A 113,831-nucleotide genomic window follows, 5' to 3' on the forward strand; every position below is an offset into this window, starting at 1 on the left:
AACCCACGCCCGAACAGAGCTTACGAAGACTCTGCTGGCCATGCTGCCAGGGGCCACGCTCACCGAGAAGCAGCGCGAGACCGTCATCCGGTGGCGGCTGGGCGAGGCCTCCGGCTCGTTCGTGCTCCACGGAGCCGCCCTGGACAACTCGATTGAGATCCGCAGGGCGGACCGCGAACTGACCGAACGCGTGGCCTATGCCATACAGCAGCGCTCCATATGAGCTCCCGGCCCGCGCATTTACACAACAGGGCACCGGCGGACGGCCGGTGCCTTTTCCATTTCCAGTGAACGGAGAAGGATATGTCCCGGGAGTCTCTCGAATGGTTGAACGCCAATACCTTGATCGGGTTTACGGAGAAGCGGGGTACGGCCTGGCACTATCGGGCGAGCATGCAGGGCGAGAAGCCGAACCACTACTCCGGCCCGATTCCGGTCGACGACGTCAAGCGGCGTTTGTTCGGCTGGGAGGCGTTGAGTAAACCGATCTACGTCGAGGACCCGCGCGGCGGGCTCGCGGAGGTTCCCGGCCGGCAGGCGATCCTGCGCAGCGACAATGGCCACGTCATGGGGATCTTCTCCGACAGCTACGAGCCGCACCCGTACGTCGAGTGGTTGATCAACACTATCTCGCGACTCCTCGACGCCGACCTGTCGATCGGCTCTGCCGGACTCCTCAAGGGCGGCGCGGTCGCCTGGGTATCGGTCGAGGTTCCCGAGAACGTCGTCACACCCGAAGGCGTCGAGTTCCGGCCGCACCTGTTCGGCGCGACGTCGTTCGACGGATCCTTGGCAACGACGTTCAAGCGAGCGGTGACCAACATCGTGTGCGACAACACCATGGCCGCCGGCCTCGCGGAGCGCGGGCAGCAGGTCAAGATCAAACACTCGCGACACTCGAAGATTCGGCTCGCCGAGGCCCGTGAGGCGTTGCACATCGTGTACGCGTTGGCCGACGAGTTCTCAGCGGCCGTCCGCGACCTATGCCGCGTGGAGATCAGCGGGCGGGAGTGGCAGGCGTTCCTGGACGCCCAGGTACCGATGCCGCGCCAGCGAGGCCGCAGCCGCACCATCGCTGAGAACAAGCGGGACACGCTGGCCAAGCTCTGGAATCACGACCTACGGGTGACGCCCTGGCGCGGCACGGCGTGGGGCGTGGTCCAAGCGGTCAACACCTTCACCCACCACGAGCAGAACGTACGCGGTGCCGAACGCGCAGAACGCAACATGCTCCGCGCTGTCACCGGCGGCATCGACGAACTCGACCAAGGAACCCTGTGCACCCTGTCGAAGGTGCTGGGCCGTCCGCTGACGCTGTAGCGGCACGACCTTGGGCGCCGGAAACATAGTGCGGTCCTAGCATCACCGGGACAGCTAGTCTCTGATCACATAGCGTTCAGGCTTGAGCGGCAGGCCGGTGAGCGCGCTGGTTTCCGACGGCGCGAATTGAACGCGAGCGAGGGAGAGGCCGGATGAACGAGGAGACGGCCCACCTGCTCTTCGACGTGATCGAGCGGCTTGAGTCAAGCATTCTTGCCCGGGACTGCCCCGCGATCGTCGCGCTGGAAGGGGATCGCCGCCTCATCCTCAGTGACTACGACTACCTACGTGATCGAGAGACCGCAGTCGCGTTCGAACACCGAGCCGCCATGAAGGCCCTGGAGATCAACACGAGACGGTGGGTCCTGGCGGTGCCACAAGTCTGGATCTTCGAGCCACCGAGCACCGTAGCCACCCGAGCGGTCTCGAACCATCCCTTGCGCGAAGGTGAGCAAGAGGCCATCACGTGGATGAGCTTCGACCGTGACGATGGCGTGGACTACGGCCGCGTCGCCTACACACGCCGCCCCAACGGAGAACCCGTCTTCGAGGAGCCGGAGATTTTTGAGGTCGGCGTGCAGCCGAGAGAAATCATGCCGGGGTTCACGCTTCTACAGGAACTCCTCGAACAGTAGCGGGGCCGGCCCCCTCGAAAGGGGAACGGCCCCTGACCGGTTCAACTCTTTGAGAAAAGACGAGATGAGATCGGTCGTAACCAGCCTACGGCTGCAGCGTTGGCCCTGGGCAACGTTCGGTGCTTATGCCACGAGCATATTTACGAAGCACAGAGCTACCGGAAATCGTTGCGCCCTTCGTGACGCTCCGGGGACTCACCATCCGCTGAGCTTGGCATCACAGGCCGCCAATCTCCCTCGATGGCCCGTCCCGGTCGGAAACATAGTCGAGTCCCGGCCTCAGGAGGGGGGAGCCCGGACAAGCGAGACGACACTTGCCCCGCTTCCCACGCGAGGGAGTGGGGCAGGTGTCGTCGATGAGATGCTCGTCTGCCCCAAGCGTTGCTACCGGAGCCACACACCCATGAGACTGGGTGATGGAAACTCGGGATGGGGATGAGATGACCTCAAAACCTAGATCATTACCTGCGAAATCGATGGCTTTGCGTGCCATTGCGTGGGCGGTGGTATGCATGCTGTTCGGGTTGCTCTGGTTGATGCTGTCCCCTGTCGGGAACAAGGTGTTGTTACTTATCCTGTTCGTTCTGCTCGCTGGAGCGTGTGTGGTGTTCGGGTGGAAATGGGGGCTATCTGACGCAAAAGCTCTTTCGCCGAATGCGAAGGCTCCGTCATTGCTTAGAAAGCGTGGAATCGCCAGCGGTCGTGTGGTACTCGTGCTCATATCCTTAGGGGCGATCGGCGGAGCCCTGTTCGCGAATGCCTCATCGGGAAAGGTATCCGACGTAATAGCGTTCTGCTTGGCTTTGTTCTTCGTCTCGCCGTTCTTCTCGTTGTTTAGCGGCTACTACTTGGCTCGAGCGCGCGCGGAAGGGTGACGAGGCGATCGTCCTATATGGGTGCCGGGAGCACGTGCGCAAGCTTCTGCGCACGCGGTAATGATCCATCTGCTGACGGCTGTTCTGTGCCAAGGAGTGGGCTCAAATCGCCTGGTCTGAAGGTTGGGGTTGCAGGCTCGGCTCGGTGTAGATCTCGATCGGCGCTGCGAGGGTCTGGTGGCGATGATGTCAAGTTCCACCGAGACAGGGCATGATGTGCAGCTGGCCGAGCGTATGCCCATGGGCTGCGCACGACCGGCCCCGGCATCATGACAGGTTGCCGTTACTTCGCCAGGGAAGCTGCTGAGGGCCGGGTGAACCCGGTCACCGGTCGGCCGCTCCGGTATGACGCGATCGTGATCGGTCCGCATCGAGTGCATCGAGCCTCGACCATCTTGCCGTCTCCCACGACGATCCCGACGTGGCCTGGTCGCTGCGGGGAACTGCCTGGTCCGCTGTTGAAGAACACGAGGTCACCAGGCTGTTCCTGGCCGGTCGGGACGCGGGTGCCGAACGGCCACTGCTCAAAAGTGGTTCGGGGAATCCGCACGCCTGCGGCGGCATATGCCTTCATTGCCAGGCCGGAGCAGTCGAAGGCGTCCGGGCCTTCGGCTCCCCAGTGATACGGCTTGCCCATCTGAGCCAATGCGAACTCGACCACTCTGGCTGCGATCGCGTGTCGCCCGGAGGCGTTGTCGACCGGCACCCCCGGCCCAAATGGGGCTCCGTCAAAGGGAATGCCGATCTCGGCTTCCAGCTCCCTGCAAAACTGGTCGGCGATGGTGGTCAGGATTTCATCAGCGTGCCGTCCAAGCTCGTCTGTGCCGAGTTGTTGCCCTGGGTTCCGACGGGCCAGATCTGCTGCGACGATGACCACGACCTCGTCACGCGGAATGCCAAGCCCCGCGGCGGCTTCAATGCTGGCCCGCATGTCATCGGCATTGGACGTGTCCGCAGCTTGCCTGGATGGTTTGCCCCTCCACAACAGAGTGACCAGCGCTTTGGCGATCGGCTCGTGTTTGGCGTAGGCGTCGCGTAGGTCCTCACGTGGGCGCTGCACAAGTGCTGCGGCTTTGGTGAGGGGCATGCGCTCCCAGCCAGGGATCTCGATCAGGCGCGCGTAGAAGGAGCGCGCAGCGTGGTCGGGGTCGGTGACTTGCTGCTTCGTCCCCCAGCCTTGTGATGGCTGCTGCTGGAATACGCCGTACGATCCGTTGCCAGTCTTCGGATTGGTGAGGCTGCTTTCCTGGATCGCGGTCCCGATAGCGATCTCGGCGGCTCGTGTGGGCAGCCCTAGGCTGACCGCGACCTTCACGATTTTGCGGGCGTTCGCGATCTGCTCGGATGAGAGCCTGACGCGGGCGGACGGTGCATGTCGTGCGGCGTCGGATGAGGCGTAGGCGCAGACCGCGGACCTGAGCTTGGCGGTATTGGCGACGGTGACGGCGTACTTCGCTCCGCTGCCCAGTCCGGCGATGATGACGATGCCGCACACCAGGCCGCTGCCCGTTGCGATGAGAGTGCCCACGCCGAATGTGGTCAAGGGCTCCCCGCTTGCGCGAAGTGGTGCGCAAGTTCGGCGAGGCGGAGCCGACCTTCAGTGCGGTTGCCCGGCAGCCATAGCGGCCCGTGCGGTTCGTCGCCTTCGACTGCGGTGGCAACTGGTACAGACGCCAGGGCGCTTCGGGCGCGTAGCCGGTCATGCAGATTGGCCTCACGCCTCACGCCGCTGGTGAGAAACAGGACCGGTGTATCGATCCCAGTAGTAGTAGCGAGCGCGGCGTATCCGCCGAGCTTGGCCGCGACACGGTCGAGCGATTCGGTGCCGGTGTCGTATTCGAGGAAGAAATCCAGCGTGAGGCCGTTCTCCGCCCATCGGCAGTAGGCGTCGGGGCGTGCGTGTTTGCCCCACATGGCCTTGCACCGTGCCTCTGTCCACCAGGTGCGCAGCCGGCATCCGTCCGTACGGCGGGCCTGGGCGGACAGTGCGGCGAACACGCTGTTGACACCGGTGGTGTGCGCCAGACGCTGGCTGTACGCGATGGTCAGGGCTTGCCCGCGCCGGTATCCGAATTCGGACACGGTGAGGCCGTCTTCCAACGCCAGGACGGCGGCGCCGGCCTCCCCCAGCACGTAGTGCCAGGGGGCGGAGCCGAGAGGGGGCCGGGGACGGAAGCGGTCCAGTGCACCGAGACGGTTCAGCTTCACCAGGCGGTGGCGGCCGGTGTGCTGGTTATCGAATGCCGCTTGCAGGAGTTGGTGGGTGGTGAGGACCTCGTGGTTCCAGACCAGGCGGAGTAGGCGCCGGTCGTGGTTGGTGAGCCGGCTGACGAGTGAGTCGAGGACCTGAGGTGTGTAGTGCTGGTTCATGAATCTCCTTTGGGTTGGTTTCGTGGGTCATCGGTCGGACGAGAGTTCGCTGCGGGGTGCCGTCCGTGGTTCTGAGAGGCGGCGGCCCGGATGCGCTGGGCGAGCTGGTGGTCTGGTTCGGGCAGTGGCCGGGTGCGCAGGGTGAAGGGTGGGACTTCTGCGGAGCGCACGACGAGACGCGCGGCGCCTTGGAAGGCGTCGAGGTGGGCCAGGTCGTGTGCGGTCAGGTGCGGGCTGAAGTGATGTTCGACCTCGCGGGCGTCTTCGGGGGAGAGCGAGAAGTAGATCTTGTTGCGGGCGTCGGAGCTGATGGCCTGGCGCAGGTCGCGGGGGAGTTGGGCCAGGTGTTGGTGGGCGAGCACCATCGACAGCCGGTAGGCGCGGGCTTCGGCGAGCATCTCGCTGAGCGTGTGCGGCAGGTTGAGGAAGTTCTGCGTCTCGTCGACGTACAGGGCGGCGGGTGAGCGGGCGTGCCCGAGCCTGGCCCGCCGGGCGGCTGCCTGCCAGACCTGGGCGAGGAGCAGCGAACCGAGGAGCCGGGCGCTGTCGTCACCGAGGACACCCTTGGGGAGACGCGCGAGCAGGATTCCCCCGTCCAGTACGGCACCCAGGTCAAAGGTCGACGTGGCTGAGCCGATGACGCTGCGCACGAACGGCCGGAGCAGAAAGGCCCGCAGCTTGTTCATGATCGGGGCGGTCACATGCGCCTGGGCTTGCTCGGAAAGGCTGTCGTACCACTGCCAGAAGCCCAGCAGGAATCCGTCATCCAGCGTTTCAATGAGTTCGGCACGGTAGGCCGCGTTGGTGAGCAGTAGCGGGATGTCGGCGAGGGTGCCGCCGTGTCGCGCGAGCGTGAGGGCGCATCCGCGCATGATGTCGTCGGTACGTGGTCCCCAGGAGTCGGCGTAGATCTTGTGGAAGATGCCGACGAGGTTGTCGACGCCGGTCTCGTTGGCGCCGCCGAGCACGTTCAGCGCTGGCCCGGGGTGGCGGTCGTCGGGGTCGATGAGTACCACCTTGTTCGCGGCTTCCTCGGGGATGAGTCCGAGCAGGTCGGTGATCAGGTCGCCTTTGGCGTCGATGACGGCCACGCCGCGGCCGGCCTGGATGTCGGAGAGGATCATCTGGGCCAGCAGGGTGCTTTTTCCGGTGCCGTTGGGGCCGAGAACGTGCACGTGGTGGCAGGAGTCGGCCACTCGTAGCGCGACCGGCCGCTGATATCCGGCGTCGGAGAAACCGAGCACCTTGCCCGCCGAGGCGATGTGCGGCGCGGGCGGGACCGACCTGGCCCCGGCGCGCCGAAGCCCGGGAACGGCGACATCCAAGGGGAGGTGCGCGAGAGCGGCGAGTTCAGGAACTGAGAGTAGGAATCCGCGCCCGAGCATCCGCGACGCCAACCGTGCGGCGGGTCGGGGCAGCCGACGCCGTTCCAGCCGGTTGTGCCCAGAGAACACGGCGAACGACGAGGCCATCGCGTGCGCTCGGCCTCTGATGGCGTTGCGCCGGGCGTCCGGTATGCCGCCGTCATCGGCTTGCACGGCATAGCGCACGGCGACCTCGTACCGGGACCGCTGGGATTTGTCGCGGATCGCCCGGGCCTCGGCCGACTCCTCCAGCCGCGCGACACGGTTCGACGGGCCGAGATGGCCTGGATGGAGCCGTGAATGCATCGGGCCGGGAGTGACGAAGTCGAGACCCCCTCTGACCAGCCCTGCAGGACCGCCGCTGATCACCTGGGCCAGGCGGCGGCCGGTGGCAGGGCGAGCGAGGATCTGAACCGCCGCGTGCTGCCAGGCTGGCATGCCCACTCCGGCACCGAGCAGTGCGCGGAGCGGGTCGTGGGCATGGTTGTGCCGGATCGGTAGCGACTCGCTTCGCGCGATCACGAGCCGTCCGCCGGTGTCCCGCCCGGTCAGCGGAACCGGCGGAGCCGCCTCGACGACCGCAGTACGCGCGGACGGCCAGGCCGACTCGATGGCGTGCTCCACGAGGTGCTGAGGGATCGTTCCGGGGACCCACAGCCGGATCCGGACCCCGCCGACGCCGAAGACGTATTCGAAGGCCAGATGTGGCTGGCCGAGCAGGGCGCGTTTCCAGGCCGGCCGCAGCAGCCCCATCAGGTTCGACCACAGCGCTTCCGCTCCCGGCATATCCGCGATAGGGGGAGCGAGGATCTCCACGCACCGCGCCCCTTTGGCCAGAGCCCGGTGGCGGAGCCGTACAACCAGGGAGCCAAGGACCTCGACCACGAACAAGGCGGCCGAGAGCATGAAGGTCAGCTGCCAGGCGTGCGCGGTCAGCCAGGCCAGCAGCAGATCCAGCAGCGCATCCGGGTCGGAGAGAAGGTCGTGCAGCATCAGAGTTCGTCCTCCTCGTAGGTGGCGAGTTCCTCGGGCGATGAGGTGACCAGCCGGTGTTCCTGCTCGCTGGCCAGCACCTGGAAGGCGACGCGGGCGGCGCCGGAGTCGGCGGTCAGGAGGCCGAAGCCGCGATCAGCGGTGAGGAGCAGTTGCCGTTCGCCGTCTGAGAGGCGGAAGGCGTCGGCGACCGTGTCGATGGCCTGAGGTGCCTGCCGCAAGAGGATCTGGGTGGTTGAGTTGGCGACGATCGCTTGGCCGACGTCGCAGCTGAGCAGGTCGGCGGCGTCCTGGGTGACCACGGACAGGCCGGCCCAGTGCTTTCTCGCCGCCTTGGCCATGCGGAGCAGGAATTTTGCGCCCTCCGGGTCCTTCATGAGCAGCCACGCTTCGTCGACGACGACCAGGCGGGGACGCCGGTTGTGCGGATCGGAAACCCGCCGCCAGACCGCGTCCAGGGTGAGCAGCGTGCCCACGGCTTTCAGTTCTTCTGGAAGATCCCGGAGTGAGAAGACGATCAAGTGAGAGTCGGGCCGTGTGGTGGTGTGCCCGTCGAAGAGCTGGCGGTGGCTGCCTGTGACATACGGCGCGAGCCCGGCCGCCAGTTCCGCGGCTTTGGGGTCGCCGTCGTCGGTAAGTACGCTTACCAGATCGCACATGAGGGGTGGGCGCCGGTTCCAGGTGCGCTGGTCGAAGGTGATGCCCGCTTGCTTGTAGGTGGCGATGATGGCTCGGTCGAGCGCGGCCTTGCTCGCTTTGTCCAGCGGGCCGCCGAGCATGACCGCGACCAGCGTGTGCAGGAACAGCGAACGCCGAGTGAGCGGATCGCCGTCCCGCCGGCTTTCAGGGAGCAGGTCGAAGGGGTTGAGCCGGACATCGGGGGCGCCGAGGTGGAGATAGGCGCCGCCGACCGCCGAGCACAGCCGGGCGTACTCGTCTTCGGGATCGATGACGGCAACCTCGACCCCGGCGTACAGGGAACGCAGCGCTTCGAGCTTGGCGAGGTAGGACTTCCCGGCTCCGCTGCTGGCGATGATCGTCGAGTTGTGGTTGGGCTGGGCGAATCTGTCCCAGGTGACCAATGATGCGCTGGCGGCGTTCGCTCCGTACAGGACGGTGGTCGGTCCGAGTTCGGCGGCCAGATCTGGGCTGGTGAAGGGGAACGCCGCTGCGAGCGCGGGAGTGTCGAACGTCCGGCCCATGGCCAGGTTGTCGAACGCCAGCGGCAGTGAGGACACCCAGCCCTGCAGTTGGCGGAAGGCGACCTGGCGGGCGTCCAACAGGAGGGAGGCGGCCAACGCCCGGACCTGGGCACACGCGTCGTCCAACTCTTCCTGTGCGCCTGCATGGACGGTCAAGTAGATCGAGGCGCGGAACAGCTTCGCCTGCCCGCGCGCGATCCTCGAGGCCAGATCTTGTGCGTCCTCGGCGGCGACCTCCGTTCCAGGATCCAGGAGCCGGCCGTGCTGCTGATCGCTACGAAGACCGGACTCCAGGCGGGCGAGTTGCCTACGCAGCCGATCTGATGCCACCAGCGAGGGGACCGGGTCGAGATGCAGAGACACATCCAGTCGGCCGGGATAGGTGAGCAGCGGCTCGAGCCAACCGGGGGTGACCTCGCGCGGATAACCGCTGATGGCGAGCGTCGCGCACAGCCCGCCGCCGACCTGCAGATCTCTGGGCCGGACCTGGACCGCGTCCGGGCCGAACCCGTTGTGGGTGGAAGCCGTACGCCTGCGCAGGGAGAGTCTCACCAGCGTTCTCCTCTCGTGATGACCTCGCCCGGAGCGGCCAGTTCGCCGTCGGGCAGGGGCGGAGCGGTCGGGTCGAAGCAGGAAGCCAGTAGCGCCGCTGTTGCGGAGGCATCGAGCAGGCGGACGGTGAGCCCGCACGCCGAAAGCAGCCGGGAGGCCTCGTCGAGACGGCGCAGCGCTCGGGCCGCCGCTGCGTCACGGCCGTTGGGCCCAGCCGCGGGCTCACGCATGATCAGCAGGACTTGGCGGCGGAGCAGGTCATGGCGGGCGGAGATGTCAGCGAGGAAGGCCGCGTGCTCATGCGCGGCGGCGACCAGCGCGGGGTGGGGAAGACTCCGGGCGTTCGCCGTCAAGGTGGAGATGGTGGGGGTGAGGTCCACTCGTTCGGCCCGGACCAGGATCTGTGCAGGGCCGGACAGCGAGTTGAGCCAGCGTCCGAACACGGCGACCAGCGCGTCCTGCTCGTCGGGTGTCCGCAGGGCGAAGCTGACCGTGGACACTTCCGCCACGGCGGCGACGCCGTCCGGTCCAAGATCGATCAAGCCGTCTCCCGCCACGCCCCGCGCAGGCAGGCGGAGCGGTGCGGGAGGGCGACCGGTCCGGGCAGCCACCCAGGAAGGGGGCGGGGGGATGTTCCCCGGTGTGGAGACCAGGGACTTCGCGGAACGCTGGTGACGGATCGCGGCCAGCAGGTATCGGTCCAGGGAGACGCCGTCGCGCCTCCCGATCGCCAACAGAACGCCGAGAATCCCGAATGGGAGGGCCACGGCGGCGCAGACGACCAGCGGCACCCGATCGCCGACGATCAGATAGATGGCGTAGAGAAGGCCCCCGGTGCCGCCCAGGATGGTCACCTGGCGAGCGGTGAAGCCGCCAACGAGCCGATCCTCCTGGTCGACGTCGGCGGGGATGCGCACCGGCTGGACCCAGCTCATCGGCCCTCACCTCCGCCGCTACGGCCCGGCTTGTCCGGTGGCGTACGGCGGGAGCCGGGTTTGTCAGGCCAGCTGGCAGGAGCTGCCGGAAAGACCGGTGGTCGGAACACGACCGGCGGAACCGGAGGGCGAGACACAGGTGAGGGGCTGTTCTGGGCGCGGAGCCAGTACATCTGGGCCAGTCCGGCGGGGCCGTTGGCGTAGTAGGTCTCGCGCGGGTAGCCGTACACCGGCGTGATCCGGGGCACTGGCGGTGACGCCTGCGGCATGGGACGGTATCTGCCCTGCCCGGCCGGACCGGACGGAGCATGCTTGATCGGCCCGCCTTCCCAGTCCTGCACACGAATCGGCCGCCGGGCGGTGACTGGCGCGTGCTTGATGGGGCCGGTACCCCTCCGGGCGGCGGCCGTCATCACGGTGGCGGCAGCCGTTCCGGCAGGACCTGCGGCGATTGCGGGCAGTGCTCTGCCGGCCATGGCGGAGACGGCCGTGCTCCTCGCGCCGCCGGAGCCGTGGCCACCTCGCCCGCCCCTGCCGAGATGCAGGGCGTTCAGCACGGGTGAGGTGAGCTTGTACGCCAGGGCGTACTTGACGATCCGCGTGATCGCCGAGCCCTGTCCCCGTGCCTCCGCGAAGATCCTGCGGGATATCCACCCAGGGATGCGGGTCAAAATGATCAGCAGGCAGAGGGCGAGCACCAGGTTGACGAGCTGGCCGCCAGGGGTGACGCCGAGCAGGAGACGGCCATCCTGGTTGAAGACGATCCGTACCGCCAGGACGAGCGTGAGCGACTGCGCGACCTGGATGAGCAGGAGCCCAGTGAAGGCGCGCCACCAGAACCGGGCCAGCCCGTCGGTGTACGGCAGCGCGAGACAGGCCAACGCAAGCGGTGCGGCGACCACGAGCAGCAGGACCAGAGCCGCCCGCATGACGAACGTGATGAGTAGGAGGACGAGCAGAATGACCGCTACCAGCGCGAGCAGGACGTAGAAGATCTCCTGCTGCCCCGGGGCGATGACCATCAGCCGCAGAGTCGCCGCTGCCCGCCTGCCGTCGAAGTCCTGCCCGAGCAAGGCTTTCGACAGCGCGTTCGCCAGCTCGATGAGCTTGCCGCAGATCGTAAAGCTGGAGTTCGCCGCGAAAGCCGCGACACACAGGCGGGGCAGGACTTCCTTGACCGCGTACCGGGTCTGCACGGTCTCGTGTCCCATCGCGGCGATCGCGCCGAGAGTGGTGAGCAGAACGAAGCCTGTGTCGGCGATGACGGCGTTCGCCTTCCACAAGTCGAACACCCTGCCGCTGCCGGACACGTCAGGTGTCGCCAGGAGCGTGGCCGCCAGCATGTCCAGCAACGGCTTGATTGCCAAGCCCACCAGGTTGGCGAACCAGGAGTTGATCTGGCCATTGATCCAGTCACCGATTCCGAAGCCGAACGCTGGGCGCTCCGCGGGCAGAACGTCATCGATGCCGGGCGAAGGAGGGATGGGCGTCGCCGGACCGGCAGCCTCAGCTGCGACAGCGGTGAAAGCAGCGATGGCGGCAAGAGCGCCGATGGCAGTGGCAGCAGTGACGGCCAGCCGTGCCACCGTCCGGGCAGCGGAGCCAGGAGCCTCCAGGTCCTGTTTGCCGCTGTTGGATCTGCTGTGGCGACGCCATCTCACGAGGTAGGTCATGGTGGTCATCCGCCTACGACTCGCTTGAGGACGCTCACGAAGAGCGGCGCCAGCACGGCGAGCGCGTAACCGAAGGCGGCGGCCTTGAACGCCGCCTTGGCCTTCTGAACCTCGCCTGGATCACCGCCCGCCACCAGGTAGCGCAGACCGCCGATGGTGAGCATCAACGTCGCCAGCGTTGCGAGCAGCCCGATCAACCAGTTCCGGAGGTTGGTGAAGACCGTGTTCAGGTCTGTCGGCGCGGCAGCCGCGGCAGATGCGGCCAGCGCGTTCGTCGCTACCGCGGCCGTCATCAGTACGGCACCTGCCGCCATGAACAGGACCCAGACGGAAGCCCGCCACGCGTGAGGTTGGCCAATCGGCGGCACTGTGGCCCGCCATACGACGCGGTGAAAGCAGCCGAGTATGCCGGGCCAGAGGTGAGAGGAAATCCGCGCGAAGCCGCGGGTAACGCCGCTGCCTCCTTCCAGGCCGGTTGCCGTTGTCGTGTCCGCACTTCCCTGGCCCTGTGCAGAAGCCATGTGTCCCTCTCCCTCCGAGCCGGCGGAAGGAGTGGTTGAGGAGGGGCTCACCAGTCGGATGTCTTGCTCCTGGCCATCTGTGGCTGGCGCGATGTCGCTGGTGTGCGGGAGGTTGGCAGTCGATTCCGGCGTCCGGAGAGGTACGTCCTCCAGACGCGTCAAGCTGATCAGCTCTGCGTCCAGGTCACTGAGCAGGCCTTTGGCCACCGCGTCGATCAGCACCAGGTCGGGATGAGGCCACGGCCGTGGCGGAGGAGGCGATTCGTTCGGCAGCTGCCGCCGCTGTGCTCGGGAGGTGAGGTACCGCACGGTGCGCTCGCCCGCGTACCGAGCCGCCTCACACAGGCGGGGGCGGACACCCGGCGAGTTGAGATCCACACGCTGGAGAGCACGCAAGTAGCCGGCGAGGACTTCGGTGTCGACATCAACGGGGTCGCCGTAACGGAGATCGCGGGTGAGCGATGCAGCGATCATGCGGAGCGCTGGGATCGCCATGCCGACCGCGGCGACAGTCCACGTTGATGCGGACTCACGTGAGCGGATGACCAGCTCCCGCCAGACGGCATCCCGTGTCTCGTTGGTGACGTGCCGGCTGGTGAGGAGCAGCCGCAACTCCATGAGCCCGACCGGGCCTCTCGGCAGATCAGCCGCGAGCGCGGTGCAGTCCAAAGACAGGCCGCCGGGATTGGCCGTCAACAACCGGAACGACGTCTCTGCGGTATCGAGAGGCGATTCCGTGGCGTAGTCCGTACTCACTTTACTGCTCCAGGTCGAGAGAAGTTCGTTGTCTCGACCTGGTGTACTCATCGCCTCAGAAACGGCTCAGAAGAAATCCACGAGAGCTGTTCAGGAATTTCTCAGGCTGTCAGATCCTGGCGCACTTCTGGCGGCCGTACGGCTTCTGAGCGTCATTCACTGAGTCGGCCTCTGACGCCTTCTGAGGCGACTCTGAGTGCGCTGCTTCCCTGGTCACACGCCCTCAGGCCGTCAGCAATGGTCGGGGTGTGCGCATCCGAAGAAATGTGTCCCGACAAGCAACGGAGAGCCGGAATGAGATCGGGTAATCGAGCGGGCGGAGCTCTATCTGGCCGCGAACGAATCACAGCAATACGAGATCGCCGCGCCATACCCGCAGAGCTGAGTTGTCCGCAGGGATCAGCGGGTTTTCTTTGTCCCGCGGTTCCTCTCTCCCCATCGCGGACACCCAGCCAAGCCCATCACCACGACACCCGGCGCGGTCGCCTAGGCCCATCCCACGGACTCGCCTCCGACGCGCACCGCACCCCTACAGACCCCAGAAGTTCTACGAAAGGACCGAACGACTATGAAAATCCGCATCGATGGCAACCGCGCCGAGATCACCCTCGGCATGATCCGGCTCCGCGAGATCTTCACCGTGACGTCGATGTCACGTGCGTACCCGGACCGGGCTCGGCGCCGGCAGTACCGGGTGTACGTGAACCTCATCCCGCGCGAGATCAAGACGGGCTGACCCGGCATCAAGACGAACGCACGGTGACCCGCCACTGCTGCCGCTGTAAGGGGACCGGCGTACAAGGCGCCGGCAACGCTCGCCGCGACTGCGACGGGACCGGAATCGACAACTGCGGCGCATAGCGCCGTGAGCACCCCGGCCTGGCCACACATCCGCCAAGATCCGCGCCAGGCCGGGGCCATCCCACACCAGATCACTGGATAGGACGGAACCCATCTTGCCCAACTCACGCAATCCACACGAGGACACCGTCCTCGTCCTCGTCTGCTGGGAGAACGCCGACAAGGACTACTCAGTCGGAGACGTGCCCTTCGGCGCCGCCATCACGGATAACCGGCTTCCGGAATCGGACGGTGGCGCCAAATGAGCCAGCGTGACGATCTGCTCACCGTAAATCAGGTCCTGGAAGAGTTGGGCGGGGTCTCCCGGCGCACCTTCTACCGCTGGCGCGAACTCGGTCGCGCGCCGATATGCGTACGCCTCCCCAACGCCGAACTCCGCGTATGGCGAAGTGATCTCCTCGCCTGGCTCGACTCCCAGCGGGAGGCGGTGTGAACACAACCTATGACGTGAAGCTCGGAGGGATTCAGCAGCGGGAGAACCGCTCTACGCCCACCTTCATTGCTCGCTGGCGAGTGGCCGGCAAGGCGAAGTCCAAGAGCTTCCGGACCAAAGGCCTCGCCAACGCCTTCCTCTCCGACCTTAGGCAGGCGACCAAGCTGGGCGAGGAGTTCGACATCGCCACCGGCATGCCCTTGTCGATGCTCGCGCCGCAGTCCACGGGTCCGTCATTCCTCGAGTTCGCACAGTCCTACGTTCTCCGTCGCTGGCGCACTTCGGCGGCTCGGACCAGAGAGACGGATGCCTACGCGCTTCTGTCTCTGATCCCCGCACTCGTGACCGATGCAGCACGTCCTCCCGCTGCAGATGATTTGCGCGAGGTGCTGCGGATTCATGCCCTCCTCCCTGAGGACCGACGAGCCGAGCTGTCCACTGCACAAGCTGCGGCCTTGAGCTGGCTGCAGAAAGCGTCCCTCCCACTGTCAGCGATGGGGGAGCCGGCAGTTCTCCGAACGGCCATGGACGCCATCTCGGTCACCTTCACCGGTGCCGCAGCGGGAGCGAACACCATACGACGCAAGCGGGCCATCCTTCACCACCTGCTGGAACACGCGGTCGAGCAGAAGGTGTTCACCAGCAACCCGCTGAACGAGATCAAGTGGAGGGCACCCAAGACCGTCACGCTCGTCGATCCACGCACCGTGGTCAACCCAACCCAGGCGAGGCAGTTGCTCGACGCCGTCGCCAATGTCGGTCGTAAGCGCGGTCCCCGGCTCAAGGCGCTTTTCGCCTGCATCTATTACGCGGCTCTCCGACCCGAGGAAGCGGCAGACCTCCGGGTGGACAACTGCACCTTGCCCGAGTCGGGGTGGGGTCTGATCGTCTTGGAGCAGGCACGACCTCAGAGCACGAAGCGCTGGACCAACTCCGGTGAGACACACGAGTCACGCTCCTTGAAGCACCGTGCAGACAGGGAGACCCGAGAGATCCCGATCCCACCGGTCCTCGTGACCATGCTGCGCGAGCACATCGCCGAGTACGGCACCGCCGCAGACGGCAGGATCTTCTGTACGCGGACGGGCGGCACCTACTCCAGCTCCGCACACTCCTACGTCTGGCAGGAAGCTCGCAAGCGCGTCCTCACACCGGCACAGGTCGCATCCTCGCTCGCCGCCCGCCCCTATGACCTGCGCCATGCTGCGGTGTCGCTCTGGCTCAACGCGGGCGTACCGGCGACCGAGGTGGCCAAGCGTGCCGGCCACAGCGTCGACGTCCTGCTCCGGGTGTATGCGAAGTGCATGGATGGCCAGCAAGAGCATATCAACAGCAAGATCAACGATGCATTGGAGCCATGAGACTAGCTTTCTCCAGGTAGGGCGCTGCCGAGCTGGGAACGCCTAACTTGGCAGCGCGAGCCGCAGAGCGCTTATCGTGTCCTCAACCACACCCGCTGCTGTCAGGCGATCTTTTACGAACTGATCCGCGTAGGTGGCATCTATCAGGTTCACAAAGGTCACCCAGTCCGACCCGTCGGAGCATGAAGCCGGTCCGCGGCGGCCTATGGCCCCAGCCCGATAATCAAGCAACGAAAGTTGGCGATTGTCACGGCTTCGCCTCACTTCGATGCGAAAGCGAAACAGCTATTTCAGCAACTCCGTGAGCTTCTCGATATCGATTTTGCCTAAGAAAACGAGGGTAACTCCAAGTAGTGGCACCGTCAATGCGGCAAGACTGCCGACAAAAGTTAATGCACCCTGAATGCCCATTGTGGCTTGTGAGAATATCCTTGAAATCCTACCAGGGGGCTTTGTGGATTGCATGGCTATAGGCATTCCATTGTCATCAAATGCGGAAACAAGCAACGTGAGATCGTCGTAGGGGGCGACGCTTTTAGGTCCTGTAAAGATGACTAGTACTAGCTGCAGGATCTCATGGAGGCGAACTGGAAGGTGTGCGCCAAAATTCGGCCTCATGAGAAAATCCTTTAGCGTTGCTGATACCCCGCGCAGCGTAGTTGCCATGGGGTGTGGTGTGAAGCCGGGCTTCTGTTGCGCGTCTAGTCGATTCGCTGCGTCGTCAAGTAAGCCCACAATAGTCGTAAGATCTCTTCTCAGGGAATAGTTGGGTTCTGGGCTAAGATCAATCGACCCTTCTTCGAGTTGTCCACCCTGAGGCTCAATCGGATCAAGCAGCTGTGCAAGCCGCACGGATATTTCCATCGCAGCCCAGCGATCTTTTAGTCGGCCAACAATCCAATTGGCTAAGACTGTTGGGGGCACAAGAATCGCCATGGACAGCAATATGCTTGCGTAGCCATCTTTGCCCCAGTTAAGCAAGGACGGGAGTTGGCTGCCAAGCAAAATGGGCATTACCGCCCATATTTGACATATAGCTACAACAATCGTTGCGGTGCGAACGTGTGCTAGCCAGAAGGCATCCAGCGCTAAACGATTCTTACTTCGTCGCCCTAATGCGTCCGGCAATTTTACTCGTTCATATCTACCATAGTGCTTAACTGATGGTCGGGCGATATATCCAAACCCGCGAAAGAATAGCCAAGCTCCAGTAGCGGCACCTAAGGCTGCTAGAATTGGAATCGCCTGCAGGGCAACGTCTTTTCGCAGCCCTAATTGAGTCCATAATGGGCCAACAATTAGTGCCTCAATGCCGAGAGTTAATCCCGTAAAGAACCAGCACATGAATGGTACGGCCAGAAGCAGCGAATGGAGGTGTAGTAATTCGATCGCGGCACCCCAGCCCTGTCTGCATCGATGTGTTACATCGCGAACATATGGCCCTAGACCACGTCGGATTCCATAACGCCTCAAGAGGAGAAATGAGGGAGTGCAGGCGAACTCATAATGGAAGTACCGCATTAGGCTTCCAATGACAAAAACCATGCTAGTGGCCCATATTGCCAATAGGGCACAGATTGCTATATATGCAGCAAATGCTGCCAACCCAACTGCGACAGAGCTCACAGATGTCGATTATCGGACACCATGGCTTCTGGGCGCCGGGTTTCCTCAAGATGAGTCTCCGTCAGTCCACTACAGCCCTGTCGGCGGCGTTACCGACCCCGACCGAGGATCGACCCATGACTGCCGGAGCGCCTGTCGACCCAGTTCCGCCAAGGAGCAAGTGCGTCAGCCCACCGAGGTCGAGCAGGCGTTCGGGGTCGCCATCGTCGACCTCATCGACATAGCGATATCGACAGAGGAGTTCATATTCAGCTACATCAACGGCTTCCACAAGCCGCGCTCTCACCACTCCGAGAACGGGTACCTCAGCTCACAAATTACGAGCGTCGGTAGGTCATGCCCGCCCAAGAAGACGGCTGTGCCGCCCCGTAGCCGTCGCTTTCGCCCTGGACCTGGCCAAACGGCCCGAACTGCTGGTCATGGGCGAGCCGGTCGCTTCGCTCGACCTGCTCGCTCGCCGTGAGTTCCTGCAGGGGCTGACGGAGAAGCCCTGGCGTGTTGACAGAGCCAGGGCAAATCCACTGGCTGAACCTGCGGGAGGGGCCCGACAAGGGCTGATGCGCGGTTCGGTCCGCAGGGGTACGTATCAGTCCATCGTTGGGACGTGACCGCTTAGGGCGACAGTCGCTCTTGCTCGTCCTGTTTGGTGGTCGACGTGGAGGAGTCGCCATGATCATCCCCCGTATGTCCCCTGATCATGGTCCTACGGCTGCATATGGCTGCTCGGGGTGGCTCACCAAGCAAAAGACCTGCGGTAGAGGAACCGCAGGTCAGAGGGTGAACCCCAAGGTCAAAAGAGTGCCCCCGGCAGGATTCGAACCTGCGGCACCCGCTTTAGGAGAGCGGTGCTCTATCCCCTGAGCTACGGAGGCGTTGATGCGCTCTGTAAGCCTAGCGAAAGGTTGGCACAGTGCGCGCCTCCATAGGGGTGTGGTTCGAAGCTGATGTGTCATCACCATCCTGAGCTGCGGTAAAGCCCTGGCAAGTGGGCGCGTCTCCGCTCGAACCCGCTGGCTACCGTCACTGTTCGTGACCGGATTGCGACGCAAATATGTCCGTGGGCTGCGTCCCGTGGTGCTCGTCGTGGGGTTGATCGCGCCCGCGATCCTCGCCTCAGGCATGCTGATGGCCGATGTCACTGGCTTCGAGGCCACGGCCAGGGGTGCCACGAACACGGCGGCCCTACACGCACAGGCCGACTCGCAAGCAAAAGCCGACCTTGCCCGCAACACAGAGCCCACCGATTCCCGCAGCCGCCAAGAAGGCCCCACTGCGGGCGTCGCCATCGCCGCTCCGGACGTCGTGGCTCCGGGCGCCCCACCGATTGTGCCGGTGGCAGAGGCCGTGCAGAGCGCGGTCATGGAGCCGACGCTGATGTCGGCGCCTCCGGGGCCGGCTCGGCTCTACGGGCAGCTTGTCGTCGTTCGCCGACCTGAGGAGACGGCTGCCCAGCCGGCCGTGATCACCCGGCCAGGCCAGGCGTCCTCGGCCCAGCCGTCCGATGAGCCCCATGAAGGCCTTACCTGCGCCCTGGACTGGAAGGACACCTGGCTCTGGGACCTGTGCCGGGAAGACGGCGGCAAGGCCGCTGAACCCGCCGTTGAACCTCCTGCCGAACCCGCCGATACACCCGCCAAAGAACCCGCCACAAAAGCAACCACCAAAGCAACCATCGAAGAACCGGCCAAAGAACCCACCAAAGAGTCCGCCAAGACGAGCGCCACACCAGCCCCAGGCGACTCGGACAAGAAGTCGCAGACCGGCAGTTAACGTCTTCGCCGACCGGGCCCGGGCACCCTTCCTGCTGTAGTAACGTGCGTGCCTGGGCCGAGTCACGAGTTCGTAAAAAGAGGAGTTGATCGTGCCATCTCCTCGATCAGCCGGTCTGATCGCGGCCGCTCTGGCGATGACCTCCATAGGTGGTGTCCAGGCGAGCAATCCCCACATGGTCCCCGTCGCCTCCGTCAGGGCAGCCGCCGCTCCCAAGCCGGGCAGCCTGACGGCGCTGCGCAAGCAGGCCCAGGAGGCCTACAAGGCGATCGCGGACGCCACCAAGACTCTGGACGCCCAGCAGAAGCAGTTCAACCAGACCAACAAGCAGCTCGCGGCCAAGCTGAAGGAGCTCGACAAGGCCAACAAGCGGCTGGAGCAGATCCGTCAGCCGTTGTCCGGCCTGATCGAGTCCGTCTACCAGGATCCTTCCGCCAGCGGCATGGGCCCGCTGTTCGCCAAGGGCGACGGCACCACGACCCTGCGGGCGATGAGCGACGTCGACCATCTGGCGGTCGGCCGCAACACCGTCCTCGACGACGCGGCCCGCCTCCTGAAGGACAAGCAGAAGCTGGCCGCCGAGGCTCAGGACCTGCGGTCGGCCAACCTCCTCGAAGAGGCGCAGATGAGCCACCAGGTCGACACCCTGCGCGCCAAGTCGAGTGACGTCGTCAAGACGCTCACGCAGTCGCTCACCAAGCTGGGCGTCGACGTGGACCAGGGCAACCGGGGGACGCAGGCGTGCGACCCGACCCGGGTCTCCGCGGCCGCCCAGTTCCCCAACGGGCTGCTTCCCAAGACCAGCCTCTGCCCGCTGCCGCAGAAGGGGCGCGAGCTCCGCGCCGACGCGGCGATCGCGTTCGCGGACATGAACCTCGCCTACTCCAAGAACTTCGGCAAGCAGATGTGCGTGGCCGACAGCTATCGCAGCCTCGCGTCGCAGCAGGCCATCTACTACCAGCGCCCCGGGTTCGCGGCCACGCCGGGCAGGAGCAACCACGGTCTCGGGCTGGCCGTCGACCTCTGCGGCGGCGTGCAGAACTCCGGGTCGGTCCAGTTCAACTGGATGGAGGCCAACAGCAAGCGCTACGGCTTCATCCACCCCGCCTGGGCCTACAGCAACCCGTTCGAGCCGTGGCACTGGGAGTACGACCCCAAGCTGGGCGCAAGCCTCTGACCCGCGTCATCGCGGATGGATGGCCACGGACAGCCGGGCGTGCGCCTGGGCCTGGGCGAGCTGAGCGGCTTCGGCCGAGCTCGTGGCGAGCACGAGCAGCGCGCCGTCGTCCGCCGCCTCGGTCGGTGGGCTCGACATCACGCGGACCCCGTGCGCGACGGTGACCGCCCGCACGGCACCACTCCCAGCCGGGACGCCGGCCGCGTCGTCCACGGAGCCCTCGACCACGGGGCCCTCGAACGCGGCCAGCACGTCGATCACGTCTCCCGATGAGAGCAGCCGGGCCGCGTCCGCGTCGGCGATCCGCACCGGCACGGCGACCTTGCCCGGCTCACCCGTGGTCAGTGGCCCCTGGCCGAGGAGGCGGGCGTCGGTGAGCGGCTCGCCCCGCCGCATCGGACCGGCCAGCACACGCCCCGCCACGGCCGTATTCGTGGGGAGCGCGCCGTCGGGCACCGCGCCGGGCGGGAGCCGTACGGTCGTGACGTCGGCGGCGGACAGGCGGCCGCCGACGAGATCGCGGGCAGCGACGAGGACGGCCACGCCCTGGGGCTGCCGGACGGCCGCCAGTGCGCAGGCCACCGCGACACCGGCGAGCAGCGCGGCGATCACACGACGGTGGCGTGCGAGGAGACGCCGGACCTTCATGGCACGCATGGCGGCCCGCCGGCTACGGAAGCTCGAAGGGGAGCGTGAGACCGTCCAGGGCGTCTCCGCAGGAGCAGGGACGGTCCAGGGGCAGGCCCTCGACGATGTCGCGCACCATTGAGCGCATGCGTTCGACGTTCTTGGCGAAGAAGGCCAGCACCTCTTCGTGGGTGACGCCCTCACCGGCCTCCACGCCGGCGTCATGGTCGGTCACCAGGCACACGGACGTGTAGCAGAGGGCCAGCTCGCGGGCGAGTACGGCCTCGGGGTGTCCGGTCATTCCGATGACCGACCAGCCGGCCTGGGAGTACCACTTCGATTCCGCGCGGGTGGAGAACCGCGGCCCTTCGATGACGACCAGGGTGCCTTCGTCGGCCGTGTCGAATTCGGCCTCCCGCGCCTTCGCCGCCGCCACAGCCCGGCCGGACGGGCAGTAGGGGTCGGCGAAGGAGACGTGCACGGCCCCTGCGTCGTAGTAGGTCTGCACCCGGTCGGTCGTACGGTCGACCAGCTGGTCGGGGACGACCAGGGCGCCGGGTCCGAGCTCGGGACGCAGGGAACCGACCGCGCTGGGTGCCACCACCTGCCGGACGCCGAGGGAGCGCAGGGCCCACATGTTGGCCCGGTAGGGGATGCGATGCGGGGGGAACGTGTGGCCGCGCCCATGGCGAGGGATGAAGGCCACCGACCGGTCGCCGATGCGCCCCACGGTGATGGTGTCGCTCGGCGGGCCGTACGGCGTCGCCACGTCGATCTCTTCAGCGCCTTCCAGCAGGGAGTAGAACCCCGATCCGCCGATGACGCCGATCTGCGCGCGATTGCTCATGCGGCGACCCTAACGAATCGCCGATGATCGCAAATGTGGGGCTGTGGATAACTCCCGATGCCGCCCGTGGATCAGGCGGCGGACGTGGACGTGCCGCTCGATGACGAGGAAGAGGACGACGCCGCGGCCGGAGCGGGGGTGCTCGTGGCCGAGTCGCTCTTGGAGCCGTCACCCGACGTGGAGACGGCCTTCTTCGAGTCGCTCGACGACGTCGTGGACGACGTGGTGGTGGACGAGCTCGACGACCGGCTGTCGGTGCGGTAGAAGCCGGATCCCTTGAAGACGATGCCGACCGGGGAGAAGACCTTGCGGAGCTTGCCCTGGCACTGGGGGCACTCAGTGAGCGGGTCGTCGGTGAACTTCTGGACGGCCTCCAGTTGCTCGCCGCAAACGGTACAGGCGTACTGGTAGGTGGGCACGCGCTCCTCCTGTGACTGGCACTCGACCCGTTCGACTGCTAATGGTAAGCAATCAACAAGCTCAAACGCCACTCAAGCCCGGTTTATTGCGCCATGCCCGTGCACCTAAGGGGTCAACCTAGCTCAGGCCGGTCTCGCCGTACCACCCGGCCAGCTTGCCGCGGCGGTGGACGGCCCGCAGCCGACGCTCGACATCGTGTCGCTGTGCGGCGGTGGTGACCACCAGAAGCTGATCGTCCACGCGCAGCCGGGTGGTTTCCGAGGGCACGAAGGACCGGTCTCCCCGCACGATCATGGTCACGAGCGCGTTCACGGGCAGGCGGAGTTCGAAGATCTCCACGCCGTGCATGAGTGAGCCGGTCGGGACGCGCACTTGGAGCAGGTCGGCGTTGAGCTCCTCCAGCGGCGCGGCCTCCACGTCGAGGTCGCGGGGCTCGCCTTCCGCGGACAGGCCGAGCACGCGCGCCAGATAGGGCAGCGTGGGGCCCTGCACGAGCGTGAACACGACGACGATGATGAACACGTCGTTGAACAGGCCCTTGGCGTCGGGAATCCCCGCGGCCCAGGGGATGGTCGCCAGCACGATGGGCACGGCGCCGCGCAGGCCGGCCCACGACAGGAACGCCTGTTCCTGCCACGAGACGCTGCCGATCCTCAGCGCGCGGGCGAGCGCCGCGGACGCCACGACCGACAGCGGCCGGGCGAGCAGCACGAGGGCCAGCCCCGAGACCAGTGCGGGGACGACGACCCGGGGCAGCTCAGACGGGCTGGCGAGCATGCCCAGCATCACGAAGAGCCCGATCTGGGCGAGCCAGGCCGCTCCTTCGGCGAAGCCCCTGGTGGCCGCCCGGTGGGGCAGGCGGGCGTTGCCGAGGATCAAGGTGGCGATGTAGACGGCGAGGAAGCCGCTGCCATGCAGCAAGGCCGCCCCGCTGTAGGCGACGAGCGCCAGGGCGAGCACGGCGATGGGGTAGAGGCCGGAGGCGGGCAGCGCGACCCGGCGCAGCGCGTACGCCGCCGCGGGGCCGACCGCAAAGCCGACGGCCGCGCCCACGACCAGCTCGTACGCGGTCTCGACGAGCACCGACGGCAGGCCCGGCATGGGTCCGGAGACCGTGCTGAGCATCATCACGACGATGACAGTGGGGGCGTCGTTGAAGCCCGACTCGGCCTCGAGGATGCCCGCCAGCCGTGGAGGCAGGGGCAGGCGACGCAACACGGAGAACACGGCGGCGGCGTCGGTGGAGGCGAGTACGGCGCCGAGCAACAACGAGGTCCGCCAGCTCATGTCGAGGAGCGTGTGCGCGGCCACGGCCAGCGCGACGATGCTCACCCCGATGCCGACGGTCGCGAGGACCAGGGCGACGGGTACGGCGTCGCGGACGTGGTTCCAGTTGGTCGTCAGGCCGCCCTCGGCCAGGATGACGGCCAGGGCGATGAGGCCGAGCTTCTGGGCGATCTGGGCATCCTCGAACTGGATGCCGACGATGCCTGACTCGCCCAGGAGCAGGCCGAGCCCAAGGTAGATCAGCAGGCTGGGCAGACCGGTGCGGTGGGCGATTCGCACGGACGCGATGGCCGCGATGACGACGGTGGCGGACAGGAGAAGCCAGACGTTCAAGCCCACCTGTCCCCTCCCTATCTACTACCGCCGATCTTTTCACATATGCACCAACTGGGTGATCCCAGAGGGAGTGGCGGCGAGCCGTACACGCCGGTCGTGGGGTTCGGCGGGGACACCGTCGATCAGTTCACCGTCGTGGAGGAGGGCGACCGTCGGCACGTTGGGCCCCACGCGGGCGAGCGCGCGGTCGTAGTGGCCCCGGCCTCGGCCGAGCCGTACGCCGGTGGAGCGGTCGACGGCCAGGGCGGGCACCACGATCAGGCCGGCCGTGCGGATGGTGTCCGCTCCGCGCCGGGCGTCGACCGGCTCCATGATCCCCATCGGCCCGGGGGCGAGGGACTCGGGGCCGTCGTAGACCGCCCAGTCGAGGTCGTGGTCGGGCCGGATCACGGGGAGGATCACCGTCGCGCCGTGCTTCCACAGGGCGAAGACCAGCCCGTGGGTCGAGGGCTCGGTGCCGAACGACCAATAACACGCGACCAGTCCGGCCATCTGCACCCACGGCTGGTCGAGCAGCAGTTCGCGCACAGTGGCCGCCGATTGCCGCAGGGTCTCCTCGTCGAGCCGGGCGCGATCGCGGAGGATCCGCTGACGCAGGGTCGTCTTGTCCATTGCCTGCTCCGTTAATGTTCACCCATGGCTGACTTCGATCCTGTGACCAAAGCTGTCGTTCCGGCCGCGGGTCTCGGTACCCGGTTCCTTCCGGCGACCAAGGCCACTCCCAAGGAGATGCTGCCGATCGTTGACAAACCGGCTATCCAGTATGTCGTCGAGGAGGCGGTCTCCGCCGGGCTGCTCGACGTCCTCATGGTGACCGGGCGGAGCAAGCGTTCCATCGAGGATCATTTCGACGTAGCGTACGAGCTCGAGGACGCCCTGCGCGCCAAGGGCGATGCGGAGCGGCTGTCCCAGGTCCAGCTGCCCGTCGACCTTGCGACCATGCACTATGTGCGCCAGGGCGAGCCCAAGGGGCTCGGACACGCCGTGTTGTGTGCCAAGCAGCACGTCGGGCATGAGCCGTTCGCCTGCCTCCTCGGCGACGACATCATCGACGCCCGCGACCCCCTGCTCAAGCGCATGATCGAGGTCCGCGCGACCTACGGCGGAAGCGTCATCGCGCTCATGGAGGTGCCGCGCGAGCAGGTCTCCCTGTACGGCGCCGCCGCGATCGTGCCCACCGGCGAGGATGACGTCGTCCGCATCACCGACCTCGTGGAGAAGCCGCCGGCCAACGAGGCGCCGTCCAACTGGGCGATCATCGGCCGCTATGTGATCGACCCCGCGGTGTTCGAGGTCCTGGAGAACACGCCCCCCGGCCGCGGCGGCGAGATCCAGCTGACCGACGCCCTTCGGACGCTGGCGTCCCGGAGCCCCGATGAGGGCGGCCCCGTCCACGGTGTGCTGTTCCGCGGCCGCCGCTACGACACGGGCAACAAGCTCGACTACCTGCGCACCGTCGTCCAGTTCGCCGCCAACCGGCCCGACCTGGCGCCCGAGTTCATCCCCTGGCTGCGGGAATTCCTCGACCAGGCCGGATCCTAGAGACATGAAGCAGTCCGACCCCGGTGGCCTGAAGCCGGTCGACCGCCACCTCGCCGACATCCTGACCACGGTCCAGCCGCTGCCTCCTCTGGAGGTGGATCTGGAGCGCGCCCTCGGCGCCGTGCTCGCCGAGGACGTGTCCTCGCCTGTGGCGCTCCCGCCGTTCGACAACTCGGCCATGGACGGCTATGCCGTACGGGCCGAGGACGTGGCCGGCGCGCCCGTCTCGCTGCCGGTGATCGAGGACATCGCCGCCGGCGACGCCGAGCTGCGGGCGGTCGGCCCGGGGCTGGTCACCCGCATCATGACCGGTGCCCCGATGCCCGGCGGAGCCGACGCCGTGGTGCCGGTGGAGTGGACCGACGGCGGCACCACCAGGGTCACGATCCACAAGGCCGCTCCGTACGGCCATGCCGTACGGCGGGCCGGGGAGGACGTGCAGGCCGGCGACGTGGTGCTGAGCGCGGGCACCCGGATCGGCGCGGCTCAGCTCGGCATCCTGGCGGGCGTCGGCCGGCGCCGCGTCGTCGTACGGCCCCGCCCCCGCGTCGTGGTTCTGTCGACCGGGGCCGAGCTGGCCGAGCCGGGCAAGCCGCTCGCGCACGGGCAGATATGGGAGTCCAACAGCTTCATGCTCGCCGCCGCCGTACGGGAGGCCGGGGGAGAAGGCTTCCGCGCGGGCGCCGTGACGGACGACCCGCAGGTGTTCCTCGAACGGCTCGACGCCCAGCTGGTGCGCGCGGATGCCGTCATCACCAGCGGCGGGGTCTCCATGGGGGCCTACGAGCCCGTCAAGGAGGCCCTGGGGCCGCTGGGAACGGTGAGGTTCGAGAAGGTGGCCATGCAGCCGGGCATGCCCCAGGGCTTCGGGGTGGTCGGCCCCGACAAGGTGCCGATCTTCGCGTTGCCCGGCAACCCGGTCTCGTCGTTCGTGTCGTTCGTGTTGTTCGTCAAGCCCGCGCTGCGCCGGATGCAGGGACTCCCCGCGAGCCTGCCGGAGACGGTGCGCGCCGTCACCACCTCGCCCCTGCGCTCGCCGGAGGGCCGTCGGTCCTACCTGCGCGGGGTGCTCACGGGCGAGACTGTGGCGCCCGTCAGCGGGCAGGGCTCTCACCAGCTGGCGGCACTGGCCTCGGCCGACGCTCTCATCGTGGTGCCGGAGGACGTGACGGAGCTGCCCGCGGGCTCGGAGGTCGAGGTGATCGCACTGTGAGCGAAGCCGCCGGAGGTGGCCTGACCCACATCGACGAGTCGGGCGCCGCCCGCATGGTCGACGTCTCGGAAAAGGACGTCAGCGCCCGTACGGCTCTCGCGACCGGCAGGGTGCTGCTGTCGGCGGAGGCCGTGGCGGCGCTGCGCGCCGGCGACATGCCGAAGGGCGACGCCCTCGGCGTGGCCAGGGTGGCCGGGATCATGGGGGCCAAGCGCACTCCGGACCTCGTGCCGCTGTGCCACCCGATCGCCCTGCACGGGGTGAAGGTGGAGCTGACCGTGACCGACGCGGGAGTGGAGATCGCCGCCCGCGTGAAGACCGCCGACCGCACCGGTGTGGAGATGGAGGCGCTGACGGCCGTGTCGGTCGCCGCGCTCGCGCTGGTCGACATGGTCAAGGCCGTCGACCCGGCGGCCGTCATCACCGACGTGCGGGTCGAGGAGAAGACCGGCGGCAAGACCGGAGTCTGGACCCGCGACTGAGAGGAGTGCGGCTGTGCGCGCTTTGGTGATCACGGTGTCCAACCGGGCCGCCGCGGGGATCTATCAGGACCGCTCGGGGCCGTTGCTCGCGGCTCTGCTGGCCGAGACCGGCTGCGATCCCGTCGACGGCCCGGTGGTCGTGCCCGACGGTGAGGCCGTGGAGACCGCGCTGCGCGAAGGCCTCGCCGAGGGCTACGACGTCATCGTCACGACCGGCGGCACGGGCGTCACCCCCACGGACCTGACCCCCGAATACACCCGCCGCGTTCTCGACCGGGAGATCCCCGGAATCGCGGAAGCCGTACGGCAGGTCAACAGGGAGAAGGTGCCGACCTCGATCCTGTCCCGTGGCCTGGCAGGTCAGGCGGGCTCCACGCTGATCGTCAACCTGCCGGGGTCGTCGGGCGGGGTGCGGGACGGCATGGCGGTGCTGGCCACGATCCTGGCCCATGTTGTGGACCAGATCCATGGAGGGGACCATGTGACGTGAGGGAGACCTCTCCCTCGCATGGTGCGTTGACCGTCCTCAGGTGGATGATTGACTAATGGATCGACTTCGCGGCTGGCCGGCAGTCCTGACGGAGGGTCCCATCGAGCTTCGGCCGCTGCGTATGCGTGACGTCCGGGACTGGCGGGAGACCCGGCTGCGCAACGCCGAGTGGCTGCGGCCGTGGGAGCCGAGCAACCCCGAGACGCCCCTGTTCAGAACGGGGCTCGGGCCGTACGTCTCGATGGTCGGAACCCTGCGCAGAGAGGCGCGCCAGGGGCTGGCGCTGCCGTGGGTGGTCACCTACAACGGGGCTTTCGCGGGGCAGCTCACCGTGGGCGCGGTCGTGTGGGGCTCGGCCCGTTCCGCCCAGGTCGGGTACTGGATCGACGGCGCCCTCGCGGGCCGGGGCATCATCCCGACCGCCCTCGCCATGGCAGTCGACCACTGCTTCTTCACCACCGGGTTGCACCGCCTGGAGGCAAACATTCGCCCAGAGAACCACGCCAGCCGCAGGGTCGTGGAGAAGCTTGGCTTCCGAGAGGAGGGGGTCCGCAGGCGCCAGCTCCACATCGACGGCGCGTGGCGAGACCACCTCTGCTACGCGCTGACGGTCGAGGACGTGCCGCGGGGCCTCCTGGTGCAGTGGCGCCGGACGATGGAGGCCTCCAGCGTACGGCGAAGCGAGCCCAGCCCCGGCTAGTCGATCTTCGGGGACGGTTCGCGCGGGATCGAATTACATGAACAGGTTTGACGATCTCGCGACACACCGACCCGAATGCTCGTCAATCAGTGACACACCGTCTTACGGTGCGTGACGTGAGCACCTCTCCGACGACTCGAGTCCCCGGATGTGTTCACCATGCCTGGAGGTGGCTGGATGGGTAGCGCCCTCCTCTACCTCGCCATCGTCGTGATGTGGCTCAGCGTCCTGCTGCCGATGTGGCTGCGCAGGGACCGCCACGTCGAGATCATCGAGGATCCGCAGGCCGAGGCGGACACGATCATCGAGAATCCGTCAGCGGACCGCTCCAAAACGGCAGAAGAGTCCGGTGAGCCGTCTTCGCTGGAGTCCGATCAGGGCGCTTCCGGTGAGCCTTCCACGTCTTCTACGCCTTCCGCACCGGTACGGCCACGCTCGACGCAGGCCCAGCGCCGGGCGCGGATCGTCGCCCGCAGGCGCAGGCGGATGATGTGGAGCCTGCTGCTCGTGCTGGCGTCCACGGTGACGGCCGCCGTCCGGGTCATGCCCTGGTGGGGCGTGGCCCCCTCGGGCGTTCTCCTCGTGTGCTACCTCGCCGTGCTCCGCGTGGCCGTGAAGGCCGACAGGGAGCAGCGGCAGAGGGCCGCCCAGGCGCGGGCCGAGTATCTGCGCAGGCAGCGCGAGTGCCGTCTCGCCATGGAGGCCATGGCGCGCGAGGCGGAGATCATCCAGTTCGAGGCGCGCAGGCGGAGCCAGGTCTTCGATCAGTACGCCGACGGCCGCCGAGCGGTCGGAGACTGATCCGGATGGCGCGAGGGACCCCAAGAGTTTGCTAACCTAGTCGAGTCGTTGGGGCTATAGCGCAGTCCGGTAGCGCACTTCGTTCGCATCGAAGGGGTCTGGGGTTCAAATCCCCATAGCTCCACCAACGTCAGAGGCCAGTTCCGATCATCGGAACTGGCCTTTCTGATCTTCTGAGTGACTATGGCCGCCCGGGGGAGTAGTTGAGCTCGACGAGACCCCGGAGCACGCGGTCATCCGCGAAGTGCTCGAAGAGACCGAAGTTCAGGTCAAGCCGGAAGTGCTGACCGGGGTCTACAAGAACATGAACCTTGGAGTCGTATCCCTCACCTTCAGGTGCCATCCCATCGGCGGGGAGCCGCGACCGAGCGATGAAGCCCTGGAATCGACCTGGCTGACACTCGACGAGGTGAAACAACGCATGCCTGAGGCGCGAGGTATCCGGATTATGGATGCACTTCGCGAAGATGGCCCGTTCGTGCGAGTCCACGACGGGACGCGGCTGCTGTAAGAGTGTCCCGGCCCGCCCCTCCGAAAGGCCGGGAACGGTCCATGCTTGCCTTGTCCCGCAAACTACGCAGGACATTGCCAGGCTGTGACGCCAGCTCGAACGTGACCGCGGGGAGCAACTCTCATGGTCTGACCGCTCCCTCAGGGGTGTCGCCTCCGCGCAGCTGAGATCCAGCGGCGGTTACGAATACGTCCAGAGCCTCCAGGGCCCGCGCGCCGAGGACTCCCTTGTCGGCCGCTGTCCTTGCGCCGTGAATCGCCCTCGCAGTCGTCACAGCTTGATTCCCGTAGTCGATTAGCTGCGCGTCGTCAGTCAGTAGGCGAAGCCGCAGGTGTGTGTTTCTCGCGACTGTCACGAGCCGATGGTATTCGTCTCTCGCAGCAACGAATTTCCATCCGTGGTCAAGCCGCCTTCGGCGGAGAGCCCGCGTCGGCCGGAGCGGGGAGAGGGAACTCCCGAAGGGGAAGCCTTGGCGGTCGAGGAGAGAGGCGGTCCGAGGAGGAGCGGACGCGCCGGAAGAGGGATCGGCGACGGGGCTGGGTGCTTGAGCTGCTTCCGGGGACACCGCGGAGGAGCCGAGTAGGGGGAGCACAGCGCAGCCCAGGTTGCCATCACGGCCCGCACTCACGAGAGCACACGGACGAAGAGTCAATTCGCGGGCGCTGATCGCTGGCGACGGTGACGTTCAAAAGACCTTCCCACGGCCTGGTCACAAGCCCCGGGCAACCGAGCCACGGCCAATGGCCATCGCCACGGGCGATACGTGAACGTCCATTCGATCGTTGGCAAAGATTCGTCCGCCCACCGAGCCTGCACGCGTCGAGCGGAAGACTGGTGGTAAGCGACCGGGGAGACGCTCTTCGAAGCCCGACCCGCCGCGCTGTCGCACCGAGTATGACCAGAATCCGAGAAGGAGGCGGTCATGAGCGACACCGCCGTCCACGACATCGCCATCCAGGACACCGACTCCGCCCACCAGCGGCTGCGCGCGGAGGTGCGCAAACTCTGCCGGGGTTTCGGCGACGAGTACTGGCGCGACCGTGACCGCGAACGCGCCTATCCGGAGGAGTTCGTGCGCGCCCTCACCGAAGCCGGCTACCTGTCCGTTCTGATCCCGACACAGTACGGCGGGCTGGGGATGGGCGTCACCGAGGGAGCCATCATCCTGCAGGAGATCAATCGCTCCGGCGGGCATTCCGCCGCCTGTCACGCCCAGATGTACACCATGGCCCCGTTGCTGCGGCATGGCAGCGAAGCACAGAGGCGCCGTTATCTCCCCGAGATCGCGACCGGCAGGCTGCGCCTGCAGGCCTTCTCCATCACCGAGCCCGAGGCAGGATCCAATACCACCCGGATCCACACCACAGCGGTCCGCGACGGCGACGACTACGTGGTGACCGGCCACAAGAACTGGACCAGCCGCATCACCCAGTCCGACCTGCTGATGCTGCTGGCACGCACACGGCCGCTGCCGGAGGACCCGGCCGAGCGAGCCGAGGGCATCAGCCTGTTCCTCATCGACCTGCGCCGGATCCGCGCCCAGCAGCCCGAAACTCTGGTCGTCGAACCAGTGCGCACCATGTTCAACTACGCCACCAACCAGGTCTGGTACAAGAGCATGCGCATTCCCGCCGACAGCATGATCGGCGAGGAGGGCAGGGGCTTCCGTTACGTCATCGACGGCTGGAACGCCGAACGCATCCTGCTGGCCTCCGAGGCAATCGGCGACGGCTACTGGTTCCTGGACCGGGCAATCGCCTACGCCAGGGAGCGCGACGTCTTCGGCCACCCCGTCGGCGCCGACCAGGGCGTGCAGTTTCCACTGGCCCGCGCCTACACCCAGGTAATCGCCGCCGACCAGATGCGCACCCGCGCGGCGGCCCTGTTCGACAGCGGGCGCAAATGTGGCGCCGAGGCCAACACGGCCAAGTTCCTCGCCAGCGAGGCCAGTTGGCAGGCGGCCAACATGTGCCTCGACACCCATGGCGGCAACGGGTTCGTGGACACCTGGGACGTCGAGCGTAAGTTCCGCGAGACCCGCCTATACCAGGTCGCTCCCATCAACAACAACCTGATCCTGGCGTTCCTGGGCCAGCACGTCCTCGGACTGCCCCGGTCCTACTGACAGATCTCGATCATCCGTGCCGACGTGGCGGAGCCAGGACGACGACCGCGCTGAGGTCGTCGAGGACCGCCTGCCTTCTCGCGACAGACTCTACGCCGCGAGGGGGAGGTGGAGAACGAAGCGGGGACCGGTGGGGTGGTGGCGCCGTGAAGCCAGGGGTCAAAAGTTAGAGCCAAAATCGCGTAGCCCCATCACGTGGCCGGGGGCCGCAGGCCGAGCCACTGCTCGGCGTCCCAGGCATGGAACCGCTCGACCTCGGTGAACCCCAGCTTTGCCGCGAGGCGCATCGAGCTGACGTTGGCGCTCTGGGTGGTGAGCACCACCGGCTCGCCGGGAAGGACGCCGTCGAACCAGTCGAGTGCCGCCGCGCACGCCTCGGCGGCGTACCCTTGCCCCCAGGCCTTCGGCAGGAACAGGTAACCGAGATCGGCCTTCCCCACGGCAGCTGGGCGACGGTGCCCGGCTGCTCTCCTGAGCAGGATCTGGCCGATCATCGCCCCGTCGAGCTCGACGACGAAACTCCCGGGCCATCGCTCGGGCACCTCGGGCATCTCACGCTCAAGCTCGTCACGCGGGCGGGGACCGCCGAGGTAGGTGTGCACCTCTGGCGAGGCGAGCAGCTCCATGAACGTTGTACGGTCCCGCGCCTCGGGCTCACGGAGCACGAGCCGCTCGGTCCGGATCAGCTCAGGCGGCCAAGCCACATGTCCTAGATCTGACATGCGCGCACGCTAACAACCCTGTAGAACGACGTTCAACTTGGGCATGAACGCGTGGCTCACCGGCCGAGCTATGGGCGCGGCTGGGTGAACAATCCCGGCTCGGTCTCGACGAGGATGCCGCGGTTGGCCAGGCGTTTGAGTTTGGCCGCACGTAACGGCACTCATTGCCCCCGCCGATACTGCCGGACATGCTTCACCCGCGTTCGCATCGATGTGGTCAGGGCGCATCCAGGGGACGCGAGCGGGGAAGCGTCGCAGCCATCTGCGAAGGTAGCGGTTTATGCCTGAGCAAGAGCCCATCTCGCTAGACGAACGGCTGATTGGCAACATCCGGGAAGAGCTGGAAGCCCAGACGGTGGGACGCGGTTTGGGCTTGGACGATGCGATCCTTGAGCAGCTCGCCTGGGCTATCGCCGTGAATCTCAGGTATGCCTTCGATGTGACATGGGCGCCCAAGTGGGCGCGCGAGGTGCACTCCTGGATGGAAGCAGACGAGGACATGCCCACAGGTGAGAACCATTTCGTGGAGTGTCTACGGTGTGGGTGGCTCACCGGCCAGAATCCGTCCAAGGCCCAGGCGCAGGCCGAGTACTTGGGGCACGTTGCCTCTCACCATCCAAGCTCGGAGGGCTGTAGTAGCGGGTGACCAACTGAGTGACAACCGCGGCGAAGCCTGGCGAACGCACACGAGCGACGGCGAACGCTTTGGGCAGGTGGCGCGCTACTAAAACCCAAATCCAGGTGACAGCGAATTGGCTTCGCATCGAAGGGGTCTGGGGTTCAAATCCCCATAGCTCCACCAACGTCACAGCCGGTTCCGCCCAGCGGGACCGGCCTTTCTGATCTTCTGGATGAACGTCTCCTCACGCGAGCGTCACCGGTCGCATCCACCGATCGAAAGGGGTGGCCGGTCATCAACAAGGGGTCCATCCTTTGCCCTCAGAAGGCACGTTTATCTTCGATGTGAATCACCTGCAGCTCGTGCCCGTCCTGATCGCGCTTGTTGCGGCCGAAAAGACCCACCGTGAGATCGTCGTGGTCCTCTAGCTCTCCAGGGTCGACGTAGGTGAGAACGTCGGGGTGATGGCCGGTTATGGCCCAGCCAGGTGCGTCGTCCAGGTTGATGATGTTGAAGTCTCCGGCCGGTGTACCTGCGTGAACAGGACCGTACTTTCGCAGGAGGGATATCGCTTGTTGGGCGAGATCATCAGCTGGTTCCATCAGGATCACGCAGGTTCCGTGGGCGAACAGAACCCAGCACTTGGCAGGATCCAGTAAGCGACGCCAGGTCTCTACGACGGCCGTTTGGTTCATGCGGAGGAGGTTAACGGTCGACGGCGACATTTGGTCTCCATGGCTCCACCAACGACAGAGGCCGGTTCCGATCATCGGAACCGGCCTTTCTGATCTCTGCGCGGCAACCGGTGCAGCAGCGGATGCCGCGAACGGTTGAGCCCGCAGCGCGTCAATGCGCATATAGAAACGGGATCGTCGTCTCGATAGGAGGTCTACACGCTGCTCACGCGTTGGATCGCACGCACGGATCGGCGTAGCGAAATCTGCGCCCGGTCATTTGTGGTCGCAGCGGCCGTCGCGGCCGGCTTGGTGCCGCTGGCCGCACTGCCCGCCGCTGCGTCCCAGCTGCTGCCGCAGGTCGGTCGCCTCGCCGGCGAGTAACACGGTGCCATCCGGCAACCTGCCGTGATCGCCCGGCCGATCGACACACCGCGGCCGATTACAGGGTCGGCTGGTTACCCGGTGTCCGTACTGGTTCCCGGGCCCGCTAATACCGGACCCCGGCCGGCAACACGGCCGGCCATTTACCCGGCATCCGGACCTGTCCGTACAGCACTTCGTAGCCGATAGAGACCTTCCTTGTCCCTGCTCGCAAACAGGCGGGACGGGGTGTGTCACGTCATCCGGAAAACCGGGCCGCGGGGCCGGAACGGAAGCGACGCGCCGGCAGGAATCAGGAACGCGTGCTCACGCCTGATTCGCACGACATCGCAATAGCCGTCGGTGATGACCAGGATCGGCCCGTCTTGGGGGAAATCGTCGGCGCGTTCGAGCAGGTCGACGCCGGGCTGCAGCGCCGTGCCGCCCCGTCCGCGGACGCGCACCCTGCCCGCGATCTCTTCGACCGGGATATAGCCCGCGTCGTACGCCGCCGCGTCGCAGAACACGACGCGGGCTCGGGGTACGTCTCTGGCCACGGCGTAGGAGGCGATCGCACCGAGCGCCTTGCCCAGGAGTCGTACGTCCATCGATCCGGACGTGTCGAGGACCACGCCGAACGTGGACTGCCGGACGAGTTCCTCCGGCCGCACCCAGCCGGCGCGGGGAATCTCGGGCGTGGCCGACTGTCGGCGGGAAGCCCGGGAATAGGAGCGGCGCCTCTCGACCGCGGGGACGTGCTCCTCGAACCATCTGGCCAGCGCGGCGTCCCACGGCAGCGGCGGATGGTCGAGGGCTCGGATCTCCTGCTCAAGACCCGCGGGCACCGTGCCCCGGCCGCTGCTGTGGTGATAGACCAAGCCGGAGGCGAGGGCGTTCCTGTAGTACTCGTCCAGGTCCACGTAGCGCCCGGGGGCGCCGGGATGAGGCAGCGGCGCTCCCAGGACGTCACCGCGCCCCCGGCCGCGCAGGGTCGAAAGCTTCCGCAGTCGCCGCAGGTCACCCGCGATGCGGTCGTAGACCGCCTCGCAGGACAGGCCACGCAGTGACGGGTCGTGGAGCAGGCCCTCCGGCATCTCGCCCACGCCCATCTCGACCAGCCAGCCGTTGACGACGTAGTCGCAGGCGACATTCCAGAGGTACGGCTCCCGCCATCCGGCACGTTCCCCATGGCGGAGCGCCGCGTGGAGCATCTCGTGAGCAAGCACGAAACGCCATTCTTCGGTCCCCATGGAGATCAACGGGTTGACGTAGATCTCCGCAGCCTGAGCGTTGACTGCGGCCACTGAGATGTCCCATCCGCGCGCGAGGTCGGCGTCCGCGACGATCGTCATGCCCGCGGCGAGGGCGCCCAGCAACGGGTACGACGAGACGAACCAGCCGAGCGCCACTTCCCAGGGTTTCTTGACCGTATCGCGGAGCGTGCCCCGCGCGCCCCCGGCCACCTCGACCGCACGGGTGGCCGCGGCGGAGATCCCGATCGCGAACGCCCTCTGGTGGTCCAGATTCTTGGCCACCTCCGGTGTTCCGACGAAGAAGTCGGGGAGGGCGGGCACGTAGAAAGCGGCGGGGACTCCGGACCGCCCCCACAGGCGGGCCAGCGTCCTCTCGTCCTCCGAGGGGAACTCCGGCAGCGGCGCAGGCGGGCGTCCGACCTTGAGCGTCGAGAGGAACCTGTCGGCGGCGAGGCAACAGGCCGCGAGGTACGCGTGGCGCGGGGAACGCCGTGACTCCCCCCAGCGCCGGACATCCTCGCGATCGAGGTCTTCCGGTTCGGCCGTGCCCGGGTCGAGATGGCCGAACCCGGCATGCAGCAGGCAGTGCGCGAACACCCAGGCCCATTCGTCCGCCTCGGCCCGCCGCTGGGGATGGTGGTAAACGGTGCCGCCAGGAGCGATGTAGGCCCATCGATCGACCGGCAGTTCGCCGTCCTGTGCCGCGTACAGGTATCCGCGGAGCGGCTGGAACAGCGGGTGGGACCGCACCTGCTCCCACCCCTTGTGTACGGCCTCGCGCCACGGATCGGCCTTCGGCTTCTTCCCGCGCACCTCAACTCCTCACGGCGGCGAGACTCGTCCCCGGCAACGTCAGATCCTCGCGGCGGCCAAGCGTGGCAGGTCGCGGCTGACCTCGACCAGAAACCACGACGGCAGGACGGGTGCGCCGTCCTCGTCCGTGGCGATCACCAGTTGGGCGCATTCGAGCGAGATCTCCGCAAGCTCCGTGAGCAGTGTCTTCGCCCGGAACGCCAACTGATGCCCGGCCGGTGAGGCGTGCTCCTTCGACTTCGGCAGCCCTTTCATAAGGCGGGCACGGAAGGTCTCGGACAGGAAGTAGAGCAGGTCGCGGTCTTCCGCGCCGCGCGGCCAGCTCGCGTCCCCCTTGATGACGGCGTCGAGGTCGTAGGCGTGCCGTACGGTCTTGACGTACGCGCGGAAAGCCGAGGCATGGGAGGTTGAGAGCGTGCCGAAGGCGAGGACGGCCAACGTGTCGTCGTCGAGGCTGTCGCCGTAGGAGTGCATGGCGTCCGACAGCATGTGCCAGCCTCTAGGCGTGGAGAACGGCTCCTCCGTCTTCGGCGGGGCGCTCCAGAGGTGATCGGGGCGCTGCATGAGGTAGTCGACGATCCAGGGGTGGATGCCGCTCCCGGCCGCCCATCTCAGCCAGTCGTCCACGGACGCCCGCAGGTGAATGTGGATCATGCGGTTGATCAGAGCGGACGCCATGGGCCGGGCGAGCGCGTTGTCCGTGGCTCGGTTGCCCGCCCCGATCACGACGGACCCCGCGGGCAGTTCGTACGTGCCGATGCGCCGGTCGAGGATCAGGGAGTAGAAGGCCTTCTGAACTTCGGGAGACGAGGCGTTGAGCTCGTCGAGGAACAAACAGTACGGCTCGTCCCTGGCGATCGTCTCCGGCGGGGCGAATCGGCTGCGGTCGGCGACGATCTGCGGCACACCGATGAGGTCCTCCGGCGCGAGTTGGGTGCCGAGCAGCGTGACGCAGTCGAGCCCGAGGGATTCGGCGAACGACCGGACGAGCGAACTCTTCCCGATGCCCGGAGCGCCCCACAGGAAGACCGGACGTACGACGGCGACGTGCAGCAGCACGTCAGGAAGCTGCGCTGGGGTGACGGTCAACGTGGCCTGCACGCGCGCAAGCTTCGCAAACCCGGCGAGCCCACCGCCACTTGATTAGTTCGAGCCGCTTGCCGGAGAGCGTCGGCCCTGAGACATGTCGAGCAGCCCAGCCGCCGCAACTACCGGCTCGCGGTGGTCGTGCTGCTGCGAAAGTCGATTGGCCGCATCAGCGCGGCTGGCTACGCTCGGTGGCGTGGCTGGTCCTGTGTTAGTGATCGAGTTACCGGAGCGAGTGCCGGACACGGCGTTGGGGGAGCTTCGCCGACTGCTGTCCGATCTGTCTCCTCGGTTCGAGGAGAGGCGCCCCGGTGAATACGACATCAACGTTTCCGCTAGGCGAGTAGGGGCGGGCGAGGACGACACGCCTGCGGGGGATCGGCCTTTCCTCGTCTCCGTGATGGGACCGGGGATCGGAGACGTGGAGATCTTCGAGGCCGAGCACGCAGACGAACCGCAACTGGAACCGTTCATCGGTTTTCACCCGACGCACGCCGTTGACGTCATCGCGATGTGCAACAGCCAGGTCGACCACATCGCCACGGCTCTTCTGACCGCCGCCATCATGGATGTGGTCGGGGGCGTCGCCAATGTGGAATTGCGAGAGGACCAGGTATCGATCGTCGCCGGCCTCCCGGGCCTGCTCAGACTGGTGCCCGACTGGGAGGTTGCCTTCGGCACGCCGGATTTCCTGCGGGCATGGGCCGCTCGTCCCGGCTTCCGCCTCGTCAAATGAACCCTCGGCTGTAGCGGTTACGCCCGTTGCTCAGGGCATCGGGAATGTCGGCGATGGGCGACGAAGACCAGTGGGACGGCTGCCGCCGCGATGCCGTACATCGCGGCGGTGAGCCTCCACCACTGACCCCCGCCGGGGCGGGGCTCACTGCGTCGCGGCGGTCCGCAGGGCGTGGAACTGCTTCAGGAGGGCCTCATCGCCGGACGTCCGTACGGACGCTTCGTCGGCGCGGTTCCAGAGCCAGAGCATGAGCGGTCCCGCGTCTCCGGTCACCAGCGCGTCTCCGTCGAAGCCCGTGGCGGCGTCTGTCACGTTGACGTGGCCGGGCTGCGCGCCGGGACCGGCCGCGGCGGTCAGCGTCCAGGCGTGATGGCTCGTGGAGACCGAGAGGGGCCGCTCGTCCGGCGCGTCGAGCAGGGTGCCGAAGTCGTCCAGCCAGCGGGTGCTTCCGTAGCCGAGGAACAGCTTCAGGACCTCGTCGACGCCGTCGAGGGCGAGGTCGTCCGGGATCGGAGACACCGGACCGCCCGCCGCGAGTTCGGCGTCGACGCGGTGGATCACCGTCTCGTGGGCCATGCGGCGGATCCAGAAGCCGACGGTCTGGTCGGGTTCGTGCCATGTGGCCGCGGGGTCGCCGGGGGCGTGCGCTGAGAAATGCTCGCTGAGCAGGGCCTTGGTCTTGTCCAGCGAGGCGAAGGGATCGGACTCGAGCACGCCGGGCGGCCACTCGTCGGGGAAGGCCCCGAGCCGGATGCACTCGGCCTTGTGCAGATAGACCTCGGCGACGTGCCGTGTGAGATCGGCGACGGACCAGTCGGGGCAGGAGGGCACACGCGCTGCGGGATCGGTGTTCGTGACGGCTGTGCGCAGCAGGGCGAAATTGTCTTCGAAACAGCTGAGAAGCTGGGAGGAGTCCATCCGCCCATGCAATCAGCTGCGCTCGGGATCCTAAAACCGAATTTCCTCTGGCCGCGAGCTTTGAGGTGGCACCGGCGACCTCGACGACGGCTCCTGAAGACGGACCCCGCTGCGGCTCAGCCGGCCGGCGCGGCGCCGGAGCGTGCGTAAAGGCCGGGGCTCGTCCCGACGACCCGCTTGAAATGGCGGGTGAAATGCGGCTGGTCATGGAATCCGGCGGCGCCGGCGACCTCGCGCAGCGGCATTCCCCCGAGCATGAGCCGACGCGCCAGATCCACTCTGCGACCGATCAGATACCGATGCGGCCCCATTCCGAACGTCCTGCTGAACATCCGTACCAGATGGGTGGGGTGAGCGTGCAGGAGTGCTGACGCCTCGTTCAAGGTGACGCCTTCGACGAACCTGGCGTCGAGGAGCTCGCGCAGCCGGTGGGCGATTCCCGCGTTGGCCGCCCGGGACGCCGGGTCGGTCCCGCCGCGCAGATGCTCGCGAAGCCGTTCCACGACGAAGGCCAGCCGGCTCTCGGCGTCGAGTTCGTCGCCGCGACGCGCGAGTGCCGCGTGCAGCCGGTGGATGCGCTCGCGCAGAGGAGGGTCATCGAGCGCCGGGCCGTCCACCGCGTGCCCGATCAGGTCGTCGCCCAGCTGGGAGGAGTCCAGATATACGACGCGTTTGCAGAAGCCCTGCGGCGTCACCGGGCAGCCGTTGTGCGGCACATGGGGCGGAAGCAGAGTGACCAGCTGGTTCAGTGCGCCGTGCTCATGGCGGGACAGGTCATATCGGATCACCCCGGCGTCGACGATGAGCAGGGTCCACGACTCGTGCGTGTGCATGGGGTAGGCGTGATCCGTGGTGCGGGCGTGGAAGACCTCCGTGACCCCGTCGACGTGCGGGCGCCACGCCGTGATCTCCTGGCCCGGCGCACCCGGCGTCATCGTGTGAGCCGCGAACACGCCAGGATCGTACAAGATCTCGCTGTGGCGCTCCTGGAAGCATCCCCACATGGAACAGGTTCGCTTCCCCACCAAGATCGCTGTTTTCCTGCGCGAGGATCTGGAGACGTGGCAACGCCTCAACGTGACCGCGTTTCTCGTCAGCGGGCTGGGCACGACGTTTCCCGAAGTCGTCGGGGAGCCTTATTCGGACGCAGACGGCGCCGAATACCTGCCGATGTTCCGCCAGCCCGTCCTGGTGTTCGAAGGGACGAAGGAGGAGCTGACGCTCGCCCATTCGCGTGCGCTCGGTCGCGAACTGCCGATGTCGATCTTCACGTGGGATCTGTTCGCCACCGGCAACGATCAGGACAACCGCGCCGCGGTGGCGGCCGTCCCGCAAAGTCAGCTCGACCTGGTCGGACTGGCGGTGTACGGCCCGCGCAATGCGGTGGACAAGACGCTGAAGGGCGCGCGGATGCACCGCTGACGACGGCCGGTCAGCCCATGCCGGCGTACTGCCGGGGGCGCAGCGCCCTGGCCCGCAGGGCGGCGAGAGCCGCGGAACGGCCGATGTCGGTCAGCCGCCACGGGGACCCCCAGGCGCAGTCGACCCGCAGCCCGAGCGCGTCGAGGCGGCGCTGGAGCTCACCCAGGGGCGCGGCCAGGTCGGCGGTGTTGACCTGCCCGCCCTCGGTGGTGCGCCAGCCCTCGCCGTTCACCACGTCGGCCACGCGCTCACTCAGCTCGGGGTAGGGCAGAGGCCCGTTGTCGATCAGCAGCATCAGCGCCGACTCGCGGATGGAGATCTCGAAGTCGTGCTCGCCGCGCGCGGGAAGGAGCAGCGTGGCGGTGGCCTCCCGCCACAACGTGGCGGGGTCGGCGAGCAGCGCGTGTCCCACGGCCGTCAGCTCGAGCCGCTTGCCCGTACGGCTCAGCGCGCCGAGCTCGTCGACGGCGATCTCCTTGAGCGTGGTCAGCGCGGGCACGTCGGCCTCGCCGCGCACCGACCGGGTGGTCATGACGTCCCAGCCGAAGCGGTCGACGGCGTCCACGACCAGGGCGCGGGTGAGGTTGAACCGCTCGGTGAGCGGCACCCCGCCGGTCGCGAGGCTCAGCAGCCACCGCAGCGGCTCGAGATGGGCCCTGGTGGGGGCGGCGACCGGGGCGTGCAGCCTGACCTCGAACGGCTGGGCCAGCTCGCGGCGGGCGCTGCCTCGCCCGAGCACCCAGCGGTTGAGCCGCTCGCCGTGCACCCGGTTCAGCCAGCAGTCGCCGCCAAGCTCGGCCCGGGGGGCCGTGAGCCAGCGGATGGTCAGCGTCTTGCGGTCGAAGGGGTCGCCCGACACGATGGCCAGCTCCAGGGCGGCGGCGCAGGCGAGGTGGGCGCCGAGCTCCTCGGGCCCCATGATGGAGCTCCAGGACAGCTCAGGGGTGTCCGGAGGCAGCACCCCGGTCTCCTCCAGCGCCTGGTGATAGGCCGCGGCCCCGGCCTCCTCGCCCTCCCTGGCGTACGTGCGCAGGATCTCCGTCGTGACCGGGGAGTCGCACAGCGCGGCGTACCTCCCCATGCCGCCCAGGCGGAGGAGCTCGCCGAGCGCGCGGGCGATCGTCGGGCGGTCGCCGGACAGCTTGATCGGCAGGGTGTACCAGAGGAACTCGCACACATCGAGCTGGCTGATGGTCTCCAGGGGTTCGCCACCGGTCAGCCATTCGACGGCCACGCGTGCCGGCTCGGCGATGTCGGGCGCGGAACGCTCGAGCTCGGCCAGGAGTGCGGCCACGTCAGGTGCGGGCATGACTCGCAGTCTGCCGTATGGAACCCATCGTTGACGACGACCATGCCTCACTGGTGAGCACCCCTGTGACCAACGATACGGAAGGTCAGATCCACGATGAGAAGAGCATTCGTGAGCTCCATACGTCGTACGGAACAATCTGTGCCGCTATGACAGGGTAGAGCCACCAGAAGTTGATCAGTGCGAAAAGGGCATAAGCCCCGACGATCGCCGTGCCGGTGATGCGGCGCGAAGGCCTGGCCTTCACGGGCCCGAGGATGAGCCCGCAGGCCAGCACGATGGCCAAGACCATGAACGGCAGCAGCGGCAGCGCGTAGAACTGGAACATCGTGCGGTGCTCGACGATGGCGAAGTAGAACCAGGGCAGCCAGCCGACGCCGTAGGCCAGCAGCACCGCGCCCGCCCGCCAGTCACGAGTCGACACGTACCAGGCGATCATCGCGACCAGGGCGATCACCGCCCCGAACCAGATCACCGGCGTTCCCGTCCCGAGTACCGCCCAGGAGCACGTGGCGGCGCCGCAGTTCTTGGGCGACTCGTAGAAGAACGCCACCGGCCGTAGCAGCAGCGGCCACTGCCACGGCTGCGACTGGTACGGATGTCCCTCGGTCAGCCCGTTGTGGAAGCTGAGCACCTGCGTCTGGTAGCTCAACCACGAGCTCAGGGAGCTGGTCACGAAGTGCAGGGGTCCGCCGGAGGTCGCGTCCGCCCAGTTGCGCCCCCAGCCCTTGCCGGAGACGAACCAGCCCGTGAACGAGAAGAAGTAGACCGCCGCGGGCGCCACGGCCATCCAGGCCGCGGCCAGCGGCAGGTCCCTGCCCGCCGCGCCGACGTACGGCCGGCGCAGGCCGACCGCCCGGCGTGCGCCGAGGTCCCACAGGATGGTCAGCAGCGCGAAGCCGATGATGAAGTAGACGCCGTTCCACTTGCTGGCCATCGCCGCGCCCAGGCACAACCCCGCCGCCAGCCGCCACGGGCGCAGACCGAGTCGCGGCCCGAACTCGAGGTTCTTGCTCGGGTCGTCGGACTCGTACCAGTCGGCCAGGCGCTGCCGCATGCGGTCGCGGTCGACCACGAGGCAGGCGAACCCGGCGAGCACCCAGAACATCACGAACATGTCCAGCAGGGCCGTACGGGAGAGCACGAAGTGCAGCGCGTCCAGGGACAGCAGGAATCCGGCCAGGCAGCCCAGCAGGGTGGACCGGGTCATCCGCCGCGCCACGCGCGCGATGATCAGGATCGAGAGCGCGCCGACGAGCGCGGTGACGAAGCGCCAGCCGAACGGATTGAGACCGAACGCCAGCTCGCCGAGCCCGATGAGCCACTTGCCGAGCGGCGGGTGGACCACGAAGGAGGCGCACTGCTCGGGCAGCTGGCACACCTTGAAGACGTTGGTCTTGCCCGCGAGGATCAGCTTGTCGGCGCCGTCGACGAACTGCCGCTCGACGCCGTACTTGACCGTCGCCCAGGCGTCCTTGGCGTAATAGGTCTCGTCGAAGACGACCGCGTCCGGGGTCCCGAGCCGGGTGAACCGGAGGACCGCGCCGAAGACGGCGACCACGATCGGGCCGATCCAGCCCCATACGGCGCTGCCGGGCATGGGCGGCACGAGCCGGTCACGGACCGAGGCCTGCGGCTTCTCGCTGGGCCCCTGGTCTGGCTCTTCGAAGGCCTGGTACGGGAAATCGGTTACGGCCACTGCGACAGAGTACTGGTGGGAGTGGTGCCCCAACATGGCCTACGCGCCGATTGGGAACATCTGGCCGTTCGCGGATGAACGTTTCAGGGAGTCATAGGCTGGGCGGGTGCTTATTCTCGCGGGGGCTCCGATCGGACGGATTGGCGACGCGTCACCACGGCTCCGCGAGGTGCTCGCGAAGGCCGACGTGATCGCGGCCGAGGACACCCGCAGGTTGCGCCGCCTCGCCTCCGAATTGGAGGTGACCGTCACCGGGCGGGTCGTCTCCTACTACGACAACAACGAGGCTGGCAGGGCGGCGGAACTGCTCGAGGCGCTGCTCGAGGGCCAGACCGTCGTCGTGATCACCGACGCGGGCATGCCGGGGGTCTCCGACCCCGGCTACCGCCTCACGCGCCTGGCCGTCGAGGCGGGCGTGCAGGTGACCGCGCTGCCCGGCCCGTCGGCCGTCACCACCGCGCTGGCCGTGTCCGGCCTGCCCAGCGACCGCTTCTGCTTCGAGGGCTTCCCGCCGCGCAAGCCCGGCGAGCGGGCCAGGAGGCTGGCGTCCCTGGCGGCTGAGGAGCGCACGATGGTGTTCTTCGAGGCGCCCCACCGGCTGCAGGCCACGCTGGAGGCGATGAGCGAGGCGTTCGGCGGCGACCGCCCCGCGGCCGTCTGCCGCGAGCTCAGCAAGACCTACGAGGAGGTGCGGCGCGGCGCCCTCGGCGAGCTGGCCGAATGGGCGGCGGGCGAGGTCCGCGGCGAGATCACCCTCGTCGTGGCCGGGCACGCCCCCGATGCCGAGCCGCCGGCGATCGGCGACCTCGTGGAGGAGGTGGCCAGGCTGGAGGCGTCGGGCGTGGCCCGCAAGCAGGCGATCGTCGACGTCGCCAAGGCCGCCGGCGTTCCCAAACGGGATCTCTACAACGCCGTCCACGGCTCCTGACCGGCCGGTCCGTCAGGCGGGCTCGGCGAGCGGCGCCGGATCCGCCGACTCGGGCGCGGGGTCGTCCGTCCTGCGCCTGCGCAGCCGCACGATGGTGATCGCGGCGGCCATGCAGGCCAGCGGCACGGCGGGCAGCAGATAGCGGTAGTCGAACTCGGCCGTCGCCGCGGGCGCCAGGACCAGGCCGACCCCGCCGAGCCACGGCAGCAGCACCGTCCCGCCGAGCCTGCGCCACCGTACGGCCACGCCGTACAGGCCGACGAGCAGGAGCAGCCCCAGGCCGATCCCCGGAAGCCTGACCACCTTCTGGTAGCCGATCATGAAATCCGACCAGGGCGCGACGACGTGGGTGGCGCCCGAGCCGTGTTCGTACGCCTCGACATCCCTGTCTGTCGTGCTGTGGTAGGAGCTCCACTTGGGGATCGAACGGGTGAAGGAGTTGCTGAACTCGTACAGCTGGAAGGTCTTGTAGTCGGGGAACCGCGGCCTGTCCCAGCGGAAGGCGCGGAAGAAGTCCTTGGCCACGGCTGCGAGGTAGTCGCCCGGCTGGGCGAGGATCGCCTTCTGGGCGAACGCGCTCGCGTTGGCGTTGATCTCGGGGGTGAACTTCATGCCCGACCCGAAGACGTGGAGCTGGTTCTCGTTGTCCCACCACAGGTAGGCCTGGGCGGACGGCTCACGCTTGTCGGGCGGGGTGTTGATGCACAGAAGCGCGAGCTCCAGCTCCTTGCGCTCGTCCAGCTTCATCTTGTGGCAGTCGGCGAACAGCGAGGTCCTCATGTAGAGGATCACCCCGTCGCTGTTGGTCATCGCGAACTGCCCGTTCACGGCCTTGAACCAGCCCATGTAGGCCGCCACGGGAAGCGCACAGGCGACGATCATGGCGACGATGGGCTTCCAGCCGGTGCGCTTGATGAGGAGGTAGGCGACGACCAGGGCCAGGATGGGCAGGCCGATGCTCCGGGTCAGGGCCGTCACCGCCAGCAGGAACCCGACGACCGCGCCGACCTTCCACGGCATCTTCCGATGCCACAGGACGAGCGTGACCACGCCGACCACCAGCAGGATGAACATCGTGTCCGACATGATCAGCTGCTCGAGCTGGATCTGGTAGGCGTCGAACAGGACGGGCGCCGCCGCAAGCGTCGCCCCCCATCCTGGGACGCCAAATTTCTTGGTCAGAAGCGCATAGATCAGTACGGCCGCCGCCAGACCCATGACATGCTGCGTGAAGACCACGAGCCCCAGGCTGTGAAACGGGCGCAGGAGCAGCAGCCAGAATCCGTAGCCGTCCGGGCGGATCGGATGCGGCCGGACCCGCAACGCGACCGAGATGTAGTCGTAAGAGTCGTTGAACCACATGGCCGGGCCGAACCCGAGCATGGTCACGATCCTGATCAGCGCGCCCACGGTCAGTGCCGTCGCGAAGATGCGGTGGCGGCGTAGGAGCGCGAAAAAACGCCCCCATCCACTCACCGGGGAGGCGTCGACTACAGGTGGCTCCGCGACCGCGACCATGGTTACAGAATGCCAGCCCTTTTGTGGACTTGACTCGGGCACCTGGGGGAAGCGGGCATCATGATGTCCTAACGTCATATGCGAGGAGTTGCGACGTGGAGCTGACCGTCGTCATGCCGTGCCTCAACGAGGCCGAGACCGTTGAGACATGCGTGCGCAAGGCTTTGGCCTGCATGCAGGAGAACGGAATCGACGGCGAGGTGGTGATTGCGGACAACGGGAGCACCGACGGATCACAGCAGCTCGCCCGGGACGCGGGCGCCCGCGTGGTCCACGTTGAAGAGAAGGGGTACGGCAACGCCCTGCTCGGCGGCATCCGGGCCGCACGCGGCAAATACGTGATCATGGGAGACGCTGACGACTCCTATGACCTCACGAACCTGATGCCCTTCGTCGAGCAGCTCCGGGACGGAGCGGAGCTCGTGATGGGCAACCGGTTCAAGGGTGGCATCGCCCCCGGCGCCATGCCGCCGCTCCACCGCTACCTGGGCAACCCGGTCCTGTCGTTCGTCGGCCGGCTGTTCTTCCCCAGCGCCATCGGCGACTTCCATTGCGGTCTTCGGGGCTTCCGGCGCGACTCCATCCTCCAGCTCGGCCTGCAGACCGGCGGCATGGAATTCGCCTCCGAGATGGTGGTCAAGTCCACGCTTCAGGGGCTCGACGTCCGCGAGGTGCCGACGACCCTCTCGCCTGACGGCCGTTCTCGCCCGCCGCACCTGCGCTCCTGGCGGGACGGCTGGCGCCACCTGCGCTTCCTGATGCTGTACAGCCCCCGCTGGCTGTTCTTCATCCCCGGGCTCGTGCTGATGACCCTGGGCCTGGTCGCGGGCGCCGCCCTGACCTTCGGCCCGGTTTACATCGGCAAGCTCGCCTTCGACGTCGACACCCTCGTCGGGGCGTCGGCGATGGTGGTGATCGGTTTCCAGGCCGTCCTGTTCGCGTTGTTCACCAAGGTGTACGCCGCGGAGGAGGGCTTCCTGCCCGAGGACAAGCGGATCAGGAAGCTCGTCGACATCGTCACCCTGGAGAAGGGCCTGCTGGCCGGCGGCCTGCTGGGCGTCGCGGGACTCGGCGGCCTCGTCGCCTCCCTGGTGCACTGGGGCGGCAGGGGCTTCGGGGAGTTGATACCCGCCGAGTCGCTCCGCCTGGTCGTGCCGTCGGCGACCGCCTTCGTCATCAGCTTCCAGACGATCTTCGCGTCGCTGTTCATCAGCATCCTCGGCATCCGCCGCTCCCGCGAGACCCCGATCGACGTCGCCGCGTCCGCCGCGGAGGAGGCCGCCGAGGCCGTCAGCCGTACGCCTGCGGACGCCTGACGCGGCCGGCACGCCTGGGCGACGGCCTCGCACGGGGTTGACCATGGCCGGAGCCAAATCGGTGTGAGACGGCACCGAGTGGGCTCTAGGCTTGTGGACATGTCCCAGCACATCTTGACCGCCGTCGCCTGGCCGTATGCCAACGGCCCTCGTCACATCGGGCATGTCTCCGGGTTCGGGGTGCCCTCCGACGTCTTCAGCCGCTATCAGCGGATGGCGGGCAACAAGGTGCTGATGGTCTCCGGCACCGACGAGCACGGCACGCCCATCCAGGTGCAGGCCGACAAGGAGGGCGTCACCGCCCGGGAGCTCGCCGACCGGTACAACCAGGTCATCGCCGAGGACCTGACCGGCCTCGGCCTCTCGTACGACCTGTTCACGCGGACGACCACGCGCAACCATTACTCGGTCGCCCAGGAGATCTTCCTCGGGCTGTACAAGAACGGCTACATCTTCCCGAAGACCACGCTCGGGGCGGTCTCCCCGTCCACCGGGCGTACCCTGCCGGACCGCTACATCGAGGGCACCTGCCCTATCTGCGGATACGACGGGGCTCGCGGTGACCAGTGCGACAACTGCGGCAACCAACTCGACCCGATCGACCTGATCAACCCGCGGTCGAGGATCAACGGCGAGACCCCCGTCTTCGTCGAGACCGAGCACTTCATGCTCGACCTGCCGGCGTTCTCCGAGGCGCTGGGCACCTACCTGCAGTCCAAGCAGGGCGAGTGGCGGCCCAACGTGCTGAAGTTCTCCCTCAACCTGCTCGGCGACCTGCAGCCGCGGGCGATCAGCCGCGACCTCGACTGGGGCGTGCCCATCCCGCTCGACGGCTGGCGCGACCGTTCCGACAAGCGGCTCTACGTGTGGTTCGACGCCGTCATCGGCTACCTGTCGGCGTCCATCGAGTGGGCCAGGCGGAGCGGCGACCCGGACGCGTGGCGGCAGTGGTGGCAGAACCCCGACGCCCGCGGCTATTACTTCATGGGCAAGGACAACATCGTCTTCCACTCCGAGATCTGGCCGGCGATGCTCCTCGGCTACAACGGCGAGGGCGCCAGGGGAGGCACGCCGGGCCCGCTCGGCAAGCTGGCCCTGCCGTCCGAAGTGGTGTCGAGCGAGTTCCTGACCATGGAAGGGCGGAAGTTCTCGTCGTCCCGCCAGGTCGTGATCTACGTCAGGGACTTCCTCGAGCGCTACTCGGCCGACGCCCTGCGCTACTACATCGCCGTCGCCGGGCCGGAGAATCAGGACACCGACTTCACCTGGTCGGAGTTCGTCAACCGCAACAACGGCGAACTGGTCGCCGCATGGGGCAACCTGGTCAACCGGTCGATCTCGATGGCCTCGAAGAACTTCGGCGCCGTGCCCGAGGCCGTCAACCTCACCGACGCCGACCGGGCGCTCCTCGAAAGGTCCCGTACGGCTTTCGCCGCCGTCGGGGGAGAACTCCAGCGCTCCCGGTTCAAGAACGCGGTGACCGAGGCCTTCGACGTCGTCCGTGACGCGAACAAGTACCTCGCCGAGCAGGAGCCCTGGAAGATCAAGGACGATTCCGAGCGGCAGGGGTCCATCCTCCACGTGGCGCTCCAGGTCGTGGACGACGTCAAGACGCTGCTCACACCGTTCCTCCCCAATTCGTCGAACAAGATCTTCGAGATGCTCGGTGGAGAAGGGGTGTGGTCGGGGATGCCGGAGATCCGCGAGGTCGACGAGGAAGGCGGCCCCTCGTACCCGGTGATCACGGGCGACTACTCCGGCGCCGCGAAGTGGGAGCACAGCTCGATCAAGGCCGGCACGCCGCTGGCTCCGCCCAAGCCGTTGTTCGCCAAGCTCGACCCCAAGATCGTCGATGAAGAACTCGCCCGCCTGGATTCCTAACACCACGTTGGGCACACCCCTTGGTTGTGAAGCCCTTGGAGTGAACCACGTGGGTGTGGACCCCTTGGGTGTGATCGCGCAGCGCCACATTGGGTGTGATCGCGCAGCGCCACATTGGGTGTGGTCACGCGGCACCCCCTTGGGCGTGATCATGCAGAAGTTCGCGCGCAGGGTGCCCAGCCTGCGCACCTTCTCGCCGTGATCATGCAGAAGTTCGGGGAACTGGCCACCGACCTGCCCAAACCTCGGTCGTGATCATGCAGAACTTCGGAGGGATGTCCTGTGACCTGCGTGAATTTATTTCGTGATCATGCAGTAGTTCGCCGATGTCCCCTTAGCCAGCTACGAAGCCAAGCGTGGTCATGCACAAGCGGGTCCGTGACTCCCATGTAGCCGCTTTGCCTGAGTGCGCGCGGTTACTACCTCACACCGCTGTAGCCGCGCTTCCCTCTGTGGGCGCCTGGGCTTCCGTGCTGCTGCCGGTGTGCTGCGCGGCGTGGCGCTTGGCCAAGCCGTACGGGTGACGTTCCGGTGCATGATCACACTCGGGTTTTTGCTGCTCAAGGGGCATGCCGGCGAACTACTGCATGATCACGAAATGGATCGGCGCAGGTGAGAACCTCTTTCCCGAAGTTCTGCATGATCACGGGAAGGGTTGGTGCAGGCAGGGGTGCCCATGCCCGAGGTTCTGCATGATCACCATCAAGTGGGACTGTGTGATCACTACCAAGTGGACTGTGTGATCACCTCCCAGGGGGCTGCATGATCACCCCAGAGGGTTCCATGATGACCACCAGGGGGGCTGGGGGATCACCACCAGAGGGCTCGGAGGGGAGACGGTAGGGTCGGGTGGCGTGAAGGGGATACCTCCGGTGCCTGACGCCCTGCCGGGCGAGGTCTTCGACAGCCACTGCCATCTGGACATCATGGTGGGCGACCGCCGGGCGTCCTCGGGTGATCCGGTGGGGCTCGCGGCCCAGGCGGCGAACTCGACGGTCGAATCGATCCTGGAGGCGGCCAAGTCGGTCGGCGTGACCCGTCTCGTCACGGTCGGATATGACCTGCCGTCCTCCCGCTGGAACGCCGAGGCCGCGGCCGGGCATGCGGACGTCTACGCAGCCGTGGCCATTCACCCGAACGAGGCCCACGCCTCCACGCCCGAGGTGCTCGCCGAGATCGAGGACCTGGCCCGCCGGCCGTACGTGCGGGCGGTGGGGGAGACGGGCCTCGACTACTTCCGCGACCGGGCCTCCCACGACGACCAGCAGGCGAGCTTCCGCGCCCACATCGAGATCGCCAAGCGGACCGGCAAGGCGCTGGTCATCCACGACCGTGACGCGCACGACGACGTCCTCAGCGTCCTCGCCGACGAAGGCGCCCCCGATGTGGTGATTTTTCACAGCTTTTCCGGAGATGCCGAGCTGGCCAAGCGCTGCTCGGCGGCCGGATATTTCATGTCCTTCTCCGGTCCGGTGACGTACAAGAACGCGGGATACCTTCGTGAGGCGGCCCAGGTCGCGCCGGTCGAGCTCATGCTGGTGGAGACCGACGCTCCCTACCTGCCGCCCGTGCCGCACCGGGGCATGCCCAACGCGCCGTACCTGATCCCGCTGACGCTCCGCTGCCTGGCCGAGGTCAAGGGCGCAGACGTGCGCGACCTCGCCGCCGCCATCACCGCCAACGGCGAGACCGCCTTCGGCGCCTGGTGACTCAGCCGGCGACGGCCGCCCCGAAATCGGCGGAGCCGCCACCGTCGATCTTTCCTGGCCGTGATATGCCAAGGTGCCTCGATCGAGCACGGCGACCGACCCGGCGGGGCCGGTGTCCGGCAGGCCCGCGAACCATCCCTCCCTCGCCGAGCCTTCCGAGCAGCCGGTAGGGGCCGATGACCGGTGGATCGCCCACTCGGAGGGGTTCGACTCCAGGGGATCGCGGGGGCCGGGTCCTGTCGATCTTGACCGTAAACGTCTGTCCGCCTTTCGGTATATAGGCGATTCGACGCGGAAGGCGGGGTGGATTGCCCATCGAGGAAAACACGCCGGGTGAATCGACGCCTCAGCATGCACCACACTTGATGCATGAGCCTGCTCGGTCCGGTAGAGGTGCGCACCCTGGCGCAGAAGCTGAACATCCGGCCGACCAAGAAGCTCGGGCAGAACTTCGTGATCGATGCCGGCACCGTGCGCCGGATCGTCCGTACGGCCGAGCCGGTCGCCGACGACGTGGTCATCGAGGTGGGCCCCGGTCTCGGCTCGCTGACGCTGGCGCTTCTCCCGGAGGTCGCCCGGGTGGTCGCCGTCGAGATCGATCCCGTGCTCGCGGAGCAACTGCCGCTGACCGTGGCCGAGCGTGCCCCTGAGTTGGCGGACAGGCTGACCGTCGTGCACGCCGACGCACTGCGGGTGTGGCCGTCCGACCTGGGGGCCGAGCCGACCGCGCTGGTGGCCAACCTGCCGTACAACGTGTCCGTGCCCGTCGTGCTGCACCTGCTGCAGGCGCTGCCGTCGTTGCGCAGGGGCCTGGTGATGGTGCAGGCGGAGGTCGCCGACCGGCTCGCGGCGGCCCCCGGCTCGAAGATCTACGGCATCCCGTCGCTCAAGGCCGCGTGGTACGCCGACGTGCGCCGGGCCGGCCCCGTGGGCCGCAACGTCTTCTGGCCGGCGCCCAACGTCGACTCGGGCCTGGTCTCCCTGGTCCGCAGGGATCCGCCGGAGACGTCGGCGCCTCGCAAGGAGGTCTTCGCGGCGATCGACGCGGCGTTCGCGCAGCGCCGCAAGACGCTCAGGGCCGCCCTCACGTCATGGGCCGGTACGGCGGCAGCCGCGGAGGAGGCACTGGTCAAGGCGGGGGTGGACCCGTCGGCCAGGGGCGAGCAACTGGGCATCGCCGATTTCGCCCGCATAGCCGAGCACCGTCCGCCCGTCGAGACGGCCTAGCGGGGCCTCTCCGTCCAGGCGTATGGCCCGGAGCGGCGTGCCGAGGGCCGTCAGGATCGGGCGCCGCTCCAAGGGGGACTGTCGACGAAGTAGGTGTCGTACAGGTCCTGGATCTCCAGCAGGCTCTCAGGCGGCACTTTTCCGTAGGCGATGCGTTCCAGATGGCGGAAGTACTCGAACCGTTCGACGCCGGGGGTGATGACGATGAGGATGTCAGCGTTTTCTCCCGGTGCGGCGGCGAAGGCGTGTGCCTGGCCGGGCGGCACGATGACAAGGTCGCCGCGCTCGGCGGTCACGATCTGGTCGCCTGACAGCAACTGGGCGACGCCGTCCAGCATGTAGAACAGCTCGGCGGAACCGGTGTGGTGGTGTGGCCGGGCGCCGTCCGCGCCGCCGGTCAGGGTGACCCGCTGGGCCGATAGCGCGCCGCCCGTCGAGCTGCTGTCGGCCAGCAGCCGGATGGCGGTGGGGGCCCGGCCGACCACCTCGGCCTCCGCGGAGCGGACGATCACGGACTCGTCGAAGTCGGGCACGATCAGTGACATCTTGTGCGTCTCCTTGTTCGAAAGCGGAGTCATACGGCGAACAACAGGCCGGCGTCGGCGAGCACGATCACGGCGGTGGCGGAGTGGATGCCGAACGCGGCCGCCTTGGTGCCGCCGTTGCGCAGAACGATGACGGTGTCGCCGAGGGGAACGAGGGCGACGACGAGCATGAACCACGCGGCGGCGTGGGCGCCCACGAAGGCGAGGAGGGCGAGCCCGAGCACGCCGTACGTGGCGTCGCGCAGACCTTTGATCGTGAGGTAGGCCCGGTCTCCGTTCTCCTTGGCCGCGACGCCGTAGCCGGATGCCGCGGCTTGGGGCGTCAGGAGAAACCTGGCGCCGATGACGATGACGAAGGCGTTGAGCAGGACGGCCAGTCCGTAGGCGAGCATCGCCCCTCCCGTTGCTAGCAGCGCTAGATAGTGGAGCGAAGCTAACATGTCTGTGACAGGAAGTCTAGCGGCGCTAGAATCGACACATGTCCATTCAGGCGCGCAGGGAACGCGAGCGAGCGGAGCGGGAACGGCTGATCATCACGGCCGCCCGTGAACTGGCCGAATCCGAGGGCTGGGACGCGGTGACCACACGGCGACTCGCCGACGAGATCGAGTACAGCCAGCCGGTCCTCTACAGCCACTTCAAGGGCAAGGACGCCATCATGGCGGCGGTCGCCGTAGAGGGCTTCGCCGACATCGCCGCCGGATTGCGTGCGGCCCGTGCGTCCGCGGCAGGCCCGCGGCAGGCCCTCACCGCTGTGGGCACCGCGTATGCCGCGTTCGCCGAGGAACGGCCTGCGTTGTACGACGCGATGTTCACGCGAGCGGTCGACCTCCCCTTCGCCAGCCCCGAGGCGCCGCCCGCCCTGCGGGAGGCCTTCGGTGAGCTACGCGAGGCCGTGCGGCCGCTCGCGCGCGACGACGACCTGGAGACGCTGACCGAGACCCTCTGGAGCGGGCTGCACGGGCTCGTCACGCTCACCCGCAGCGGCAGGCTGCGGCGGGAAGCACAGGAGCGCCGGTTGGCATTGCTGCTGGACCGGTTCTCGCGCTGACCCGCCCTATCCGGTGACGAAGGAGCCGAAGTCCAGGGCCTCCGCGCCTGCCGCGCCGGTCGGTGACAGCTCGTTGGACTCCCGCCCGCCTACGGAGATCGGCGTGGTCACCACGGTCACCGCGCCCGTGACGCCGCGGTCCGGAGCCCCGATCAGGAACCGGCCTTCACCGAACGGGCCCACGCTCGCCCCGAAGTGGTCGTAGGGCCGCGGGTCGTCCTCGGTCTGCATCCAGCCGGGCGGGCCGTCCGCGAGGGGCACGACGCCCACCGCGCCGCTCTCCGGCGCCTCGGGCGAGCCTTCCCCGGGGATCCCGACCAGCAGGTACGGCCCGCTGAAGGCCACGGACGCCCCGAACCGATCGCCCTGCTCGAGGTGTTCGCCGATGCCGGTGAACCCTTGGCGTACGACCCGCAGGAAGCGCGGGCCGGACTCGGCGACCTCGAAGAGCACGACGACGCCGGCGTCCCGCACCCGCTCCGGGTCGGCCAGCGGGGCGCCGACCGCCAGGTAGCTCTTGACGCCGTTCTTGCCGTACCGCAGGGAGTAACCGAAGCGGTCCCCGGCCGTGGCGGGCACCTCGTCGGTCGCCTGATGGAGGTCCCATTTCGCCCCTTCGTAGGGCGCCTCCCGGGCTGACACGTCGTAGAGCACGGTGACCGCTCCGGCGTCGTCTCCGCCCGCGTCGTCCGCGTCTTCGAAGGGCGCGCCGACCGCGAGGTCGGGCATGTCGGGGTCGTGACCGAGCCTGCCGATCGTCACCGACCAGCCGAACAGGTCGCCCGCCTCGCTCGCACCGGGCACGCCGGGGGACTCCTGCGTGATCCGCTTCGGCCGGCCGGGCTCGCGCTTGTCGACCTGGAAGAGGTAGACGGCCCCGGAGCCGGTTTCGCCGTCGGCGTCCTCGTACGGCGCGCCCATCGCGATCAGGTGGTCTCGTACCGCCACCGACCAGCCGAAGCGCGCTCCGGCGCGGGGCTTCGGCGCCCTCAGCTCCAGCCGGGGGGAACCCACGCGGCCGAAGTCGCGCCCTCCCCAGAAGACGTAGGCCATCCCCGACCCCAAGGCGTCGCTGGAGTCGGCGAACGGATTGGCGACCACGAGGTCCATGCAGCGGTCGCCGTCGATGTGGCCCGGCCTGGCGGTCCATCCGGGCACTCCGGACTCGAACGCCTCGATCACCGGGTCGAGCGGGGCTCCCGCCCTCCCGCGCAGCAGGAAGAGCCTCCCGCCACGCGACGAGCCGAAGCCGGCGAACTGGTCCCCGACCACGGCGTCGTCCTGGCCGTCCCCGTCGAAGTCGAATTTCCCCGCGTTCGGGCACGCCTCAGGCGGCGTCTTCCGGGGAGGGCGGGGGTCGGGCGGCGTGGGGAAGCGCGTGGGGGCCGACGTCGGAGGCGGCGGCGCCAGGGACGGCGAGACGCTGGGCGTGGGTGTGGGCGTCTCGATCGGCGTACTGGGCGGAGTGGGGTCCGAGGTGACCGGCGGCGGTGAGGGAGGAGCGGGTGACATGGCCGCGGCGCAGACGAGCGCCGAGACCATGACGAGCAGCAGGCACCGCGTGGTCGCGGGGAACCGCCTCACAGGCGCACCTCGACGATGCGGCCCCCCGCGACGATCGGACCACGCAGCCGTACGGCGGCGCGGCCGGCGGGCACGAGGTATTCGGCGCCCATGGCGAGCATCTCTCCGGGCTCCAGGACGACGGGGGCGGGCCGGACGTCACGCACGGCGACGTGCCCCACCCCCCGGTCGTCGACCAGGTCAGGCCTGCCGCCCAGGTCGACCGGCGTCGCGCCCATGTTGAGCAGCGCCCATTCGATCACACACGACTGGTCGGCCTCGGTCCTGATCCGGCAGGACGGCTTCTGGACGACGAGCTGGACGTCCTGGACGTCGATCCTGCGGCCGATGTCGCTGGTCCGCCGCGTGGGGTCGGCGGCAGCGATCGCCTTCCCCTGCTCGCCGTCGCGCAGGCCGAAGAACAGGCCGGCCCCGACGGCCAGCACGAGGGCCGCCGCCACCGCGATCACCATGAGGAGCGGGGGCCCCGAGCGGCCGGGACTCGTGGTGCCGGACTGCAGGTCGCGCACGTTGCTCGGCGGGCTCCACAGCTCTTCGATCGTCTCGGCCACCTCGGGCACGCCGGCCAGTTCGTTCACGCCGGTCGGGTGGGTGACCGGCTCGGCGGTGCCGCTCACGAGGGCGAGCAGCAACTCCTGAGCGGTCGGCCGGTTGTCGGGCCAGCGGTTCAGCGCCCGCCGCACCAGATGCCGGAGCATCTCCGGAAGGTCGCCGAGGTCGGGCTCGGTCTCGAGGATGCGGTGGGCGAGGACCATCGGGTCGCCCGTGCCGAAGGGATGGGCGCCGTTGCCCGCGTAGGCGACCAGGCACCCCCACGTGAAGACGTCGGCGGCGGGCCCGATGGGGTTGTTGCGCAGCTGCTCGGGCGCCCACCAGCCGGGGGTGCCGACGAGCTCGCCCGTCTTGGTGTGCCCGTGCGTCGCGTCGACGGCCCTGGCGATGCCGAAGTCGATGACCCGGGGCCCCGACATGGAGAGGATCACGTTGGCGGGTTTCAGGTCGCGGTGCACCAGGCCGGCCGCGTGGATGGCCGTCAGCGCCGCCGCGACTCCGAACGCCACCCCGTGAAGCGTCGCCGGCTCGAGCTTGCCGTACGAGGAGATCTGGTGGTCGAGCGAGGTGCCGGGGATGAACTCGGTCACCATGTACGGCAGGCCGTCCGGGTCCTCGCCGTGGCCCAGGACCTGCGCCGTGCAGAACGATGCCACCGCCTGGGCGTGCTCGACCTCCGAGCGGAATCGCGCGGTGAAGTCGGGATCCTGTGCGTACTCCCGGCGGAGCACCTTCACGGCGACCAGGCGCCCGTCTTCGGCCGAGCCCAAATAAACGGTGCCCATCCCGCCCGCGCCGAGCCGCCCGAGCAGGGTGTAACCGCCGACCGTGGCCGGGTCGCTCGGGGACAGAGGGGCGCTCGCGGCGTTTCGGCCGTCTATCGGGGGTGCTCCATCATGGTCCGGGGGTCCGAACAACCGTACCTTCGTGGGACGGCTTTCGCCCCTATTTAAATGGATCTTTTGTCGGGGGGCAGCGGCCGGTGACGTTAGGCTCGGGTTCCATGGCCTCAGTTACCGTGCGTGTGCCCGCCAAGGTCAACCTCCAGCTGGCCGTGGGACCGGTGCGCGACGACGGCTACCACGACCTGGTGAACGTCTTCCATGCCGTCTCGCTGTTCGACGAGGTCACGGCATGTGAGGCCGCCGGGCCGGAGCTGACCGTGCGGGTGGAGGGGGAGTCCGCCGGCGACGTCCCCACGGGGCCGGACAACCTCGCCGTGCGGGCGGCACAGGCGCTGGCCGAGCGTTCGGGCCGTTCCGGCGGCGCCGAACTGGTGATTCGCAAGGCGATCCCGGTGGCGGGAGGCATGGCCGGAGGCAGCGCCGACGCCGCCGGCGCCCTGGTGGCGTGCAACGAGCTGTGGCGGCTCGGGCTGTCCTTCGCCGAGCTCATGGAGATCGGCGCGGGCATCGGCAGCGACGTCCCGTTCGCGCTGTTCGGCGGTACGGCGGTCGGCACCGGTCGCGGCGAGAGGCTCACCGCCGTGCCGGCGTCGGGCACCTTCCACTGGGTCTTCGCACTCGCCGACGGCGGCCTGTCCACGCCGGCGGTCTACGCCGAATGCGACCGGCTCAGGGCGACGGGGGAGGCGGCCCCGGCCGAGCTCGCCCTCAGCGCGCCGCTCGCGGCCGCCCTGCGCGACGGCGACGCGAAGGCGCTCGGCCTCGCGCTGGTCAACGACCTGCAGCCGGCCGCGTTGTCGCTCCGCCCGTCGTTGTCGCGCACCCTCGACGCGGGCCGCGGCGCGGGCGCCCTGGGGGCGATCGTCTCCGGCTCGGGACCCACCTGCGCCTTCCTGGCAGAGTCGGCGGCGCACGCGGCCGAGGTGGCCGCGGCGGTGGAGACGGCGGGCGTCTGCAGGTCCGCCGTCACCGCCTCCGGGCCAGTCCGTGGGGCCACGTTGGCCGAATAGGCTCGGGCTGCGGTGGCCGGTAGGCTTTACGCGCGATGAACCTGGTCAATCTCGAATCCGTCTCCCATTCGTACGGCCCGAAGCCGCTGCTCGCCGGTGTCTCCCTCGGCATCGAGCAGGGCGACAGGATCGGCGTCGTGGGCCGCAACGGCGGCGGCAAGACGACGCTCATCTCGATCATCGCCGGAGAGCTGAAGCCCGACAGCGGGCGGGTCACGCACAACCGGGGGCTGCGCGTGGGCGCTCTGTCCCAGCGTGACGACCTCGACCCGGCGACCGCCGTGCAGGACCTCGTGCTCGACGGCAGGGCCGAGCACGAGTGGGCGGGCGACCCGGTGATCAGGGAGATCCTCGCCAACTTACTCGGCGACATCGACCTGTCGGCCCGGGCGGGCGACCTGTCCGGTGGGGAGCGGCGCCGTACGACCCTGGCCAGGCTCCTCATCGGCGAGCACGACCTGCTCATCCTGGACGAGCCGACCAACCACCTCGACATCGAGGCGATCGCCTGGCTGGCCGAACACCTTTCGCAGCGCAGGTCGGCGCTGCTGGTCGTCACCCACGACCGGTGGTTCCTCGACGCGGTCTCCACCCGCACGTGGGAGGTCGTGGACAGCTCGGTCGAGCGCTATGAGGGCGGCTACGCGGCCTACGTGCTGGCCAAGGCCGAGCGGGCGCGGATCGCCCAGGCGGCGGAAGACCGCAGGCAGAACCTGATGCGCAAGGAGATCGCCTGGCTGCGGCGTGGGCCGCCCGCGCGCACCTCCAAGCCCAAGTTCCGCATCAACGCCGCCGAGGCGCTGATCGCCGACGTGCCGCCCGCGCGCGAGACGGTCGAACTGCTGAAGTTCGCCTCCGCCCGGCTCGGCAAGACCGTCTACGACCTGGAAGACGTCACGCTTCACGCGGGCGGTCCCGGCGCGGGCCCGCTCGTGCTCGATCACTGCACCTGGCAGTTCGGCCCGGGCGACCGGATCGGCCTGATCGGCGTCAACGGATCGGGCAAGTCGTCGGTGCTGCGTCTGCTGTCCGGGATGGTCGCGCCCGACGCGGGCCGCGTCGTCGAGGGCAAGACCGTGCGGCTCGCGCACCTTTCGCAGGAGCTGGCCGAGCTCGACCCGGCGCGACGCGTGCTGGAGACGGTTGAGGAGATCCGCAAATACGTCACGGTCGGCAAGAAGGAATGGTCGGCGTCGCAGCTGCTCGAGGTGCTCGGCTTCAAGGGCGAGGCCCAGTGGAAGGTCGTCGGCGACCTTTCCGGCGGTGAGCGGCGGCGCCTGCAGCTGCTCAGGCTGATCATGGACGAGCCCAACGTGCTGCTGCTCGACGAGCCCACCAACGACCTCGACATCGAGACGCTCACCGAGCTGGAGGACCTGCTCGACGGGTGGCCCGGGACGCTGGTCGTGGTCAGCCACGACCGCTACTTCCTGGAGCGGGTGGCCGACCGCTGCGTGGCGCTGCTCGGCGACGGCAGGTTGTCGATGCTGCCGGGCGGAGTCGACGAATACCTGGAGCGGCGGGCGGCCGGGTCGGCGTTGTCCGCCCGGGCCGCGGCCTCGGCCGATACGGCTCCCGCCGAGACGAAGGCACCTCAGGCTCCGGCCGCGGGCCCGTCGGCGAAGGAGGCGCGGGAGCTCCAGAAGGAGCTGAACCGGGTGGAGCGGCAGCTCGACAAGCTCTCCGAGCGGGAGGCCAAGGTGCACGCCGAGATGGCCGCGTCGGGCAGCGACTTCGAGCTGCTCGGCAGACTCGACGCCGAGCTCCGCGAGATCGGCGCGCAGAAGGACGCGGCCGAGCTGGAGTGGATGGAGCTGGCCGAACGCCTCGGCGGCTGACCGGGGCGGCTTCCGGGAGCGGCTCAGTGCGCCGTTCCGGGGGCGGAGGCGTCGAACGGGACGAGCAGGGTGCGCAGGAGCCCGGCGAGCACCTGCCGCTCGTCGGGCCCCAGGCCGGCCAGCAGTTCACGCTCACGCCTGAGCAGGTCGGCGAAGGCGGCGTCCACCCGCTCCAGCCCCGCGGGTGTGAGGCGCACCAGCACTCCGCGCCGGTCCTCCGGGTCGGGCCGCCGCACCACGAGTCCGGCGGCGGCCAGCCTGTCGATGCGGTTGGTCATCGTGCCCGAGGTGACCAGGGTGGCCCGGAGCAGCGCGCCCGGGCTCAGCTCGTACGGCTCGCCGGATCTGCGCAGCGCGGTGAGCACGTCGAACTCCCACGACTCGACGCCGTGGTCGGCGAAGGCGGCGCGGCGCTCACGTTCGAGATGCCTGCTCAGCCGCGACACCCGGCTGAGCACCTCCAGGGGCGCGACGTCCAGGTCGGGGCGCTCCTGTCGCCAGGCTGCGACCAGACGGTCCACCTCGTCCTCGACGGGCCTCGGGAAGGTCATGCGCAGAGTCTAGCTGTCTTGACGTCGAGATATATTTGATAATATTCATTATCTTGATATCAAGATAAATCGTGGGAGGGCAGATGGGACGCGACATCTGGGATCCGGAGATCTACGGCACCTACGCCGGTGAACGGTCTCGCCCGTTCTTCGAGCTGGTCGGCCGGGTCGGGGCCGAGTCCCCCGCCTACGTCGTCGACCTGGGCTGCGGCACCGGCGAGCTCACCGCGTCGTTGCGCCCCCGCTGGCCTTCCGCGCAGGTGCACGGCGTCGACTCCTCGCCTGCCATGATCGAGCAGGCGCCGCAGGGGCCGACGTTCGAGGTGGCGGACATCCGCGACTGGCGGCCGGAGCGGCCCGTCGACGTGATCGTCTCCAACGCGGCGTTGCAGTGGGTGCCCGGCCATCGCGAACTGCTCGGCCGCTGGGTCGGCCACCTCGCGGAGGGAGGCTGGCTGGCCTTCCAGGTGCCGGGCAACTTCGACTCCCCGAGCCACACGATCATCCGCGAGCTGTGCCGTACGAAATGGAAGGAGGCCCTGGGCGACCTGGAGGACCGCCCGGCGGCCGACGAACCGCTCGACTACGTGCGCAGGCTCGCCGGTCTCGGATGTGAGGTCGACGCGTGGGAGACGACCTACATCCACGTGCTGCCCGGCGACGACGCCGTGCTCGCCTGGGTGCGGGGCACGGCGCTGCGGCCGATCCTCGACCGTCTTTCCCCGCGTGACCAGGAGCTCTTCCTCACCGACTGCGGGAGTCTGCTGCGGGAGGCCTACCCCCGTGAGCCGTACGGCACGGCTTTTCCCTTCCGAAGGATCTTCGTCGTCGCTCACATTTGACCCAATTGGCGCATAGCCTGATTTCCAGGAGGAATTAGTGCCTTAAATCAGCCGAAAGGCTCGTCACGTTTGGGGTGAGCATGACGATCGAGATCGAGGACAAGTTCGACGTTCCCGCTGAGTACGGCCTACCTGACCTGAGCGGCGTCCGGGGGTGCTCCGACGTGGCCCAGCCGCTCAGCCACCGGCTCGTCGCGTTGTACTTCGACACCCCCGATCTCCGGCTGGCCACGCGTGGAATCACCCTTCGCCGGCGGCGCGGCGGCGAGGACGAGGGCTGGCACCTCAAGCTTCCGAAGGCCAAGCGGGTCAGGCAGGAGATCACCCTCCCGCTGACGCGCGGCGCCAAGACCGTTCCGCCGCAGCTTGCCGAGCTCGTGCTCGCCTTCACCCGGGGCGCCCCGCTCAGCCCGGTCGCCCAGCTCGAGACCCGCCGCGGCCTCGTCAAGCTCCTCGACGACGGCGGCGAGACGCTTGTGGAGATCGCCGACGACGACGTCAAGGGCACCGTGCTCGGCGACGACCCCAGGGTCGAGCGCTGGCGCGAGGTCGAGGCCGAACTCAAGAACGGGGACCGTCGCCTGCTCAAGCGGGTCGCCAAGCGGCTGGTCAAGGCGGGCGCGACCCCCGCGGAGACCGGCAGCAAGCTCGTCCGCCTTCTCGGTGACGTGCCCGTGCGTCCGGTCGCCGAGCTCACGCCCGGGTCGGCGGGCGAGGCCGTCATGGCGTACGTGAAGAGCCACGTCGACGCGCTGAGCGCCCAGGACCCGCACGTGCGCCGGGAGGAGGACGACGCCGTCCACCAGGCGCGGGTGGCCTGCCGGCGCCTGCGCAGCGCGCTCAAGGCGTTCAAGTCGCTGATCAGCGGTACGGAGGACGTCCAGGAGGAGCTGCGCTGGCTCGGCGAGGTGCTCGGAGAGGTGCGCGACCTCGAGGTCATCCGCGAGCGTTTCGCCCGCAGGCTCGACACCGTGGACACCGAGCTGATCGTCGGCCCGATCCGGCAGCGGCTGGGCGACGACCTGCTCGCCCGCGAGCAGGAGGCCTACGGCCGAGTCAGGGAGGCCATGAGCGGCGAGCGCTATTTCGCGTTGCTGGACGTCCTCGACGCCCTGGTGGCGAACCCCCCGCTCACGCCGCTCGCGGACGAGGACGCGGAACGCACCCTCGGCAAGATCGCGGACAAGGGATGGAAGCGGGTCGGAGCCGCCTACGACACCGCCCAGTCCGTCGAGGACCCCGAGCAGCGCGAGATAGCCATGCACGACGTGCGCAAGGCCGCGAAGCGGGCCCGCTACACCGCCGAGGCGGTCGGGCTGCCCGAGCTCGCAGGGCGGGCGGAGACCGTCCAGGAGGTGCTGGGCAGGCACCAGGACGGCGTGGTCGCCCAGGACGTGCTCGGCCAGGAGGCCCAGGCTGCCAGGGGCGCCGGGGAGGACACCTTCACCTACGGCGTGCTGGTCGGCCTTGAGCGGGCCGACGCCCAGCGGGCACACGAGGAGTTCCCGGAGGTGTGGGCGAAGGTCGCATGAGGGGTCGCCCGGCCCGGCGCGTCAGGTGGAATGGCGTTCGACGCTCACGGTGCGGCCGCCCGCCCGGTTGAGCACGGTGAAGGCGCCCTTGTCCAGCTCTGCCTCGGCTCCGCCGCGGTCCTGGCGGTCCGCGGCGGCGACCCCCAGCAGATCGCGCAGCACCTTGCCGTGGCTGCACACGACCACGCCTGAGCCGTCAGCCGGGCGGTCCACCGTGTCGAGGATCGCGCGCACCAGCCGGTCGGCCTCGCGCGCGTCGAAGCCGCCCTCGGAGATGGACCTCTCCTCGCGCACGTCCAGGCCGTGCGCCCGCGCGTACGGCTCCAGCATCGTGACGCAGCGCAGGCTCGGCGAGCTCACGAGCGTGGCCGGGCGGTAGGCGGCCAGCACGTCGGCCAGGGCCTGCGCCTGCGCCCGCCCGTGCTCGTCGAGCGGGCGGAGGTCGTCGTCGCCCTCCCATTCCTGCCGCGACCCGGCCAGGCCGTGCCGTACGAAGATCAGGGGCGTCGTGGCGAGCGGCAGGGCGGTCAGGGCGCGGAGCAGGCCCGCGTCCCATTCGTAGGTCAGCAGGCGCCTCGCCTCCGCGACGGGGAGCCAGACGAGCTGGTCCACCTCGTCCGGGGTGGCGATCTCCGTGGAGGTGCCGAGGGCGCGCGCCGCCCAGTAGTCCACCCGCTTGAGGCGGCCGTCCTTCAGGTAGTGGACCGGAGGAAGGGGTCGGCCGAACACGACGTCGAGCCCGGTCTCCTCGGCCACCTCGCGCAGGGCTCCCGCGATGACGTGCTCGCCGGGCTTGAGCTTCCCCTTGGGAAAACTCCAGTCGTCGTACCGGGGGCGGTGGACGACGGCCACCTCGGGGTCGGTCTCGTCGCCGCGCCACACCACGGCTCCGGCCGCGCGGATCAGGTCGGTGGGCCTAACCTCGGGCTCGATCATGATGATGCCTCAGTCCAGGTTGCCGGAGTCGTCGTCGACGGTCCGCCAGCGGCGGCTGGCGATCAGGTGGTGCTGGAGGTCGATCTCGCCGCGGTGGCGCAGCCACTTGCCGTCCGAGTTGAGCGTCCAGGCGGTCGTGCCGTCGCTCATGGCCAGGTCGAGCAGGTCGGACAGGTAGGCCCGGTGTTGCGGGCTGGTCACCTTCACCAGGGCCTCGACGCGCCGGTCGAGGTTGCGGCGCATGAGGTCGGCGCTCCCGATCCACATCTCCGGGCGCCGGCCACCGCCGAACTCGAACACGCGCGAGTGCTCCAGGAAGCGTCCCAGGATGCTCCTCACCCGAATCGTCTCCGACAAACCAGGAACACCAGGACGCAGAGTGCAGATGCCGCGAACCCAGAGGTCCACCGGCACGCCCGCGCGGGAGGCCCGGTAGAGCGCGTCGATGAGCGGTTCGTCGACCAGTGCATTGGTCTTGATCCTGATGCGTGCCGGGCGGCCCTTGCGGTGGTGGTCGATCTCGCGCTCGATCCGGGTCAGCAGGCCCGGCCGCAGCGAGTGTGGCGCCACCAGCAGGCGGCGGTACTCCGACTGGTTGGAGTAGCCGGTGAGGTTGATGAACAGGTCCGTGACGTCCTCGCCGACCTGGGGGTCGGCGGTGAGCAGGCCGAAGTCCTCGTACTGCCTGGCCGTCTTCGGGTTGTAGTTGCCCGTCCCGATGTGGCAGTAGGTTCGCAGCTCGCCGCCCGCCTCCTGCCTGACCACCAGGGCCAGCTTCGAGTGGGTCTTGAGGCCGAGCACGCCGTAGACGACGTGGCAGCCGGCCTTCTCCAGCTTGCGCGCCCAGGAGATGTTGGCGTGCTCGTCGAACCTCGCCTTGATCTCCACCACGACGACGACCTGCTTGCCCGCCTCGGCGGCGTCGATCAGGGCGTCTACGATGGGCGAGTCGCCGCTGGTCCGGTAGAGCGTCTGCTTGATCGCGAGCACGTCCGGGTCGGCCGCCGCCTGCTCGACGAACCGCTGCACGCTGGTGGAGAACGAGTCGTACGGGTGGTGCAGCAGGATGTCGCGCTCGCGCAGCTTGGCGAACAGGTCGTCGTCGGAGCTGACGGCCTCGCCGGGCACGAACCTGCGGTATCGCAGCTCGCTGCGGTCGAGGTCGGCGATGGCGTGCAGGCCGGTCAGGTCGAGCGGGCCGCTCAGGCGGTAGATCTCGTGCTCGGCGACGCCCAGCTCGTCGACCAGGAGATCCAGCACCTCGCGGGTGATGGTGTCCTCGACCTCCAGCCGTACCGGCGGGCCGAACCTGCGGCGCAGGAGCTCGCGTTCGAGGGCCTGCATGAGGTTCTCGGTGACGTCCTCGTCGACCTCGAGGTCCTCGTTCCTGGTCACCCGGAAGACGTGGTGCTGGACGATCTCCATGCCCTTGAAGAGCTCGCCCAGGTGGGCGGCGATGACGTCCTCCATCGGGACGAACCGGTTCGGCGAGGCGGTCACGAACCTCGGCAACTGCGAGGGCACCTTCACCCGGGCGAAGACCGTGTGGCCGTCGGCCGGATTGCGGACCGTGACGGCCAGGTTGAGCGAGAGGCCCGAGATGTACGGGAAGGGGTGGGCGGGGTCCACCGCGAGCGGAGTGAGCACCGGCCGGATGCGCTCACGGAACAGCTTGCGTAACGCCGTACGCTCGTCTTTGCCCAGGTCGTCCCAGCGGACGATCTCGATGCCCTCGGCGGCGAGTTGCGGGGTGACGACGTCGTGGAAGATGGCCGCGTGCCGGCGGGCGAGCTCGTCGGCGATCGCCCCCATCCGCGCCAGTTCCTCGCTCGGCTTCAGTCCGCTCTTGGTGCGCAGGAGCAGGCCGGTCGCCATCCGGCGCTTGAGGCCGGCCACCCGCACCCGGAAGAACTCGTCGAGGTTGCTGGCGAAGATGGCGAGGAAGCGAACCCGTTCGAGCAGGGGGATCGCCGGGTCCTCCGTCAGCTCCAGCACACGCTCGTTGAACTGGAGCCAGCTCTCCTCCCGGTTGAGGAAGCGGTCCTGAGGCAACGGGGTGTCCTCGGGAAGGTTGACATCCTTGGATTCTGGGACGGAAGAGAAGTCGGCGGACATATGACAAAATATGCCCCAATTTGTTGAACGGTACGTTAACTAGGCCGCAACGAAACCGTCAGGGCATCCTGTCGGCCCCGGATCCCGCCTGATTTCTCGGGGTCGTCTCACCCGCGCGCGCCGCGACCTCGCTGGCCCGGGCCGCCGCCTCGCTCGCTCGCGCGGCCGCCTCGGTCGCCCGCGCCGCGGCCTTGGCCTCGATCACGCGCTGCCGTTCCTTCTCCCGTTCCTCGCGCTCCCGCTGCCTCTCCAGCTCCTTGAGCTCGCGCTCGTCCCGCTCCCGCTGCTTCTCCTGCTCTTTCTGCTCGCGTTCCCGGGCGCGTTCCTGCTCTTTTTGCTCGCGTTCGCGTTGCTTTTCCTGCTCGCGCTGGGCCTTCTGGAGCTCCTTCTGCTCGCGTTCCCGGGCGCGTTCCTGCTCTTTTTGCTCGCGTTCGCGTTGCTTCTCCTGCTCGCGCTGGGCCTTCTGGAGTTCCTTCTGCTCGCGTTCGCGTTGCTTCTCCTGCTCCTTGAGCTCGCCCGGACGGCGCAGATCGGCGCCCGCGGCGAGGACCAGGCCGCGGGAGGCCACGGTGAGACCGGGATTCTGCTCCAGGCCCGTGAGACCGTTCCAGGAGAGATTGACGAGGTGGGCGGCCACCTCCTCGCGTCGCGGCTTGCGCTCCTCCAGCCACCACTGGCCGGTCAGCGCGGTCATGCCGACGAGCATCTGCGCATACATGGGGGCGAGCTTGGGGTCGTAGCCCCGATCCCTGAACTCGTCGGCCAGGACGTCCTCCACCTGGCCCGCGATGTCGTTGATCAGGCTCGCGAAGGTGCCCGTGCCCGACGCGGCGTGCGAGTCGCGCACCAGGATCTGGAAGCCCTCGCTGCTCTCCTCGATGTACTGCAGGAGCGCGAGCGCGGCACGCTCGAGCTTCACCCGCGCGTGCGTCGCCGTCAGGGCCTGGGTGACAAGGCTCAGCAGCCGTTGCATCTCGCGGTCGATGACCACCGCATAGATGCCTTCCTTGCCGCCGAAGTGCTCGTAGACAACGGGCTTGGAGACCTTGGCGCTGGCGGCGATCTCCTCGACGGAGGTGCCGTCGAAGCCCTTCTCGGCGAATAGCGCACGGCCGATCTGGATCAACTGCTCGCGTCGCTCCGCGCCGGTCATGCGCTTGCGGGATCGGGAGGACTCGGTCACGGGTTCAATCATGGCCTCTTCGCGCGGCCGGGCCGGATGCCTGGTCGGGTTCCCGGCCGTGCGGGCCGCTCGTGCGGGTCCGGCCGCAGCCGCGTCCGGCTGGATATGGGCACGTACGGCCACCGCGGACCCGTTGATGGGTAACGCGCCGGCCGTACTGGAATGGTCGTCCGAAGTGGGAGAGGGAGAGGAAGAGGTCAGGGCCGCCGGACGAGCGGCGGCCCTGCCGTCCATATGTGGGCCGTCAGGCAAGACGCTTCGCCGCCAGTCGCTCGGTGGTGGGCCAGCGCACGTCGTGGGCCCAGCCGGCCTTCTCGAACAGGCGGATCGTCCCGGCACTCAGGTCGATCTGGCCCTTGAGCGCGCCGTGCCGGGCGCAGGTCGGGTCGGCGTGGTGCAGGTTGTGCCAGGACTCGCCGAAGGACGGGATGGCGAGCCACCACACCTGGCGGGACTTGTCGCGCGCCTCGAACTGCTCGTCGCCGAAGACGTGGCAGATGGAGTTGATCGACCAGGTGACGTGGTGCAGCAGACCGATGCGGACGATCGTGCCCCAGAAGAGCGCGGTGACGACGCCGTGCCACGACCAGGTGAGCAGGCCGCCCAGCACGCCGGGCAGCAGGAGCGAGGTGACCGCCAGAGCGGGGAACCACTTGTGCAGCTTGATGATGTCCGGGTCCTTGGCCAGGTCCGGGGCGTACTTCTGGCGGTTGACCCGCTCCACCTCGAACAGCCAGCCCATGTGCGCGTAGAGCAGGCCCTTGGACAGCGCCCAGACGCCGGTGCCGAAGCGCCAGGGCGAGTGCGGGTCGCCCTCCTTGTCGGAGAACTTGTGGTGCTTGCGGTGGGCGGCGACCCAGTCGAGCACGGACATCTCGAGCGAGAGGCTGCCCGCGATCGCCAGAGCGATCTTCAGAGGGCGCTTCGCCTTGAAGGAACCATGGGTGAAGTACCGGTGGAACCCGACCGTGACTCCCAGGCCGGATACCGCGTAGAAGACGAAGGTGATCGCGATGTCCGTCCAGCCCAGACCCCATCCCCAGGCGAAGGGCACCGCCGCGATGACCGCGAGGATGGGGAGTCCGACGACGATGGCGAAGATGATCAGATCGCCCTTGGACTTGCCTTTGGGCTCGAAGTCCGGCTTGGGCTGCGGTCCGGGCCGTTCGGTCAGGACGGTCATGGGCTACCTCGCGGTCTGGGGAAGTTTCTTGGCTACGCCACCGTAACTTACGCCATCGTAGGTTACGGCCTTCGCCGGTTGAATGTGGGGAAGGTGACGCTCCCACGGGTATCTGGTGGCGAATCCACGTCTTGCCCGCATGGCTCGCCGTCTGCTAAGGCGTGTCGTCCCCACGGCGTGACGCCCCGGCTGACCTGGGTACCGGGGGGTCTGCCCGCAATCTCCAGGCGGGTAACCGGGACGGAGTAGTCGCACGTGGAACCGGTGCGCGGGAAAGATCGGCACGGGGCCGGGGAGGTGATGATCTGCCTCTCGCGTCATGGCGCCAGAGATCCGGCGGGATCTGTATCGTAGGAGGCGGCTTGGCGCCGATACTGTCGGCATTCGCCATGTCCTTCCGGCGTTGGGTAATTGGCAGCCCGCAGGGTTTTGGTCCCTGTTGTCCAGGTTCGAGTCCTGGCGCCGGAGCAAGGATCCTTCCATCGCGGTTGTGGATGGGGCTGGATCGTGTCAGAGGGCCTCCGGGTAAGCTCACCTTGTCGAGCAGGTGACCGTGCGGCGCCGTGATGGTGGCCGTCAGCCGTCCGAAGCCGACCCGTCTCAGTCGTGTCGCCGAGGGAGCCTCAGTCCGTGAGTGTGCCGCGCCCGGCCGCCGTCATCGTCCTCGCCGCCGGCGAGGGCACTCGGATGAAGTCGAACACCCCGAAAGTCCTCCACGAGCTCTGCGGTCTCGCCCTCGTGGATCACATGATCGCCGCCGCCCGCGCGCTCGATCCGGATCAGCTGATCGTGGTGATCGGCCACGCGCGCGAGCGGGTTGAAGCCCATCTCGCCGCCGCGGCGCCCGACGCCCGCACGGTCGTCCAGGACAAGCAGAACGGCACCGGCCATGCCGTACGGACCGCGCTCGAAGCGGTGGGCGCGATCACCGGAACCGTGCTGGTGACCTACGGCGACACGCCGCTGCTGCGCACCGAGACCCTCGCCGCGCTGCTCGCCAGGCATGCCGAGGACGGCAACGCGGTCACCGTCCTCACAGCCGAGGTGCCCGACCCCACCGGATACGGCCGGATCATCCGCGACGAAAGCGGTGCCGTACTCGAGATCGTGGAGGAGAGGGACGCCACCGCCGAGCAGCGGGCCGTCCACGAGATGAACTCCGGCGTCTACGCCTTCGACGGGGCGCTGCTCGCCGACGGCGTCAAGAGAGTCGGCGCGGCCAACGCCCAGGGCGAGGAGTACCTGACCGACGTGCTGGCCATCCTCCGCGAGGACGGGCACCGCGTCGGCGCCTACGTGGCGCCCGACTATGTGGAGGTCGAGGGCGTCAACGACCGCGTGCAGCTCGCCTTCGCCCGCCGCGTGCTCAACGACCGCATCCTCAAAGGCCACATGCGGGCCGGGGTGACCATCATCGATCCCGCCAGCACCTGGATCGACGCCGCGGTCACGCTGGAGCCCGACGCGGTGATCCACCCCGGCACCCAGCTCCACGGGGCCACCAGGATCGGCGCCGGCGCCGAGGTCGGGCCCGCGACGACCTTGACCGACACGGTCGTGGGCGCCGAGGCCGTCGTGCGCAACGCCGTATGCGACAGGTCGGAGATCGGGCCGCAGGCGTCCGTCGGCCCCTTCGCCTATCTGCGTCCCGGCTCGGTGCTCGGGCGCAAGGGCAAGATCGGCACCTTCGTGGAGACGAAGAACACCACCATCGGCGAGGGGTCGAAGGTGCCCCACCTGACCTACGCCGGGGACGCGACCATCGGAACGGGTTCCAACATCGGGGCCGCGTGTGTTTTCGTGAACTACGACGGCGTCAGCAAGCACCACACGGTCGTGGGCGACCACGTCCGGGTGGGCAGCGACAACATGCTCGTCGCTCCGGTGACGATCGGCGACGGCGCCTACACCGCCGCCGGTTCGGTCATCACGGGCGACGTTCCTCCGGGGGCGATGGCCGTCGCCCGGAGCAAGCAGAGGAACATCGAGGGCTGGGTCGTCCGCCGCCGCCCAGGTACGGCGTCGGCCAAGGCCGCCGAGAAGGCGGTCGCCGAGCGGAATCAGGCGAACACCCAGAACGGTACGGAGACGAGCGCGGAGTAGATCGGCTGGACGTCGGTGAGGCGGGGCATCGCCGTACGGTGATGTGCCGGTGCGGCATGACCTGCGCGGCACCGGCAATGAGAACGGCAGCGCCGCATGCCCGTGGACCCGGGCTGGGCGTGGAGGCTGAGATCGCGGCGGCGGCGTGGCGCTTGAGGGCGTTGCGGCGGCGTGGCGTGGCAACGAGGACAACCATGAACAAGGCGCGGCTCCACACCGCGTAACGCCCCAGGGCAGGCCAGGAGGACACCGTGAGTGAGCACGGCGAGCGAGCAGAGCGGCACGGCGGTGTGCCGTGCGTGCGGGACGAGGCGACCCGTGAGGAACCGGCGGGCCATGGGGCTCGGCAGCCGAGGAGTGTGGCATGAGCGGCAAGAAGACGAGTGGCGAGCGGAACCTCATGTTCTTCTCCGGGCGCTCGCATCGCGGGCTCGCCGACGAGGTGGCCACGCATCTCGGCGTCGAGATCACGCCCACCGCGCTGCGTGACTTCGCCAACGGCGAGATCTACGTGCGCTATCTGGAGTCGGTCCGGGGATGCGACGCCTTCGTCATCCAGAGCCACACCGCGCCGATCAATCAGTGGATCATGGAGCAGCTGATCATGGTCGACGCGCTGAAGCGCGCCTCGGCCAAGCGGATCACCGCGATCATGCCCTTCTACGGCTACGCACGGCAGGACAAGAAGGGGCGCGGCCGGGAGCCGATCACCGCCCGGCTGGTCGCGGACATGTTCAAGAAGGCCGGCGCCGACCGCCTGATGTCGATCGACCTGCACACCTCGCAGATCCAGGGCTTCTTCGACGGCCCGGTCGACCACCTTTTCGCGATGCCCGTGCTGATCAACTATCTGAAGGGCAAGCTTGACCCGGCGACGACGACGATCGTCTCGCCCGACACCGGCCGCGTACGGCTGGCCGAACGCTGGTCCGACTCGCTCGGCACGCCGGTGGCCTTCATCCACAAGCGGCGTGACCTCGACGTGGCCAACCAGGTGAAGGTCCACGAGGTGGTCGGAAAGGTCAAGGGCCGCACCTGCGTGCTGATCGACGACATGATCGACACCGGTGGCTCGATCTGCAAGGCGGCCGACGCGCTCTATGAGCACGGGGCGACCGACGTCATCGTGGCGGCGACGCACGCGGTGTTCTCCGACCCCGCCGTCGACCGTCTGAAGAACTCACGGATCTCCGAGGTCGTCGTCACCAACACTCTGCCGATCCCGGTCGAGAAGAGGTTCGACAGCCTGACCGTGATGTCCATCGCCCCGCTGCTCGCCCGCGCGATCACCGAGGTCTTCACCGACGGCTCCGTCACCAGCCTCTTCGAAGGCGACAGCTGACCACCCCACACCTGCGCGTGATCATGCAGAACTTCGCCGGCAGTGCGTGTGAGCTGCGCCAACCCTTGTGCGTGATCATGCAGAACTTCGGCGACGGCCTTGCTGAGCTGGGACGACGCGATTTGTGATCATGCAGAAGTTCGGCGGCATGGGTGTCTGCCTGGGCTTATGGAATTCGTGATCATGCACTTTTCAAGAAGTGCATGATCACGGATCGTGCACGGCCTGCTGAGGTGGTGTTCTCTCGAACTTCTGCATGATCACGAAAGATGTTCGCGCAGCTCAGGCCTTATTCTTCCGAGCTTCTGCATGATCATGGGCAAGGTTTGCGCAGGTTGCGTGCCCTCTTCCCGAACTTCTGCATGATCACGGGGAAAGGGGGGGCGCAAGGGGGATGGGGCATGGCTGCGGGGGGATAGGGTGGTGAAGTTGCGCTCGTAACGCCTTCCGCTAGGGCGGGTGAGGGGGAGCGCATCCAATCGACGAGTCATCCCTAGGAGATGAGCCATGGCTGAGGTTCGCATCGACGCCGAGCTCCGCACGGAGTTCGGCAAGGGCGCCGCCCGCAAGATCCGCCGTAGCGACAAGGTTCCCGCCGTTCTTTACGGACACGGCACCGAGCCCCGCCACCTGACCCTGCCGGGCCACGAGCTCCTGCTCGCGCTCCGCCAGGCCAACGTGCTCATCCACGTCAAGGGCGACGGCGTCGACGAGATCGCGCTGCCCAAGGGCGTTCAGCGTGACCCGATCAAGGGCTTCGTCGAGCACGTCGACCTGCTCCTGGTCAAGCGCGGCGAGAAGGTCACCGTGGACATCCCGGTCACCGTCTCCGGTGACGTGATCGGCGGCGCCATCCTGGACCAGCAGCTCGTCGCGCTGTCGGTGGAGGCCGAGGCGACGCACATCCCGACCGGCGTCGAGGTCGACGTCGACGGCAAGGACGTCGGCTTCGCCGTACACGCGGGCGAGATCGCGCTGCCGAAGGGCGTCACCCTCGCGGGCGACCCGGAGGCGCTCGTTCTCCACGTGATCGCCACGCCGACCGCCGAGCTGCCCGAGGCCGGCGAGGCCGCCGAGGGTGAGGCCGCCGAAGAGGCAGAGGCCGCCCCGGCCGAGTCCGCCGAGTAGGACGAATGTGAGACAGTCCTCCACAGGACCTCCTGTGGGGGACTTCTTCATGTGAGGAGACGCGATGTCGGGGATCGCCGAGATTGGTGATCAGCGATGGCTGCTCGTCGGCCTGGGCAACCCTGGGCCTGAGTATGCGGGGAACCGGCACAACGCCGGCTTCATGGTGCTCGACGAGCTGGCGGCCCGAATGGGCGGGCGTTTCAAGGTGCACAAGTCGCGCGCCGAGGTCGTCGAAGGCCGGCTGGCGGGGGCGCGCGCCATCTTGGCCAAGCCGCTGTCGTACATGAACCTTTCGGGCGGCCCGGTGAAGGCGCTGGCCGACTTCTACAAGGTGGTTCCCGCGAACGTCGTCGTGGTGCACGACGAGTTGGACATCCCGTACGGCGCGCTGCGCGCGAAGCTGGGCGGGGGAGACAACGGGCACAACGGGCTGAAGTCGATCACCAAGTCGCTGGGGACGCGGGACTATCCGCGGATCCGCTTCGGGATCGGCCGGCCGCCCGGCCGGATGGATCCCGCAGCCTTCGTGCTGAAGGACTTCGCCACGGCCGAGCGCAAGGACCTGCCGTTCCTGGTGGACCGGGCGGCCGACATGGTGGAGTCACTGGTCACGACCGGCCTCGAGGCCACCCAGAACCGGTTCCACGCGGGCGATCTCAACCCCGTCAAGCCGCCCCGCTGAGCCGGGCCACAGCATCAGGTTCTGGAAGAGTTCGGCCTGTTCGATCGCGTCGTCCAGGGCGTTGTGGGTGTGCCGGCGCCCGGATCGGACCTCGCGCGGCATCTGCCGCTTCGTGGACCACGCGACGGGCACTCCCGCCTTGGCGGTGTAGAGGGTCTTGATGTCGATGCACCGGGAGTGCCCGAAAGGCGATTCACCGGTGAATCGCAGGAAATACCAGTACGTCCACATCCAGTCGTAGGCCAGCGGAAACGCGGCCATCACCGGCAGGGTGACCCCGCACACCTGGCGCGTCCACGCCGCGGCCGCGGCCATCGCCTCGGCGGGGTCGCGGCCCTCCCGCAGCAGCAGGTCGCGGTCGAGCCCGCTGACCGCCAGCGACTCGGCCACGAAGTCACCGCTGATCGGCTTGAGCTCCGCGTAGAAGGTCGACGACTCGGGGTCGGTCTTCTCGAACCGCCTGCCGGTCATCCTCCCTGCCACCGTCATTCCGATACTGATCATGGAATAGGGCCCCGGAATCGGGCCGTCGGCCTCGATATCGACAGAGATGTACGTTTCGGCTTTCACGAATTCTCCTCTGAGCCGGGCCGTATGGCCGCTAGCATTCCTCACTGTCGGTAACAGCGTCGTTACGTGTCGGCGCGTGAGGAGAGCGTGGAGGCTGCGTGCTGGACGGCGAACTGTCCGTGGTCGCCGCCGGTCGCGCGCGCGTGGCCCCCGCGCATCCGATCCCGCGGGCGCCCCGGTGGGCCCGGAGGTACCGGCTCCATGCGGCGGTCTCCGACATGACGTGCGCCCTTCTGGCCGGAATCGCTGCGGTGTTCCTCAGGTTCGGCGAGGTTACTCCTTATGTGACGCCCTATGTGGTCTTGAGTGGCGCGCTGCCGCCTCTGTGGACCGGCATGCTCGCCCTCAACCGGGCCTACGAGCCCCGGCTGATCGGCGTCGGGTCCGAGGAGTTCCGCAGGATCGCGCAGTGCGGCTTCACTCTCATCGCGGCGGTCGCCATCACCGCCTACGTGACGAAGGCCGATCTGGCCCGCGGATACGTCGTGGTCGCCCTCCCGCTCATGATCGTGCTCACCCTCATCGCCCGGTACGGCTTACGCCGCCGCCTGCACGGCCGTAGACGGCGGGGCGGGGAGTGCATGCGCCTGGTGGTGGCGGTGGGCCATCGCGCCGGCGTCGCCGAACTGATCACGCGGTTCCGCCGCGAGCGCTATCACGGCATGGAGATCGTCGCGGCCTGCCTGCCCGACGAGTCGTCCGGAGAAGTGGAGGACGTGCCCGTCCTGGGCGACTTCACCGACGTCCCCCTCGTCGTGCAGCAGATGGGCGCTGACACCGTGGCCGTGCTCGCCTGCCCCGAGCTGGACGGCACGGCCCTGCGCCGGCTGGCGTGGCGGCTGGAGCGGACCCGGACCGATCTCGTCGTCGCGCCCGCGCTCATGGAGGTCGCGGGCCCGCGGACGGCGATCCGTCCGGTCGCGGGCCTTCCCCTGCTTCATGTGGAGCACCCGGAACTCGCCGGCGTCCGGAAACTGATCAAGAGTGCCTTCGACCGGCTGGTCGCCGCGTTCGCCCTTGTCCTGCTCGCCCCCCTGATGGCGGTGCTCGCGATAGCCGTACGGGTGTCGAGCCCCGGGCCGGTGCTGTTCCGGCAGACGCGGGTCGGCAAGGACGGCGTCGAGTTCACGATCCTGAAGTTCCGGACCATGCGGCAGGCCTCCGAGGCCGAGAAGGTCGAGCTCGTCAACGAGGGGCACGGGCTGCTCTTCAAGATCCGTCAGGACCCGCGCGTGACGCGGCTGGGCGGCAGGCTGAGGCGGCACTCCCTCGACGAGCTGCCCCAGCTGATCAACGTCCTGAGAGGGGACATGTCGCTGGTCGGCCCGCGGCCTCCGCTACCCGAGGAGGTCGCCCGCTACCGCGACGACGTCCGCAGGCGGCTGGTGGTTCGCCCGGGCATGACCGGATTGTGGCAGGTCAACGGCCGGTCTGATCTTTCCTGGGAGGAATCGGTACGGTTGGACCTGCGTTATATCGAAAATTGGTCGCTGATGCTGGATCTTCAGATTCTGTGGAAGACGTGGTCAGCGGTGGCGGGCGGCGCGGGAGCTTACTGAATGACGATTAGAGACGACCACGCCCTCGCGGGAGATCTCGCCTCAGAAGCGGGGGAGCGGCTGCTCGACCTGCGCGCGCGGCAGGGATTCGGCGATCAGCGGGCGTTGAAGGACGCCGGCGACATGATGTCGCACCGCTACCTCATGGACGCGCTTCAGCGGCTGCGGCCCAGCGACAGCGTGCTCTCGGAGGAGGCGACCCGCGAGGAGCGGATGGACCCCCGGCGCCTCAAGGCCGACCGCGTCTGGATCGTCGACCCCCTCGACGGCACCCGCGAGTTCTCCGAGGAGGGCCGGTCCGACTGGGCGGTCCACGTGGCCTTGTGGGAGCGGACGGGAGACGAGGGTGCGTTGACGGCGGGAGCGGTCGCGCTCCCCGCGCAGGGCCGCACCCTGACGACGGCGAAGCCTCCCACCCTCGCCGCCCCCGGTGAGCGGATCAGGATCGCGGTCAGCCGCACCCGTCCGCCCGAGTTCGTGCGGAAGCTCGCCGTCCTCGCCGGGGCCGACCTCGTGCCCATCGGCTCGGCCGGCGCCAAGATCGCGGCCGTCCTCACCGGAGAGGTCGAGGCATACGTCCACGCGGGCGGCCAGTACGAATGGGACTCGGCGGCACCTGTCGCCGTCGCGCTCGCGGCAGGAGCGCACGCCAGCAGAATCGACGGCACGCCGCTGGTCTACAACCAGGAGGACCCGTCCCTGCCGGATATCCTTGTCTGCCTACCGGATCTGGCGCCAATGTTGCTCGCCGGCATCCGTGACCTTCACCGCTAGTTTCCCGGAGGAATCTCCAGATGCTTCAGCGTGACTACACCACGTCACAGCTCGACGTGCTCGAAGCCGAGGCGATCCACATCATGCGCGAGGTCGCGGCGGAATTCGAGCGCCCCTGTCTGCTCTTCTCCGGGGGCAAGGACTCGATCGTCATGCTGCGAGTGGCCGAGAAGGCGTTCTGGCCGGCGCCGATCCCGTTCCCGCTGATGCATGTGGACACCGGGCACAACTTCTCCGAGGTGATCGACTTCCGGGACCGCCGGGTCGCCGAGCTCAACGCCCGGCTCGTGGTGGCCTCGGTCCAGGCGTCCATCGACGCCGGGCGCGTGGTCGAGGAGACCGGGCGGCGCGCGTCGCGCAACCGGCTGCAGACCACGACGCTCCTCGACGCGATCGAGGAGAACGAGTACGACGCCGTGTTCGGCGGGGCACGCCGGGACGAGGAGAAGGCCAGGGCCAAGGAGCGCGTGTTCTCCTTCCGCGACGACTTCGGGCAGTGGGACCCCAAGAACCAGCGGCCCGAGCTCTGGAACCTCTACAACACCAAGATCCGCAAGGGTGAGCACATCCGGATCTTCCCGCTGTCCAACTGGACCGAGCTGGACATCTGGCACTACATCCAGCGGGAGGGCATCGAGATCCCCTCGATCTATTTCGCCCATACGCGCAAGGTGTTCGAGCGGGACGGCATGCTGCTCGGCGATGCCGAGGTCGTACAGCGGGGCGAGGACGAGCCGATCTTCGAAGCGGTCGTCCGCTACCGGACGGTCGGCGACATGACGTGCACCGGTGCGGTGGCCTCCACCGCCACCACGGTCGAGCAGATCATCGAAGAGGTCGCCGCGACGCGGATCACGGAGCGAGGCGCCACCCGCGCCGACGACCGGGCATCCGAGGCCGCCATGGAGGACCGCAAGAAGGAGGGCTACTTCTAAATGGACATCCTTCGTTTCGCGACCGCAGGAAGCGTGGACGACGGCAAGTCGACGCTGATCGGGCGGCTGCTCTTCGACTCCAAGGCGATCTTCGAAGACCAACTTGAAGCGGTCGAGCGCACCTCGCGCGACCGCGGTACCGACTACACCGACCTGTCTCTGCTGACCGACGGCCTGCGGGCCGAGCGCGAGCAGGGCATCACGATCGACGTCGCGTACCGCTACTTCGCCACGCCGCGCCGCAAGTTCATCATCGCCGACACCCCGGGCCACATTCAGTACACCCGGAACATGGTCACCGGCGCCTCGACCGCCGACCTGGCGATCATCTTGATCGACGCGCGCAAGGGCGTGCTGGAGCAGTCCCGGCGGCACGCGTTCCTCACGACGCTCCTGCGGGTGCCCCACCTGGTCCTCGCCGTGAACAAGATGGACCTGGTGGACTACTCGGAGGCCCGGTTCGAGGAGATCCGTGAGGAGTTCACCGCCTTCGCCTCGAAGCTGAACGCCAGCGACCTCACCTTCATCCCGATCTCCGCGTTGCACGGCGACAACGTCGTCGGCCGGTCGGAGAACATGCCGTGGTACGAGGGCGCGGCGCTGCTCCACCACCTGGAGCACGTGCACATCGCCTCCGACCGCAACCTGGTCGACGTCAGGTTCCCCGTGCAGTACGTCATCCGCCCGCACAACGCGACGAGCCAGCTGCTCCACGACTACCGCGGGTATGCCGGCCAGGTCGCCGGAGGCGTGCTCAAGCCCGGCGACGAGGTGATCCATCTGCCTTCGGGTCTCACGACGAAGATCAAGCAGATCGAGACCTTCGACGGTCGTGTCGATGAGGCGTTCCCGCCGATGTCGGTCACCCTCCGGCTGGAGGACGACATCGACATCTCCCGGGGTGACATGATCTGCCGCCCGCACAACCAGCCGCAGGTGGCGCAGGAGATCGACGCGATGGTGTGCTGGATGGCCGACGGCCTCAAGCTCCAGCCGCGCTCCAAGCTGATCATCAAGCACACCACGAGGACGGCGAAAGCGGTCATCAGGGACCTGCAGTATCGGCTCGACGTCAACACCCTGCACCGGGACGAGTCGGCGACGGGGCTGGGACTCAACGAGATCGGCCGGGTCACGCTGCGCACCACGCAGCCGCTGTTCGTGGACGACTACGCCAGGAACCGCCTCACCGGTGGGTTCATCCTCATCGACGAGGCCACGAACGGCACCGTCGGGGCAGGAATGATCGTCGACGCCCACTGAGTAGATCCTTTAGGGATCATCAGGCAATCCGGTTACTCTCCGCGCTAGTGTCGTCACGTTCTGAATCCACCTGGTGGAGGGCACGTGGCGGACGCTCAGCCGGTGATCTTCGTAGGCGGGCTGGGGCGCAGCGGCAGCACACTGCTTGAGCGCCTGCTCGGTGAGATTCCGGGTGTGACGGCGCTTGGTGAGGTCGTCCACCTGTGGGCGCGCGGGGTTCGCGCCGACGAGCCGTGCGGCTGCGGGCAGGCGTTCTCCCGCTGCGCGTTCTGGACCAAGGTCGGCGCTCGCGCGTTCGGTTACTGGCGCGAGAGCCGGGCCGTCATGCTCCTGCGGTTGCGCAGCCGGGTGGACCGCACACGCCGCATACCGGGCTTCGCCCTCGGGCTCGTCACCCGGGAGGCGGAGCTCGCGGAGTACGTCTCGGCGTACATGAGGATCTACGCCGCCGCCGCCGAGGTGGCGGACGCACGGGTCGTCATCGACTCCAGCAAGCACGCCTCCCTGGCGTACTGCCTGTCGGCGACGATGGACCTGCGGGTCGTGCACATGGTGCGCGACCCGCGCGCGGTGGCGGCCTCCTGGCGCAGGAGGGTGCGCAGGCCCGAGGACGGCCGGCCGATGGCCCGCTGGCCGCCCGCCAGGACCGCCCTGCACTGGCTGGCCCAGAATCTCGCCTTCGAGGTGCTGCGGTGGCGGGGCGTCCAGGTGATCCGCGTCCACTACGAGGACCTGATCGCCCAGCCCGTCACGACGCTCACGGGCCTGGCCGCCGAGCTGCGGCTGACCGACTCGCCGGAGTGCCTCGACTTCATCGACGAGCGGAAGGCACGGCTCGGCGTCGCCCACACGGTCTCCGGCAATCCCATGCGTTTCGCCGTGGGCCACATCGAGTTCCGCGACCGCCACGCCACCCTGCCCGCCCGGCAGCGGTGGCTGGTCACCGCGCTTACCTGGCCGTTGCTGCTGCTGTACGGCTACCCCCTCGCCTACTGATCGGAGCTCCTGATTTGAACCCGTCCGTGGGTGTCGTGATCCCCACCCGAGGAGACCGGCCGGGCGCGCTCGCCGCCGCGGTGTCGGGCGTGCTCGACCAGTCGTACGGCCGCAGGCTGCACCTCGTCGTGGTCGTCGACGGCGGCTCGGTCGAGAAGGTGGCCGAGCAGCTCGCGCCCGTCATCTCCACCGCCAAGGGAAGCGTGCGCATCCTGCCCAACCGCCAGCGTCCGGGCCTGCCCGGAGCGAGGAACACGGGCATCGCCGCGCTCGGCACGGATCTCGTCGCCTTCTGCGACGACGACGACCTGTGGTTGCCCGGCAAGCTGGAGGCGCAGGCCACTGCCCTCGTCGAGGAGCCCGCGGCCGACTTCGCCAGTTGCGCGATCGAGGTCGAGTACGGCTCCCGCCGCGTTCCCCGCCTGGCCGGTACGGTTCGCGTGACCCGGGAGCATCTGACCCGTTCGCGGATGATGATGGTGCATTCGTCCACGTTCCTTTTCCGGCGCGGCTCGTTCTGGGTGGACGAGAGCGCACCGGGAGGTCAGAACGAAGACTGGGACCTCGCACTTCGCGCGGCATGGCGTCACCCCATCGTGCACGTCGACCGGCCGCTCGTGCTGGTCCGCTGGGGAGCCTCGCAGTACGTCACGAAATGGGCGGACCGCATCGCGGGCCTCGACTGGATGCTCGCTCGCCACCCCGAGCTCGCCGCCGACGCGCGTGGCTCCGCCCGGATCTACGGCCAGCTGGCGTTCGCCCACGCGGCTCTGGGGCGCCGCCGAGAGGCGGCCCGCTGGGCTCTGAAGGCGTTCGCCGCGCGCAGAGGCGAGCCGCGCGCGGCCGTCGCCCTGGCCGTCGCGGGCCGGCTCATCTCGGCTGGCGCGGTGCTGAGTCTTCTCAACGCCCGCGGTCACGGCATCTGATGGCCACCCGTTCCCGGGTGGCGCATGGCTCGGCCCGAAGGCCCCGCCGCGTGCCGGTGGCAGGGGTGCGGATCGACCCCCTGCCCGAGGCCGAAGTGGTGGCGCACGTGGCCGCCGCGCTCGGCCACGGCCACGGAGGGCACCTCGTCACTCCCAACGTGGACATCTGCCGGGCGATCTCACGGGACGCCGGGCTGCGTGCGCTGGTCACCCGCGCCGACCTCGCTGTGGCGGACGGGATGCCGCTGGTCTGGGCCGCCCGGTTGCTCGGCACGCCGCTTCCCGAGCGGGTCACCGGAGCCGATCTGATCTGGTCGTTGTCACAGGCCGCGGCGGCCGGTGGCTTCCCCGTGTACCTGCTCGGCGGCCCGCCGGGCGTCGCGGAGACCGCGCGCGACGTGTTGTGCGCGCGCTATCCCGGGCTGGTTGTGGCCGGTGTCGACGCCCCGCCGTACGGATTCGAGAACTGCCCCCAGGCTCTAGCCGAGGTGCGCAGGAAGCTGATCGAGGCTGCTCCCCGGCTGGTCTTCGTGGGGCTTGGCTTCCCCAAGCAGGACCGGCTGATCGCGATGGTCCGCGCCGATCTTCCACGCGCGTGGTTCGTCGGGTGCGGGTCGGCGATCGCCTTCACGGCCGGTGCCGTACGGCGGGCGCCCGCCTGGATGGGCGATCACGGCCTGGAGTGGCTGTTTCGCCTGCTCAGCGAGCCGGGGCGGCTGGCCAGACGATATCTGGTCGACGATCTGCCCTTCGCCCTCCGCCTGCTCGCCGCATGCCTGATGAAGCGCCTGCTCGGGAAGACGCGCTGACTATTGCGATTTTCGCAAGTCGGGCTTTACGCTGGAAGCATGGCTGGGGAGAAGACGGCGGAACGGGTGCGCCGGCTGATCGGCGAGAGCGGCCTCACGCAGGCCGAGTTCGCCGCGAAGGCGGGGCTCGACGCTCCGAAGATGTCCAAGTCGTTGTCGGGAGTGCGCCGGTTCACCTCGCTGGACCTGGCGCGGATCGCCGACGTGGGCGAGGTCTCCGTGGACTGGCTGATCGGCGCCGAACCGGCGTCGCCGTCCATGGCCGCCCGTTCGTCGGCGCTCGCGTCCAAGTCGTCGGACGTGGCCGTGCGGGAGGCGGAACGCCTAGCTCAGATCAGGGCAGATCTGGCGTTTCTGGGCTATCGGCAGGAGCCGTCGGGGTTCGTGGCCGCCTCGCTTTCGGGTCGACTGATCGACCAGGGGCGGCGGCTTGCCGTACAGGCTCGCGCGCACGCGCGGAACCAAGGCGTCGATCTGTCCGAGCAGCGGGACCTGGCCGAGACCGTCGAGGGGCTTTTCGGCGTCGACGTGGCGATCGTGCGCCTTCCGGATGGCTTCGACGGGCTCACCTACGTCGACGAGCACGCGAGGCTCATGGTGATCGGCACGTCGGAGGTGCCCGCTCGGCAACGGTTCACCGTCGCCCACGAACTGGGGCACCTCCTGGCCGGTGATGATCAGGGCCTCCACCTGGACGTCGACCTTCATGACGACGCGCACAAGCAGCAGCCCGCGGAGATGCGGGCCAACGCCTTCGCCGCCGAACTGCTGCTCCCCGAGGAGGTGCTCCGTACGGCTGCGGCCGAGACCGCCTGGTCGGACACCGTGTTCGCCCGGCTCGCCTGCCGCCTGTGGGTGTCGCCGAGCACACTCGCATGGCGTCTGTTCAACCTCGACCTCATTGACCGCCGGCTCTGCGACTCCTTCAGGGTGATGACCACCGGGCACGCCGCTCATCTGGCGGGCGCGGTGAACGTGCTGGGAGAGTGGATCGAGTCGGCCTCCCGGCCGCGCACGCCCGCCGCGCTCGTCCGCGGCACATTCCAGGCATATGCCGACGGCAACGCGACGCTGAGGCCGTTCGCCGACCTGATCGGCGTCGACACCGCCACGTTGCGGCACGCCCTGAGCGAGACCCGAGAGGAATCCCCCCTCGCCTCATGAGCTGGTACTGGTTCCCCGACAACACGGTGCTGTGCAATTTCGCCTGCGTGGACGGCCTGCCCTTGCTGGAGAAGACCCTGCGGGTCCGTGGCCGGTGGACGGAGGCGATCGCCTTCGAGGCCGCGCAGTCCGCACGCGTGTATCCGGGTCTGAGCTCGGTCGCCGCCGACGGTTGGCTGGGGGACCCGATCGAGATCGACGGCCCCGGAGAGGCCGAGCGGATCGAGCGTCTCCGCCGTGCCGTCTTCGGCGGGTCGCCGCGCCGGCCGCTGAAACATCTGGGAGAGGCGCAGACCTGCCACGTGATCATGAACTGGCCGGAGTTCGTCGGCTCGGCCTGGATCACCGATGACCGCGACGCCTCGGAATACGCACGCGCCCAGGGCATAGCCGCCATGGACACGATGGACCTGGTGTCCGAGGCGGTGGCCGAGGGGTTCTGTTCGACGGATGACGGTTTCGAGTTGCTCCATCGGATGCGGTACGAAGGCCGGCATCTGCGCGTGCCCCGCCATCCCTCGGATCTTTGAACTATGCCGAAAAGAGTGGGAGAAGCGGCATGCCAACTAACTTGCTAGTTGGCATGATGTGCGGCGCGCTCGGAATCCATGCTTTCGGTCGACCAGTCGTGCGCAGGTAAGGCGGTCGGAGTCTCAAACCCAGGTGGGTGGGAGTGCGGCCAGGGCTTCGACGCGGGCGATCTGGGCGGGGGTCAGGCGCCGCCGGTACGCGTCGAGCGCCTCGCGGGAATCCATCGGACGGAAGGCCGTCTTCGACAGGCCCGTCCACGCGAACCCCCCGCGCCGGGAGCGCCGTGCCGTACAGGCCGCGTCGATGCGGCGGGCGGTCCTGGTGGTCCACGGCAGGCCGCACCAGTCGTAGAGGTCGCGAAAGCCGTCCTGCGGTGCGGACGCGAGCTCTTCGAAGGACACCACGCGGATGCCGGGTGTGCGCACGGCCATCGCGCGGGTCACCTGGCGGGCCACGCTCCACAGCGCGGCGGCCTTGGCGAGCGGGTCGTGCGAGTCGAGCGGGCGGAGGCGCTCGACGCAGGGGTGGTCGCGCACCAGCAGGGGCTGGCCGAGCAGTTCACCGAAGTCGACGTTCCAGCCGAGACGGTGCCAGCTCGCCACGAACGACACCGGATCACGCACCAAGACGATCACTTGGCAGCCGAGCCGTTCGGCGAACCAGGCGGCCGACAGCAGGGCGAAGGGGTCATCGAGGAGAGCGCGGCGGCCGCGCAGGGAGCCGACGCCGAAGGCGGTGCCGTACTTCGCCATGCGGGCCAGGTCGCCCGGACGCCGGTTGCGCCTGATCTCGGCCAGCCATCGGTAGCGCAGCGCGACCGTTCCGGAGAACGCCTCCAACCAGGGCGTCTCCGCGTCCGCGCAGATGTACTGGAACCGGTGGCTCACCGACGCGGCGAGCACGCCGGGGGAGCGGCCGGGCGGGCGCTGCGGATTGAGCGGCTCGTTGACGTAGACCAGGTGTCCGCTCGCGGTGAGCATCTTGCCCACCCAGCTCGTGCCGCTGCGGGGCAGCCCCGTGACCAGGACGGGCGGCCCGGACGCCGTCACAGGGCGACCTTTCCCGGCCTGAAAGCAGCGAGGGAGTGCCTGCCGAACGGCTGCATGCCGTACGCGCGGGAGATCTGCGCCAGCGGCAGCATGTTCTTCGCGAAGACGCCGCCGGCCCAGCCCAAAGCCGCGCCGAGCGCGCCGTGGGACGGCACCAGCAGCAGGTCGAGCACTATGGTCACCGCTACGGCGCAGGCGGTGTTGGCCAAGCTGGCCCCGGTGCGTCCCGAGGCGACGAGCACGACGTCGACCATGCCGCAGGCGGTGGCGACCATCATGGTCACGGCGAGCACCAGCGCGATGGCCAGGCCGTCGGCGTAGGAGGGGCCGAACATCGGCAGCAGCCACGGCGCGGCCGCCGCGTAAGCGAGCCAGATCGGCCAGGTGAGGACGACCAGCCACATGGTGGTGATCTGATAGAGCCGCCGCGCTCGGTTGAGGTCGCCCGAGACGAGGGCCCGGATGAGATGCGGTTGCACGGCCTGCGCCAGCCCCTGATTGGCCAGCTGCCCGACCACCTTGAACCGGGTGGCCGCCGTGTAGACGGCCGCCGGAGCCGGGCCCGCCAGCACCGCGACGACGACGATGTCGAGCCGCTGGAACACCGCCTGGATCGCCCCCGCGAGCGACCTCGGCGCGGTGTAGCGCCAGAACGCCGCCGCCTCCGCCCAGCCGTACGGCTCCCGCGACCCCGCCGGCGACTCTGCCCGTGACCACAGGCACAACGCGGCCGCGAGAGCGGCCGGGACGGCGGGGAGCAGCCATGCCGCCGTCAGGGCGGGCAGTTCGGCGCCGGCGACGATGCCGGCCGTGACCAGCAGGAGCTGGCCCAGCGGGCGGGCGAGGCCGTCCAGCAGGAGGGTCGGCCGCATCGACCCGAGCCCGCGCGTGGCAGGAACGAGCACGTCTGCCAGCACGACGGCGGGCAGGGCCGCCGCCAGCACCAGCCAGACGCCGTCGGTCACGCCGGTGACGACGGCCAGCTCGTCATTGAAGATCGCGATCCCGGCGGCCGCCATGACGGAGATCGCCACGACCGGAGGGAGGGCCGCCCACATGACCGCATGGGAGTGCCCCCGCCCGGCCATGGCGTAGATGAGGCCGGTGCCGGCGTCGAGCCGCAGGATGCCGGCGAGCATGAGGCACAACGCGGTCGCGGTGAAGAACGCGCCCGCCGCGCCGGGGCTGAGCGACCGTGTGACGACGAGCACGAGCAGGAACTGGCTCACCGCCCCCGCACCCGCGGCGGCCAGTCCCGCGAGGCTGCCGCGGGCAAGCCCCACGTCGGGGCCCCTGCCGCCGGTCGAGGCTTCCCGCTGCGCCCGCCCGGTCACCTCCGCCACGAGGGCTCCGCCCCGAGCCAGGGTTGCAGAAGGGCGTCCCACCGCTCGAAATGCTCGCTGAGCCTCTTCCGCACGGAGGCCGGCACCTCGGAGATCCGGGGACGCGCGTTGTGCACTTCGAACACCGGATCCCCCAGCCGGGGCAGCCCAAGGAACTCCAGAACGCGGTCGTACGCGGGCTCGGGGTCGCGGAAGAACGCGCCGCTGTCCAGCACGAGGATGCGGTCGCGGCCGACGAGGAGCCGGAGGCGGTCCAGTTGCTCCGCGTAGCGCCCGCGCGTGACGTAGGCGTGATGCCGGTGCGCGTGACTGAGATAGGAGGGAGCCTCGCGCAGCCGCTCCACCTCGCCGGCCAGCCGGGCGTCCTCCATGTCCAGCGCACGCTCGAACGACGGCTCGGTCTCGAAGCCCCTGGCCAGCTCGTGCGCGTGGGCGGACACGGCGCGCTCCACAGGGTCGCGGACCAGGACGATCAGCTTGACCCCGGGCAGGTTCCAGGCGATCCGGGCGGCGGCCAGTGGGTGGAACAGGTAGTACGGCGACGACTCGAACGCGAGGGGGCGGTGGCCGTACCGGCGCTGGAGCCGCTGCGCGGTGGCCTTGAGCGGGAAATGCGCCTGATACCAGGCCATGCCGTGGTCGTATCCGACGTCGAAGTAGTGCACGCCCTTGCGCAACACCGGCTTGATCATCAGCGGATGGGCCGAGAGCGCCCGGTAGAGCGATGTGGTGCCGCATCGTTGCGCGCCGACGATCAGGAAGGACGGCAGGACGCGCGCGCGGGTCGTGAGCATGCCCGTGGTGAGCGAGACGGCATGGGCCGAGCGCTTGATCGTTGACCTCACAGCAGGCTCTCCAGGTGATCGACGAGGGGGTTGAGCCACAGGGACGACGGGCCGAGCGGCTCGTGGCCGTCCCGGTGGTGCCGATCAGCGAGGGTGACCAGGTAGTGGGCGGCCGACCTGCGCGCCTCGGCCGCGGACAGGCCGAACGGCTCGAGCACGAGCCCCGCCTGGGACAGGCAGGAGCGGGCCGCGACGGCCGGGCGCATGCGGCGCAACGCCCGCTGGAAGTGGTAGTGCAGCGCGTCGAAGCCGAGCGGCACGCCGAGCGCGAACCGCTCCCAGTCCCAGACGAGTAGCCGCCCGTCCGGCCCGGCGGAGACGTTCCAGGGGGAGAAGTCGCCGTGCCAGCCCCATCCGCGGTCGCTCCAGCCGCCGGCGTGCTCGGGCACGGGCCCGCGCCGGGCAGGGGCGCCGGTGGTCACGCACTGGCGCCCGATGGTCGCGATCTCCGCGACGGCGGCGTCGAGCAGGCTCCGGGAGACCGGCGCCGCGGTGACCGGCAGCGGTGAGACGACGAGCACCTCGTAACCCCGCCAGGTTCCGTGATGGACGACCCGAGGTGTGGCGATCACTTTCAGGGTGCGCCGCGACAACATCCGCAGCACCTCGACCTCGTGCCTGACCAGCGCGCGGGTCCCGGCCGAGTCGCCGATCTTGACGAACGCGACCAGCCCGGATTGGCCGTGCGCCTCCAAGACGGGCTTGCGGTTGGCCCGGCGGGCCGGCCGTACATGGACGACGGCGCGGACCGGCTGGCCGAGCACCTGACTCAGGTGGGTCTCGATCGTGTCGGGCCCGTCCCACACAGGCACTCCGCGCCCCAGGGCGGCGTGCCATCGGGCCCGTGGGACGAGCCGCCGTGGGACGAGCCGGTGCGGCAGCAGGGTGCGCACTCCCGGTGACGGCGGCCTTTCCCCGGCGGCGCCCGGCGGGTAGAGCCGGCTGAGCACCTCGTGGAGGTAACGCAGGCGGGCGGGCGCGTCCGTCAGACGCTCGTGTCTCATGCGCTGGTCTCTCACGCGTCCGGCGCTCATGCGGCCTGCTCCTCGGCGTTCCTCCACAGGAGGGCGAACGAGATCAGGTACAGGCTGAGCGCGCTGATCAGGCCGTCGTAGATGAACATGTAGAACAGGACGAGGATCATCACGAGAGTCCCCGCCTGCCCGATGGGGCTGCGATCGTGCCAGAACCGGCGTACGGCTCCCGCGAAGAACCCCACGTACAGCAGTGCTCCGGCGAAGCCCTGGCTGATCAGCAACAGCCAGAGCTGACCGTCACTGCCGAGAGGGGGATGGCCGCACTCGTCGCACCAGCTGGTCTTGCCGGTGGTGATCGTGCGCTGGTTGCCGTAGGCGTTGCGCGTGTTGCCGTACCCGATGACCGGTGACGACGCGGCGACCCGTACGGTCGACGACACGGTGAAGGCCCTGATGTCGTTGCTGTGCGGGCTGTCGATCCGCTGGGCCACGATCGAGCTCAGCGGCGACAGGAGGAACACCGTTCCGGCGAGCGCGGCGGCCGCGCCGACCAGCAGGGGCCGCCCCCGCAGGGCGAGGTAGGCCGCCGAGATGGCGAGCCCAATCCACAGGCCCCGGTTGAGCGAGTAGACGACGGGCACGGCGGCCAGTGCGAGCAGCGCCACCGCCACCACCCGCCTGTACGGCCCGCCGTAGGCCCACCAGCCCACCACGAACCAGATGAGCAGCACCGACACGTTGCTGCCCCAGGCGTTGGCCCACTCGAACGGGGCCTCGGGGCGGGGGGAGCTGTGCCCCAGCACGTGTTGCACCTGGGCGGCGGTCGGATGGATGAGGTTGCGCACGAAGGAGTTGCCGCTCAGCCATTCCGGCAGCACGATCTCCAGCGGCGAGGTGAACTGGAACCCGGGGGCGACGACGCCCAGCAGCCCTCCGGCGACCGTCGTCACGAACAGCACGCCGAGCATCTTCACCAAGGTGAGCTGCGGCAACTCCTCGCGGGTGAGGTTGCCCAGGTAGACGACCATGATCACCAGCGAGGCGTAGACGGCCAGGCGGACGAGATAGCCGATGATCCTGCCCGGCCCCAGTTCGCCGTACGTGCCCTCTGGGCTCTCGGCCAGCGTGACGGCGCTGATGACGTAACCGGCCAGCAGCAACATCCACAGGCCTAAGCCCTTGGGCACCCTGATCGGCCGCCTCCGCCACAACACGACGGACATCGGCACGGCGAGCACGATCACCGCGAGACCGCCGAGCCCGAGCGCCCACCAGAGGGGATAGCCGATCAGCAGCGCGGCGACCGGCCAGACGGCAGGTTTCACGTGATCGGCTCCGCGGTGTCCGGAACGGGTACCGCCATCCTGGGCGGCAGCGTCACCACGCCCAGCACCCGCACCCCCTGACGGGCCAGATGCCGTACGGCTCTCGCGATGTCGGCCGAGGTGGTCCGGCCGAGCTCGGCGAGCAGCAGGGCGGCGTCCGGCCGGGAGCCGCGCCCGGTGACGACGGAGATCGGCGCCAGATGCGCGAGGGCCGCGCCGACGCCCTTGGCCAGGGGCCTGTCGTGACCGCCTCCGCCCAGGCTTTCGAGCAGCACCGTGTGGTAGCCGTCGCCGAGCGCGGTGACGATGATCGCGGCCAGCTCGTGGAAGACGGTGGCCTTGGGGCGGGGCGGCATCTCGGCGAGCAGCGGCAGCGCGGTCAGCCGCTCGACGTCGGCCGCCTCCCTGACACGGGTGTCGAGGCGGTCGCGCGCGAACGCCGTCCCCGCGCCCAGGAGAAGACCGAGGAACAGCCCGCTGCCGAGGTAGATGGGGATGCTGGGGGCGCTGGGCGAGGCAGGCGGGCGGGCCGGGCTGATCACTGTGCCCGGTGTGATCGCGACGGTCTTGAGCGTGTCGTATTCGACCGTCAGGCTGGACTCCTGCCGCGCCAGTACGGTCCGCCGGTGGGAGGCGATCGTCTGCTCGGCCGAGCCGCGCGGCTGCGCGAGCACGTCCTTGGCCGCCTTGGCGAGCGCGGCGTTCACCTCGCGGAGCTGGCCGGCGATCGCCTTCTGCTGGGCGGTGAGCGTCTCGGTCGCCGCGGCGGCGCGATTACGCAGATATGCCTCGGCGAACGCCTGGGCGCCCGCGGCGGCGGATTCCGGATCGCTGGCCGTGAACGAAACAGAAAGAATGGCGGAATTGGGCGGCACGTCGACCTCGACGTTTTCCCGTAATGCATCCGAATCCGGATATTTGAGGGCTTGGGCGGCCAAGGAGGCGACGACGCTGGATTGCGCGATCTGCGATTCGGTGTCGAGATTGAGCGGTTCCCGCTGGCGCGGGGTGATCATGTTGACCTGTTCCTGCATCCCGGTCGGCAACACCTGCACCTGGGCGGCGGCGGTGTATTCGACGGGCGTGCGCCACAACAGCGCGGCCCCGCCGAGGGTGCCCGCCACCAGGCACGTCAGTACGGCAGGCCACCGCCTGCGCAGGATCGATCCGTACTCCGCGAAGTCTCTGCTGTGCGGTGACAGGACCATGGACAACTCCCCGTGCCGTCTTTCCGTGCCCTCGAGGGCGCGTCCGCGATCTCATGTGGAAATCGAGATCGTGGGCTCGGTGTCGAACTATAAGGCGGTAGCAGGTTTTCCCCATCCACTATTGAAGATTTTCTACGCAAGAATGGCCGGATACCCGCCCATTTTTCATGGATATTTCGGGACAGATGAGTTGGCAAGAATGGCCCTCCGGCATCCCTCGGTTGATGGGAAGGTGAACCACCGCGGCTCTGGAATCACACGGCGGGGATCACAGGCAAGGAGGGGTACGGTGCGACGAAATGGGGGCGCCGGCCTGGCCGCACTGGCCGGCTTGGCCGTACTGGCGGGGGGATGCCTGGCGGGGTGCTCCGCCGCGTCCGGCACGTCACGAGGGGTCGGGACGTTCCTCGACCAGACGCGCAAGACTCCGGGTGTCACGAGCTGCGCCGTGACGGACAAGCTCATCCCGACGTGCGGGGCGTGGTGGGGGATCGCGCCCGACGTCTTCTCGGGCAGGGGGCCGGTCCAGGCGGTCGAGATGGCCGAGCGCAGGATGGGCCGCAGGGCCGACATCGTGCACGTGTACCACCGGGGAGGCGAGCTGTTCCCCACCCCTCAGGAGCGGCTGATCGCCCGGGGGCCCCGGCTGCTGCTGATCAACTGGAAGCCGTCGCTGGAGCACAGCTGGGCCGACGTGGCCCGTGGAGCGGTGGACACCCGCATCGACACGCTGGCCGACCACATCAACCGCACCTTCCCCGGGCGCTTCTTCCTCACCATCCACCACGAGCCCGAAGACGACGTGCGGGCAGGCTCGGGCTTCTCGGCCAACGACTATGCGGCGATGTACCGGCACGTCGTCACCAGGCTCCGCAGCCGGGGCGTGGACAACGCGGTAACCGTCATGACGTACATGGGCGCGCCCAACTGGGCGTCGAAGCCATGGTTCGACGAGCTCTACCCGGGTGACGACGTGGTCGACTGGGTCGCCATCGACCCCTACGCCGACGACCGGGTGTCCGACTTCGCCGGCCTGGTCAACAAGACCCGGCCCGACTACCCCAGGTGGCCGGGCTTCTACCGGTGGATGCAGGCACGCTTCCCGGCCAAGCCGATCATGATCGCGGAGTGGGGGGCCTTCGAGCGTTCGCGCGATCCCCGGTTCAAGCGCGACTTCTTCTCCTCCGTCGCGCGGCAGATCGACAACTACCCGCAGATCAAGGCACTGGTGTATTTCGACTCGCCGGTGGCGCCCCGGGGCGACACCAGGTTCGACACCACCCCCGGGGCCACCAAGGCGTTCAGTGATCTCGCGCGGGAGCGGGAGTTCAGCGGCACCCGCGTCCCCACGCGCTGACGCGCGACCACCATGAGGGTGGTCAACGCACCCAGCCGCCCGAGATGAGCAGGTTCAGTACCGCGCTCACCGAACGCTCGACGCTCATGTCCGTCGTGTCCAGCACGAGTTCGGCGTCGTCGGGCTCCTCGTAGGGGTCGGAGATGCCGGTGAACTCCGGGATCACCCCCGCGCGCGCCTTGGCGTACAAGCCCTTCCTGTCGCGGCGTTCGCACTCTTCGAGCGGCGTGGCCACGTGGATGAGCAGGAAGTCGGCGCCGACCTCCTCCACCATGGCCCTGACCTCCTCGCGGGTGGCGTCGTACGGCGCGATCGGCGCGCAGATGGCCAGGCCGCCGTGCCGGGCGACCTCGGCGGCGACGAAGCCGATGCGCCGGATGTTCAGGTCGCGGTCCTCGCGCGAGAAGGTGAGCCCCGCGGACAGCAGCTGCCGGACCACGTCGCCGTCCAGATAGGTGACCGTGCGCCCGCCCCGCTCCAGCAGCGTGTCGCGCAGGCCCCGGGCGATCGTCGACTTCCCCGATCCGGACAGGCCGGTGAAGAACACGACGAGGCCGCGCCGGTGCGGCGGCCCCGGGATCACCACGGGCGCCGGCCCCGCATAGTGTTCGGTCGCGCCGTAGTTGCGGGCCACATGCTCGCGCAGCTCCAGGTCGATCTCGGTGTCCTCGCGGGGAGCCAGCGGCACGGCGACCACCGTGGAGCCGGCCAGCTTCCGCGACGCCGCGAGTGCCGCGCGAACCAGCGCGGGGCCGTCCTCGCCGAAGACCAGCGGCATCAGCAGGATCGTCGCCTCCAGTTCGTCGGCGGTCGCCGCCACGTCCTCCAGCGTCGTCGAGTCGAGCGGGCCGCGCATGGTGACGGCGAGCACCTCGCCGTCCGGCAGGTCCTTGCGGACCTCGTCGGGCGTACGGCGAAGCCGCGCGAACGGGCCGTAGGAGGGGGCGTCGAGCGCTTCTACCGGCCCGGCCGCGTGGTGGCCGTCGCGCTCTTCCACGGTGAGCACGGCCACCACCGCGCCCTCCGGGTCCTTGAGCGTCACCCGGTCGCCGGGCCGGATCTCGTCGGGAAGGGCGATGGTGATCGGGTCGGGCCACGGCGTCCCGTCGGACAGCCGGCCGGCGGCGGCCACCTCGTTCGCGTCCGCCGAGGTCAGGAAGCCGGTCAGCGGCGCGTACGCCCCGGAGAGCAGCAGCTCCAGGTCGGCCAGCTCCCGTGCGTCGGGAGTCCACTCAGTCATTCGTCCGTTCCGATCGTCGCCCGCGGGCATAGCGGGAAGGCGTGTGCGGCGTCTAGAAGCCGACAGTATTCCGTGGACAGGACGGTGGAACCCGGAGGCGAGCGACGTTTCCCGGATCGGCGTCGCCGACACGGCTGAGCGGCGGCGAAATCCAACTCCGAGGAGACCGGCTCAAATCAGTCGGGCGAAGTGGTTCTGGGGTTTGCGGATGACCATGCTGATCTCGTCGGCCTTGTCGGTGAGCCGGTCGCCGGACAGCGCACTTACGATGCCGCAGGCCGTCTTGACCAGCCCGGCGTGCGGGCCGCGCCGGGCCGGTCCGCTCGTCTTCGTGTAGTCCTCGGCGATCATCAGGCCACGCATCAGGCAGTAGGTCTGGATGCCCTCCCGGGAGACCAGGGGCTCGTACACCGCGGGCAGCGGGCCGACGGTGCCGGCGGGCGCCAGGGCCTTCCAGAGCAGGCCGCGCAGCCATGAGGGCGCCATCCTGTCGCAGAAGCCGTACGCGGACCTGCGGTCCCTGGCCCGAACGAGCAGCAGCCCCCCGGGCCGCAAGCCCGCGATGAGGCGGTCGAGGACGAGTTCGGCATTGTGGATGCGCTCCAGCAGGAAGGACACGTAGATCACGTCGTAGGACCGGGGAGCGATGGGGACGGCACGCATGTCGTCGAGGTAATAGGCGTCGAGATCCTGGCGGGAGACGGTGTGGGCCCGCAGCGGCGGGAGGTCCTCGTCCACTCCCGTGACCAGGGGGTCGCCGCGGCGGGCGTCGAGCGTGCCGCCGCCCCCGCACCCGGCGATCAGGATGTCGAGCCGGCGTCCCAGCTGCTCGGTCCACTGCTCGCGCACACGCTGGCTGAACACGTCGTCCTCGTCCACGGGCGACCACTGAACCTCAGGCATGAAACAGAGAGTAGTCATCTGATTGCGGCAGGCGACGTATTTGGCCCGCCGGGGTTTCAACGGTCGCAGGGCTCCCTGCCCGGTGCACGGCCGGACGGGCGTAGCCTGGTTACCCCCGGTCCAGTTCTGGCCCGGGGCCGTTTCGCTTGCCGTCGTGGGGCTCTGAAGGCATCAATGTCTCTTTCCGGACTGCTCGACCTCGTCGCCGCCGAACCCAAGCTCGCCGCCGTCCTCGAAGGAGCCGGCGAATCCGCCGATCCCGGCGCCGACCTGATCGCACCGACGGCCCTGCGCCCGCTCGCCGTGGCCGCGTTGTCGCGCGTGCGCCCAGTGCTCGCCGTGACGGCGACCGCGCGCGAGGCCGAGGACCTGGCCGCCGCGCTGACCGGCCTGGTCGATGAGAGCTCCGTCGCGGTCTTCCCCGCGTGGGAGACCCTGCCCCATGAGCGCCTCTCGCCGCGCAGCGACACGGTCGGCCAGCGCCTGGCCGTACTCCGCCGCCTGGCGCACCCGGTGGCCGGCGACCCGAGTGCGGGACCGCTGCGGGTCGTCGTCGCGCCCGTGCGCTCGGTGCTGCAGCCCATCGTGGCCGGTCTCGGCGACCTTGAGCCCGTACGGCTGCGCGCGGGCGACGACGCCGACCTCGACGACGTGGTCGCCAAGCTGGTCGGCAACGGCTACCACCGCGTCGACATGGTCGAGAAGCGGGGCGAGGTGGCCGTGCGCGGCGGCCTGCTCGACGTCTTCCCGCCGACCGAGGAGCACCCTCTCCGGCTGGAGTTCTGGGGCGACACCGTCGAGGAGATCCGCTGGTTCAAGGTGGCCGACCAGCGCTCGCTGGAGATCGCGCAGGACGGCCTTTTCGCCGCGCCGTGCCGCGAGCTGCTGCTCACCGACGACGTACGGCGGCGCGCCCGCGAGCTGGGCGAGGAGCACCCCGCTCTGAAGGACGTGCTCGACCAGCTGGCCGACGGCATCCCGGTCGAGGGCATGGAGGCGTTCGCGCCCGTGCTCGCCGGGGCGATGGATCTGCTGCTCGACCACCTGCCCGTCCGCTCGGCCGTGTTCGTCTGCGACCCCGAGCGCCTCAGGAGCAGGGCCGTCGAGCTGGTGCGGACCAGCCAGGAGTTCATGGAGGCGTCCTGGATCACCGCCGCGGCGGGCGGGGAGGCCCCCATCGCGCTGGAGGCGGCGGCGTTCCACACCCTGGAGGACGTGCGCGGGCACGCCGCCGAGCTGGGCCAGCCCTGGTGGAGCATCGCTCCCTTCGGCGAGGGGGTCGAGCTCGATGCGCAGGACGTCGAGGCATATCGCGGCGACACCCAGCGCGCGCTGGCCGACATCAAGGGCTGGCTGGGCGGCAAGGCCGTCGTGCTGCTCAGTGAGGGGCACGGCCCTGCCGAGCGCATGGTCGAACTGCTCAAGGGGGTCGACGTGCCCGCCAGGCTGGTGCCGTCCCTCGACACCGCGCCGCCCGTCGACGTCGTGCAGGTCACCACCGGACGGTTCGACCACGGGTTCGTCGTCCCCGGCCTTGCCGTACTGACCCATCTGGACCTCGTCGGGCAGAAGGCGTCGACGAAGGACATGCGGCGGCTGCCGTCCCGGCGGCGCAACATGGTCGACCCGCTGCAGCTGAAGGTCGGCGATCACGTCGTGCACGAGCAGCACGGCGTCGGCCGCTACATCGAGATGGTGCAGCGCACGATCCAGGGGGCGACCAGGGAATACCTCGTCATCGAGTACGCCAGGGGCGACAGGCTCTACGTGCCGACCGACCAGCTCGACGAGGTCACCCGCTATGTCGGGGGCGAGGCGCCGACGCTCAACCGCATGGGCGGCGCCGACTGGGCCAAGGCCAAGACCAAGGCGAGGAAGGCCGTCAGGGAGATCGCGGGCGAGCTGATCAGGCTCTATTCGGCGCGCATGGCCTCTCCCGGCCACGCCTTCGGGCCCGACAGCCCCTGGCAGCGCGAGATGGAGGACGCCTTCCCCTACGCCGAGACCGGCGACCAGTTGGAGGCGATCGACGAGGTCAAGCGCGACATGGAGCGGCCCGTCCCGATGGACAGGCTGATCTGCGGCGACGTCGGCTACGGCAAGACCGAGATCGCGGTGCGCGCGGCGTTCAAGGCCGTGCAGGACGGCAAGCAGGTCGCGGTGCTCGTACCGACGACGCTGCTCGTGCAGCAGCACCTGTCCACGTTCGGCGAGCGGTTCGCCAGCTTCCCCGTCACGATCAAGCCCATGTCGCGGTTCCAGACCGACGGAGAGATCAAGGAGACCGTCGACGGCGTCAAGACCGGCTCCGTCGACGTCGTGATCGGCACCCACCGGCTGCTGTCGCCGGAGGTCAGGTTCAAGGATCTCGGCCTGATCATCGTGGACGAGGAGCAGCGGTTCGGCGTCGAGCACAAGGAGGCCATGAAGCACCTCCGCACCCAGGTCGACGTGCTGGCCATGTCCGCCACGCCGATCCCGCGCACGCTGGAGATGGGCCTGACCGGCATCCGTGAGATGTCCACGATCCTCACCCCGCCGGAGGAGCGTCACCCGATCCTCACGTTCGTCGGACCGTACGACGAGAAGCAGATCGCGGCGGCGATCCGGCGCGAGCTCATGCGCGACGGCCAGGTCTTCTTCGTGCACAACCGGGTGCGCAGCATCGACAAGGTGGCGGCGCGCCTGCACGAGCTCGTGCCGGAGGCGCGAATCGCGGTCGCGCACGGGCAGATGAACGAGCACCAGCTCGAAAAGATCATGGTGGACTTCTGGGAGCGCAGCTTCGACGTGCTCGTGTCGACCACGATCGTCGAGTCGGGGCTGGACGTGCCCAACGCCAACACGCTCATCGTCGACCGGGCGGACAACTACGGCCTGTCCCAGCTCCACCAGCTCCGCGGCCGGGTCGGGCGAGGGCGTGAGCGCGGCTACGCCTACTTCCTCTATCCGCCCGAGTCCCCGCTGACGGAGACGGCCCACGAGCGGCTCGCCACGATCGCCCAGCACACCGAGATGGGCGCGGGCATGTACGTCGCGATGAAGGACCTGGAGATCCGCGGCGCCGGCAATATCCTCGGCGCGGAGCAGTCGGGGTTCATCGCCGGGGTCGGCTTCGACCTGTACGTGCGGATGATGGCCGAGGCCGTTCAGGAGCAGAAGTCGAAGCTCTCCGGGGAGTCCCAGGCCGAGGAGCGCCCGGACGTCAAGGTCGAGCTGCCGATCAATGCCCACGTGCCGCACGACTACGTGACGTCGGAGCGGCTGCGGCTGGAGGCCTACAAGCGGATCGCCGCCATCGCGTCGGAGGACGACATCGCCGCCGTGCGCGACGAGCTGACCGACCGGTACGGCAGGCCGCCGCAGGAGGTGGACAACCTGCTGGAGGTGGCGAGGTTCCGGATCAAGGCGCGCAAGGCCGGGTTGACGGACGTGACGCTGCAGGGCCAGCAGATCAAGTTCGCCCCGGTGGTGCTGAAGGATTCGCAGCAGGTGCGGCTGCAGCGGCTCTACCCGCGCTCGATCGTCAAGCAGGCCACCGAGGTGCTGCTGGTGCCGGTCCCCAAGACCAAGCCGATCGGCGGGCAGCCGCTGCGTGACCTGGACCTGCTCAAATGGTGCGGAGAGCTGGTCGACGCCATGTTCCTTGAACCTGTGCGGGTACAGTGACCGCGGATCGGCGGTCTCAGGGCGCTCGCGCGAGATCGCGCAAAATACAGAAAATCGGCACAATTGCCTGACCGGTGTCGTCGGGAGGATCGTTCGTGAAGTCATATGTACTGCGCGCCGTCGTGGCCGCGGCGGTTGCAGGAGTGGCGCTGAGCGGCTGTGGCGGCCCCGTGCAGGCCGGTGCCGCGGCCCTCGTGGGCGATGAGCGCATCTCCGCCAGCGACCTGAACGCCACCATCGACGCGTTCCGCAAGGACCTGGCCGCGAACAAGATGACCGAGCAGCAGCTCCAGCTCTCGCTCCCGCTGCCCCAGATGATCTTGCTCAACATGGCCAACAACAAGCAGTTCGAAGAGCTTGCCCAGCAGAAGGGGATCACGGTCCCCCAGGGGGAGGTCGACGCCTGGATCGCCCAGCAGGGCGGGCAGGAGCAGATCGACAAGGCCCTGCTCGCGAGCGGCATCCCGCTGTCGAACGGCGGCGACGCCGTCCGCGCGGTGATCATCCGAACCGACCTCATGCAGCAGTACGGGGCCGGCGCCGATGAGCAGAGCCAGCAGGCCGCCCTGGCGAAGGTCACCCAGGAGGCCGACGCCAAGGTGCCGCTGCGCTTCAGCCCGCGGTACGGCAAGTTCGACCCGCAGCAGGGCTTCCTGCCCGACACGCGTTTCGGCGCCGTGGCCAAGCCTGCCCCCGTCGCCCCCGCCCCAGACGCCGGTGCTCCGGACGCCACCGCCCCAGACGCCGGCTGACCCCCCCTTTGGGTGTGATCATGCAGAAGTTCGGGACCAGGCATACGGACCTGCGCAAACTCGTGTGGTGATCATGCAGAAGTTCGGAGAGCGCCTGGCTGACGTGCACCGACGCGTCTCGTGATCATGCAGAAGTTCGGGGCCGGCCGTACTGACCTGGTCGTTCACCGAGCGTGATCATGCAGAAGTTCGCGCAAATGGCCTCTGACGTGCGGACTCGTGCGGCGTGATCATGCACGAGACGGCGTTCGGAGCCCGGGTCGCCTACGGAGGCAGGTGCCAGGGGGTCTGGCAACTGCATGATCACGGTTGGCGTTTCCCCTGGTGGTGTGGTCATTCGGCGAACTTCTGCATGATCACGAAAATTGAATCCGCTGGTCAGACGGCAAGCGAGCGAACTTCTGCATGATCACGCGTAAACGGGGTGGAGGAGGAGTAGGCGATGAGCTTGGTGGTTGTCACCACGTCGGCGCGGGTGGCTCCTGGGTTGTTGTCCCGTCAGGCGTGGACGGCGCTCGAAACCGGACGCGTGCTCACCGGCTCGGCCGCGCATCCTTGCCTGCCCTACCTGGCGGAGGCCGGAATCGACGTCCAGGTCGTCACGCCCGACGCCGCCGCGCTGGCCGGCGAGAGCCGTACGGACACGATCGTGTGGCTCGCGGCGCAGGACGGCGACGAGGACCTGATGCGGGCGGTCGGTTATGTGGCCGTCGCCATGACCGATCCGCCCGAGATCGAGGTGATCCCCGGCTCCTATGACCTGCCGGGTGCCCGCCTGCTCGACCTCGTCCAGGTCATGGACCGGCTCCGCCGTGAATGCCCGTGGGACCGCAAGCAGACCCATGAGTCGCTCGTGCCCTATCTCGTCGAAGAGGCCTACGAGGTGCTGGAGACGATCGGCGAGGGCGACTATACGGCGCTCAGGGAGGAACTCGGCGACCTGCTGCTCCAGGTGATGTTCCATTCTCGGCTCGCCCAGGAGCGGGGCCCTGATGAGGGCTTCGACATCGACGACGTCGCGGCGGGAATCGTCGCCAAGCTGGTCCGCCGCCACCCGCACGTCTTCGCCGACACGAAGGTGTCCGGCGAGGGTGAGGTGAGCGACAACTGGGAGACCATCAAGGCGGCCGAGCGCGCGGCCAAGGGCGAGGTCGAGTCGGTGCTGAGCGGCGTGCCTTCAGGGCAGCCCGCGCTTCCGCTCGCGGCCCAGCTGCTCCGCCGGGCCGAGCGGGCCGGGGCGCCCGCCGAGTTCGCCGACGACCTGCCCGGTGTGCTGGGCGCGCGTCTGTTCGACCTTGTACGGCTCGGCCAGGCGGAGGGGCTCGATCCCGAGGTGGAACTGAGGAACGCGGCCCGCGAATACCGGCGGCGGGTGGAGGATTGGGACGCCGTGCGGAAGGCTGGCGTCTCGGGCCCTGAGACGCCTGATGAAGATTCGTGAGACCGCGGGTGAAATCGGCACGCCGTAGCAGTACCGCTGAGTAGGACCGGTAGGCTCGGGTGGCAAACTGCCCGCGACTTTGCTAGGAGCGTTTCGTGGCTGCCATCGAGGCTGTTACCGCCCGAGAGATCCTCGACTCCCGGGGGAACCCCACGGTCGAGGTCGAGGTCCTGCTGGACGATTACAGCACCGGCCGTGCCGCCGTCCCGAGTGGTGCGTCCACCGGCCAGTTCGAGGCCGTGGAGCTGCGTGACGGGGACAAGAAGCGCTATCTCGGCAAGGGCGTCGAGAAGGCCGTCCTCGGCGTCACCGACGAGATCGCCGACGAGATCATCGGGTTCGACGCCGAAGAGCAGCGCCTGATCGACCAGACGATGATCGACCTCGACGGCACGCCCAACAAGGCCAGGCTGGGCGCCAACGCCATCCTCGGCGTCTCGCTCGCCGTGGCCAAGGCCGCGGCCGACAGCTCCGAGCTGCCGCTCTTCCGTTACGTCGGCGGCCCGAATGCCCACATCCTGCCCGTCCCGATGATGAACATCCTGAACGGCGGCGCGCACGCCGACTCCAACGTGGACATCCAGGAGTTCATGATCGCCCCGATCGGCGCGGAGACCTTCTCCGAGGCCGTGCGGATGGGCGCCGAGACCTACCACACGCTCAAGGGCGTGCTGAAGGAGAAGGGCTACGCCACGGGCCTGGGCGACGAGGGCGGCTTCGCGCCGAGCCTGCCGTCCAACCGCGACGCCCTCGACCTGATCATGACCGCCATCGAGAAGGCCGGTTACACGCCCGGCGAGGACATCGCGCTCGCGCTCGACGTGGCGGCCACCGAGTTCCACTCCGGCGGCGTGTACACGATCGACGGCAAGGGCGTCTCGGCGGACGAGCTGATTTCGTTCTACGAGGACCTGGTCCGCTCCTACCCGCTGGTCTCCATCGAGGACCCGCTGGACGAGGAGGACTGGGCCGGCTGGAAGGCCATCACCGCCTCCCTCGGCAACAAGGTGCAGCTCGTCGGCGACGACCTGTTCGTCACCAACCCTGAGCGCCTCGGCCGGGGCATCGCGGACGGCGCGGCCAACGCCCTGCTCGTCAAGGTCAACCAGATCGGCACCCTGTCGGAGACCCTCGACGCGGTCGACCTGGCCCACCGCAGCGGTTACCGCAGCATGATGAGCCACCGTTCGGGCGAGACCGAGGACACCACGATCGCCGACCTCGCCGTCGCGACCAACTGCGGGCAGATCAAGACGGGCGCCCCGGCCAGGTCGGACCGGGTGGCCAAGTACAACCAGCTGCTGCGCATCGAGGAGCTGCTCGACGACGCCGCCCGGTATGCCGGGCGTGGAGCCTTCCCCCGCTTCCAGGGGTGACCTGACGGCGCTGCGGGGCCGTACGGACAGGCAGGTGGAAACCGGAAGGGGTGGTTCGCGTTGGCGAAGCGACCGCAGCTCACCGGGCGAGCGGCGATCCTCGCCGTCGTCGTGTGCGCGATCGCGATGAGCCTCGCCTACCCCGTCCGGGAGTACGTCGCGCAGCGCCGGCAGATCGCACAGCTGGAGCAGCAGCAGACGCAGGCGCTCCGGCAGCTGCAGAAGCTGGAGGAGCGCCGCAAGCAGCTGGAGGACCCCGAATACATCAAGCGCCAGGCCAAGGAGCGGCTCCACTACTGTGAGCCCGGCGCGAAGTGTTTCGTGGTGCTCGACGCGAGCAACGGGAAGTCCCAGGCCAAGCAGGGGTCCAAGCAGGCGGCGAAGCCGCCCTGGTATCTCACGCTTTGGCAGTCGGTCGAGGCGGCCGACAGCGGCCGCGGCGCCGTCCAGGCCGGTACGCCGGGTCAGACGGCCGAGGAGTGACGAGCGGGGAGCCCGGCGGGGCTGGGGACGTGATGGCAAGGAGTTCGACGGTGGTGGAACGGGCCGATCTCGACGCGGTGGAGGCCCAGCTCGGGCGTGTGCCGCGCGGGGTGCGGGCCGTCGCGCACAGGTGTCCGTGCGGCCTGCCCGACGTGCTCGAGACCGCTCCCCGGCTGCCCGACGGGTCGCCGTTCCCGACGTTGTTCTACCTGACCTGCCCCAAGGCGGCGTCGGCGATCGGAACGCTGGAGTCGTCGGGGCTCATGAAGCAAATGCAGGCCAGGCTCGCGGACGATCCCGAGCTGGCCGCCGCCTATCTGAAGGCCCACGAGGACTATCTGGCCCGGCGGGACGAGGCCGCCCGCCAGGAAGGCATGGAGCCGTTGCCCCGCGGCATGCAGACCGCGGGCGGCATGCCGGAGCGGGTCAAGTGCCTGCACGCCCTGGTCGCGTACGAGCTGGCCGTGCCGGGGTCGAACCCGTTCGGCCGTGAGGCCCTCGACGCCCTTCCGGACTGGTGGGCCGAGGGACCATGTGTGGAACCGCCCTGTGCGCGGACGGAGGAGTCGTCGTGAGGGTCGCGGCCGTCGACTGCGGGACCAACTCGGTCAGGTTGCTCATCGCCGACATCGCCCGCGACGGGAGCGAGCCCGTCGACGTCGAGCGCCGGATGGAGATCGTCCGACTCGGCCAGGGAGTCGACCGTACGGGCCGGCTGGCCCCGGAGGCGCTGGAGCGCACGTTCACGGCGATGCGCGGCTACGCGCAGCTCATCGCCGAGCACGCGGGGCCGTCCGGCCGGATGCCGGTCAGGGTCGTCGCCACCTCCGCGACCAGGGACGCGTCCAACCGCGCCGACTTCGTCGCCGGTGTCAGGGAGATCTTCGGCGTCGAGCCCGAGGTGGTGACCGGCGAGGAGGAGGCGCGGCTGTCCTTCACCGGAGCCACCAACGGAGGCCCGGGCGCCGGGGATGCGCCCTATCTGGTGGTCGACATCGGCGGCGGCTCCACCGAGTTCGTCGTCGGCACCGACGCGGTCGAGGGGGCCCTGTCGGTGGACATCGGCTGCGTACGGCTGACCGAGCGTCACCTGAAGGGTGACCCGCCCGACCAGGCGACGGTGGAGGCGGCGATCGCCGACATCGAGGCGGCCATGGACCGCGTCGAGGCGGTCGTCCCGGTCAGGCGGGCACGCACTCTGGTGGGGCTCGCCGGATCGGTCACCACGGTCGCGGGCATCGCGCTCGGCCTGCCCGACTACGACCCGGCGAAGATCCATCATTCACGCGTTCCCGCGCACGAGGTCCACGAGATCTCCGCCCGGCTGCTGGGCATGACGCACGACGAGCGGGCGGCCATCCCCGTCATGCATCCGGGCCGGGTGGACGTCATCGGAGCGGGAGCCCTCATCCTCGACCGCATCGTCGCCCGGTACGGGTTCGACGAGGTCGTCGTCAGCGAGCACGACATCCTCGACGGCATCGCCTGGTCCCTCGTCTGATCCACCGAGAGGTACACCCGTCGGCGGAAGTCTTGCTGCTACTGCGCAATGCGTAGTACCGTGCATCGCGTGGACAGCAGCCAGCTCCTCAAGGGAGTGCTCGATCTCGCCGTCCTCGCGGTGCTCGCCAAACGGGACAGCTACGGCTACGACGTCGTGCGGAGCCTGCGTGAGGCGGGGCTGGACGACGTCGGCGACGCATCCGTGTACGGCACGCTGCGCCGGCTCTTCAAGGCGGGGGCGCTCAACTCCTACGTGGTCGCCTCCGACGAAGGCCCGCACCGCAAGTACTACGGCCTGAACGACGTGGGCAGGTCGCTCCTCGCCTCGTCGGCGACGAGGTGGACCACGTTCGCCGGCACCATGAACGACCTGCTCAAGGAGGTTGCGTCGTGACCGTCCCCCCGATGAGCCCTGGCGCGTACGCCGAGGCGGTGCGCGCGGCCCTCGCCGACCTGCCCGCGGCCGACCGGGAGGAACTGCTCGAGGACCTCGACGACCATCTCGCGGAGGTCGCCGCGGAGCCCGGGATGACCCTGGAGGATCGGCTCGGGCCTCCGGAGGAGTACGCGGCGGAGCTGCGGGCCGCCTACGGGGGCCGGCCCGCCGCGCGACCACGCCTTCGTCTGACCGACCGTGCGCGCACCCGGGTGACCGGCCTGGTGCGCTCGGCGCACACCCGCTCGTTGCGGTTTCTGCCGTACAGGCAGGCGGTGGCCTTCGCGCCCGAGTTGCGGCCGGCCTGGTGGGTGTTGCGCGGCTACGTGATCGCTCTGTTCCTGCTCGCGGTGAACGGCCAGGGCAGGCTCATCCCCGGTGACCTGGCCGCGTGGGCGTTCACGCTCGCCGCCGTCTGGGTGTCGGTGTGGGTCGGCCGGCGCTCGGGCATGCGGACCTGGGGCAGGGGACTGCTTGTGGCCGTCAACGCCGTCGCCGCGATCGTGCTGCTCGGCGCGCTGGCGAGCCCGCCCGTCGAGGCGGACAGGGGCCCGGTCATGTTCGCCGACGGGCCGCAGCCCTATCCGTACGGCGTGCGGGTCGAGAACGTCTCCACCCTCGACGGCGGAAACGTCTACAACATCATTCCCTACGACAAGGACGGCTCGCCTCTGCACGATGTGCGGCTGTACGACCAGGACGGCAATCCGATCATCGTCGATCCGGAGATGTTCGGTCAGGCGATCGCCGTCCCGTGCGACGGCGAACCGCCTCTGCGCAACGCGTACCCGTTGCCTCTCACCTCCGGCGACGTGCGAGAGCATGATGGCTCGGTTCCGTGCGTCATGCGGAGCCCGTCGCCCGAGAGTCCGTCGCCGTCGGCGAGCCCCACATCGAGTGCGGAGCCGTCCCGGACGCCCGGCCCGTCACCCAAGCCGTCCCCGTCGCCGTCAGGCGCGCAGCCGGACGGGAAGTGAGAACAGACCGCGCATGATGGTGCTGGGCCACCAGGTCAGCCCTTCCGGGTCGGCCGCGGGAGCGAGATCGGGGAATCGGCGCAGCACCGTGCCGATGGCGACCTCCGCCTCGACCTTCGCCAGCGCGGCGCCGACGCAGTAGTGCGGGCCGCGGCCGAACGCGAGGTGCGGCTCGCCGATTCTGCCGGGGGAGAAGGTGTCGGGGTCGTCGAAGACCGCGGGGTCGCGGTTGGCGGCCAGCAGGGAAACGAGGATCGAGTCGCCGGGCACCATCTCCTGGCCGCCGATGACGACGGGCTCTGTGGGGAACCGCCAGGTCGCGTTCCTGACCGGCCCGTCGAAGCGGAGCATCTCGTCGATCACGTCGGGGAGCAGGGCGGGATCGGCCCGCACCGCCGCCATCTGCTCAGGGTGACGTAACAGCGTGAAGATCCCGTTGCCGATGAGCGCGACCGTCGTCTCATGCCCGGCGATGAGCAGCAGGAACGCCGTGGAGGTCAGTTCGTCGGGGTGGATCTCGCCCTGGTTGGAACGCCGGACGAGCTCGGTGAGCAGGTCGTCGCCGGGGTTGGTGCGCTTGAACGCGACCAGGTCGGACAGGAACGTCTCCAGGCCGTCGGTGGCGCGGGCGATGTCCTCTACCTGGGAGGCGGCCGCCGAGTCGATCACGGACGCGTGGTGGTGGAACGTGGCGCGGTTCTCCTCCGGCACGCCGAGCAGATCGCAGATGATCGTGATCGGCAAAGGATAGGCCAGCCCGGCGATCAGGTCGGCCTCGGGGCGGTCGGGGTCGTCGAGGCGGTCGAGAAGGCTGTCGGTGATCTCCTGGGCCCGGGCCCGCAACTCCTCCATGCGCCGCGGGGTGAACGTGGCGCTCACGAGCCGCCGCAGCCGCGAATGGTCCTCACCGTCCACGTTGAGCATGTGGCGGGCGAGGGAGGACCGGTGATCGAGGGGAAGCCCGAGGGCGGCCGCCCGCCATTCGGGCGAGGCCGAGGCCGGGTCCTTGGACAGCGACGGATGGGTGAGCGTCGCGACCGCGTCCTCATATCGGGTGACCAGCCAGGCGTCGCAGCCGGGCAGCGGCACGCGGGTCACGGGCTCGTTGCGCCGCAACCAGTCGTAAGCGGGATAGGGGTCGGCGTCGAACGACGGGCCGAACAGCGGGGGGCGTGAGTCGGTGGACACGGGCGATTACGTACCCACCTGATGCCCCGCAGAAAGATGTTTTCGCGGCATTGCGGTCATGGCCCGGCCGCTCTCTCGCGCAGGCCCGGAACCGGAGGACGGGCCCGGGCGGAACAGGGGCGCCGAGGGCCGGGTCGCGAGCCTGGCACGATCGGAGTCATGAGCTTCGTACCTCCCGGATCCGGATGGCCCGACGACCTCGCCCGGCCGGACACCCCGGTCGCGCACGATGCCGCCGAGGTCTCCGCGCTCGCCGCGAGCAGCGGCACGGTCGCCGAGGTGGCCGCACGCCAGTCGGTGTGCCGCGCGTGTCCCCGCCTCGTCGAGTGGCGGGAGGACGTCGCCCGGGTCAAGCGACGGGCCTTCGCGGAGGAGACGTACTGGGGCCGCCCGGTCCCCGGTTGGGGCGACGAGAACCCCCACACGCTGATCGTCGGGCTGGCCCCGGCCGCCCACGGTGGCAACCGTACGGGCCGGATCTTCACGGGCGACCGCAGCGGGGACTGGCTGTTCGCGTCGTTGCACCGGACCGGCCTGGCCGTACAGGAGACCAGCGTGCATGCGGGCGACGGCCAGCGGCTGATCGGCGCGCGGGTGATGGCCGCGGTGCGATGTGCACCGCCGGCCAACAAGCCCACACCGGAGGAGCGCGACGCGTGCTTTCCCTGGCTGGCGAGGGAGATCGCACTGGTGGCCGGGTCGGTCCGGGTGATCGTGGTGCTCGGGGGGTTCGCCTGGCAGGCCGTCTGGCCCGCGCTGCGCGCGGCGGGCCTGTCGTTGCCGCCGCGCCGCCCGCCGTTCGGGCACGGCGTGGAGGTACCCCTGTCGTACGGCTCGGCCCCCGTGACGTTGCTGGGCTGCTACCACCCGAGCCAGCAGAACACGTTCACCGGGCGGGTGACGGCGGAGATGCTCGACGCGGTGTTCTTCAGAGCGGTCGAGCTCGCGAAGGAGGCCCCGCAGCGCCCCGCTCACAGCGCCAAGGAGCGCTTGTGAACGCTTTCACGAGTGTGAAGTCGATCACTTGGGAAAGTTCTGCGATCTTTGCGCGCAGAAGATGCGCCACTACCTGCTTGTTTGAGAAGGATGGAGAAATTTCCGCTCAGAGCGGATTGGTGCCGATGCCATCTCGTGACGTAAGCTTGTGAATGCTTTCACAAGCACTCGAGGCACGAAGGGCATCCCTGGTGAACCGCAAGTCGAAGCACATTGTCATCGTCGGCGGTGGATACGTGGGCCTCTACACCAGCCTGCGCCTCCAGCGCACGCTACGCCGTGAGCTGCGTGACGGGACCGTGCAGATCACGCTGATCGACCCGCAGTCCTACATGACCTACCAGCCGTTCCTCCCGGAGGCGGCGGCAGGCAACATCTCTCCACGCCATGTCGTGGCTCCGCTGCGCCGGATACTGCCCAAGGTCCGGATCCTCAACGGCAAGGTCTCCAAGGTGCACCACGAGGCCAGGACCGTGACGTTCGAGCCCTCCGTGGGCCAGGCGCGGGAGATCCAGTACGACGTCATCGTCATGGCCGCCGGCTCCATCTCGCGTACGCTGCCGATCCCCGGCCTCGCGGACGCGGCGATCGGGTTCAAGACCGTCGGAGAGGCGATCGCGCTCAGGAACCGGGTGATCGCCCTTCTCGACCGGGCCGACTCCAGCGAGGACGAGGATGTGCGCCGCCGGGCGCTGACCTTCGTCGTGGTCGGCGGCGGGTTCGCCGGCATCGAGGCCCTGGCCGAACTCGAGGACATGACCGAGGACGCGATCAAGTACTACCCGAGCATCGAGAAGAAGGACCTGCGTTGGGTCCTGATCGAGGCGAGCAACCGCATTCTGCCCGAGGTCGGCCCCGAGATGGGCGAGTGGACGGCCGAGCAGCTCCGGGAGCGCGGCATCGAGCTCAAGATGGAGACCCTCCTGCAGTCGTGCGAGGGCGGCCTGGTCAAGACCTCCGACGGCGACGTCTTCGAGTCCGCCACGATCGTCTGGACGGCCGGAGTGAAGGCCAGCCCCATCGTCAACGCAGGTGACCTGCCCCTCGACGAGCGTGGACGCATCATGACCACCAGCCGGCTGACCATCACCGGCGTCAAGGGAGCCTTCGCGGCGGGAGACGTCGCGGGCGTGCCCGACGTGACCAACCCGGGGCAGTACTGCGCGCCCAACGCCCAGCACGCCGTGCGGCAGGCCAAGGTCCTCGGCGACAACATCACGGCCTACCTCCGGGGCGAGCCGCTGAAGGACTACCGGCACAAGTACGTCGGTTCCGTCGCCGGTCTCGGCCTGCACCGCGGCGTCGCCAACGTCTACGGGGTCAAGCTCCGCGGGATTCCGGCGTGGTTCATGCACAGGACGTATCATCTTTCGCGGGTGCCTACGGTGAACCGCAAGGTCCGCGTGATGGCCGACTGGACGCTGTCGCTGTTCTTCAAGAGGGAGACCGTCTCGCTAGGCGAGCTGGAGCACCCCCGTGATGTGTTCAAGGCCGCAGCCCAGGGCGAGCGCAAGGCCTAGATCGACACCGTACGGCACGCGTTCCGCCGGGGGCGCGTGCCGCACCGGCGCCTTCAGCACGATGCCGGCCATCCCTTCCGTCGGCGGTGCGGTCCAGAAGCGACTGCGACGGAGGGGCGGACGAGAGTGGGGCTCAGTGTTGTTACGGTGATCGGGAAGGGGCCGCCCCCGTGCGCCGTCGCCGAGGCCGCCCCTATGGCGTCTCCTTTGGCCCCCACTGCACTTACGTACCGCCTCTTGGAGCCGCCGGCCGGCATTTTCGCGTACGGCCGGAGCCTCACGATCCCGATCACCGGCACATCGGCATGGAGGCGGCTGCCCCGCGTCCCACCTCGGCATACATGCGTGGGCGGGCATCGGGTGCCTGCCGGTCGGCCGGGTGGTGATGTCATGGAAAGTGGCAACCGTACCGGTCTGCTGCGTGATTCTTGCCAACGATTTCGGCGCGTGCCGCGTCCACCATCAGACCGGCCGTCCCGAGACTGGGGCGCCGGGGCCCGTGCCGTTCACAGTGTCCGGAAAGGGGGACAAGCGGCGTAAGGCCTAACCAGTTACAGATGTGCGATCCGTGGCATATGATCGCGGCGCCCCCGTAGCCCAACGGCAGAGGCAAGCCCCTTAAAAGGGCTGCGTTGTGGGTTCGAGTCCCACCGGGGGCACAGTCCCTGCCAAGCATGAGTAAGCCCGTGACCATACGGTCACGGGCTTCTTTGGTGCCGACGCCTCTCAAGTCCCGGGACGTTTCTCCGGCCGGCTTCCCTGCGAACCACTCCGGCCTTGTCATATGACCCCATAGGGGTTATACAGGGGTCATGCCAAAGGTGAACGTGTACCTCCCCGACGAGCTCGCCGAGGCGGTCAAAGACGCCGGCCTTCCGGTGTCCGCCATCTGCCAGCGCGCCCTCGAGCAGGCGGTACGCCGGGTGACGGCCATCAGGGAGACCGTCGTCGGCGACCTGGAGCTCGACGATCCATCCGGGCGGCTCGCGCACTTCACTGCGCGGGCGCGGGCCGTCTTCAGGCTGGCGCTGGACCAGGCCAGGTCGCAGGGTGCGGCCCTCATCGGCACCGAGCACCTGCTCGCCGCCGTCGTCGCGGAGGGGGCCAACCTGGCCCTCCACGTGCTGCGGGCCATGGAGATCGACCCCGCCGCCATCGGGAGGGACCTCGCCCAGCACGTGCGGGGAACGCCGGACGGCTCCGGCGGCATGGCGAACCGGTTCAGCGGTCCCGCGGCGAACGCGCTCGAAATGGCCGTCACCGAGGCCCAGTCGCTCGGCCACAACTACATCGGCTGCGAGCACCTGCTGCTGGGACTGGTCGCCGAGCCGGACGGCACGGCGGGGCAGGTCCTGCGGTCCAGAGGGGCCGAGCTCCGGCTCACCCGCCGCGCGGTCGTCGCGGCCCTCGCCGGATATGTCCACCTCCGGGCCCAGACGCAGGACAGGCAGGCGGCAGGCCAGGAGGCGCTGCTCGCGCAGATCGGCGCCCTCGTCCGGCAGGAGATCCAGCCCTTGGCCGAACGTGTCGAGCACCTCGAACGGCAGTCGGGCGTCAAAGGTCCCGAGGCATGATGCCGCGGACGCGGCTGCTCCTGCTCGCCACCGGCGACACGATCGCCTACTCGTACGGCCCGCCGAAGCTGGCCACAGGAGCCGAACTGCTGGCCATGATCCCGTCGGGCGAGGTCGCCGCCGACGTGGTGGCCGAAGACGTGATGGTGGAGCCGAGCTGGGACCTTTCGCCCTCGGCCATGCTGGCCCTGGCCCGTAGGGCGCGGGCGGCCATCCTCGACGAGGGGTTCGACGGAGTGGTGATCACGCACGGGGCCGACACCATGGAGGACACGGCGTTCCTCACCGACCTCATGGCCGGGCCGGCCGCGCGGCAGGGGACGATCGTGCTGACCGGAGCGCTCCGCGCGCTGGACGACCCGGCGTCCGACGGGCTCCGCAATCTCGCGTCGGCGCTGGCGGCGGCGGCCGACCCGGTGTTGCGCGGCGCGGGCGCGGTGGTCTGCCTCGACGGCGAGGTGCATGCGGCCCGCTGGGTGACCCAGGTGGACGCCGCACGGGCACCCGCGTTCGCCTCGGCGCCGCTGCTGGGCCGCCTCACCCCTCGTTCCGGAGCACGGAAGGTCGAGATGCTGGCCGTGCCGCCGCCGAGGCCACCGGATCCGCGGGGCGAGCCGGAGTCGCACGTCGCACTCATCAAGACGTATCCGGACATCGATCCCGTGCTTCTGACCGCCGTGGTGGACGCCGGGGCACGGGGGGTCGTGCTCGAAGGCACCGGAGCAGGAAACGTCCCCGTCACCCTGTTCGCCGCGATCAGTGAGCTGTCGGACTGGGACATTCCCGTGGTCGTGGCCTCACGATGCCGGACACTCGACACTCCGCTGGATGCGCTGCCTCCCGCGACCGGCCTCGCGGGAACCGTCGGAGCGATCGGCGCCCGGGGCCTCGCGGCCGTCAAGGCCCGTGCCGCCCTGATGGTCGCGCTGGGTTCGGGCGGCAGAGGCGCCGTCCGCGAGTGGTTCGGCAGGTTGTGATCTTCCCTGGTCCGGCCCGCCACCGGCCAGGCCGTCCGGAGCCGCGAGAGGCAACCGCACCACGAAGCGGGCGCCCCCTTCCGGCGCGTCCTCCACCCACAGGACGCCCTTGTGCGCGACGGCGATTTCCCGGGCGATGGCAAGGCCCAGCCCGCTGCCGCCCCTGTCACGGCTGCGAGCGGTGTCCAGCCGGGTGAACCGCTCGAAGACCCGCTCCCGATCGGCGGGCTTGATCCCCGCGCCGTCGTCGCTCACCGACAGCTCCCCGCTCGTGCCTGCCCGGTACACCCGGACCCGTACGGCATGGCGGGCGTGCCGTACGGCGTTGTCGAGCAGGTTGGCGACCAGCCGGGAGAGGTGGGTCCGGCTGCCCATGACCGTCAGCCCTGCCTCCAGCGTCATGCTGATCTCCACGGCTTCGAGCCGCCGGGCAGCCTGGTCCTCCGCCAGGGACGCGAGGTCGACGGGCCGTCGTTCCCCGCTCGGGTTCGCCCCCACCCGCGCGAGCAGGAGCAGGTCGGTGACGATCGTTTCAAGCCGGTCGACGTCGTGCAGCGTCTGCTGCAACACGGCAGGCAGGTCCGTCTCGGAGGGATGGAGCCGGGCCTCCTCCAACTGGGCGCGGAGCCCGGCGAGGGGCGTGCGCAGCTCGTGGGAGGCGTCGGCCGCGAACTGCCGCTGCCGCTGAAGGGCCTCCTCGGTGGCCAGCTTCGCGTCTTCGATCCGGATGAGCGTGTTGTTGACGGTCCTGGCCAGCCGGGCGATCTCGTCATGGCCCGGAGGCTCGGCCACGCGGTTGCCCTGATGCACGACGTTGATGGAGGCGAGCTCGGCCCGGATGTCCTCGACCGGCCGGAGGGTACGGCCGGCGATCTTCCAGGCGCCCCACGCGGTCAGCAGGACCAAGCCCAGCACCTCCGCGGCGAAGAGCCAGTCGAACATTCCCTGCGAGCTCGGCCCGCCGGCCGGTCGGCCCGCATAGATGACGGGGGAGTCCGCGGCGGGATGCACCCGGAGGGCGGAGAGGTCGAGGCACGGGTTGCCTCCCGGCGGGCAGGCCCGCACGTTCATCTGCGGATTGTCGGGGCGCGGCCACACGGACGTGAGCGGGGGAAGACCACGGGCATCCGGCGAGGCGGCGAGGATGCGGTCGTCGGGCGCCACGACCTGGACAAGCGTGATTCCGGCGACGGTGGGCGTGATCGTGCCGTCCAGCCGTCCGGCGCGCACGTCCGCGGCGACGGCGTTCGACTGCCGTTGGGCGTCGTGCCAGACGGTGTCCGTCACGGCGTGCCGGACCATCGAACCCGCCAGCAGGCCCGTGGGCACGAGCACGACGACGGCGAGCATGGTGACCAGGAGGGTGATCCGGCCGCGGATCGAGCCGCCCCACAACCGCTGCCGAAGCGATCGAGTGCCCGCCGATCCTGGTCCCTTTTGTGAAATGAGGCCGCGCATCACGCCCTCCTCACCATGGCGCGTGAGGTTCCTCTTTGGCGGGGCATCGGCTGCCGCGATCGCCCGGCTCGTCCGGCCGTACGCGCCGGGAACGCCGGGGCGGCCCGCTGATGTCCTCGCGAATCTCGCGTTTTCCGGGCCGGAACCGCCACGACCCACGCTAACATCACACTTTAATGGTTCAAGTAAAAGAACCATCCAAGTTTGGTGCCGGCTGTGGTCATGCGGTCAGGAAAGGCTCGCCGGCGCGGAAGGAAAGCGGGGAACTCAGTGCGTCCCCTGATCGTTGCAGACGGTGGCGGAGCGCCGATTCCCTTGCGGGAGCGGCGCTTCGTGGCACTATTCCGTTTCAACCGCGCAAGAAGCTGAGCAGACGGTCGCGTCGTGGAGGCAGCGATGGAGAGCAGGAACCCCATATTCAGCCGGCGTGGTTCGACAGGTCAGCGGACCTGGTCGACGCCGACGCCGAGCGTTCAGCAACTGGACGCGATGTACGGCGCCCCGTCGTACTCGCCGCCGACGTCGCGGCCGATGACCATCGACGACGTCGTGGTACGCGGGTTCATGACGCTCGGCACGCTCGTCGTCTCCGGCGCTCTCGCGTGGTACTTCAACGTGTCCTTCGGCGTCGCCGCCCTCTCGGCCCTCGTGGGCGTGGTCCTCGCGCTGATCGTCTCGTTCAGGCAGAGCACCAACCCGGCGCTCATCCTCGGCTACGCGGTCTGCTACGGCATCTTCGTCGGTGTCGTCAGCCGCATGTACGAGTCGTTGTACAGCGGCATCGTCCTGTCGGCGGTGCTCGGCACGATGGTGGCCTTCGGCGGCATGCTCGCCGTCTACGCACTCAAGATCTTCCGGCCCACCCCCAAGGTCACCAAGTTCGTCATCGCGGCGGCCTTCGCGTTCGTGGGGCTCGCCCTGCTCAACCTGATCGCGGGCTTCTTCGTCGACGGGGGGCTCGGCCTGCGCACCGACAGCCCGATCGGCTGGATCTTCAGCATCGTCGCCATCCTGCTCGGGTGCTTCTTCCTGCTTCTCGACTTCGACGAGGTCGAGCGGGGCGCGCGGGCCGGTGTCCCCGAGAAGTACTCCTGGCTGATGGCCTTCGGTCTCACGCTGAGCCTCGTCTGGCTCTACCTGGAGATCCTCCGCTTCATCAGCTATTTCACGAACAACGACTAGCTAGACGGACAAAGGGCGCTCTTCTTTCCCGAAGAGCGCCCTTTTCTTGCCCAATATCAGGACAGGCGATTCCTAGGGCAAAACTTTTGATCAACAATCTGTAACAACTTGATGTCTTCTAGGGGGTTGTCAAGCACTGGCGGGTGATGCACTGTGACACAAAGCAGCCCGATCCGTGGAGGTGCCCATGTCGTTGAACCACTCACCGGAGACACAGACAAAGCTGATCGCACGCGTCCCGTCCATCACCGGGCGCGACCTCCCCGAGTGGTTCCAAGCCATCGACAACGGCCCGTCGTTCCTCAGATGCGAAGAGCGGGCCGCGTGGCTCGCAGACGAACACGGGCTGACCCACGGCTACGCCGCCGCCATCGTCCTGGAGCACGAGCGGCGTCGTCGCTTCTAGGAAAGGTCCCGGTACGAATCACTGCGCCCGCACCGTCTCGGTGTGGGCGCATCATTGTGTTCATGGATCTCGACAAGGCGCGTGAGTTCGTCAGGAACAACCATCGTGCGGTCATGCTCACCTGGCACCCGGACGGGCGCCCCCAGACATCGCCCGTCACCGTGGGCGTCGACGACGGCGGAAACATCGTGATCAGCAGCCGCGAGACCGCGGTCAAGGTGCGAAATCTGCAGAACAACCCACAGGCCGTGCTGACCGTGATGAACGACGGCTTTTACGGCCCGTGGATCCAGGTGGAGGGGACAGCGGAGATCATCTCGCTGCCGGAGGCGATGGACCACCTGGTCTCCTACTACCGGAACATCAGCGGCGAGCATCCCGACTGGGACGATTACCGCGCCGCGATGGTCAGGGACAAGCGGGTCATCATCCGGGTCACGCCCGCCAAGGCCGGTCCCGACCACCACGGCTGACAGGTCCGGGGATCCCGGAACCCCGGGATCCCCGGCACACCGTCAGGAAAGGCGCTCCAGGACCATCGCCATGCCCTGGCCGCCGCCGACGCACATGGTCTCCAGGCCGATCGACTTGTCGTGGAACCTGAGGCTGTTGATCAGCGTGGACGTGATGCGCGCACCGGTCATGCCGAAGGGGTGTCCGACCGCGATCGCGCCGCCGTTCACGTTGAGGCGGTCGAGGTCGATGCCGAGTTCCTGATACGACGGGATCACCTGAGCGGCGAAGGCCTCGTTGATCTCCACCAGGTCGACGTCGCCGATGGCCATGCCCGCCCGCGCCAGGGCCTGCCCGGACGCCTCGACGGGGCCGAGGCCCATGATCTCGGGAGACAGGCCGGTGACGCCGGTCGAGACGATCCGCGCCAGCGGGGTGATCCCCAGCTCCGCCGCCTTGGTGTCGCTCATGACGATCACCGCGGCCGCTCCGTCGTTGAGCGGGCAGCAGTTGCCCGCCGTCACCGTGCCGTCGGGCCGGAAGACCGGCTTGAGCTGTGAGACCGCCTCGTATGTGGTGCCGG

At 68.6% G+C, this 113,831-nt stretch carries 103 protein-coding genes, 4 tRNA genes and 3 pseudogenes (2 of these 110 running past the window's edge); 65 read left to right on the plus strand and 45 right to left on the minus strand.

Annotated features, from left to right (window positions below):
• The 4 genes from Pth03_RS06025 to Pth03_RS06040 form a co-directional block, all read left to right on the plus strand.
• Nucleotides 1-223, plus strand: the end of a protein-coding gene (locus Pth03_RS06025; RefSeq protein ID WP_203943123.1) for a hypothetical protein. It extends 341 nt beyond the left edge of the window; the window shows 223 of its 564 coding nt (coding positions 342-564); its start codon lies beyond the left edge, outside the window; it ends in the stop codon at nt 221-223.
• Between the two features lie 80 nt (nt 224-303).
• On the plus strand, nt 304-1,320 hold the full coding sequence (locus Pth03_RS06030; RefSeq protein ID WP_203943124.1) for a DUF932 domain-containing protein: 1,017 nt from the start codon (nt 304-306) through the stop codon (nt 1,318-1,320).
• Between the two features lie 152 nt (nt 1,321-1,472).
• Nucleotides 1,473-1,955 (plus strand): hypothetical protein, encoded by a 483-nt coding sequence (locus tag Pth03_RS06035; RefSeq protein ID WP_203943125.1) that lies wholly within the window; start codon nt 1,473-1,475, stop codon nt 1,953-1,955.
• Nucleotides 1,956-2,467: 512 nt separating this feature from the next.
• Complete coding sequence (locus Pth03_RS06040) at nt 2,468-2,830, plus strand: hypothetical protein (protein WP_203943126.1); 363 nt, start codon at nt 2,468-2,470, stop codon at nt 2,828-2,830.
• 283 nt (nt 2,831-3,113) lie between these two features.
• On the opposite strand, the gene Pth03_RS41280 is transcribed toward Pth03_RS06040, so the two are convergent.
• From Pth03_RS41280 to Pth03_RS41285, 7 genes are read right to left on the minus strand one after another with little or no spacing between them, the layout of a single operon-like run.
• On the minus strand, nt 3,114-4,373 hold the full coding sequence (locus Pth03_RS41280) for a C40 family peptidase (RefSeq protein WP_239118782.1): 1,260 nt from the start codon (nt 4,371-4,373) through the stop codon (nt 3,114-3,116).
• Nucleotides 4,370-5,200: a replication-relaxation family protein gene (locus tag Pth03_RS06050; protein WP_203943127.1), complete on the minus strand. Its 831-nt coding sequence runs from the start codon at nt 5,198-5,200 to the stop codon at nt 4,370-4,372. Before Pth03_RS06050 ends, Pth03_RS41280 begins: the two co-directional genes overlap by 4 nt.
• Nucleotides 5,197-7,557, minus strand: a complete 2,361-nt coding sequence (locus Pth03_RS06055) for a type IV secretory system conjugative DNA transfer family protein (RefSeq protein WP_203943128.1) — start codon at nt 7,555-7,557, stop codon at nt 5,197-5,199. Before Pth03_RS06055 ends, Pth03_RS06050 begins: the two co-directional genes overlap by 4 nt.
• Nucleotides 7,557-9,311 carry a VirB4 family type IV secretion system protein gene (locus Pth03_RS06060; RefSeq protein ID WP_239118783.1) on the minus strand — a complete coding sequence of 585 codons (1,755 nt, stop codon included), beginning with the start codon at nt 9,309-9,311 and terminating at the stop codon, nt 7,557-7,559. Before Pth03_RS06060 ends, Pth03_RS06055 begins: the two co-directional genes overlap by 1 nt.
• Nucleotides 9,308-10,246, minus strand: a complete 939-nt coding sequence (locus Pth03_RS06065) for a PrgI family protein (protein ID WP_203943129.1) — start codon at nt 10,244-10,246, stop codon at nt 9,308-9,310. Before Pth03_RS06065 ends, Pth03_RS06060 begins: the two co-directional genes overlap by 4 nt.
• Entirely contained in the window at nt 10,243-11,919 is a 1,677-nt protein-coding gene (locus tag Pth03_RS06070) for a conjugal transfer protein TrbL family protein (protein ID WP_203943130.1), read from the minus strand. Before Pth03_RS06070 ends, Pth03_RS06065 begins: the two co-directional genes overlap by 4 nt.
• Before the next feature lie 5 nt (nt 11,920-11,924).
• The gene (locus tag Pth03_RS41285; RefSeq protein ID WP_239118784.1) at nt 11,925-13,196 is read right to left on the minus strand and encodes a hypothetical protein; all 1,272 of its coding nucleotides are present in this window, start codon (nt 13,194-13,196) and stop codon (nt 11,925-11,927) included.
• Nucleotides 13,197-13,764: 568 nt separating this feature from the next.
• On the opposite strand from Pth03_RS41285, the gene Pth03_RS06080 reads away from it, so the two are divergent.
• The 4 genes from Pth03_RS06080 to Pth03_RS06095 all read left to right on the plus strand — a co-directional run bounded on the left by Pth03_RS06080 (nt 13,765) and on the right by Pth03_RS06095 (nt 15,851).
• Complete coding sequence (locus tag Pth03_RS06080) at nt 13,765-13,932, plus strand: hypothetical protein (RefSeq protein ID WP_203943131.1); 168 nt, start codon at nt 13,765-13,767, stop codon at nt 13,930-13,932.
• Between the two features lie 220 nt (nt 13,933-14,152).
• Nucleotides 14,153-14,302: a hypothetical protein gene (locus tag Pth03_RS06085; RefSeq protein ID WP_203943132.1), complete on the plus strand. Its 150-nt coding sequence runs from the start codon at nt 14,153-14,155 to the stop codon at nt 14,300-14,302.
• On the plus strand, nt 14,299-14,490 hold the full coding sequence (locus Pth03_RS06090) for a helix-turn-helix transcriptional regulator (protein WP_203943133.1): 192 nt from the start codon (nt 14,299-14,301) through the stop codon (nt 14,488-14,490). Before Pth03_RS06085 ends, Pth03_RS06090 begins: the two co-directional genes overlap by 4 nt.
• Entirely contained in the window at nt 14,487-15,851 is a 1,365-nt protein-coding gene (locus Pth03_RS06095) for a tyrosine-type recombinase/integrase (RefSeq protein WP_203943134.1), read from the plus strand. Before Pth03_RS06090 ends, Pth03_RS06095 begins: the two co-directional genes overlap by 4 nt.
• A 285-nt stretch (nt 15,852-16,136) precedes the next feature.
• On the opposite strand, the gene Pth03_RS06100 is transcribed toward Pth03_RS06095, so the two are convergent.
• Together Pth03_RS06100 and Pth03_RS06105 are read right to left on the minus strand one after the other, a co-directional pair.
• Entirely contained in the window at nt 16,137-17,195 is a 1,059-nt protein-coding gene (locus tag Pth03_RS06100) for a hypothetical protein (RefSeq protein ID WP_203943135.1), read from the minus strand.
• Nucleotides 17,196-18,276: 1,081 nt separating this feature from the next.
• Nucleotides 18,277-18,349: transfer RNA gene (locus tag Pth03_RS06105), tRNA-Arg, on the minus strand.
• 157 nt (nt 18,350-18,506) lie between these two features.
• Between Pth03_RS06105 and Pth03_RS06110 the strand changes: the two genes are divergently transcribed.
• Together Pth03_RS06110 and Pth03_RS06115 are read left to right on the plus strand one after the other, a co-directional pair.
• Complete coding sequence (locus Pth03_RS06110; RefSeq protein ID WP_203943136.1) at nt 18,507-19,247, plus strand: hypothetical protein; 741 nt, start codon at nt 18,507-18,509, stop codon at nt 19,245-19,247.
• Between the two features lie 91 nt (nt 19,248-19,338).
• Nucleotides 19,339-20,424: a M15 family metallopeptidase gene (locus Pth03_RS06115; protein ID WP_203943137.1), complete on the plus strand. Its 1,086-nt coding sequence runs from the start codon at nt 19,339-19,341 to the stop codon at nt 20,422-20,424.
• A 6-nt stretch (nt 20,425-20,430) separates the two neighbouring features.
• Here the strand turns inward: Pth03_RS06115 and Pth03_RS06120 are convergent, their stop codons facing one another.
• Both Pth03_RS06120 and Pth03_RS06125 read right to left on the minus strand, forming a co-directional pair.
• Nucleotides 20,431-21,072 carry an SAF domain-containing protein gene (locus Pth03_RS06120; protein WP_239118785.1) on the minus strand — a complete coding sequence of 214 codons (642 nt, stop codon included), beginning with the start codon at nt 21,070-21,072 and terminating at the stop codon, nt 20,431-20,433.
• A gap of 22 nt (nt 21,073-21,094) precedes the next feature.
• Nucleotides 21,095-21,898, minus strand: coding sequence for an S-methyl-5'-thioadenosine phosphorylase (locus tag Pth03_RS06125; protein WP_203943139.1), 804 nt, complete (start codon nt 21,896-21,898; stop codon nt 21,095-21,097).
• A 57-nt stretch (nt 21,899-21,955) separates the two neighbouring features.
• On the opposite strand from Pth03_RS06125, the gene Pth03_RS42335 reads away from it, so the two are divergent.
• Entirely contained in the window at nt 21,956-22,162 is a 207-nt protein-coding gene (locus Pth03_RS42335; protein WP_308442339.1) for a hypothetical protein, read from the plus strand.
• 14 nt (nt 22,163-22,176) lie between these two features.
• Here Pth03_RS42335 and Pth03_RS42340 read toward each other — a convergent pair.
• From Pth03_RS42340 to Pth03_RS06140, 3 genes and pseudogenes are all read right to left on the minus strand, one after another.
• Nucleotides 22,177-22,389 (minus strand): annotated as a pseudogene (locus Pth03_RS42340) (FmdB family zinc ribbon protein); the annotation flags it as partial.
• Between the two features lie 46 nt (nt 22,390-22,435).
• Nucleotides 22,436-23,944: a potassium/proton antiporter gene (locus Pth03_RS06135; protein ID WP_203943141.1), complete on the minus strand. Its 1,509-nt coding sequence runs from the start codon at nt 23,942-23,944 to the stop codon at nt 22,436-22,438.
• 33 nt (nt 23,945-23,977) lie between these two features.
• Entirely contained in the window at nt 23,978-24,553 is a 576-nt protein-coding gene (locus tag Pth03_RS06140) for a 5-formyltetrahydrofolate cyclo-ligase (RefSeq protein WP_203943142.1), read from the minus strand.
• Nucleotides 24,554-24,577: 24 nt separating this feature from the next.
• Between Pth03_RS06140 and galU the strand changes: the two genes are divergently transcribed.
• The 8 genes and pseudogenes from galU to Pth03_RS06180 all read left to right on the plus strand — a co-directional run.
• Complete coding sequence (galU, locus tag Pth03_RS06145; protein WP_203943143.1) at nt 24,578-25,483, plus strand: UTP--glucose-1-phosphate uridylyltransferase GalU; 906 nt, start codon at nt 24,578-24,580, stop codon at nt 25,481-25,483.
• A gap of 28 nt (nt 25,484-25,511) precedes the next feature.
• Complete coding sequence (gene glp, locus Pth03_RS06150; protein ID WP_203943299.1) at nt 25,512-26,696, plus strand: molybdotransferase-like divisome protein Glp; 1,185 nt, start codon at nt 25,512-25,514, stop codon at nt 26,694-26,696.
• Nucleotides 26,693-27,178 (plus strand): cyclic pyranopterin monophosphate synthase MoaC, encoded by a 486-nt coding sequence (gene moaC, locus Pth03_RS06155; RefSeq protein ID WP_203943144.1) that lies wholly within the window; start codon nt 26,693-26,695, stop codon nt 27,176-27,178. Before glp ends, moaC begins: the two co-directional genes overlap by 4 nt.
• 13 nt (nt 27,179-27,191) lie before the next feature.
• Nucleotides 27,192-27,668 carry a MogA/MoaB family molybdenum cofactor biosynthesis protein gene (locus tag Pth03_RS06160; RefSeq protein ID WP_203943145.1) on the plus strand — a complete coding sequence of 159 codons (477 nt, stop codon included), beginning with the start codon at nt 27,192-27,194 and terminating at the stop codon, nt 27,666-27,668.
• A gap of 55 nt (nt 27,669-27,723) precedes the next feature.
• Nucleotides 27,724-28,368, plus strand: coding sequence for a GNAT family N-acetyltransferase (locus Pth03_RS06165; protein WP_203943146.1), 645 nt, complete (start codon nt 27,724-27,726; stop codon nt 28,366-28,368).
• Between the two features lie 177 nt (nt 28,369-28,545).
• Nucleotides 28,546-29,169 carry a divisome protein SepX/GlpR gene (gene sepX, locus Pth03_RS06170; protein ID WP_203943147.1) on the plus strand — a complete coding sequence of 208 codons (624 nt, stop codon included), beginning with the start codon at nt 28,546-28,548 and terminating at the stop codon, nt 29,167-29,169.
• A gap of 50 nt (nt 29,170-29,219) precedes the next feature.
• Nucleotides 29,220-29,296: transfer RNA gene (locus Pth03_RS06175), tRNA-Ala, on the plus strand.
• 75 nt (nt 29,297-29,371) lie between these two features.
• Nucleotides 29,372-29,680, plus strand: a pseudogene (locus Pth03_RS06180) (NUDIX hydrolase); the annotation flags it as partial.
• A 121-nt stretch (nt 29,681-29,801) separates the two neighbouring features.
• On the opposite strand, the gene kilB reads toward Pth03_RS06180, so the two are convergent.
• Nucleotides 29,802-30,308, minus strand: a complete 507-nt coding sequence (gene kilB, locus Pth03_RS42790) for a plasmid transfer protein KilB (protein ID WP_505872299.1) — start codon at nt 30,306-30,308, stop codon at nt 29,802-29,804.
• Between the two features lie 294 nt (nt 30,309-30,602).
• Here kilB and Pth03_RS06185 point away from each other — a divergent pair, with 294 nt between their 5' ends.
• Nucleotides 30,603-31,805, plus strand: coding sequence for an acyl-CoA dehydrogenase family protein (locus Pth03_RS06185; protein WP_203943148.1), 1,203 nt, complete (start codon nt 30,603-30,605; stop codon nt 31,803-31,805).
• A gap of 191 nt (nt 31,806-31,996) precedes the next feature.
• On the opposite strand, the gene Pth03_RS06190 is transcribed toward Pth03_RS06185, so the two are convergent.
• Nucleotides 31,997-32,527, minus strand: coding sequence for a GNAT family N-acetyltransferase (locus tag Pth03_RS06190; RefSeq protein ID WP_203943149.1), 531 nt, complete (start codon nt 32,525-32,527; stop codon nt 31,997-31,999).
• A gap of 280 nt (nt 32,528-32,807) precedes the next feature.
• On the opposite strand from Pth03_RS06190, the gene Pth03_RS06195 reads away from it, so the two are divergent.
• Nucleotides 32,808-33,173 carry a hypothetical protein gene (locus Pth03_RS06195; RefSeq protein WP_203943150.1) on the plus strand — a complete coding sequence of 122 codons (366 nt, stop codon included), beginning with the start codon at nt 32,808-32,810 and terminating at the stop codon, nt 33,171-33,173.
• Between the two features lie 293 nt (nt 33,174-33,466).
• Here Pth03_RS06195 and Pth03_RS06200 read toward each other — a convergent pair whose 3' ends face one another.
• The 3 genes from Pth03_RS06200 to Pth03_RS06210 form a co-directional block, all read right to left on the minus strand.
• Entirely contained in the window at nt 33,467-33,841 is a 375-nt protein-coding gene (locus tag Pth03_RS06200) for a hypothetical protein (RefSeq protein WP_239118787.1), read from the minus strand.
• Between the two features lie 596 nt (nt 33,842-34,437).
• Entirely contained in the window at nt 34,438-36,249 is a 1,812-nt protein-coding gene (locus Pth03_RS06205) for a vWA domain-containing protein (RefSeq protein ID WP_203943152.1), read from the minus strand.
• 39 nt (nt 36,250-36,288) lie between these two features.
• The gene (locus tag Pth03_RS06210) at nt 36,289-37,350 is read right to left on the minus strand and encodes an AAA family ATPase (protein ID WP_203943153.1); all 1,062 of its coding nucleotides are present in this window, start codon (nt 37,348-37,350) and stop codon (nt 36,289-36,291) included.
• 82 nt (nt 37,351-37,432) lie between these two features.
• Here Pth03_RS06210 and Pth03_RS41290 point away from each other — a divergent pair, with 82 nt between their 5' ends.
• Nucleotides 37,433-38,071 (plus strand): DUF6368 family protein, encoded by a 639-nt coding sequence (locus Pth03_RS41290; RefSeq protein ID WP_239118788.1) that lies wholly within the window; start codon nt 37,433-37,435, stop codon nt 38,069-38,071.
• A 144-nt stretch (nt 38,072-38,215) separates the two neighbouring features.
• Here the strand turns inward: Pth03_RS41290 and Pth03_RS06220 are convergent, their stop codons facing one another.
• Both Pth03_RS06220 and Pth03_RS06225 read right to left on the minus strand, forming a co-directional pair.
• Nucleotides 38,216-38,989, minus strand: coding sequence for a maleylpyruvate isomerase family mycothiol-dependent enzyme (locus Pth03_RS06220; RefSeq protein ID WP_203943155.1), 774 nt, complete (start codon nt 38,987-38,989; stop codon nt 38,216-38,218).
• Between the two features lie 116 nt (nt 38,990-39,105).
• On the minus strand, nt 39,106-39,942 hold the full coding sequence (locus tag Pth03_RS06225) for an AraC family transcriptional regulator (RefSeq protein ID WP_239118789.1): 837 nt from the start codon (nt 39,940-39,942) through the stop codon (nt 39,106-39,108).
• Nucleotides 39,943-39,991: 49 nt separating this feature from the next.
• On the opposite strand from Pth03_RS06225, the gene Pth03_RS06230 reads away from it, so the two are divergent.
• The gene (locus Pth03_RS06230) at nt 39,992-40,411 is read left to right on the plus strand and encodes a DUF2000 domain-containing protein (protein ID WP_203943156.1); all 420 of its coding nucleotides are present in this window, start codon (nt 39,992-39,994) and stop codon (nt 40,409-40,411) included.
• A 10-nt stretch (nt 40,412-40,421) separates the two neighbouring features.
• Here Pth03_RS06230 and Pth03_RS06235 read toward each other — a convergent pair whose 3' ends face one another.
• Complete coding sequence (locus Pth03_RS06235; protein ID WP_203943157.1) at nt 40,422-41,720, minus strand: hypothetical protein; 1,299 nt, start codon at nt 41,718-41,720, stop codon at nt 40,422-40,424.
• An 85-nt stretch (nt 41,721-41,805) separates the two neighbouring features.
• Nucleotides 41,806-43,419 (minus strand): dolichyl-phosphate-mannose--protein mannosyltransferase, encoded by a 1,614-nt coding sequence (locus tag Pth03_RS06240; protein ID WP_308442336.1) that lies wholly within the window; start codon nt 43,417-43,419, stop codon nt 41,806-41,808.
• A 106-nt stretch (nt 43,420-43,525) separates the two neighbouring features.
• Between Pth03_RS06240 and rsmI the strand changes: the two genes are divergently transcribed.
• The gene (rsmI, locus tag Pth03_RS06245; protein ID WP_203943159.1) at nt 43,526-44,347 is read left to right on the plus strand and encodes a 16S rRNA (cytidine(1402)-2'-O)-methyltransferase; all 822 of its coding nucleotides are present in this window, start codon (nt 43,526-43,528) and stop codon (nt 44,345-44,347) included.
• A 12-nt stretch (nt 44,348-44,359) separates the two neighbouring features.
• Here rsmI and Pth03_RS06250 read toward each other — a convergent pair whose 3' ends face one another.
• Entirely contained in the window at nt 44,360-45,865 is a 1,506-nt protein-coding gene (locus tag Pth03_RS06250; protein ID WP_203943160.1) for a hypothetical protein, read from the minus strand.
• Nucleotides 45,866-45,960: 95 nt separating this feature from the next.
• Between Pth03_RS06250 and Pth03_RS06255 the strand changes: the two genes are divergently transcribed.
• From Pth03_RS06255 to rsmA, 4 genes are all read left to right on the plus strand, one after another.
• A complete protein-coding gene (locus Pth03_RS06255; RefSeq protein WP_203943161.1) occupies nt 45,961-47,181 on the plus strand; it encodes a glycosyltransferase in 1,221 nt (406 codons plus the stop codon).
• A 99-nt stretch (nt 47,182-47,280) separates the two neighbouring features.
• Nucleotides 47,281-49,062 (plus strand): methionine--tRNA ligase, encoded by a 1,782-nt coding sequence (metG, locus tag Pth03_RS06260; protein ID WP_203943162.1) that lies wholly within the window; start codon nt 47,281-47,283, stop codon nt 49,060-49,062.
• A gap of 872 nt (nt 49,063-49,934) precedes the next feature.
• Complete coding sequence (locus Pth03_RS06265) at nt 49,935-50,771, plus strand: TatD family hydrolase (protein WP_373318498.1); 837 nt, start codon at nt 49,935-49,937, stop codon at nt 50,769-50,771.
• A gap of 369 nt (nt 50,772-51,140) precedes the next feature.
• Complete coding sequence (gene rsmA / locus Pth03_RS06270; RefSeq protein WP_203943164.1) at nt 51,141-51,998, plus strand: 16S rRNA (adenine(1518)-N(6)/adenine(1519)-N(6))-dimethyltransferase RsmA; 858 nt, start codon at nt 51,141-51,143, stop codon at nt 51,996-51,998.
• A 50-nt stretch (nt 51,999-52,048) separates the two neighbouring features.
• Here rsmA and Pth03_RS06275 read toward each other — a convergent pair whose 3' ends face one another.
• Complete coding sequence (locus Pth03_RS06275) at nt 52,049-52,543, minus strand: cupin domain-containing protein (protein ID WP_203943165.1); 495 nt, start codon at nt 52,541-52,543, stop codon at nt 52,049-52,051.
• Nucleotides 52,544-52,572: 29 nt separating this feature from the next.
• Complete coding sequence (locus Pth03_RS06280; RefSeq protein ID WP_203943166.1) at nt 52,573-52,935, minus strand: DUF4267 domain-containing protein; 363 nt, start codon at nt 52,933-52,935, stop codon at nt 52,573-52,575.
• 86 nt (nt 52,936-53,021) lie between these two features.
• On the opposite strand from Pth03_RS06280, the gene Pth03_RS06285 reads away from it, so the two are divergent.
• On the plus strand, nt 53,022-53,594 hold the full coding sequence (locus tag Pth03_RS06285; protein ID WP_203943167.1) for a TetR/AcrR family transcriptional regulator: 573 nt from the start codon (nt 53,022-53,024) through the stop codon (nt 53,592-53,594).
• Between the two features lie 6 nt (nt 53,595-53,600).
• On the opposite strand, the gene Pth03_RS06290 is transcribed toward Pth03_RS06285, so the two are convergent.
• Together Pth03_RS06290 and Pth03_RS42345 are read right to left on the minus strand one after the other, a co-directional pair.
• Nucleotides 53,601-55,178 carry an FG-GAP repeat protein gene (locus Pth03_RS06290; protein ID WP_203943168.1) on the minus strand — a complete coding sequence of 526 codons (1,578 nt, stop codon included), beginning with the start codon at nt 55,176-55,178 and terminating at the stop codon, nt 53,601-53,603.
• Nucleotides 55,175-56,647 carry a serine/threonine-protein kinase gene (locus Pth03_RS42345; RefSeq protein ID WP_308442337.1) on the minus strand — a complete coding sequence of 491 codons (1,473 nt, stop codon included), beginning with the start codon at nt 56,645-56,647 and terminating at the stop codon, nt 55,175-55,177. The genes Pth03_RS06290 and Pth03_RS42345 overlap by 4 nt, the downstream gene beginning before the upstream one ends.
• Nucleotides 56,648-56,733: 86 nt before the next feature.
• Between Pth03_RS42345 and Pth03_RS06300 the strand changes: the two genes are divergently transcribed.
• Both Pth03_RS06300 and Pth03_RS06305 read left to right on the plus strand, forming a co-directional pair.
• Nucleotides 56,734-57,645, plus strand: coding sequence for a 4-(cytidine 5'-diphospho)-2-C-methyl-D-erythritol kinase (locus Pth03_RS06300; protein WP_203943169.1), 912 nt, complete (start codon nt 56,734-56,736; stop codon nt 57,643-57,645).
• Nucleotides 57,646-57,680: 35 nt separating this feature from the next.
• A complete protein-coding gene (locus Pth03_RS06305) occupies nt 57,681-59,483 on the plus strand; it encodes an ABC-F family ATP-binding cassette domain-containing protein (RefSeq protein ID WP_203943170.1) in 1,803 nt (600 codons plus the stop codon).
• 23 nt (nt 59,484-59,506) lie between these two features.
• Here the strand turns inward: Pth03_RS06305 and Pth03_RS06310 are convergent, their stop codons facing one another.
• Complete coding sequence (locus tag Pth03_RS06310; protein WP_203943171.1) at nt 59,507-60,034, minus strand: MarR family winged helix-turn-helix transcriptional regulator; 528 nt, start codon at nt 60,032-60,034, stop codon at nt 59,507-59,509.
• A gap of 83 nt (nt 60,035-60,117) precedes the next feature.
• Here Pth03_RS06310 and Pth03_RS06315 point away from each other — a divergent pair, with 83 nt between their 5' ends.
• Nucleotides 60,118-60,876, plus strand: coding sequence for a trans-aconitate 2-methyltransferase (locus tag Pth03_RS06315; protein WP_239118790.1), 759 nt, complete (start codon nt 60,118-60,120; stop codon nt 60,874-60,876).
• 80 nt (nt 60,877-60,956) lie between these two features.
• Entirely contained in the window at nt 60,957-62,408 is a 1,452-nt protein-coding gene (locus tag Pth03_RS06320) for a CYTH and CHAD domain-containing protein (protein WP_203943172.1), read from the plus strand.
• Nucleotides 62,409-62,429: 21 nt separating this feature from the next.
• On the opposite strand, the gene Pth03_RS06325 is transcribed toward Pth03_RS06320, so the two are convergent.
• The 4 genes from Pth03_RS06325 to Pth03_RS06340 all read right to left on the minus strand — a co-directional run bounded on the left by Pth03_RS06325 (nt 62,430) and on the right by Pth03_RS06340 (nt 67,825).
• On the minus strand, nt 62,430-63,344 hold the full coding sequence (locus Pth03_RS06325) for an NUDIX hydrolase (protein WP_203943173.1): 915 nt from the start codon (nt 63,342-63,344) through the stop codon (nt 62,430-62,432).
• A 9-nt stretch (nt 63,345-63,353) separates the two neighbouring features.
• Nucleotides 63,354-65,459 (minus strand): RNA degradosome polyphosphate kinase, encoded by a 2,106-nt coding sequence (locus tag Pth03_RS06330; protein ID WP_203943174.1) that lies wholly within the window; start codon nt 65,457-65,459, stop codon nt 63,354-63,356.
• A gap of 58 nt (nt 65,460-65,517) precedes the next feature.
• Nucleotides 65,518-66,642, minus strand: a complete 1,125-nt coding sequence (locus tag Pth03_RS06335) for a TetR/AcrR family transcriptional regulator (RefSeq protein WP_239118791.1) — start codon at nt 66,640-66,642, stop codon at nt 65,518-65,520.
• Between the two features lie 244 nt (nt 66,643-66,886).
• On the minus strand, nt 66,887-67,825 hold the full coding sequence (locus Pth03_RS06340; RefSeq protein ID WP_203943175.1) for an acyl-CoA desaturase: 939 nt from the start codon (nt 67,823-67,825) through the stop codon (nt 66,887-66,889).
• Between the two features lie 396 nt (nt 67,826-68,221).
• Here Pth03_RS06340 and Pth03_RS06345 point away from each other — a divergent pair.
• The 5 genes from Pth03_RS06345 (at nt 68,222) to pth (ending at nt 73,083) form a co-directional block, all read left to right on the plus strand.
• Nucleotides 68,222-68,293, plus strand: a tRNA-Gln gene (locus Pth03_RS06345).
• A 162-nt stretch (nt 68,294-68,455) separates the two neighbouring features.
• On the plus strand, nt 68,456-69,928 hold the full coding sequence (gene glmU / locus Pth03_RS06350; RefSeq protein ID WP_203943176.1) for a bifunctional UDP-N-acetylglucosamine diphosphorylase/glucosamine-1-phosphate N-acetyltransferase GlmU: 1,473 nt from the start codon (nt 68,456-68,458) through the stop codon (nt 69,926-69,928).
• A 364-nt stretch (nt 69,929-70,292) separates the two neighbouring features.
• Entirely contained in the window at nt 70,293-71,270 is a 978-nt protein-coding gene (locus Pth03_RS06355) for a ribose-phosphate diphosphokinase (RefSeq protein ID WP_203943177.1), read from the plus strand.
• Nucleotides 71,271-71,777: 507 nt separating this feature from the next.
• On the plus strand, nt 71,778-72,398 hold the full coding sequence (locus Pth03_RS06360; RefSeq protein WP_203943178.1) for a 50S ribosomal protein L25/general stress protein Ctc: 621 nt from the start codon (nt 71,778-71,780) through the stop codon (nt 72,396-72,398).
• A 64-nt stretch (nt 72,399-72,462) separates the two neighbouring features.
• A complete protein-coding gene (gene pth, locus Pth03_RS06365; RefSeq protein ID WP_203943179.1) occupies nt 72,463-73,083 on the plus strand; it encodes an aminoacyl-tRNA hydrolase in 621 nt (206 codons plus the stop codon).
• Here the strand turns inward: pth and Pth03_RS06370 are convergent.
• Entirely contained in the window at nt 73,003-73,653 is a 651-nt protein-coding gene (locus Pth03_RS06370; RefSeq protein ID WP_203943180.1) for an exonuclease, read from the minus strand. The genes pth and Pth03_RS06370 overlap by 81 nt on opposite strands.
• Nucleotides 73,654-73,751: 98 nt before the next feature.
• On the opposite strand from Pth03_RS06370, the gene Pth03_RS06375 reads away from it, so the two are divergent.
• The 9 genes from Pth03_RS06375 to Pth03_RS06415 all read left to right on the plus strand — a co-directional run bounded on the left by Pth03_RS06375 (nt 73,752) and on the right by Pth03_RS06415 (nt 82,609).
• Nucleotides 73,752-75,212: a sugar transferase gene (locus Pth03_RS06375; protein ID WP_373318499.1), complete on the plus strand. Its 1,461-nt coding sequence runs from the start codon at nt 73,752-73,754 to the stop codon at nt 75,210-75,212.
• Nucleotides 75,213-75,986 carry a 3'(2'),5'-bisphosphate nucleotidase CysQ gene (locus Pth03_RS06380; protein ID WP_203943181.1) on the plus strand — a complete coding sequence of 258 codons (774 nt, stop codon included), beginning with the start codon at nt 75,213-75,215 and terminating at the stop codon, nt 75,984-75,986.
• A gap of 20 nt (nt 75,987-76,006) precedes the next feature.
• Nucleotides 76,007-76,921 (plus strand): sulfate adenylyltransferase subunit CysD, encoded by a 915-nt coding sequence (gene cysD / locus Pth03_RS06385; protein WP_203943182.1) that lies wholly within the window; start codon nt 76,007-76,009, stop codon nt 76,919-76,921.
• On the plus strand, nt 76,922-78,184 hold the full coding sequence (cysN, locus tag Pth03_RS06390; protein ID WP_203943183.1) for a sulfate adenylyltransferase subunit CysN: 1,263 nt from the start codon (nt 76,922-76,924) through the stop codon (nt 78,182-78,184). It begins immediately after the preceding gene.
• An 84-nt stretch (nt 78,185-78,268) separates the two neighbouring features.
• On the plus strand, nt 78,269-79,180 hold the full coding sequence (locus tag Pth03_RS06395; RefSeq protein WP_203943184.1) for a sulfotransferase family protein: 912 nt from the start codon (nt 78,269-78,271) through the stop codon (nt 79,178-79,180).
• Nucleotides 79,181-79,206: 26 nt separating this feature from the next.
• Entirely contained in the window at nt 79,207-80,106 is a 900-nt protein-coding gene (locus Pth03_RS06400) for a glycosyltransferase family 2 protein (protein ID WP_239118792.1), read from the plus strand.
• 50 nt (nt 80,107-80,156) lie between these two features.
• Nucleotides 80,157-80,915, plus strand: a complete 759-nt coding sequence (locus Pth03_RS06405) for a WecB/TagA/CpsF family glycosyltransferase (RefSeq protein WP_239118793.1) — start codon at nt 80,157-80,159, stop codon at nt 80,913-80,915.
• A gap of 39 nt (nt 80,916-80,954) precedes the next feature.
• Entirely contained in the window at nt 80,955-82,079 is a 1,125-nt protein-coding gene (locus tag Pth03_RS06410) for a helix-turn-helix domain-containing protein (RefSeq protein WP_203943187.1), read from the plus strand.
• Entirely contained in the window at nt 82,076-82,609 is a 534-nt protein-coding gene (locus Pth03_RS06415) for a hypothetical protein (RefSeq protein WP_203943188.1), read from the plus strand. Before Pth03_RS06410 ends, Pth03_RS06415 begins: the two co-directional genes overlap by 4 nt.
• Nucleotides 82,610-82,732: 123 nt before the next feature.
• Here the strand turns inward: Pth03_RS06415 and Pth03_RS06420 are convergent, their stop codons facing one another.
• Genes Pth03_RS06420 through Pth03_RS06445 form a run of 6 tightly spaced genes read right to left on the minus strand, consistent with a single transcriptional unit; the run spans nt 82,733 to nt 89,357 of the window.
• Nucleotides 82,733-83,659: a sulfotransferase gene (locus tag Pth03_RS06420; protein ID WP_203943189.1), complete on the minus strand. Its 927-nt coding sequence runs from the start codon at nt 83,657-83,659 to the stop codon at nt 82,733-82,735.
• Nucleotides 83,656-85,002: a lipopolysaccharide biosynthesis protein gene (locus Pth03_RS06425; protein WP_239118794.1), complete on the minus strand. Its 1,347-nt coding sequence runs from the start codon at nt 85,000-85,002 to the stop codon at nt 83,656-83,658. Before Pth03_RS06425 ends, Pth03_RS06420 begins: the two co-directional genes overlap by 4 nt.
• Entirely contained in the window at nt 84,990-85,847 is an 858-nt protein-coding gene (locus Pth03_RS06430; RefSeq protein WP_239118795.1) for a sulfotransferase family protein, read from the minus strand. The genes Pth03_RS06425 and Pth03_RS06430 overlap by 13 nt, the downstream gene beginning before the upstream one ends.
• Nucleotides 85,844-86,881, minus strand: a complete 1,038-nt coding sequence (locus Pth03_RS06435; RefSeq protein ID WP_239118796.1) for a hypothetical protein — start codon at nt 86,879-86,881, stop codon at nt 85,844-85,846. Before Pth03_RS06435 ends, Pth03_RS06430 begins: the two co-directional genes overlap by 4 nt.
• A complete protein-coding gene (locus tag Pth03_RS06440; RefSeq protein ID WP_203943190.1) occupies nt 86,878-88,149 on the minus strand; it encodes a hypothetical protein in 1,272 nt (423 codons plus the stop codon). The genes Pth03_RS06435 and Pth03_RS06440 overlap by 4 nt, the downstream gene beginning before the upstream one ends.
• Complete coding sequence (locus Pth03_RS06445) at nt 88,146-89,357, minus strand: YveK family protein (protein ID WP_203943191.1); 1,212 nt, start codon at nt 89,355-89,357, stop codon at nt 88,146-88,148. The genes Pth03_RS06440 and Pth03_RS06445 overlap by 4 nt, the downstream gene beginning before the upstream one ends.
• Before the next feature lie 289 nt (nt 89,358-89,646).
• Between Pth03_RS06445 and Pth03_RS06450 the strand changes: the two genes are divergently transcribed.
• On the plus strand, nt 89,647-90,714 hold the full coding sequence (locus tag Pth03_RS06450; protein WP_203943192.1) for a glycoside hydrolase family 26 protein: 1,068 nt from the start codon (nt 89,647-89,649) through the stop codon (nt 90,712-90,714).
• A 22-nt stretch (nt 90,715-90,736) separates the two neighbouring features.
• Here the strand turns inward: Pth03_RS06450 and cysC are convergent, their stop codons facing one another.
• Both cysC and Pth03_RS06460 read right to left on the minus strand, forming a co-directional pair.
• On the minus strand, nt 90,737-91,954 hold the full coding sequence (cysC, locus tag Pth03_RS06455; protein ID WP_203943193.1) for an adenylyl-sulfate kinase: 1,218 nt from the start codon (nt 91,952-91,954) through the stop codon (nt 90,737-90,739).
• A gap of 171 nt (nt 91,955-92,125) precedes the next feature.
• On the minus strand, nt 92,126-92,857 hold the full coding sequence (locus Pth03_RS06460) for a class I SAM-dependent methyltransferase (RefSeq protein ID WP_203943194.1): 732 nt from the start codon (nt 92,855-92,857) through the stop codon (nt 92,126-92,128).
• A 174-nt stretch (nt 92,858-93,031) separates the two neighbouring features.
• Between Pth03_RS06460 and mfd the strand changes: the two genes are divergently transcribed.
• The 9 genes from mfd (at nt 93,032) to Pth03_RS06505 (ending at nt 103,494) form a co-directional block, all read left to right on the plus strand.
• Nucleotides 93,032-96,526, plus strand: a complete 3,495-nt coding sequence (gene mfd / locus Pth03_RS06465; RefSeq protein ID WP_203943195.1) for a transcription-repair coupling factor — start codon at nt 93,032-93,034, stop codon at nt 96,524-96,526.
• A gap of 95 nt (nt 96,527-96,621) precedes the next feature.
• Entirely contained in the window at nt 96,622-97,278 is a 657-nt protein-coding gene (locus Pth03_RS06470; protein WP_203943196.1) for a SurA N-terminal domain-containing protein, read from the plus strand.
• A gap of 442 nt (nt 97,279-97,720) precedes the next feature.
• Complete coding sequence (locus Pth03_RS06475; protein ID WP_203943197.1) at nt 97,721-98,719, plus strand: nucleoside triphosphate pyrophosphohydrolase; 999 nt, start codon at nt 97,721-97,723, stop codon at nt 98,717-98,719.
• 95 nt (nt 98,720-98,814) lie between these two features.
• Nucleotides 98,815-100,095, plus strand: coding sequence for a phosphopyruvate hydratase (gene eno / locus Pth03_RS06480; protein ID WP_203943198.1), 1,281 nt, complete (start codon nt 98,815-98,817; stop codon nt 100,093-100,095).
• 60 nt (nt 100,096-100,155) lie between these two features.
• A complete protein-coding gene (locus Pth03_RS06485; protein ID WP_203943199.1) occupies nt 100,156-100,578 on the plus strand; it encodes an FtsB family cell division protein in 423 nt (140 codons plus the stop codon).
• Between the two features lie 32 nt (nt 100,579-100,610).
• On the plus strand, nt 100,611-101,153 hold the full coding sequence (locus Pth03_RS06490; RefSeq protein ID WP_203943200.1) for a DUF501 domain-containing protein: 543 nt from the start codon (nt 100,611-100,613) through the stop codon (nt 101,151-101,153).
• A complete protein-coding gene (locus Pth03_RS06495) occupies nt 101,111-102,079 on the plus strand; it encodes a Ppx/GppA phosphatase family protein (RefSeq protein ID WP_203943201.1) in 969 nt (322 codons plus the stop codon). The genes Pth03_RS06490 and Pth03_RS06495 overlap by 43 nt, the downstream gene beginning before the upstream one ends.
• 69 nt (nt 102,080-102,148) lie before the next feature.
• Complete coding sequence (locus Pth03_RS06500; RefSeq protein WP_203943202.1) at nt 102,149-102,475, plus strand: PadR family transcriptional regulator; 327 nt, start codon at nt 102,149-102,151, stop codon at nt 102,473-102,475.
• Nucleotides 102,472-103,494, plus strand: coding sequence for an HAAS signaling domain-containing protein (locus Pth03_RS06505; protein ID WP_203943203.1), 1,023 nt, complete (start codon nt 102,472-102,474; stop codon nt 103,492-103,494). The genes Pth03_RS06500 and Pth03_RS06505 overlap by 4 nt, the downstream gene beginning before the upstream one ends.
• On the opposite strand, the gene Pth03_RS06510 is transcribed toward Pth03_RS06505, so the two are convergent.
• On the minus strand, nt 103,468-104,682 hold the full coding sequence (locus Pth03_RS06510) for a cytochrome P450 family protein (protein WP_203943204.1): 1,215 nt from the start codon (nt 104,680-104,682) through the stop codon (nt 103,468-103,470). The genes Pth03_RS06505 and Pth03_RS06510 overlap by 27 nt on opposite strands.
• 159 nt (nt 104,683-104,841) lie before the next feature.
• On the opposite strand from Pth03_RS06510, the gene Pth03_RS06515 reads away from it, so the two are divergent.
• The 5 genes from Pth03_RS06515 to Pth03_RS06535 all read left to right on the plus strand — a co-directional run bounded on the left by Pth03_RS06515 (nt 104,842) and on the right by Pth03_RS06535 (nt 109,749).
• A complete protein-coding gene (locus Pth03_RS06515; protein WP_203943205.1) occupies nt 104,842-105,678 on the plus strand; it encodes a uracil-DNA glycosylase in 837 nt (278 codons plus the stop codon).
• Nucleotides 105,679-105,830: 152 nt separating this feature from the next.
• Nucleotides 105,831-107,198, plus strand: a complete 1,368-nt coding sequence (locus Pth03_RS06520; RefSeq protein WP_203943206.1) for an NAD(P)/FAD-dependent oxidoreductase — start codon at nt 105,831-105,833, stop codon at nt 107,196-107,198.
• Between the two features lie 586 nt (nt 107,199-107,784).
• Nucleotides 107,785-107,857, plus strand: a tRNA-Leu gene (locus Pth03_RS06525).
• Between the two features lie 153 nt (nt 107,858-108,010).
• Complete coding sequence (locus Pth03_RS06530) at nt 108,011-108,772, plus strand: Clp protease N-terminal domain-containing protein (RefSeq protein ID WP_203943207.1); 762 nt, start codon at nt 108,011-108,013, stop codon at nt 108,770-108,772.
• On the plus strand, nt 108,769-109,749 hold the full coding sequence (locus tag Pth03_RS06535; protein WP_239118798.1) for an asparaginase: 981 nt from the start codon (nt 108,769-108,771) through the stop codon (nt 109,747-109,749). Before Pth03_RS06530 ends, Pth03_RS06535 begins: the two co-directional genes overlap by 4 nt.
• A gap of 54 nt (nt 109,750-109,803) precedes the next feature.
• Here Pth03_RS06535 and Pth03_RS42350 read toward each other — a convergent pair.
• Nucleotides 109,804-111,405, minus strand: a pseudogene (locus Pth03_RS42350) (sensor histidine kinase); the annotation flags it as partial.
• 198 nt (nt 111,406-111,603) lie between these two features.
• Here Pth03_RS42350 and Pth03_RS06545 point away from each other — a divergent pair.
• From Pth03_RS06545 to Pth03_RS06555, 3 genes are all read left to right on the plus strand, one after another.
• Nucleotides 111,604-112,389, plus strand: coding sequence for a Bax inhibitor-1/YccA family protein (locus tag Pth03_RS06545; protein ID WP_203943208.1), 786 nt, complete (start codon nt 111,604-111,606; stop codon nt 112,387-112,389).
• A 187-nt stretch (nt 112,390-112,576) separates the two neighbouring features.
• Nucleotides 112,577-112,795, plus strand: coding sequence for a DUF4287 domain-containing protein (locus tag Pth03_RS06550; protein ID WP_203943209.1), 219 nt, complete (start codon nt 112,577-112,579; stop codon nt 112,793-112,795).
• A 62-nt stretch (nt 112,796-112,857) separates the two neighbouring features.
• A complete protein-coding gene (locus Pth03_RS06555; RefSeq protein ID WP_203943210.1) occupies nt 112,858-113,268 on the plus strand; it encodes a PPOX class F420-dependent oxidoreductase in 411 nt (136 codons plus the stop codon).
• A 42-nt stretch (nt 113,269-113,310) separates the two neighbouring features.
• On the opposite strand, the gene Pth03_RS06560 is transcribed toward Pth03_RS06555, so the two are convergent.
• On the minus strand, nt 113,311-113,831 hold the 3' end of the coding sequence (locus Pth03_RS06560) for an acetyl-CoA C-acetyltransferase (protein ID WP_203943211.1). Its footprint extends 700 nt past the window's final position; only the last 521 of its 1,221 coding nucleotides appear in the window; the start codon falls outside the window, past its right edge — the gene reads right to left on this strand; the stop codon is at nt 113,311-113,313.

Source organism: Planotetraspora thailandica (genome assembly GCF_016863335.1).
In the GTDB taxonomy this organism is placed as follows: domain Bacteria; phylum Actinomycetota; class Actinomycetes; order Streptosporangiales; family Streptosporangiaceae; genus Planotetraspora; species Planotetraspora thailandica.

Excerpts from the sequence above, each read along its gene's own strand:
- Pth03_RS06030 (WP_203943124.1), top strand. The coding sequence starts at position 304 with ATGTCCCGGGAGTCTCTCGAATGGTTGAACGCCAATACCTTGATCGGG.
- Pth03_RS06035 (WP_203943125.1), top strand. The coding sequence starts at position 1,473 with ATGAACGAGGAGACGGCCCACCTGCTCTTCGACGTGATCGAGCGGCTT.
- Pth03_RS06040 (WP_203943126.1), top strand. The coding sequence starts at position 2,468 with ATGCTGTTCGGGTTGCTCTGGTTGATGCTGTCCCCTGTCGGGAACAAG.
- Pth03_RS06050 (WP_203943127.1), bottom strand. The coding sequence starts at position 5,200 with ATGAACCAGCACTACACACCTCAGGTCCTCGACTCACTCGTCAGCCGG.
- Pth03_RS06055 (WP_203943128.1), bottom strand. The coding sequence starts at position 7,557 with ATGCTGCACGACCTTCTCTCCGACCCGGATGCGCTGCTGGATCTGCTG.
- Pth03_RS06065 (WP_203943129.1), bottom strand. The coding sequence starts at position 10,246 with ATGAGCTGGGTCCAGCCGGTGCGCATCCCCGCCGACGTCGACCAGGAG.
- Pth03_RS06070 (WP_203943130.1), bottom strand. The coding sequence starts at position 11,919 with ATGACCTACCTCGTGAGATGGCGTCGCCACAGCAGATCCAACAGCGGC.
- Pth03_RS06080 (WP_203943131.1), top strand. The coding sequence starts at position 13,765 with ATGAAAATCCGCATCGATGGCAACCGCGCCGAGATCACCCTCGGCATG.
- Pth03_RS06090 (WP_203943133.1), top strand. The coding sequence starts at position 14,299 with ATGAGCCAGCGTGACGATCTGCTCACCGTAAATCAGGTCCTGGAAGAG.
- Pth03_RS06100 (WP_203943135.1), bottom strand. The coding sequence starts at position 17,195 with ATGTGCTGGTTCTTTACGGGATTAACTCTCGGCATTGAGGCACTAATT.
- Pth03_RS06120 (WP_239118785.1), bottom strand. The coding sequence starts at position 21,072 with ATGAAGGTCCGGCGTCTCCTCGCACGCCACCGTCGTGTGATCGCCGCG.
- Pth03_RS06125 (WP_203943139.1), bottom strand. The coding sequence starts at position 21,898 with ATGAGCAATCGCGCGCAGATCGGCGTCATCGGCGGATCGGGGTTCTAC.
- Pth03_RS42335 (WP_308442339.1), top strand. The coding sequence starts at position 21,956 with ATGCCGCCCGTGGATCAGGCGGCGGACGTGGACGTGCCGCTCGATGAC.
- Pth03_RS06140 (WP_203943142.1), bottom strand. The coding sequence starts at position 24,553 with ATGGACAAGACGACCCTGCGTCAGCGGATCCTCCGCGATCGCGCCCGG.
- galU (WP_203943143.1), top strand. The coding sequence starts at position 24,578 with ATGGCTGACTTCGATCCTGTGACCAAAGCTGTCGTTCCGGCCGCGGGT.
- Pth03_RS06165 (WP_203943146.1), top strand. The coding sequence starts at position 27,724 with ATGGATCGACTTCGCGGCTGGCCGGCAGTCCTGACGGAGGGTCCCATC.
- sepX (WP_203943147.1), top strand. The coding sequence starts at position 28,546 with ATGGGTAGCGCCCTCCTCTACCTCGCCATCGTCGTGATGTGGCTCAGC.
- Pth03_RS06185 (WP_203943148.1), top strand. The coding sequence starts at position 30,603 with ATGAGCGACACCGCCGTCCACGACATCGCCATCCAGGACACCGACTCC.
- Pth03_RS06190 (WP_203943149.1), bottom strand. The coding sequence starts at position 32,527 with ATGTCAGATCTAGGACATGTGGCTTGGCCGCCTGAGCTGATCCGGACC.
- Pth03_RS06195 (WP_203943150.1), top strand. The coding sequence starts at position 32,808 with ATGCCTGAGCAAGAGCCCATCTCGCTAGACGAACGGCTGATTGGCAAC.
- Pth03_RS06200 (WP_239118787.1), bottom strand. The coding sequence starts at position 33,841 with ATGAACCAAACGGCCGTCGTAGAGACCTGGCGTCGCTTACTGGATCCT.
- Pth03_RS41290 (WP_239118788.1), top strand. The coding sequence starts at position 37,433 with ATGTCGAGCAGCCCAGCCGCCGCAACTACCGGCTCGCGGTGGTCGTGC.
- Pth03_RS06220 (WP_203943155.1), bottom strand. The coding sequence starts at position 38,989 with ATGGACTCCTCCCAGCTTCTCAGCTGTTTCGAAGACAATTTCGCCCTG.
- Pth03_RS06230 (WP_203943156.1), top strand. The coding sequence starts at position 39,992 with ATGGAACAGGTTCGCTTCCCCACCAAGATCGCTGTTTTCCTGCGCGAG.
- Pth03_RS06235 (WP_203943157.1), bottom strand. The coding sequence starts at position 41,720 with ATGCCCGCACCTGACGTGGCCGCACTCCTGGCCGAGCTCGAGCGTTCC.
- Pth03_RS06250 (WP_203943160.1), bottom strand. The coding sequence starts at position 45,865 with ATGGTCGCGGTCGCGGAGCCACCTGTAGTCGACGCCTCCCCGGTGAGT.
- metG (WP_203943162.1), top strand. The coding sequence starts at position 47,281 with ATGTCCCAGCACATCTTGACCGCCGTCGCCTGGCCGTATGCCAACGGC.
- rsmA (WP_203943164.1), top strand. The coding sequence starts at position 51,141 with ATGAGCCTGCTCGGTCCGGTAGAGGTGCGCACCCTGGCGCAGAAGCTG.
- Pth03_RS06275 (WP_203943165.1), bottom strand. The coding sequence starts at position 52,543 with ATGTCACTGATCGTGCCCGACTTCGACGAGTCCGTGATCGTCCGCTCC.
- Pth03_RS06280 (WP_203943166.1), bottom strand. The coding sequence starts at position 52,935 with ATGCTCGCCTACGGACTGGCCGTCCTGCTCAACGCCTTCGTCATCGTC.
- Pth03_RS06285 (WP_203943167.1), top strand. The coding sequence starts at position 53,022 with ATGTCCATTCAGGCGCGCAGGGAACGCGAGCGAGCGGAGCGGGAACGG.
- Pth03_RS06300 (WP_203943169.1), top strand. The coding sequence starts at position 56,734 with ATGGCCTCAGTTACCGTGCGTGTGCCCGCCAAGGTCAACCTCCAGCTG.
- Pth03_RS06305 (WP_203943170.1), top strand. The coding sequence starts at position 57,681 with ATGAACCTGGTCAATCTCGAATCCGTCTCCCATTCGTACGGCCCGAAG.
- Pth03_RS06310 (WP_203943171.1), bottom strand. The coding sequence starts at position 60,034 with ATGACCTTCCCGAGGCCCGTCGAGGACGAGGTGGACCGTCTGGTCGCA.
- Pth03_RS06315 (WP_239118790.1), top strand. The coding sequence starts at position 60,118 with ATGGGACGCGACATCTGGGATCCGGAGATCTACGGCACCTACGCCGGT.
- Pth03_RS06320 (WP_203943172.1), top strand. The coding sequence starts at position 60,957 with ATGACGATCGAGATCGAGGACAAGTTCGACGTTCCCGCTGAGTACGGC.
- Pth03_RS06325 (WP_203943173.1), bottom strand. The coding sequence starts at position 63,344 with ATGATCGAGCCCGAGGTTAGGCCCACCGACCTGATCCGCGCGGCCGGA.
- Pth03_RS06330 (WP_203943174.1), bottom strand. The coding sequence starts at position 65,459 with ATGTCCGCCGACTTCTCTTCCGTCCCAGAATCCAAGGATGTCAACCTT.
- Pth03_RS06340 (WP_203943175.1), bottom strand. The coding sequence starts at position 67,825 with ATGACCGTCCTGACCGAACGGCCCGGACCGCAGCCCAAGCCGGACTTC.
- Pth03_RS06355 (WP_203943177.1), top strand. The coding sequence starts at position 70,293 with ATGAGCGGCAAGAAGACGAGTGGCGAGCGGAACCTCATGTTCTTCTCC.
- Pth03_RS06360 (WP_203943178.1), top strand. The coding sequence starts at position 71,778 with ATGGCTGAGGTTCGCATCGACGCCGAGCTCCGCACGGAGTTCGGCAAG.
- pth (WP_203943179.1), top strand. The coding sequence starts at position 72,463 with ATGTCGGGGATCGCCGAGATTGGTGATCAGCGATGGCTGCTCGTCGGC.
- Pth03_RS06380 (WP_203943181.1), top strand. The coding sequence starts at position 75,213 with ATGACGATTAGAGACGACCACGCCCTCGCGGGAGATCTCGCCTCAGAA.
- cysD (WP_203943182.1), top strand. The coding sequence starts at position 76,007 with ATGCTTCAGCGTGACTACACCACGTCACAGCTCGACGTGCTCGAAGCC.
- cysN (WP_203943183.1), top strand. The coding sequence starts at position 76,922 with ATGGACATCCTTCGTTTCGCGACCGCAGGAAGCGTGGACGACGGCAAG.
- Pth03_RS06410 (WP_203943187.1), top strand. The coding sequence starts at position 80,955 with ATGGCTGGGGAGAAGACGGCGGAACGGGTGCGCCGGCTGATCGGCGAG.
- Pth03_RS06415 (WP_203943188.1), top strand. The coding sequence starts at position 82,076 with ATGAGCTGGTACTGGTTCCCCGACAACACGGTGCTGTGCAATTTCGCC.
- Pth03_RS06435 (WP_239118796.1), bottom strand. The coding sequence starts at position 86,881 with ATGAGCGCCGGACGCGTGAGAGACCAGCGCATGAGACACGAGCGTCTG.
- Pth03_RS06445 (WP_203943191.1), bottom strand. The coding sequence starts at position 89,357 with ATGGTCCTGTCACCGCACAGCAGAGACTTCGCGGAGTACGGATCGATC.
- cysC (WP_203943193.1), bottom strand. The coding sequence starts at position 91,954 with ATGACTGAGTGGACTCCCGACGCACGGGAGCTGGCCGACCTGGAGCTG.
- Pth03_RS06460 (WP_203943194.1), bottom strand. The coding sequence starts at position 92,857 with ATGCCTGAGGTTCAGTGGTCGCCCGTGGACGAGGACGACGTGTTCAGC.
- mfd (WP_203943195.1), top strand. The coding sequence starts at position 93,032 with ATGTCTCTTTCCGGACTGCTCGACCTCGTCGCCGCCGAACCCAAGCTC.
- Pth03_RS06475 (WP_203943197.1), top strand. The coding sequence starts at position 97,721 with ATGAGCTTGGTGGTTGTCACCACGTCGGCGCGGGTGGCTCCTGGGTTG.
- Pth03_RS06490 (WP_203943200.1), top strand. The coding sequence starts at position 100,611 with ATGGCAAGGAGTTCGACGGTGGTGGAACGGGCCGATCTCGACGCGGTG.
- Pth03_RS06495 (WP_203943201.1), top strand. The coding sequence starts at position 101,111 with ATGTGTGGAACCGCCCTGTGCGCGGACGGAGGAGTCGTCGTGAGGGTC.
- Pth03_RS06515 (WP_203943205.1), top strand. The coding sequence starts at position 104,842 with ATGAGCTTCGTACCTCCCGGATCCGGATGGCCCGACGACCTCGCCCGG.
- Pth03_RS06520 (WP_203943206.1), top strand. The coding sequence starts at position 105,831 with ATGCTTTCACAAGCACTCGAGGCACGAAGGGCATCCCTGGTGAACCGC.
- Pth03_RS06530 (WP_203943207.1), top strand. The coding sequence starts at position 108,011 with ATGCCAAAGGTGAACGTGTACCTCCCCGACGAGCTCGCCGAGGCGGTC.
- Pth03_RS06535 (WP_239118798.1), top strand. The coding sequence starts at position 108,769 with ATGATGCCGCGGACGCGGCTGCTCCTGCTCGCCACCGGCGACACGATC.
- Pth03_RS06545 (WP_203943208.1), top strand. The coding sequence starts at position 111,604 with ATGGAGAGCAGGAACCCCATATTCAGCCGGCGTGGTTCGACAGGTCAG.
- Pth03_RS06550 (WP_203943209.1), top strand. The coding sequence starts at position 112,577 with ATGTCGTTGAACCACTCACCGGAGACACAGACAAAGCTGATCGCACGC.
- Pth03_RS06555 (WP_203943210.1), top strand. The coding sequence starts at position 112,858 with ATGGATCTCGACAAGGCGCGTGAGTTCGTCAGGAACAACCATCGTGCG.